Raw genomic sequence first — 115343 nt, forward strand, 5'->3', positions numbered from 1 at the left:
ACCACTTTTTAAAACCCTCCTTTTGTGGTGGGCTGGTTTTTTTTTTTATATTCGACGGGCGCTTTAAACGGTGGCTGCCCCGGCGGGTCACGCGGGGGGGGGGGCGGGGGGTTTTAAACGAGGCCCCCCCCCCGGCCACGGCCACAACGATCGGCGCGTGCCTAACGCGATAGCCGGGACGCCTCCTCATCATCGATGCGGGGGTGTCCCGGAATCGGTTGTGCGGGAACGGTTGCCGTCACCCGCGTGCCCTCCCCCGGTGTCGAGGTCACGATCAGCGCGCCGCCGATCACCGCGAGGCGATCCTGCATATTCGTGAGCCCCACGCCCGCGGGCTGCTCCGATGGCTCGAATCCGACTCCGTTGTCCGACACGGTGATGGTCAGCGTCCCGTCCTCCTGATGCGTGGAAATGGTGGCGGTGACACCGTTTCCGCCGTGTTTGGCGGTGTTCTGTAGCGCCTCGAGGCAGCAGAAGTAGAGCGCGGTCTCGATCTCGCCGCTGTACCTGCCCAGGTCGGCGATATTCAGCAGCACCGGCACGGCGGAGCGATGCGCGACCCCGGCCAGCGCGGCCCGCAGCCCGCCCGAGGCCAGCAGGGTCGGGTAGATGCCGTGCGCGAGCCGGCGGATCTCCCCGATCGCGGTTTGCAGCAGATCGCTTGCCTCGGTTAGCATTCGGGCGCATTCGTCATCGTTCCTGCCGACCAACTGCCGGGCCAGCTGCACCGTCACCGCGACCGCAACGAGGTCCTGCTGCGCGCCATCGTGCAGATCGCGTTCCAGCCTGCGCCGTTCGGCGTCGATCGCCGCGACCAGCCGGGCGCGCGAGGCCGCGAGCTGTTCCGCGCGCCGCGCCAGTAACCGTTGTGAGAGGGCCAGTGCGTCCGCACTGCGCCGGGCAGCGGTCGCGATGTCCTGCAGGGTGGTCGCGGTATGCCACACCACCAGCAGGATCAGCGTGGACATCACCGGCAGCCCGACGATCGCGGCGGCGGAGATGCCGGGTGAGCGCGGCACCGAACTCAGCAGCGGCGCGGCCAGTACCCCGCACACCACGACGCAGGCGATGGTGACGATCGAGAATCCCGGCAGCAGTCGCCGATCCACGTACGGCACAACGAAAATCGCGGGCAGGATCGCCGCGACCACGTGAATCGGCAGCGTGAACGGCGACAGATACGACGCGACCATCGCGCTCACCCACAGCTCGACCGAGATCACCGTGACCGCGAGAGCCAGCGCGCCACGCTCGACCAGCCGCAGCACCCCGATATCGATGAGGGCGTTGCCCGCCAGCACCGCCGCCAGCGCGATATTCCAGATCGAGGGCCGCAGCAGCTGCGCGATCAGGCACAGTCCGAGCAGGACCGCGATGGTTCCGTAGGCGGCGAACAGGAACTGCCGCAGTCGATTCCGGCTCACGGCGGCGGTATCGTCCCGGCCCCGGATCAACGGTTCAGTCGGGTCCACACCGTCGCGATCAACTCGGGGCTCAGGTTTTCCTTGTGCACGTATCCAGCTGCGCCACACTGCGATACCTCGTCCGGGAGATCGGATGTGTCATAGGTCGACATCAGCAGCACCCGCACCCCGGGGTGCGCGCCGCTGATCCGGCGGGTCGCCTCGATACCGCCGATGCCGGGCATATTGATATCCATCAGCACCAGCCCGGCCGCCGCCCGCTCGAGCAGTTCGAGGGCCGCCTCACCGGTGGCGGCCTCACCGGCCACCGCGAAGCCCGCGCTGGCGGCGATCGTCGCAGCCAGGGCACGCCGGAAGGCCGCGCGATCATCGACGATCCACACCGGCACTTCGGCATTCATGCTGTCATGGTGCCGCGCCGGGCGGGGTACCGAAAGGGTGCACACACCCCCTAGCGCTCGTGCGCGGACAGGAATACCAGCACCGCCGCCACCCGCTGATCCAGTGCCGGATCGGCGGTGAGCCCGAGCTTGGCGAAGATCGAATTGATGTGCTTCTCGACGGCTCGCTGTGAGAGCGCGAGCCGTTCGGCGACGACTCGATTGCTGCCGCCGAGCGCGATCTCCCCGAGCACCTGATGTTCGCGTGCGGTGAGCCGGTCGACCAGTTCCCGCTGCGGGCGTTGCGCCAGTAGCGCTTCCATGATCAGCGGATCGAGAATCGAACCGCCGCCCGCGATCACGTGCACGGCATTGAGCAGTTGATCGAAATGCGCGATGCGCTCCTTGAGCAGATAGCCGCGCCCCACCGAACCGCCGTCGAGCAGCCCTGCGGCATAGGCGGGTTCGGCATAGTGCGACAGCACCAGCACCCCGGTCTCTGGATGCGTCTCGCGCAGCAGTCTGGCCAGCCGCACCCCCTCATCGGTGCCGGTGGGCGGCATTCGCACATCGGTGATGAGCACATCGGGCCGTGCCGCGCGCACCACCTCCAGCGTGGAGGTGAAATCGGTGCCCGCCCCGACCACCTCGATACCCGAATCCGTTGCCAGCACCCGCAATACGCTCTCGCGCAGCAGTATCGAGTCCTCGGCGACGACAACCTTCACCCGGCCGGTGTTCACCCCTGCGAGGATCCTCCACCCCGGCCCGCCGCGCACCCGTACGGGACTACCTCAATTCCCGGGGCAGCGCACTCGCACGGTGGTGCCAGCACCCCGTCGACGAGTGGTGCGTACAGGCTGCCGCCCCGGACTCCGATCGCCGACTATTTAGAGGCCGACGCAATCCCGCATCGGCAACCCGCCCGCCCCATAAGGCCATCGCGGCACTGCCCGCCGCGATGGCCGAGCGGGAGAAGAACTTTCGGCCCGAGCGGAGACACGCGCATCCGCGATGAGGCTGCCCACCGGCCACTTCCGGTGATACTCCGGGGCGGCGCGGCGGAGGGGTCCGCACCGCCCCGGAGACCGACCGAAATCCCTGCCGGGGTGCGCTGTTCACTCGAGCGGCAGATCCCAGTCGGCGTCCTCGTCGCCGCGCGTACCGAAGATGCGCCGCGCGGATTCCTCGATGCGGGTGTCGTTGATGCTCGCCTCGCGACGCGACATCAGGCCCTCGGGGGAGAATTCCCAGAGTTCATTGCCGTAGCTGCGCCACCATTGGCCCGATTCGTCATGCCATTCGTACTGGAAGCGCACGGCGATGCGGTCGCCGTCGAAGCTCCAGAGCTGTTTGCGCAGGGCGTAGCCGTTCTCGGCGGACCATTTGCGCTTCAGGAAGTCGACGATCTCGGCGCGGCCGGTCAGGAATTCATCGCGATTGCGCCAGACCGAATCCTCGGTGTACGCCTGCGCGACCTTCTCCGGATCACGAGTGTTCCAGGCGTTCTCGGCGGCGCGGACCTTCAGCTTGGCCGATTCCAGATCGAAGGGTGGCAGTGGGGGTCGCATGATGCGGTCCTTTCACGGAAGAATTAACCATACTGAAGCGTTTGAACGGTTAGAAAGCTAGGGTCGCACACCCTTGCTGTCAACCTTCATTATCGGCAACACCGGTTAGAGAGGAGGTGTTCCAGCGATGACGAGCCAACGACAGTTAGTCTCAGGCGTGCCCGATCCACGCCCCCACCTCGGCGAACCGCTAGCGCTGGACCTGCTGAACACCCGCTGGATCGACGCGGAGGGCCCGCGGGATCTGCTCACCGACCTGGCCGGATTGCGGCAGTGGCTGGCGGAGAACGACCTGTCGGTCACGGCCGACGCCGCCATGCTGCGCGCGGTCGTTGCCACGCGCGAGGCGATCCTGCACACGGTGCGCGGCGGTCCCGCGGACGATCTGAATCGTGTCCTGGACCACGGTCGAATCCGCCGCGCGCTCACCCCCGACGGTCCGGTGGCCGAACCCGATGTCCGGCACGCCGAATGGTTCCCGGCCTGGCTGGCGGCCGACAACCTGCTGGAGCTATTGGCCGCGGCCCCCGATCGCGTCAAACAGTGCGCCCACCCCAATTGCGTGCTCTGGTTCCACGACACCTCGAAGAACGGCGCGCGCCGCTGGCATTCCATGGCGACCTGTGGCAATCGAGCCAAGGCCACCCGGCACTACGCCAAGAAGACACATCCGGACGAGTAGGGACTACCAGCGCGTCTTGGGCACATCGAACTCGGCGCACAGCGCGCGCCACACATCGCGCGGGTCGATGCCCGAATCGATGGCCTGCGCACCCGTCTTCCCGATCCGCGGCAGCACATGGTCGGTGAGCAGCGCATCCCCACGCGCCGTACCGAACTCGGTATGCAACAGCTCCTGGAACTCCGTCAATCGCACGGCCGCGAGCCTACGCCACGGCAAAGACCCCCGCGCACCGCTCCGCTTTCCGCGAAATCCGGCCCGCGCACCCATCCGGCCGATGCGCACCGCACCTGAATCACGATGCGCATGGCCTATGCGACACCGTCAGGCCGTGGCCGCATCGTGGCAGATCTGGACCGCGTCGGAGACAACCGAGATTCCGGCGGCGGCCGATCGAGCGGCGGTCGTGTACGCCGGATCGTCGAGGATCTGTTTCACCGCGTCGCGGACGGATTCGGGGGTCAACGGACGGATGAGGATCGAACTACCTTGGCGGACAACACGATTCGCCAGCTCCCATTGGTCACCACCGCCGGGCACCGTGACCACGGGCACCCCGGCCAGCAGCGATTTGGCGAGCAGTCCGTGCCCGCCGCCACCGATGACCACCGACGCGTGGCGCAGCAATTCGTCCTGACGCCCCAAACCGGCTGTAGCCCAGGCGGGCAGGTCGGTCGGCGGGGTGTCCAGGGTGGAGACCGCGACACGCACGCCCGCACCGCGCAGTCCCTCGAGCACGGTTTCAACCATGTCCGCCACACCCGTATGCGCGGTCGAGGGCGCGACCATGATCAGCGGCTCGTCCCCGGGCGGCAGCTCGAGAATGTGATCGGTCGGCTCCCACAGCAGCGGTCCGACCAGGTGCGCGTTCTCCGGCCAATCCGGCCGCGGCACTTCCAGGGCGGGCAGGGTGGCGATCAAGCGCGCCGCCGGTCCGGGATCCTGTTCGGGCAGACCGATACTCACCCGCGCCAGCCCGCGCTGCGCCTCACCGCGGCGGATATCGCGCGCGGTCAGCGTGCGCAGCACCGAATCCCGGGCGCGCCCGCGCATGCCCTCCCCCGGCGTGAGCCCACTTCCGATGGGCGGCAAGCCCTTCGACGGCAGGTACAGCGGATGCGGTGACAGCTCCACCCACGGCAGCCCCAGCCGTTCGGCCGCCATGCCGCCACCGGCGGTGAGCACATCCGACACCACCAGTTCGGGCAGCATGGCACTGAGATCGGGGAGGATCTCGGTCGAAATATGCGCCGCCCGTTGATGGATGCGCGCACCCGCGTCGGCATCGTCGTCCTCGGCGCGCGGGGCCAGCCCCTTCAACCGCCGCACCCCGATGCCCGCCGCCAGCGCCGCGTCGAACCAGCGCGGACTGGTGAACAACACCGGATCATCGCCCGCCGCCAGCATTCGCAGGCATAACGCGATCGCCGGAAAGGCATGTCCCGGATCAGGCCCGGCCACCACCGCTACTCGCACACGCGTAGCCTCCCACACCCGCCCGGCCGCACAAGCCACTCACCCAACAACACTCACCGGTATCGCCTACCGACAGGCAGAGACGACACCACCGCGCATGCGATGACGCAGGTCAAAGCCGGGTACCCAGCTGCGCCATTACATCCACGTCGGCCGGCATCGGGAGAGGTGACCACGGCCGGGCCTCCCGCCATGGACGGAAAAGAAGCAGTGCTGGGCGCGTCGACTGCCGTCGGGCTCTCCTGCGCATTTCCCCGGGCCGCGCACCGAGTATTCGGCCGAAGCCGCCGCTAACCGAAGTAGTACAGCTCGAAGGAGACGGCGCGGGCGGCGGGGAAGCCTTCCTTGGGACCGGCGGTCATATCGATGACCGCGCGCGCCTGATCGGCGACGGGATCGGAGCTCAGCGCGCCGAGGTAGCGGTGGTGCGCGGACAACGATTCCACGGCCGTCTCGATGGTGTCGGTGACATCCACGCCGTGGCTGCCGTCGGCGACGCCGCAGACCGCCGCCCAGCGCGGGGAGTGCGGTGGCAGGTCCAGGTCGGGGTGGATCCATTCATTGCCCGCGTCCGATACCGCGTCCAGGCCGGAGCGGCCGACGGCGCGGTGGTCGGCGCTATTGGCGTAGCCGCGCGCCCAGACATCGCCGAAGTTGAAGAGCACCACCATGTCCGGCCGATGCCGTCGAATCGCGGCGGCGAGATCGCGGCGCAGCGCGAGGCCTTCCTCGATGCGGCCGTCCGGGTAGCCGAGGAATTCCACCTGGCTGACGCCGACGATCTTCGCGCTGGCGCGTTCCTCGTCCTCGCGCAGCGGACCGGCTTCGGCGGGCGTCAGTCCCGCGATCCCGGCCTCACCGCTGGTGACCAGGACGTACCGAATGTCCTTGCCCTGTCGTGTCCAGCGCGCGACGGCGGCGGCCGCACCGTATTCGATGTCATCGGGGTGCGCGACGATCACGAGTCCGCGCTGCCAGTCCTCGGGAAGCTGCTCCATGGGTGAATTCAATACCAGACCCGGGCCAACGGATGCCGACTCGTTGGATTCGATGCCGCGCGTTGACCGGAAGAGCGGGCGGCAGCGCGCTACAGCGCGGCCAGGACCCCGTCAAATGCCGCCTCGGCCGCCCCCAGCAGCTTCAAATCGGCTCCGAGGCGGGACTTTTCGATGCGCACCCCGCCGAGCGCACGACTGACCATGCTGCGGCGGCGGACCTCATCGGCGACCCTGGCGACCGTGGCATCGGGCAGCGCGGTGAACAGATCGCCGAGCACCACCAGTTCCGGGCCGAGGATATTCACGACATTGACCAGTCCGAGGGTCAGCCAGTTCAGGTAGTCGGCGAGGCGGGTATCGCAATCCTCGTGCAGGGCACGGAGTTCGGCGACGATCGCACCGCGCGGACCGTGTTCGGGCAGGCCGAGCGCGCGGCACAGCGCCGCCTCGCCGACCTCGGTCTCCCAGCAGCCCTCATTGCCGCAGTGGCAGGGCAGACCGCCGGGGCGCACCATCATGTGCCCGATTTCGCCGAGGTAGCCCGCGGAGCCGCGCAGCAGTGCGCCCTGCGCGATGAGCCCGCCGCCCACCCCGACATCGGCGGAGACGAAGACGGCATCGCTCGCACCCTTGCCCGCACCGCGCACATGCTCTGCGAGCGCACCGAATTCGGCATCGTTGCCGACCACCACCGGCAATTCCAGCACCGCGCCCAGACGCTGCCCGAGCGCCACCTCGGCCCAGCGCAGATTCTCCGAACTGCGCACCAGACCGTCGGAACGCCGCACCACACCCGGCACCGACACCCCGGCCGAGAGCGGGCGCACCCCGAGATCATCGGCGAGCAGGGCGGCGGATTCGGCGACGTGGGTGATCACCTCGTCCGGTTCCCGTTGCCGCCCATGCAGATTCCAGCTGTTGCGCCCGAGCACCTGCCCGCCGAAGCCGACCAGCGCGATCCCGGCGTGCTCGGCGCGCACATCCACCGCCAGCACCGCCGCGGACTGCGGCTGCGGCAGCACCAGCAGCGACGGGCGGCCCGCGCCGCTGGCCAGCCGCGGCACCCGCTCCTCCACCAGTCCGGCCTCGGCGAGCCCGTCGACCAGCATTTTGATGGTGGATCGATTGAGCCCCAACGCGGTGGCGAGCGCTGCCCGGGTGGTGGGTCCTCCGGTATGCAGCAGCCTCAGGAGGCTGGACCGGTTATAGCGGCGCACCTCGTCCGGGCGGGCGACGGTCATGGACTTAGCAATACCATTGCCGTGCCGACCGCCCTTCCAGCGCCTTGCGTGTTCCGCGCAACGCCGCGCGAATCCGGCCCACCCGCAGCCCGGTTGGGGGCGGCTGCGGGTGAATTGCGCGGCCTCATCGCTGCGCCGTCGCCGAGCGCCGCCGAGACAGCGCGTCCACGGTCGCGGCGAGCAGCAGCACCAGACCGGTGACGATGGAGACCACCGCGGCCGGTTGTTGCAGCAGGCCCAGCCCATTGGAGACGACCGCCAGCACCGCACCACCGATCACGGCGTCGGCCACCCGGCCCCGGCCGCCGAACAGCGAGGTACCGCCGATCACGGCCGCACCGACCGCGAAGAGCAGGGTATTGAGCCCGCCCGCCTGCGGATCCACCGAACCGACCTTGGACGAATACACGATCGCGCCGACCGCAGCACAGGACGAGGAGATGACGAAAACGCTTGCCCGCAACTGGGTTACGTTGATGCCCGCACGCCGCGCGGCCTCGGCGTTACCGCCCACCGCATAGATGTGCCGCCCGTAGCGGGTGCGGTTGAGCACGAAGGTGCCCGCCACCAGCAGCGCCAGCACGATCGGCACCACATAGGGCACACCCGAGATGACGATCAGATTGCTCGGCGAACGGTTCACGGTCAGCAGCGCGGTCGCCACGGCCGCCAATACGATGAGCGCCAACACTTTCGCGGCGACCAGCGGTGTCGGCTGGGTGACCAGACCGCGCTGCCGCCGCCGCAGATGCCCGCCCAGGGTGACGGCCGTATATCCGCCCGCACCCACCACGAACAGCGCCCAGCTGCCGGCGGTGGACAGATTTCCGTTCGCCACCTGATCCAGTACGTGCGAGGAACTGATGCCCAGCACACCGCCTTCACCGATGAGTTGCAGAATCACGCCCTGCCAGGTCAGGAACAGCGCGAGCGTCACCACGAAGGACGGCATGCCGATCTTGGCGATGAGGAAGCCGGTGATGCAGCCGATGGCCGCGCCCACGCACACCGCCAGCAGCATCTCGATCCACGGATTGGCCTTGAAGCCGATCACGGTGATCAGCACGCCGAGCAGTGACATGGCCACGCCCGGCCAAATGCGCAGCAGCCCAGCCAGAATCGCCGCCAGCACCAGCAGGCCGTTGAAGAGGAAGAACACGGTGGAACCCATGCCGGTGAGCAGGTTCCCGTCGTGCACGTAGTGCATGGCCAGCACCGCGCCCGCCACCCCGGACGCGGTACCCGCCGACAGGTCGATCTCACCGATCAGCAGCACATAGACGATGCCGATGGCGATGATGGTCTGCCCCGCGCCCTGCGCGAGCAGATTGGCGATGTTGTTGAGCGAGAAGAACACATCGGACTGCACCGAGAACAGCACCACCAGCGCGAGAAGACCGAGAAGAGCTGGGAGCGAACCGATCTCACCTCCCCTCAAACGGGCGAGATACTCTCCCAGCGCCTCCCGGGTGGATCTGGTGGTGGTGTCGATACCGAAATCGGTGATCGCGGCGGAATCGGATTTCTCCGAAACCTTGTTCATGTCAACGGCTTTCTCGCTCACAGCGCCACCGCTTCCGGACGGGCCAGCCCGAGCTCACCCGAGCGACCGGCGGTGATCAACTCCACCACCTGACTGTGCGTGACATCGGCGGTGCGCACCTGGGCCGCCATCCGGCCCAGGTACAGCACCGCGATGCGGTCCGCGACCTCGAAGACATCGGCCAGGTTGTGGCTGATCAGCACCACGCCCAAACCCTGTTCGGCCAAGCGCCGCACCAGATCCAGCACCTGCCGGGTCTGCGCGACACCGAGCGCCGCGGTCGGTTCGTCCAGCAGCACCAGATTGCTGTTCCAGAGCACCGCTTTGGCGATGGCGACGGTCTGCCGCTGCCCGCCCGAGAGCGAAGCCACCGGCGTGCGAACGGATTTCACCGTCCGCACCCCGAGGGAGGCCAGCGTGGTGCGCGCCGCCTCCTCCATGCTCGCCTCGTCCAGCAGCCACGGTTTCCCGCGTTCGCGGCCGAGGAACATATTGGCCACGATATCGAGATTGTCGGCCAGGGCCAGGTCCTGGTAGACCACCTCGATACCGAGCGCCGCCGCGTCCTTGGGCCCGCGCAGGTGTGCGGGCTCACCCCGGAATCGCACCTCGCCGGAGTCCGAAGGGTGTATTCCGGCAACGCATTTCACCAATGTGGTCTTACCCGCGCCGTTATCGCCGACCAGGGCGGTGACCTCGCCCGCGGGCACGGTCAGATCCACATCGTGCAGTACGTGCACCGGGCCGAAACTCTTGTTCAGCCCGGTGATCTGGAGCAGCGGCTCGCTCATCGCATAGTTCTCCGGCTAGTTACGGCGGCGTCAGGAGATGCCGAGTTCGGTGCAGGCGGCCTTGAGATCGCCGCCGCAGATATCGCTCGCCTTGACGAATCCGGCGTCGGTCACCACTTTGACGTCCGCGCGGGTGATCGTCTGCGGGGTCAGCAGTACCGATTTCACATCCCGCTTGCCCTTGGGATCCTGGCTCACGCCCTGCGCCAGCGCATCCGCTGCGGCCTTATCGCCCTTGGCAAGGGCCACAGCGAGTTTCGCGGCGGATTCGGCCTCGTCCTTGATGGGCTTGAAGACCGTCATGTACTGATCGCCGCGCAGCACGGCCTTGAGGCCGTCGGCGGTGGCGTCCTGGCCGGTCACCGGGACCTTGCCATTGAGGCCGTTCTTCTTCAGCACGGTGATGACCGCGCCCGCGAGGCCGTCGTTGGCGGCTACCACGCCGTCGACCTTGCCGCCGTTACCGGTGAGGATCTGCTCGAAGGTGCTGCCGCCCTTCTGGTTATCCCAGCCGTCGATGGCCTGGCTGCGCACCAGTTTCAGCACGCCCGAATCATAAAGCGGCTGAAGGGCTTTGAGCTGACCCCGATGGAACAGGGTGGCGTTGTTATCGGTCGGCGCGCCCTCGATCTCGACGACCTGTGCGCCCGGCTTGTCCTTGAGCGCGGTGATCAGGGCCTGGCCCTGGAGTTCACCCACGCGCACATTGTCGAAAGAGACGTAGTAGTCCGAGGATCCGCCCAGATTGAGGCGGTCGTAATCGATGGTCGGGATACCGGCCTTCTTGGCCTTGGCTGCGACCGCGCTGCCGACCTCGCTGTTGATCGAGGCGACGATGAGCACCTTGACGCCCTTGGCGATCATGCCGTCCGCGAGGGTGGTGAACTTCTGCACATCGCCCTGGGCGTTCTGCACATCGGCGTCGAATCCCTGTGCGCGCAGGGCTTGCTGGAGTAGTGGTTTGTCGAATGATTCCCAGCGCGCCGAGGTGGCGGTCTCGGGGAGGATGACCCCGACGGTGCCATTGCCGCCGCCGCCCGAGGGCGCGGCGGAGGATTCGGTGCTGCTGGTGGAGTTGGATCCGCACGCGGTGAGCGTGAGCAGACCCGTCAGCGCCACTGCCATGGCAATGGTCCCGGACCGCAGGCCTCGGGAGCGCTTCGGCGTGTTCTTCGTCCTCATCAGGGTGACCCTTTCGAGCGGCGGCCACCGGATTGTGGCCGCACACCGATATGTTGTGGGCAACAACATATGCGAAGGGGATCACCCAGACGGGACGATTCGCCGAAATCAGGGCAGCAAAACAACCTTTCCGCCCGCATGGCCGTCAATGACGAACTCGTGCGCGGCGGCGGCCTCGGTCAGCGGATAGGTCTTGGCGATCGGCAGATCCAGTTTGCCGGAGGCCACCAGCGGCAGCAGTTCGCGCCAGGCCGCACCGCGAATCTCGGTGCCCGGATCCGCGCCCGGACCGCCACCGAGCACCTGGAAACCATCCTGAGCTGCTCGCCCGAACGCCACGATCGAGGCGATGCGCTGACGGTCCGGGACCAGCTCCAGCGAAACATCCACCGCCTCATCGGTTCCCACGGTGTCGATCGCGGCATGCACGCCCTGCGGGGCCAAAGCCTTTACCCGCTCGGCCAATCCGGGACCGTACTCGACCGGTTCGATGCCGTAGGCGCGCAACCGCTCATGCCGGGCGGGTGCGGCGGTGCCGATCACGCGCGCGCCACGCGCCACCGCGAGCTGCGCGGCCAGCGCGCCCACACTGCCCGCCGCACCGTGCACCAGCACAGTGTCACCGGCCTCGACACCGGTCGCGGTCACCAGATGCACCGCGGTGCCGCCGACCGCCAACAGTCCGGCGGCCACCTCCCAGGACACCTCGGCGGGCTTGGGCACCACCGTCGCCGCGGGCACGGTGAGCGCGGTGGCGTACGCGCCGCCGCGCACGATCACCTCGTCACCGACGGCGATCGGACCGGCCGGACCGACCGCGTCCGGACCGACGGCGGTCACCACGCCCGCCGACTCCAGCCCCAGCCGGATCGGCAGCGCGGCCGGATCGGTGCCGAACGCACCGCTGTAGCGCTTGTAATCGAAGGGATTCACCCCGGCGGCGCGGACCTGGACGGTCACCTCGCCCGGACCGGGATCGGGCAGCTCCACCTCGAGCGGAGCGAGTACCTCGGGACCACCGTAGTTGGTGGCGACGATCGCAGTAGCAGCCATAAGGCCGACAACGTACCGTGCGCGCGACGGATTCCCGCAAAACGGCTGTGGGCCATTCGGATCGCTTCCGAATGGCCCACACGCGGGGTTCCGATACCGCTACAGCTTGCTCATCGGGTTCTTGTTCGAGCCCGACATCGCCTTGTACACCAGGTACAGACCGAAAACGACCAAGCTGATCATCAGGATCGGGAACAGCCCCTTGATCAACGCGCCGATAATGGCGAGCGCGATCCACACCACCGCGACAATGCCGATGATCTTCCAAAGCATTCCGTGCCTCCCGTAGTTCCCGAACCGCGATCAGCGCGATCCGATGCCTCAATACTGCAATGCCCGGAACAGAAAATCACCAGGTCAGCAGCAATATCGGGGAAAGTTCAGGGTTGTCACCCAGGGTACCGAGCCGGAACAGCTCAGGGGTTCGCGCGGTAGCGGTCGTCCGCGAGATCGGTCAGGGCCTGCGCCCAGCCGTCGAGGCGGTCGGCGGCATCGCGGAGGTTGACCATGGCCCAGCCGAGGTCATCGGTGATCGCGGCGCTCTCCGGGACGGCGAGCACGCGCGCGGCGGCCGCGACCATGCCCTCGAATTCGGCCACGCCACCGTCCAGGCGCACCGTGATGGCCTGAACATGTTCCGTCAGCGGCGAATTGCGCGGCCCGAGCACGCTCGCGGCCTGCTCCATGGCGACCATATCGGCGGCCAGCGCATGCAGCGCCGCGGCGCCCGAGGTAGCCGTTTCCAAAGTGTCACTGAGATCTTCGGCGGGCAACCGCCCCGACCGCTCGATCTGCGCACTCAACCCGTGCAGGGCCCGTTCCGCGCGCACCAATCGTGAGATCGACGCCCGCGCCGCCGACCGAATCGGCGGCAGCTTGCGCGGTGCGAACGCCGCCTGCGGCAGCGGCTCCTTCCGCAACTGCAAATACCGCTTCGCCGTGACAGCGGTCCCGGTGACCAGCGCCACCGCGCCACCACCGACCACGATCACCGCCCACGCCGGAGCCGAGATAAGTACCAGCCCAACGGTTCCCGCGGTGGTCAACCCACCCGCGGTCCCCAACCGCAAACTCCTGCGCCGCGTCCGCCGCCGCTTGCGCAACTCCCGCTCCCGCGGATCAGCCCACTTACGCACGGCAACGAGCGCCTGCTCCCCCACCCCGCGCAAAGTATCCGGCAGCCGCTGCGCCAACTCCTCGGGCCCAACCCCGGTGGGCGCCAACATCTCCCGCGCCACCCGCGCGGCCCGCCCGCGCTTGCGACCGGAAGTTTCCGGCGCCGGATTGGGCGCGGCGGCCGAACGGCTCTGATCGAATGTCGACCCGGCGCCACCGAACCCGAACTGCGCCTGCGCATCCGGCCCCGGTGGCGCCCAGGCCACCCGTGGCTCCGATGCCGCCTCGGGAACAGTCGGTTCGGACGTGCGCGCTCCTGGCCGTGAGAACCGCTTCCGGGAAGTGCGCGCACCGGTGTCGGAATCCGCGCGCGCCGTACGGCCCGAGGCTTCCGAAGAACCGGGAGCCGGTACCGGATCGGCTCCGCCCGAGCCTGATTCGGGGTAGCCACTGGTTCCATACGCGCGAGTCCGAGCGGTGGGTGGCACGGAATCGGGTATCGGGACGCCGGTTTCGGGCCGGTGTAGGGGCTTGGTGGAGTGCCTTGCCGTGGTCTGATCCGACTGCGGATCCACCTGCCACCCCTGCGTGTTCGGAGGCCGGGGGTGGAAGTTGTTGGGGGGTGCGGGTTCCGGAGCGGGTGCGCCGAAGGGGGATGGGAAGCCGGGGAGGGGGGCGGTGGGGTCCGCGGCGGGGCGGGGCTTGCGGCGGAAACGGGCAGGGGAGGTCGCGGGGGTGTTGTCCGCCCGCGATCTCCCCATCGGTGTAATGCCTTTCGCTACCGCTCGAACTACTGCTGGGCGGCCTGGCCCTTGTTGGTGTTGATCTGCGGCGTGGCCGCGGGGTTCGGGACAGCGGCCTGCTGGCTGTTGCCACCGGCGGGCAGGGCGTCGCCACGCATGGAGGCGCGGATCTGCTCGAGGCGGGAGTGGCCGGCCATCTGGATGCTGGCCTGCTGGACCTCCATCATGCGACCCTGCACCGTGTTCTGGGCCAGCTCGGCGGCGCCGAGCGCATTGGCGTAGCGGCGCTCGATCTTCTCGCGCACCGCGTCCAGGCTGGGGGTGGTGCCGGGGGCGGACAGGGTGGAATCCATCTGCTGCAGCGAGGCCGAGACCTGCTCCTGCATCTTGGCCTGCTCCAGCTGGGACAGCAGCTTGGTGCGCTCGGCGACCTTCTGCTGCAACAGCATGGCGTTCTGCTCGACGGCCTTCTTGGCCTGCGCGGCGGCCTGCAGCGACTGGTCGTGCAGCACCTTCAGGTCTTCCACCGCCTGCTCGGCGGTGACCAGCTGGGCCGCGAAAGCCTCAGCGGCATTGGTGTATTGGATCGCCTTCTCGGTGTCGCCCGCACCGGCGGCCTGATCGGCCAGCATAACCGCCTGGCGCGCATTGGCATTGAGCTTCTCGACCTCGTCGAGCTGGCGGTTCAGCTTCATCTCCAGCTGGCGCTGGTTACCGATCACCGACGCCGCCTGCTGCGACAGCGCCTGGTGCTGCCGCTGGGCCTCCTCGATGGCCTGCTGGATCTGGACCTTCGGATCCGCATGCTCTTCGATCTTGGAATCGAAGAGGGCCATCATGTATTTCCAGGCCTTCACGAACGGATTAGCCATCGATTGATCCCGCCTCCATCTGACGTGCCGCGCGCCTTCGCGCGACATAGTGCGCGACCGTCACGCACCCGGTTGTCCCATATCCTCCACTGCGCGGCAGCGGACCGGAAAACCCGTACCTGGCACGGCGCCTCCGGCACGAAGCCTACAGAGAATTTATCCCTTTCGGCTGCTGCGCACAGTAATCACGGTGTGCTGCGCACGGTAATCACATGCGCGGCACCCGGCGATCACTTGGCCGCGACCAGAACCAAGCGATCCGATTTGGGGGCCGGAATGACGATCCGCGGCCCGAAACCGGCATCCCCGGCCCGTGCCACATCGCCGTCCCCACCCCGCGGTCGCACTCCCGCACCGGCCGGGGCCAGCGCGGCATTCGCCGTGGCCACAGCCTTTTTCGCGGCCAATCGATCGGCATCGGCCATGGCCGCGCCGACATCGACCAGGACCTGCGCCAGCGGCACGTCCAGGGCCTGGCAGATGGCGGCGAGCAACTCGCTCGACGCCTCCTTGCGGCCCCGTTCGACCTCCGATAGATAACCCAGGCTCACTCGCGCCGAGGTCGAGACCTCACGCAGCGTCCGGCTCTGGGCGACCCGAGCGCGCCGCAGACTCTCCCCGATCGCTTCTCGCAGCAGCGTCATCCCGTTCTCCTCACACTCGTCTCGCCGGACCCAGCGTTTGACTGGACAACGTCCGGCGTCGGTCTCGCGTTCCCGGAAGCTTCACCCACCTCGCACACTACGGACGAGTTCGGCGACCGCGGCGCGGACCGCGCCCACCCTGATCGTCCACCGGTCTCCCGACAGTTTCAACCGGATGACCTCCGTACCCTCCGCACCGGCGATGCCGAGGAACACGGTTCCGACCTCGCGGCCGTCCTGTGGATCGGGTCCGGCGACACCGGTAAGGCCGATACCCCAGTCCGCTCCGCAGGTTCTCCGCGCTCCGACAGCAAGCTGTTCGGCGGTGCTCGCGGCGACCGGGCCGTCGGTAGCGAGGGTGTCCGCGCTCACACCGGCCAAATCGTGCTTGAGCTCGGTGGCGTAGACGATCAGTCCACCCCGCAACACCGCACTCGCACCGGGAATTCCCGCGATGGTCGCGGCGAGCAGGCCCGCGGTCAGGGATTCCGCGGTTGCTACCGTCTGACCTGCGGATTTCAGGGCGTGGACGAGTTCGGCGGCGGGCACGAGCGAAGTGAGTGGATCGGATGATCCGGGCATTTCGGGCTGGTCGAGCTCAGGCGGCACGACTGCCGCCGGGCGAACCGAACCACAGCCTGCCCGCCTGCACCACGTAGTCGAGACCGGTCACCACGGTGAGCACCACGGCCACGTACATCAATGCCATTCCGGCACTGGCGAATCCGCCGGAAAGCGGCAGCAACAGCACCGCAATCGCCACCGACTGCACCAGTGTCTTGAGCTTGCCGCCCCGGCCCGCCGGGATCACACCGCGCCGCACCACGGCCAGGCGCAACAGCGTCACACCGAGTTCACGGGCCACGATCACGATCGTCATCCACCACGGCAGATCGCCCAGCATGGACAAACCGATCAGCGCGGCGCCGATCAGCGCCTTGTCCGCGATCGGATCCGCGAGCTTGCCGAAGTCGGTGACCAGACCGTATTTCCGGGCCAGCTGACCATCGATGCGATCGGTGATCGCCGCGATGCCGAACAGCGCGGCCGCGCCCCAGCGCCACTGCGGATCATGACCGTCGCCCGCGAACAACGCGGCCAGGAACAGCGGCACGATCGCGATGCGCAGCACCGTCAGCACGTTGGCGATATTCATCAGCGGCACCGCCGCCGGTTCCACCACACCCGGGGTCGCGGGGGCGAAACCCGATCGCGCCGGACCCGCGTCGGTCCAGCGACCTTCCACCTCATCACGCTGCACGGTCACCAGCGCCCCCAACAGCCGCGACACCGGCCATGGTTCCCGGACCATTCCGGTATGAGGGGAGGCTGGATGTGCGACACACCCCAAGCCTATCGGTACCGGGGCCGACTACTGTGCACCCCATGACAACACGGGCACCCCACAGCGGTTCGGTAGACGGTATGACGGCCACGGCGCCGATCATCCGTCGTGCCCGAACCTCTGATGTGCCCTCGATAAAACGCCTCATCGATTTCTACGCGGGCAAGATCCTGCTGGAGAAGAACCTGGTCACGCTGTACGAGTCGATCCAGGAGTTCTGGGTCGCCGAACGCGACGGGGAACTGGTGGGCTGCGGGGCACTGCATGTGCTGTGGGCGGACCTCGGTGAGATTCGCACGGTCGCGGTGCACCCGGAGATCAAGGGCACCGGGGCCGGGCATCTGCTGGTGCAGCAGCTCATCACCGTGGCGCGCGAACTCTCGCTCGGGCGGGTGTTCGTGCTGACCTTCGAGGTGGACTTCTTCGCGCGGCACGGCTTCGTGGAGATCGAGGGCACGCCCGTCACCGCCGAGGTGTACGCCGAGATGTGCCGGTCCTACGACACCGGTGTCGCCGAGTTCCTCGACCTGAGCTATGTGAAGCCGAATACCCTCGGGAATACCCGAATGCTGTTGACGCTCTAGCTTCTTCGAAGCCCATTCGACCAGAAAGCGGATACCGTGCCGATTTTCGCCGTCCACTACACCTACTCCGACGCCACCGTTCCCGGTCGCGACGAGATCCGCCCCGTACACCGCGAGTACCTCGCCGGGCTCGCGAAGCAGGGCACCCTGCTGGCGCGCGGGCCGTACCCGGACGGGTCCGGCGCGCTGCTCATCTTCGATGCCGATTCGGCGGAGACCGTGGGCAAACTGCTTGCCGAGGACCCGTTCCAGGTGTCGAATCTGGTCGACGGCACCCGCGTGGTGGAATGGCTGCCGACCGACGGATTCCCTTCCGCCCCTTCGGCGTAACCGGTCCGGCTACGGGCGGTGCAGGCTCGCCAGATAGGCGTTGTACGCCCGTAGCTCGGCATCGCCGTCCGGGCGGGATTCGATGCGCGCGTTGCTCTCCTGCTCATCGCGCCGCCAGCGGATCGCGAACACGATCACCACGATGAGGCTGACCGGTTCGCCGTAGGACCAGGCCAGCGCGCCCGCGAGCCACTGATCACCGAGGATGTCCACGCCCCAGCCCGACGGCGGATCGGTGAAGCGGCGCACGATCGGCGCGGTCGACATCATCACGATGATGCCGATGAACACGTGCAGCGGCATCTCCACGAACACGTCGAAGAAGCGGCCCAGATTGGTTTGGCGGACCGGCAGTGGGCCGATCGACAGCACCGGGATGATGAACAACACCCCGCTGAGCAGGAAGAACAATTCCAGGCCGAGATGCCCGGCGACCGAGGAGCCGACCAGGTCCAGCACCGAGGTCAGGTAGAGGCCGTAGTAGGAGAACAGGAAGAGCGGGATCGTGCACGCCGGATGCAGCACGATCCGCGCGAGGCGGCTGCGCAGGCCGATCAGCGCCGCGCCCAATACGATTCGGCCCACACCGTGATGCGGGGTGGAACGCAGCAGCAGGACTCCGGGCGCACCCAGCACCAGTAGCGGCGGAATCGTCATCGACAGCGTGAGGTGCTGGAACATCCATACGCTGAACAGCTTGTAGCCGTAGCCCTCGACGGCCAGGCCCATCACCGTGATCAGCAGTGCGCAGCCGGTGAGGAAGCAGGCGGTGCGCCACCACGGCCATTCCCGCCCCGAGCGGCGCATGCGGCGTACGCCCAGGCAATACCAAAGGGCCAGGCCGAAACCGAGCGCGGGCAGCACCGGAATCGGCTGCGGCTGCCAGGCCAGCAGGTTCGCGAGCGAGGGCGGGGCCTCGGGCAGATGAATCGATCCGGCGAGGGTCAGCACATCGAAAACCCGTTCACCGCCGCCGAACTCATGCCAGCCCACCTTCCGTGCTCCGGTTGCCGCGAATCATCCGCAACTCTGCCGGAAACACACAAACATGCGCATGTTCTCATGTCAACCGCAGGGGCGGCCCTGGACACTTCGGCCCGGCCGCCGCGCACTAGCGAGCCGAGAGTGCCCGCCAGGTATCCGCGACGATCTCGTCGATACCGGAATGACTTGGCCGCCAACCGAGTTCGGCGATCGCCTTGTTCGGATCACCGATCAGCACCCCGGGCTCCGGGGCGGCGGGACCGTGTATCCGCCGCACCGTGCGCCCGGTGACGCGCTCGGCGGCGGCTATGACATCGAGAATGCTTGTCCCGCAACCACTCCCGATGATGTAGCGGGTGTCGACGCCCGGCTCCGGGCACCGTTCCACGCAGGCGGCGAACGCGGCGGCCGCATCGGCGATATGCAGGTAGTCCCGCACCGCCCCACCATCGCCGTTGATCCGCAGCACTTCTCCATCGCGTGCGGCGGCCAGCACCCGGGGAATCAACCGGGTTGGCTCGGGATCCGCGCCACCGGCAACATTGAGCAACCGAACCACCACCGCACCGAGCACCCCGGTTCGAGCCTGCGCCGCCACCGCGAACTCGGCGGCCAGTTTGCTGGCCGCGTAGGGATGCGGCGGCGCGTCCGGGGTCCACTCCCCCATCGGCTGAACCTCCGGTGAACCGTAAATCGATCCGGTGGAAGCCAATACGATGCGCAATACACCTTCTTCGGCCATCGCCTCCAGCAGCGCCACCGTCCCGCCGGTATTCACCCGGAAATACGGCAGCGGATCCGCCACGGACTCGCGCGCCAGCCCCAACCCCGCCAGATGGCATACCGCGTCCACCCCGGACACCGCGCGCCGCAATCCCTCGGCATCCAACAGCTCGGCCTCCCGAACCTCGGCCGCACCGTCGATCTCGGCCCGCGCCGCCCGCACCATCGCCACGGGCTCATGCCCCGCCGTACGCAACGCCCCCACCACGGCCCGCCCCACATACCCCGACGCCCCCGTAACCAGCACCTTCATACCCACACTCTCCCAATAGCCTGTCGGTGCCCCGGACTAGGGTCCCGGCCATGCAAGCCGCCACGGCCGCCGTAGCCGATATCGTGCGCACCTTGACCCCCTGGGATGCCCTGGAACACAGCCACATTGCCGAAACCCTGCGCTGGCTGTCCGAATCCGATGACATCTTCCGCAGAGTCAAACCGGCCACCCCACCCCGGCATCTGGTCAGCTACGTGGTGCTGGTGGATCCGAACGCACGAGCGGTACTCCTGGGCCTGCACCGCAAGGCCGGACTCTGGCTCCCGACCGGCGGCCACGTGGACCCGGGCGAACATCCGCTGACCACGGCGCGGCGCGAAACCGTCGAAGAGATCGCCATCGACGCCGACTTCACCGTCATCGGTGACACCCCGCTGTTCCTGACGATCACGACCACCGTGGGAATCGGACTCAGCCACGAAGACGTGTCCCTGTGGTACGTCATCCGGGGCGACCGCGGCCACGAATACGCCCTGGACCCGGCCGAATTCACCGACCAGCGGTGGTTTCCTCTGACCACACCAGAGTTGCCCGCGACCGACCCGTATTTCGATCGATTCCGCGCCAAACTCACTGCGACCCTGCACCTTTGAATTCGAACTCCATGCAGTCCAACAACACCTTGACCGTCGCCGAGAACGCCGGTTCGGTCAGCGCGATGCGGCTGCCATCGGGGTGAGGCCGAGGGCCGCGAGGTCGGCCGCGCCTCGGGTCGCGTGTTCGCCGCCGGCGAGGACTTTGCTTCGGGCGGACTGGTATCGGCAGTCGGCGGCGTCGAATGCGGTGACGGTGGCCAGGATTCGGTCCGGGTCGTGGGCCAGGACGGCTTCGGCACGATCGAGTATGGCGGTGGCGATCGGGTTGCCCGATACGGTGGCGCGGGCCTCGGCGATGCGGTCGGTCGCGGCCGGATCACCGTCGAGGGCGAAGGTTTCGGCGCGCAGGGCCACATACCAGTGCGACCAGATGGATGGGAAATCGCGCCACAGATCGCCGGGGGCCGCGTCCACGTGATCGAACGCCTCGTCGATCCGCCCGTGGTGCAGGAGGCGGAGCGTGTCGAAGACCGGACGGTAGCCGGGGTCGTCACCGGGTGGCGTACCGATCCGGTCGACCACCACCTGCCATTCGGCCCGGGCGGCTTCGTCATCGCGCAGGCCGTGGATCATGGCAACGCCGGTGGCGGCCGCGGCGAGGCCGGGCGCGCTCGGCGAGCCTTCGCGCTGCCAGGCTTCCAGGAACCTGATACCGCGGGTGCGCACATCCTCGACGTTGCCCGCCAGCGCGTCCGCCACCAGTAGACGACTGGTCGCGCGATGACCCACCTCCGCCAGCATCGGGTGATCGGCCAGGCGGCGGGCCGCGCGGCGCGCACCGCGCAGATCCCCCACGCCCACACCGGCTTCGGCGGCCCGGCCGAGCGCCTCGATCACCTCGTGCGTGCCGTCCGGCGTGGTCGGCGCGGCGGCGAGTAGCGCGACACGGCGCCGAGCGGTCGCCGACGCGGCCGGTGCGTCACCGACCTGACGCTGCGCACCGGTGAGCGCGTCCAGAGCCGCCGATTCGGCAAGCGGATCGCCGGTGCGGTGCGCCAACTCGACCGCCCGCTCCGCGCGCCGCAGCACCTCCGGGGCAGCGTCATCAATGCGGCTGTCGGACACTCCGGGCGATGCATGGATCGCAGCACCCGGACGAATACCATTGCCGGACAACACATCCGGTGCGGCGAAGGCGTTGGCGAGAACACCCGCCTCGGCGAGAGCGACAGCGGCCAGGGCGGCGGGGCTGCCCACGGCCAGGGTTCGCGCCTCGGCGATCAGGGTGGCGAGTTCTTCGCGCGGCGGATGCTGCCGGAAGGTGTTCCAGAACCGGTGGGCGCTGGTGGCGGCGGTGGCGAGATCGGCTGCCGCGCGGGCGGGTTCGTTCGCCTGTTGGGCGGACGCGGCGGCGGCGCGATACAGGCGATACATATTGTCGCCGCTGAGTTGACAGCCCGCGGCCGCGGCCGCTTGGCGGAGCAGCGCGGCGGCGTCGGCGGGATTGTCCGCGAAGGCGGCTGCTTGTTCGTAGCGCCACTGGGATTCGCCGGTGAGATGGCGGGTGAAGGCGAGGTTGGCGAAGTCGCGGGTCAGGCGGTAGGCGTCGGCGCGCCGGGCGGGTTGTTCGCAGACCCAGGTCAGGGCCACCCGCAGGTCGTCGGCCACCGCGTCGAAGCGGGGACGCCAATCCGGCAGCGGCACGGTCAGTTTGGCGGCCTCGGTGAGGGACCAGGCCAGGTGACGCGAGCGCGCGTCGTCCAGTTCACCGGCGTCGATGAGCTGCTCCATGCCGTATTGCCGGATGGTTTCCAGGGCTCGGTATTCGGTGCCGGTGGCGGTCGGGGTGACCGTGAGCAGGCTCTGCTCCACCAGGCGCGCCAATCCGGTTGCCACCGAACCCTTGTCGGAGCCGGTGACCTGTGCGGCGGCCGCGATGGTGAACGACTTCATGAAGACCGCGATGCGGCGCAACAGGATTCGATCGGCGGGTTCGAGCAGCGCGTGGCTCCAGTCCAGGGCCGCGCGCACCGAGCGGTGCCGATCATCGGCGCGGGCCCCACCCGCGAGCATGTGGAGTTGATCGGACAGGCCCTCGCCGAGCCCGTCCAGACCCAGCGTGGTCCAGCGCGCGGCGGCCAGTTCGATGGCGAGCGCGACCCCGTCGAGCCGGGCCACGAACGCGGAGACATCCTCGCGCAGAGCTTGATTCGGGGGCCAGCCACCCGCCGCCGCGCGGTCCATGAACAGTTCGACCGCGTCGGATTCGCCCGCGCCCGCCAGCGACATGGGCGGCACGGTGTACACGTGCTCGAACGGCACCAGCAGCCGGGCGCGGCTGGTAGCCAGCACCGTCACGCCCGGGCAGCTCGCGAGCAGCCGTTCGAGGAAGGGCGCGACGCCCTCGCGCACATGTTCGCAATTGTCCAGCACCAGTAGGGCATTGCGGTCCGCGAGCGCGGCCAACAGGGATTCGTCCATCGCGCGGCCGGGCTGTTCGCCGAGTCCCAGTGCGAACGCCGTGGTTCCGGCGACCACACAGATATCCGGGCTGGTGATGGGAACCAGATCCACGAACCACACGCCGTCCGCGAACTCACCGGTGAGTTCGGCGGCGACGGTCAGCGCGAGGCGGGTCTTGCCGACGCCGCCCGGACCGACCGCGGTCACCTGCCGCCGGGTCTTCAGCAGTTCGATGAGTTCGGCGCGCTCCCCGGCGCGACCGATGAACGAGGTCAGCGGCGTCGGCAGCACCGAGGCGGCGGACCGGGGGTGATCGGCGGGCGCGGACTGAGCGGCGTGCTGGGCGAGCGCCCGCCGATCCGCCACCTCGAGTTTGCGCAGCAGCGAGGAGACGTGACTTTCGACCGTCCGCACCGAGATGAACAGTCGCGCGCCGATTTCCGCATTGCTGAGGTGCTCGCCGACCAACGTGAGCACCTCGGCTTCCCGCGCCGAGATGTCCACTGTCGCAACCATGGGTCCCATTCTGCCGTACCCGCGCCGCAGCCCAGGATCGCCTGGGATCGCTCGGTACGGAGCACCGAATCGGCACTCAGTGGTGGATTCCGTGGTGAGCACGGATGTCGCGCACCCCCTCCGGACGAGAAGCTTAAGTCACGTCCGGAGCACCTCCCCCGGCACCGAAACCCCCACCTCAGGAGCACAAATGACCACCACCCAGGGCATCCGGACCGTACTGCATCCCGTCACCGATCTGGCCGTCGCCAAGGCCGTCTACACCGCCCTGCTCGGTGTCTCCCCGCAGACCGACTCCCCCTACTACGTGGGCTTCGAAGCCGAGGGCCAGCACATCGGACTCGTCCCCGACAACGGCAAGCAGCAGCTGGCCAACCCGGTCTCCTACTGGCACGTCACCGATATCGAGGCCAAGGTCGCCGAAATGATCGCGGCCGGGGCCACCGTCCGGCAGGCCGCCAATGAGGTCGGCGGCGGCCGTCTGGTCGCCACCCTCGCCGATTCAGACGGCAATGTGCTCGGACTCATCCAGGACCGCTGAAACCCGCCCGCACCAGCAACTTTCACATCATTCAGGTAAGGAAAAGAAAATGACCACCACCGCCAAGTCCGCCGTCTCCTTCTCCGCCGACGAGCGCGCCGCCATGAAAGCCCATGCGCAGGAACTGAAGACGACCGCCCGCCGCAACCCGAAGAACGCCAAGGCCGATGGTGAGCGCGATGTGCTCGCCAAGATCGCCGAGATGGACGGGTCCGATCGCGAGCTCGGCGAACGCATTCACGCCATCGTCACCGCCAACGCGCCGCACCTCGTCCCGAAGCTCTGGTACGGCATGCCCGCCTACGCTCGCGACGGCAAGATCGTGGTGCATTTCCAGTGCGCCGCGAAATTCAAGTCCCGGTACGCCACACTCGGTTTCAGCGATCCGGCGCAGCTCGATGACGGCACCGTGTGGCCGGTGGCCTTCGCGCTGATGTCCCTGACCGCCGCGGACGAAGCGCGCATCGGAGAGCTGGTGGCGCGGGCCGCGTGCTGAACGCCACACCCCGGTTGGCGCGTTTGCCCGATGCTGACGCGTTCCGCACTGGTCCGGTAGCGACTACGAAGCAACACTGGATACCCGCACCACACCCATGGTGCGGGTATGCGTTCGACATCCCGAACGCCCTTGGCTGCCGATCTGATCCAGAGCGGACATCCCCATCGAACTGCCCGTGAGGAGACGTCGTGCAACATTCCCGAGAACGCGCCACCGCCTATGTGATCGAAGCGTTGGAGGCCAAAGGCACCGCGACCCGGGACGATTTCGACGTACCCGGCATCGTCGCCACCTCGCACGCGATCACCGAAGGCTGGGACTTCTCGGAAATGGAACGGTCGATGTTCTGGAATATCGCCGCCAGCTACCTGAAGGCTTGACGGAAACCCTGGACGGCCCGGCCCAGAAGCCCGGCGGCCCAGCCGAATCCCACATCGGCCCAGCTCAGTCCCTCACGGCTCAGCCGAATGGCGCGTTCGGATGCGAACGGGTGACCACCGCCCAGCGCAGGGCCGCCCGGCGCATGGACGCGGTATCGGAGTAGCCGAGCAACTGCGCCTGTCTACCCCTGCTCACCGGCCCGCCGATCGAGGCCGCGGCCAACCGAGCCGAACGCGCCCGATCCAGTTCCCGCCGCCAGGTCGTACCCGCTTCGGCGAGACGGCGTTGCAGCGTGCGCGGACTGGTGGCGAGACTGCGCGCCACCCTTTCCAGTGAGATATCGCCCGCGTCGAGCGCCTCGGCCACCGCGACCGCAACCCGTTCGGGCCATGCCGATTCCAGTGGCGGGGGCGGCGGCAGCGCCTCCGCCAGCGGTTTCAGCACGGCCGCGAGCACCGGATCGGCACTGGTGAGCGGCATATCCAGATCCGTGGCCCGGAATGTCATGGCATCGGTGTCGGCGCCGAATTCGATGACGGCGGAACCGAATACCTCGCGATACACTTCGATCCGGCGCGGGGCGGGGCGGCGCAGTGAGACCCGGATCGGATCCAGCGGGGCATCGATGACGCGCCGCGCTCGAGTCAGCACCGCGGTCAATCCCCACAGCTGGGTGTAATCCCTTGTGGCGTCACCACCGTCGACCATATCGAGTCGCAGCGCCGGACCGCCCTCACCCTCGACCAGATCGAACCGGTGGTTGGTGGTGACCGCACTGACATACGGCCCGCAGGTCGCCAAACCCGCGCGCAGCGTCGGCGCACTGGTGAACAGGTAGTCGTACAGCCGAGTCGCCTTGAGCTCGTACCGGCTCGCCACCCGCAGTGCCACATCCGGATCGCCGAGCATCCGGGCGCCGACTTCCCATAGCCGCCAGAAGGTTTCGCTGGGCACGTGCACGCCATTGCCGGTCAGCGTCCAGCCCGGCACCCCGGATTCCCGGATCAGTCGCGCTCGATCCAGTCCCATGGCTGTCAGCTGCGAGATCACGAACCGGTGCAGCAGAGTCTGATCGGTGCCCAACGCCCCTCCCTCAACCGCTCACATGGTCGACGGCCAGGACAGTACCGCACCCGGCAGGCCCTCCGGAGCGAGAATCGTGAGCCCGTCAGCTCGCGTGGTGAGCAGCGAGCGCACGAATTCCAGGTGCGCGGGCAGGACGCGCTCCCAGATCGCCCGGGCGGCCGGATCGATGAATCGGACGAAGGTGGCAAGCAGTACACCGGTTTCATCGCATCGGAAGAGCAGCTGCCCCTCGAAGCCCCGGGTGGATTCCGCTTGCAGCAGTAGATATTCGGGCGAGGAGCGCGCGATGGGCCAGCCCGCGATCGTCCCCTCGGAGCCGGCGGGGGCGAGCTGGAGCGCGATCCTGCGCCAGCCCTGCCGCAGTGCCGCGCCGACGTCCGGGGCTACCTCTTCCATGATCTCGCGAGCCCACCGTTCGACCGACTGCCGACCGGATGCGCTGGTGCGCAACAGGTGTGCGTCGTAGTGGCCGAAGTCGGTCAGGGTGCAGAGGGCGAGGGTCTCGGCATCGAGGCTCACCTCCTCGACGATCGGCGGTTCGGTGTCGAAGGACCGCTCGTCACGGTGCGTCATGTGAATTCCTATCGATCAATGCCGCCGGTGGCGCGTGTCCCGCGCCACCAATAGATACAGAACAGTACTGTATCTATTGTGGATGATTGAATCAACAGCACCGACTACTGATTGGCTGACACCCCATGGCCCCACCGGTGCGCACACCCCGACAAGCCTGGATCGACGCCGCCCTGGCGGTCCTGGCCGAGGCCGGCGCCGACGCCATTCGGGTCGAAACGCTCGCCGCCCGGCTCGACGTCACCCGGGGCGGGTTCTACCGGCAGTTCGCGAGCCGCCAGGAACTACTCGACGCCGTGCTCGACAACTGGGAACTGCGCACCGTCGACGAGGTGCGCGAGCGGGTGGAACGCGAGGGCGGCGACGCCAAGGACAAGGTGCGCAAGGCCGGTGCGCTCACCTTCTCCCCCGGGCTGCTGCCCGTCGACCTAGCCGTTCGCGAATGGGCGCGCCGCGATCCCGCCGTCGCGGTTCGACTCCAGCGAGTGGACAACGAGCGCATGGCGTATCTGCGCGATCTGATCGGCACCATCAGCGACGACCCGCGCGATGTCGAGGCCCGTGCCATGCTCGCGTTCTCCCTGGTGATCGCCAACTATCTGATCACCGCCGAGCACGACACCGGCAACCGTACCGAAATCATCGACAGCGCAATCCAATTCGTGCTGAAGTAGCCCTCCCCACGCTCAGCGCGCGGCCGCGATCCGCTGACAGATGCGCGGCACCGCCGTCCCGATCGGCTCCCGGATCACCTCGACCGCCATATCGTCGTACGGGGTGGGAGCGTTGTTCACGATGACCAGATTCGCGCCGCCCCCGACCGCGAGCGCGCACAGCGAGGCCGCGGGCTCGACCTGCAACGACGTACCGATCGCGAGGAACAGCTGACTGGCCGCGGCGATGACGCGTGCTTTGTTCAGCACGTCACCATCGAGCTGTGCACCGAACATGACGATGGACGGCTTCAGCATGCCGCCGCAATCGCAGCGCGGATCCTCTTCGCCCGCAGCCACTTTCGCCAGGGCATCGGCGGTCGCACCGCGCTTTCCGCATTGACGGCAATCCACTGTCGCGAAGCTGCCGTGCAATTCGAGCACCTTGCGTGCGGGTGAGCCACCGCGCTGATGCAATCCGTCGACATTCTGGGTGAGCACCCGCATGGCGATGCCCGTGCGATCGAGTTCGGCCAGCGCGCGATGCGCGGCATTGGGTTCCGCATCGGTGCGATGCAGCGCGTTGAACTCGCGCCAGAATTGCGCGCGCATATCGGCCGAGGCCAGGAACTCACGCTCGGTGAACGCACCGGCGAGCGACGGGTTCCTGGTCCAAGTCCCTTGCGGCCCACGGTAATCGGGCAGTCCGGAATCGGTGGAGATCCCCGCGCCCGTCAGCACCGCCACCCGGGACACACCGCTTGCCCAGCCCATCTCTTCCATACCGGGGAAGGTAGGCGAGCCGGGCAAGCGCACGCGACCGAATTTCGAAGCCCTACCGGTCCGGCTGATTCCGGAACAGGCGATCAACCCGGACACCCGCGCGGGCTTCGGGGGTGCTGATATCGAAATACTGTGCGGGCGATACCTGATGCCGCCTGGCCACCATCGAGGCCGGGATCGATTCGATTTTCGTGTTCAGGGCGCGGACATTCGCGTTGTAGAGACGCCGGGCCGCGGCGATTCGATCCTCGACATCACTCAGTTCGCGTTGCAGCGCCGCGTAGTTCTTGACCGATCCGAGGTCCGGATACTGTTCGGCGAGCGCGGACAAATGTGACAGTGCCGAGGTGAGGGCATTCTCGGCGGTCGCGACACCGGTGATCTCGGCGCGGGTTTCGGCCGGGTCGGCAGCGAGTGCGCGCGCACTGTTGCGCGCGGACGTCACGGCCTCCAGGGTGCCGCGCTCGAAAGCGGCGGCGCGTTCGACGGTCGCCACCAGATTCGGCACCAGTTCGTGGCGGCGCTGGAGTTCGACATCGACCTGCCGCCAGGATTCGGCGACCAGATTCCGCAATCGCACGAAATCGTTGTACGCGGCGAAGTACCACAGCACCGCCACCAGTGCGATGACGATGAGCACTACAACGATGAGGGTCATGCGTGTTCCCTTTCGGTGGGAGATCCGTATTCGGTCCAGACGAATCGTGGAATGCCATCGGCGATTACGCGCATCGCGTCGAAGACGGCCCCGATCTCGCGTGGCCGGTTGCCCAGGGTGGTGGTGCCGACCAACAGGTTTCCGACGATCTCGAATTTGGTCAACATGACCGCGCCGCCGTGCTGTCCAGCGATAGCCAGCAGTTTGTCGATCGTGCGGGGCGTGAGCACCGCGTGCGCGAACCTCGGATTCGCCGAATACACCGAGAACTTGTCGTTGAAGTCCGCCGATTCGAACTCCACGCGCGCACCGGTGGTCATATCCAGGGTCACCCCGAGCGTCAGCCGGGGTAGTGCCGCAGGCAGCGTCAGTACGAAGACGTTCCGATAGTGGGTGCTGACATTGATCCGGTTGTTGTGCAGCCAGGTCAGGTGGAAGAAGATCGCCGGATAGTCGCCGATCCGACCCCGGATGGTGTCGCGGATCCGATAGCGCCGTGCCCGGCCGATATTGAATGGCGGAAAATCCCAGGTCGGCACCGGCCAATCGGAAGAGCGGAGGTACTCGAAACCGTTCTCCCCCGCCCATCGCGCCGTCCACCGCTTACGCAGGGATTTCACGATAATCCCCGATGGCAGGAAAGCCAGGAATGGGGTGAGCGGCAGCAATACCCAGGCGAGCGGGCGACCGTGATCGTGCCACCACCGATACTGGAAGATCACCAGCACAATGAAAGTCGCCAACGACAAGGTATTGAGAAACCACGGCCGCGACCACACCGGGCCACTGTCACCGCGCGCTTCCCGCTCGATCACATCACTCATCACACCCACCCCCACGCCGCCCACCATGAGCGACCGCACCGATTCTCCCAGGCACCCGCAACCGGTTAAACACCTGGTCCCGGCCCGGCAAGGCCCCCGGCCACCAGCGGGCAGTTAATTCGGTTTCGCCCCCGGCGACCGGCTGCTACCTTCGATACAACGATCCGATACGAGAAAAGGGAAGGCGGAGAACATGTTCGGACAATCGCTCCGCCGCCGTATCAACAGCGGTCCCTAGGTCTACCGGTAGACCCGCAGGGCCGCTCTGGCGAATCAGCCACGGAGCGGCCCTTCTGCATTCACCACCCGCGCACCTCGATGACGAGTCGATGTCAATGCTGACATCCGCGCGGGGACATGTGCCCGTAGCTCAAATGGACAGAGCACCTTGCTACGAACGAGACGGTTGGAGGTTCGAATCCTCCCGGGCACTCCACTGCTCTCTGATTACGAATTCTCGGAAAAGACACTGTGCATTTGTTGTGTCTGGTACGCATGAATCGGCTGACCGGCAGCAGCAATTGATTCACATTTGGCCGCTTTTTTCGACATGGAAGAAGGAGCTATGAGAATCAAACGATTCACTGCGACCGCTGTGCTCGCAATCGGAGTCACGGTATTCACCGCAACCGGTGTGGCGGGTGCGGACCCGTCTGCGGAGAGCCCGGATCCCGCTGTCGGGCAGAGTATTTCGATTCCCGTGGAGGACGCGCCGCCACCGGCGGCCGGAACCGTCGATGATCCCGATGTGACCATGCATCAGTGCAATGCCATTCTCGGGGCGCTGGCCGGTGGTCTCATCGGCGGCACCTTCAGTGCGCTACCCGGGGCGCTGGTCGGCGCGGGTATCGGCGCACTCATCGGCTGGTCGCTGCTCTATCCGCCGGGACCGCCGCTGGCCTGCTGGCAGCCGCCCGCACCGAATTGATCCGCGGCACACCCACCGGCGCACCATCGGGCCCGTATCTCCCGATGGCGCGGCCGGGGGTGATCAGCTATCGGAGTCGCCGGAGTCCGGGGGTTCACCGCCGCCGCCGCGAATGGTCCAGAGCAGGCCGTCCAGTTCATCGGGCTTGATGAGGACATCGCGGGCTTTGGAGCCCTCGGACGGGCCGACCACTTCCCGGGTTTCCATCAGGTCCATCAGGCGGCCCGCCTTGGCGAAGCCGACGCGGAGTTTGCGCTGCAACATCGAGGTGGAACCGAACTGGGAGGTGACGACCAATTCGATGGCTTGCAGCAGCAGATCGAGGTCGTCGCCGATATCGGGGTCGACGTCCTTCTTCTCGCCGGTCTTGGCGGCGGTGATGCCTTCCTGATACTCGGGCTCGGCTTGGGTTTTGGCGAAATCGACGACGGCCTGGATTTCCTCGTCGGAGATGAACGCGCCCTGCAGGCGGGTGGGCTTGCTCGCGCCCATGGGCAGGAACAGGCCGTCGCCCATACCGATCAGCTTTTCCGCACCCGGCTGATCGAGGATCACTCGGGAGTCGGTCAATGACGAGGTGGCGAAGGCCAATCGGGACGGCACATTGGTCTTGATCAGACCGGTGACCACGTCCACCGAAGGGCGCTGGGTGGCCAGCACCAGGTGAATGCCCGCCGCACGCGCCTTCTGGGTGATGCGGACGATCGCGTCCTCCACATCGCGCGGGGCGGTCATCATCAGATCGGCGAGCTCGTCGACGATGGCGAGGATGTACGGGTACGGGCGATAGACCCGTTCGCTGCCGAGCGGGGTGGTGATCTGGCCCGATTTCACCTTGCGATTGAAATCGTCGATATGACGAACCTTGTTGGCCTGCATGTCCTGATACCGCTGCTCCATCTCCTCCACCAGCCAGGCCAGCGCGGCGGCGGCCTTCTTGGGCTGGGTGATGATGGGGGTGATCAGATGCGGAATGCCCTCGTACGGCGTGAGTTCCACCATCTTGGGGTCGATGAGGATCATGCGGACCTCATCGGGGGTGGCCCGATGCAGCAGTGAGATCAGCATGGAATTCACGAAACTCGACTTACCCGAGCCGGTGGAACCCGCGACCAGCAAATGCGGCATCTTGGCCAGATTGGCGCACAGGTATTCGCCCTCGATGTTCTTGCCGAGGCCGATCACCAAGGGGTGGTGATCGTTTCGGGTCGAGGGGGCCTTGAGCACATCGGCCAGGCGCACCAATTCCCTATCGGCATTGGGCACTTCGATGCCGACCGCGGATTTACCCGGGATGGGTGCGAGCAGTCGCACATTCTCCGTCGCCACCGCATAGGCGATATTGCGGGCCAGCGCGGTGATCTTCTCGACCTTGACGCCCGGGCCGAGCTCCACCTCGTAGCGGGTGACGGTCGGACCGCGCACGAAACCCGTTACCGCGGCATCGATTTTGAACTGGACCAGCACCTCGGTGATGGCCTCGATCATGGATTCATTGGCGGCGCTGCGCTTCTTGGGCGGTTCGCCATCAGTGAGCAGGGTCAGCGGCGGCAGGTTGTAATCGCCGTCCACCTCCCGCTCGGTGACGAATTCCAGCTGCTGCGGCGGCGGGGGCGGCGGGGTCTGGTCGACGACCTTGGGGGCCTTGCGCGCCTTGGGTTTCGGCGGCTCCTCGACCGCGATCTCCTTGGCGTCCTGCAGCGGCGGCTCACCGATGATCTCGGTGGCGGCGTCCGAACCGCCGAATTCGTCGGCCGGATAGTTCTCCGACGGGGTGCGCCCGCGCTTGCGGGACTTCACGCCCTCGTGGCGCGGGAACCCGTCCTCGTCGTAATTGGCCGGATCGTAGAGACCGGGTTCATCGGAGTAGCTCTCGTATTCGTCGCCGCGACTGCCGGTGCCGAACATCTCGCGCAGCGCCTCGGGCACCTCGCGCACCGTGGTGCCGGTGAGCAGCAGCAGCCCGAATCCGATGGCAAGCATCAGCAATGGCACCGCCAGGAACGCGCTGAGCCCATCGCTGAGCGGGCCGCCGATGACATAGCCGACGAATCCCGCGCCGTGCGCGCGACCGTGCATATCGGTGGGTGAACCCGCGGCCAGATGCCAGATGCCCAGCAGCGGCAGGCCGGTGAGCAGCCCGCCCAAGACCAGGCGCGGCCGGATCTCCGGATGCGGTTCGGTGCGCATGAGAATCACCGCGATACCGATGGCCACGAACGGCAGTGCCGCCGAGGCGGATCCGGCGATCCAGCGAATCGCGGTATCCACCCCGCGCCCGACCGGGCCGCCCGCGGACAACCACACGGCGACCGCGATGACAATGCCGAATGCCACCAGCCCGAGCGCGATTCCGTCGCGCCGATGCCCGTGCTCGATCTCCCCCGCCCGGCTCACCGCCCGCGTACTCGCGCCCAGCCCGCGCGCCAGCATGTTCCAGCCGTTGTTCACCGCGCGCGTGACCACCGCCAGCGGCGCGGTATCGGACCTGCGCCGCGGCGCGGGCCTGCGGGCCGCGGCCGGACGTTTGGGGCGTCGAACACGACCGGCGCTAGCGGTGCGACCGCCCGCGGCGGTACGCGGAGTACGCGCCCGGGACCGTGCAGGAGTCTGCCCCCGCGTCGATCCCGCTCGCGAACGTGACGTTGCGGCACCGCGGGACTTACCTGGCATGACCCCCAGGCTAGCCGCAAACGCCCCACCCGGACCATCCGCAACACCCGGCCCACCCACAACAGCTCTGTGGGATAGGCAACGCCTATCGCCACCGGAGCCCGGCAAATCCGCCGATCACATGCTCCCGCACCCCTGCCCGGAATCGAGCGGTGTCACGCCGACGCTACGAAGAACGGCGTGTCGCCGACCCGCGACCGCACCCGTCCGAGGGGGCTGCCCGGGGAACTATGCGGCGTGGCACCGATTCAACGCGGGTCGATACCACGGCCGTGCTGCCTCACCCGGCGACGGAAACCGGTTCGGAGCGGCCCGGGTGCGGGGTGGGGCCGATGAGCGCGCCCCAGCGGATCAGGGCCTGGTCGAAGTCGGGAATCTGGGTGATGGCGATGCGATAGCACTCGGCGGCATCCACATTGCGGCCCATGCGGCGCAGGGCCGTGTACCGGACCAGCAGGTTGTAGAGGTTGTAGGTGTGCAGCACGCCGGGCCGGGAGGAGTCGCGGGTGGCTTCGGCACGTTCGGCGTGTTCGGCCGCCTGCGGGAGGCGGCCCGCGGACAGGTGCGCGACGGCGGCGCGGGAGTGCACGGTGGATTCGAAGCGGGTGGAGCCGCCGCGGCGGGCGGTGCGCAGCGCGGCGTCGAACAGGCGAGCGCCCAATTCGTCTTCCCCCTGACCGCTGAGCACGCAGGCCGCTTCGGTCAAGGCCCACATGACATTTCGGCGGGTGCCGGGGCGGGTGTCACCGACCACGGCGCGGGCGGCGGCAGCGAGCGAATCCCGGTCCCGGCCCGCGGCCGAATGTGCCTGGGCGAGCAGCGAATACGCGGTCCGGACGCATTCGGGGCTGGCACCGGAACGGTACAGCCGCAACGCGGCCGCGAAATGCGTCGCGGCACGGACCGGATCATGATGATGCATGCCGAGCGCACCCGCGAAAATACGCGTGGTGCCCGCGACCCAGGGTTCGACCTCGGCGTCGATATCCTCCAACAGCCGATCCACATGCGCGGCTGCCCTTTCCGGCTCACCGTGTTCGGAGATGACCACGAACACCAGCGCCAGCCGAGCCCGACCGGCCGACGCCCGATTGCCGTCGGCCTCGCAGGCACGGACCAATTCCTCCAGCGCCTTCTCGATATCCACGGTCGCATCGCTGGCGAGCATGGTGCCGGATACCGCGAGCGCGAGATCGGCGGCGAGCAGCCGATGCCGCCGCGTGCCCATCACCGCCAATCGGTACAGCGCCACCAGATTTCGCCGCTCCACATTCATGAAATCGCGGGTGGAATCGAGATCGGACAGCCGGGTGCCGGGGTGGGCGGTGGCGGCCAGGCCCAGCCGAACCCCCGGATGTCGCACGCGCAGCACGGTTTTCATGGTCGCCAGGTAGTAGTCGAGCAGACGCTCGACGGGATCCACGACCGCGCTTCGATCCGGTACGGCGGTCGGCTCGGCCTGCTGACAGCGGGCCGCGAACAGGCGCATCAGATCGTGGTAGTGGTAGCGGCCCCGGCCCACCGTCTCCAGCATGCCGCGATCGACGAGCTCCTCGCACAGATCCTCGGCGAGCGGATCGGTGGTGTCCAGCACCGCCGCGGTGGCGGCCAGCGGCAGATCCGGTAGTTCGGCGACCGCGAGCAACCGGAAGGCGCGTGCGGCCTCGACCGGCAGCTGCTCGTATCCGGCACGGAAGGCCGCGGCCAGCGCCAGATCCCCGGCGCGGAAACGGTCCAGATCATGGCGTTCGGCGGCGAGCCGGTCGGCTTCGGAGACAATGGTCCACTGCGGGCGGGCCGCGACCCGCGCCGCCACGATCCGCACCGCCATGGGCAGCCGGCCGCACAGTTCGACAATGCGACGGGTGGACTCGGGTTCGGCGTTGACCCGGGCCGCGCCCACGATCCGCGTGAAAAGCGCTGCGGCCTCCTCGGTTTCGAGCACCTTCAGCGCGGCCGATCGCGCGCCCGGGAGCGCCGTCATCGGCCGCCGGGCCGTCACCAGCACCGCGCAGCCGGGCTCACCGGGTAGCAGCGGTGCCACTTGCGCTGCGTCACAGGCATTGTCGAGGACGATCAGCATGCGCCGGCCACTCACCGCGGATCGGAACAGGGCCGCGCGCTCGGCCACCCCGGTGGGCACATCACGCGGCAGTACATTCAGTCCGCGCAGAAGCGCGCCCAAGACCTGTTCGGGTTCGGCGGGATCCGCGCCCGCCCCCTGCAGGTCGACGTACAGCTGCCCGTCCGGATACCGATCCCGAATCCGGTGTGCCACATGCAATGCCAGCGCCGTTTTCCCCACCCCGCCCATGCCCGAGATGGCCACGATCGGGGTGATGCTGTCGGACAGTACGCCGCACAGTTCCCGCACCAATTCTCGGCGGCCGGTGAAATCGGCTGTGTCGGGCGGCAATTGCGCCGGTCTCGGCGGCACCACCACCGCGGATCCCTCGGCGGGCAGTTCGTCGGACAGGATCCGGCGATGCAAATCCAGCAGTGCGGGACCGGGTTCGATGCCCTGCTCGGCGACCAGCAGCCGCCGGATGCGCTGATATTCGCCCAGCGCCTCGGTGCGCCGCCCGGCCCGGTAGAGCGCGGTCATCATGAGCCCGCGCAACCGTTCGCTGTGCGGATCGAGGGTGATCAGCGCGTCCAGATCGGCTAGGGCGCGCGAATAGTCCCCGCGCTGCACGGTGATCTCGATCAGGTCCTCGCGCAATACCCGCTGCAAACGACGCAGCCGGGCACGTTCGGCGCCCGCCCAGGGCCCGGGGACACCGGCGAGCGGATCACCGCGCCACAGCCGCAGCAGCGACCGCAGGATGGCGTCCGCGTGCTCCACCTGTCCATCGGCGCGGGCGCGTTCGGCCTCGGCGCGGCATCCGTCGATGCCATCGATATCGAGTTCGAGCGGTCCTTCCAGGCGATAGCCGCGCGACTCGGAGAACAACCGCACCGATTCCGGTCGCGCCGCCAAATGCTTACGCAGCGACCACGCGTAATTGCGCAGCGCACCCACTGCGGAGGACGGCCGATCGACACCCCAGATGCCGTCGGCGAGTTCCTCGATCGATACGGTGCGCCCGCGGGCGAAGGCGAGCATGACCAGCGCGGCTTGCTGCTTGGGTGGCATGGGTGCGGTGGGGACGCCCTCCGCCGCCAACTCGACCGGCCCGAGCACCGCCAGTTGCCAAGACATTGCCTACCACCTCATCGCACCGCGGGCCGCTGCCGAGCACAGAAACTACCGACCGACGCGTGATCGTTTCATGATCGGTGGTCACGCTGCCACCCGGCGCGGGCGGACCGATGCGGGCGCGAGCTGGTCAGACGCTGCGGTCCAATGCGTACACGGCCTCCACATCGGCGGGGTCGCCGGTGGCTTCCAGTCGCACGGCATTGCGGCCGAAGGCGTGGAACAGCAGTTCAGAGGGTTTTCCGGCGAGTACGACGGTGCGCTCGCCCGCCTGGTGTGCGACGGTACGGCGGCCGTCGGGCGTCGCGAGCGCGACGGTAACCGTCGATTTGCGATATGCCATGCGCGATAGGCCGGTCAGGACTTTCCAGAGCCGGTCCTCATCGGCGGTGGAAAGTTCGCGCGGTTCCCAGCCGGGTTCGGCGCGACGCACGTCCTCGTGGTGGACGTACATCTCGGTGAGGTTCATCAGGGAGTCGACCGGTCGCAGAAACCAGGGCGGACCGCCCGCGATCTCGGCGAGCAGCTCCGGGAAGGGCCGCTTCGCGACCTTGTCCTGCACCCGTTCCAGATAGGGCGCGAAGGGCTTCAACATGATGCCCGGGGCGGCGTCGGGGCGGCGTTCACGAACGATCAAGTGCGCGGCCAGGTCTCGCACCGTCCAGGTGCCGCACAGGGTGGGCGCGTCCGGACCGGTGGCGGTCATGGTCTGCACCAGTGCCTGGCGCTCCCGTTGGGCCATACTCATGACGCCACACTAACCGGCTGGTTGGACTGATGCATCGTGCGCATGTGGCCTCTGATCACATGATCGCGTCGGTTGGGTTGCCCTTCAATTGCTGGACGGTCCGGCAGGTTAAGCCGAACACCCGGTCCGCCATAAGGTCGTCCCTTGATCATTTACGCGCCGCCCGATCCGATACCGGATGGGGCGGCGGGATATGCCGCCGCCGAGCCGGTTCCGGGTTGGCGTCGGCGAATCCGTGTCGGTAGCTTGATCACTCGGTCCATCGGGGAATGGATCCACTGCATACGAAGGGGCAACACCTTGAAAAAGATCGTCAGTGGCGCCGCCGTGATGGTCGCGGCCGCGGGCTCACTACTGGTGAGTCTGGCGGCTCCGGCCGGGGCATATACGGACAACTTCGGCGCGATCGCGCTGTCGCCGTCCACCGGCCGGATCGGCTACTCCTATGACTACCCGGATCGCGCTGCCGCGCAGGGCGGTGCGATGAACTCCTGCACCTTCGACGACTGCCGTGTCGTCGCCAGCTTCGGCAACGGTTGCGGTGCGGTTGCCTACTCCCGTCGCGCGGGCCTGTACACCTACGGTGCGGCGTACTCGCGTTCGGCGGCCCGCACCCAGGCGCTCACTCGGAACAGCTCCGACGCCACCATCATCCACTGGAACTGCACCACCGGCTACCAGCTCTAATATCCGTTCAGGGGAGAAAATTCGTTGAAGCACAGCATCTTCCGCGCCACCGCCGCAGTGGCGCTGGCCGCCTCCGCGTTCGGACTGGTCGCCTGCAGCACCGCCGAGACCACCTCGACCGGCACGACCACCAGCGCGTCCGCGCCCACCAATAACTTCCAGGGCAGCACGGACGACACCAAGGAGACCGGCGCGCCGCCGTCGACCACTCCCGCCCCGAACCTGCCCAAGCCGACTGTCGCCGAACTGAACGACAAGATCACCAAGGCATTCGACCCGTCGATCGACGCCAAGACCAAGATCGACTGGATCGAAAACGCGGGCCAGGACCCGCAATTGGTCGCCAAGCTCGTCGACGCCGCCAAGAAGAACGACGTCAAGGTCGAGATCACCAACGTTCCGGACCCGGTCGACGGCAAGCTCAAGGCCAACGCCAAGGTCACCATCGCGGGTAGCCCGGTGGACAACGCCACCGTCGCCTTCGTCGCCGAGGGCAACGAATGGAAGGTCGACCACGCGTTCGCGTGCAGCATCGTCACGGCAGCCAAGCTGAATTCTGCTGCCTGCCAGGACAACTAGAGCCTTTACGAGGTTCCCGCCCCGGCAGTCAGGCTGTCGGGGCGGTTTTGTGTGCGGGGTTCTGTAACCGGATTCTGGTTGGCCGCCACGCCGCAACTACATGCCTAGATGCGCATATTTAAATGTAAGTATTTGGATGGTTCAAGACACCCCGAAATGAAAGAGCGATTCTTCTGAAAGAGCTTGTATCACAATAGATTTCGTCTATTGTGACCTGCTTTTCGGGAGTAGAATGGAGCTATGAATCTGGGGGGAAACACCGAACTTGCGAACGGCGCACACGCGCTGGGCGCGGCGGTGGATACCCTGCTCGAATCGTGCATGGATCCGCATACCGATGAAGAGTTCATTGCGGTGATGCGTGAGGTTGAGGCCAGTGTGCGCAAGCTCGAAGCGGTCAAGCATCGGTTCACCAGCGAGGTCAGTACTCGGAGTTTGCCGGGGCGGTATGGGAGCCCTACTCCTGCGGCGTTTCTGCGGCAGACTCTGCATTTGTCCAATGCTGATGCGGTGTCTCGGGTGCGGGCGGCGGAGAAGCTCGGGGTGCAGACGTTCACCACGGGAATCTTGGAAGCGCCGTTGGCGTATGTCGCCGAAGCTCAGCGTGAAGGGGAGATTTCCGGGGATCACGCGCGTCAGATCATGGCGATCATGAATCGGTTGCCCGGTGAGCTCGATATGGGCAAGAAGGAAATGGCGCAGGAGATCCTGACCGACTACGCGCGCAACGGATTTCCCGACGCACTGCCCCGCCTCGGGGAAGAAATCATGATGCGTGTGGACCCCGACGGGCAGTTGGCCAAAGACGCTGACCGGCAGCGGATGCGCGGGATCACCATCGGACGCCAGCGTGTGGATGGGATGTCCACGGTCTCGGGTGAGCTCACCCCGACCCTGCGCGCGGTGCTGGACCCGGTGCTGGCCAAACTCGCCCGCCCCGGCATGTGTAACCCTGATGATCCCGAAAGCCCGTGGACCGCAGACGAATCCATTCACCGCGAGGTCGTGGAAGCCGCCGCCAAGCGTGACACACGTTCGGCCGCGCAACGTACCCACGATGCCTTGTTGGGATTCCTGCGCCCGGAGATCGGTACCACCAACCTCGGTTCACACCGTGGGCTGCCCGTCTCGACCGTGATCACCATGAGCATCGGTGAGGTCGAACGTGCCGCCGGTGTCATCACCACCGCATCAGGCGGGACGGTGTCGGTGCCCGAAGCGCTCAAGTTGGCGTCGAAGTCGATTCCGTACCTGGCGATCTTCGACCCGAACGGTATGCCCCTGCACTTGAGCGGCAAGCGCGTCGGCACCAAAGCCCACCGCCTCGCCACCAAAGCCCAACGCTTGGCGTTGACCGCCGCTGAAAAGGGTTGCACCCGACCCGATTGCGACGCCCCCGCCACCATGTCGGCCGTGCACCACATCGTGGAATGGGCCAAGGGCGGACCCACCGACATCGAAAACCTCACCCTGGCATGCGATTCCTGCCACGCCCTGGTCCACGACGGGCCCGGCGGTTGGAAAACCGTGGTCATGGGACCCGAAACCGACTACCCGGGACGCACCGGATGGATAGCGCCCTCACACATCGACCCGACCGGGACACCCCGAGTCAATCACCGGCACCATCCGGGTGAGTTGATGGCCGCGTCCCTGGCCCGGATTCAGGAACGCGATCGATGCACGGCCGATCGGCGCAAGCAGTGGTTGAACCGACGCAACGCGACCCTGAAACAGCAATCGCCCTCGGGGGCACCGCCATGCGTCCCGGGGCCTTCGTAGCAGACCCATGCCCGAACCCCGCTTTCCAGCGGGGTTCAGCAGAATGCCACGAACTTTCGGAGTGGGAACCTCGCCTGCCGTACCCGGCTTTACCCCTCACCTTCGGGAACCCGCCTCACCTTCCCGCCTGGCTGGTCGGCTGTGGTCACCTTCAGGGCCACTACGCCAAAGACCAAGGGCCCCACAGACAAAACAACACCCCGCAGGGTTGGACGTCCGTTCACCAGAAACTCATGCACTGATTTCGCCCGTTCCGTGATCCTCAGTTCCTAGTGAACCGTTGCCCAGGGGTGAGAGTGCTTGTCGCGTGGGTGTTTGGGGTTTGTCTCTTCTTGTCTTTGGGTCTTTATCTCTTCTCGTCCTGGCGTCTTTGTCTTTTGGGGTTGTGCCTTTTGGTGTTGTGTCTTTTGGGCCTTATCGGTGGACAGACAAGAGCGCCCGGTAGCTGGTTGCTACCGGGCGCTCCTGTGGTGTGGCTGTTGGCTATTCGGGCTAGACGCCCATGACCGTGGGGACGATCATCGGGCGGCGACGGTACTTGTCCGCCACCCACTTGCCGACCACCCGGCGCACGCTCTGGGCGATGCGGTGGGTGTCGGTGACGCCTTCGCTGGCCAGACGGCGGAGTTCGGCTTCCACGAGTTCGTGGGCGTCGATCAACGCGTCGGGGTCGTCGGAGAAGCCGCGGCCGGTGACCTCGGGGGCGCTGACGGCCTTGCCGGTGGTGGAGTCGACGGCGACGGTGATGGAGATGAAGCCGCCCTCGCCCAGGACCAGGCGGTCCGAGAGGGTGGATTCGCCGACGTCACCGACGGAGAGGCCGTCGACGTAGACCTGGCCGACGGGGACGCGGCCGGTGATGGTCGCGATGCCGTCCACGAGGTCGACCACTACGCCGTTCTCGGCGAGCATGACTCGCTCTTCGGGAACGCCGGTGGCCACCGCGAGGGCGGCGTTGGCGCGCAGGTGCCGCCATTCGCCGTGCACGGGCATGGCGTTGGTGGGGCGGACCGCGTTGTACAGGTACAGCAGCTCACCGGCCGAAGCATGTCCGGAGACATGGACTTTGGCGTTCTGCTGGGTGATGACGGTCGCGCCGATCCGGGTCAGGCCGTTGACGACCGTGAAGACGGCGTTCTCGTTGCCGGGGATCAGCGAGGAGGCCAGCACGACGAGATCGTCGGGGCGGATGTTGATCTGGCGGTGGTCGCCGCGTGCCATCCGGGACAGCGCCGAGAGCGGTTCGCCCTGGGAGCCGGTGGAGATGAGCACCAGTTTGTGCACCGGCAGGTTCGCGGCCTGGTCGATGTCGACGACCAAGCCGTCCGGCACATCCAGGTAGCCGAGGTCCTGGGCGATCTGCATATTGCGGACCATGGAGCGGCCGACGAAGCAGATGCGGCGGTCGTAGCGCTGGGCCACCTCCACCACCTGCTGGATGCGGTGCACGTGAGAGGCGAAGGACGCCACGATGACTCGGCCCTTGGCCTTGCCGATCACATTGTCCAGCACGGGGCCGATCTCACGCTCGGGCGTGACGAATCCGGGGACCTCGGCGTTGGTGGAGTCGACCAGGAACAGGTCGACGCCCTCGTCACCGAGGCGGGAGAAACCGGCCAGGTCGGTGAGGCGGCCATCGAGGGGCAGCTGATCCAGCTTGATGTCGCCGGTGTGGAGCGCGATACCGGCGGGGGTGCGGATCGCGACAGCGATGGCATCGGGGATGGAGTGGTTGACCGCGAAGTACTCGCAGTCGAACGGTCCGTGCTGGGTGCGCTGGCCCTCGGTGATCTCGATCAGCTTGGGCTGCAGGCGATGTTCGCGGCACTTGGCCGCGACCAGGGCGAGGGTGAACTTCGCGCCGACCACCGGGATATCGCGGCGTAGGCGGAGCAGGAACGGCACCGCGCCGATGTGATCCTCGTGGCCGTGGGTGAGCACGACGGCCTCGATATCGTCCATGCGATTCTCGATGGGACCGAAGTCGGGCAGGATCAGGTCGACGCCGGGCTGCTGGTCCTCGGGGAAGAGCACACCGCAGTCGATGATCAGCAACTTGCCGTTGTATTCGAAAACGGTCATGTTGCGGCCGATTTCGCCGATACCGCCGAGCGCGAACACGCGCAGGCCACCCTTGGGGGCGGCGGGCGGCGGATTCAGCTTCTGGCGTTCTACGCGCGGCTGGGCGGGCGCGTCGGAGCGATCATTGCGACCGCCGCCCTGGCGGGAACGACCGCCGGGCTTGCGGTTTCGCTCACCCTGGCGCGAGCGCGGGGCGGATTCGTCCTGACGCGCGCGGGCGGGCTCGGCCTTGGGGGCCTCGGTCTTGGCGGGCGCGGCTTCGGCGGTGTCGCCGTTGCGAGCGCCACGGGCGGTGCCGTTGCGGCCGTTGCGACCGCGAGGCTCCGCGGCGGCTTCCACCGGCGCTGCCTGAGCTACCGGCTTGTCCGCCGCGGCAGCCTTGGGCTCGGCCGCTTTCGGCTGTGCGGCAACGGGTTCCGGCTTATCCGGCACGGGGGCCGGGGCTCCCGCGGCGCGGGAAGCGGTGCGGCGCGGGCGACGTCCCTCGGGGCTGCTCATGCAAGCACCCCCGCGGCCCGCAAATCGACCGCGAGTTCTGCGAGTTGTTCGGATGTGGGCATGATTTGTGGCAAGCGTGGCTCCCCGGTCTCGACCCCGAGCAGCCGCAGGGCGCCCTTGGTCATGGCGACGCCACCCAGTCGGGCCATGGCCCGGTTGAGCGGAATCAGGCTGACATTGATTTCACGGGCCCGCACCACGTCACCGGCCGCGTAAGCGGTGGCGAGCGCGCGCAGGCGATCGGGCACCAAATGCCCGATGACGCTGATGAATCCGGTGGCTCCGACGGACAACCAGGGCAGGTTGAGCACATCGTCACCGGAGTAGAACGCCAGTCCGGTCTCGGCGATCAGTTCCGCGCCGGCATTCAGATCGCCCTTGGCGTCCTTCACCGCGACGATGCGCGGATGTTCGGCGAGGCGGCGAATGGTGTCGGGCGCGATGGCCACCACCGAACGCGGCGGAATGTCGTAGAGCGTGACGGGCAGATCGGTGCTGTCCGCGATCGCGGTGAAGTGCGCGATCAGACCGTCCTGGGTGGGACGGGAGTAGTAAGGGGTGACGACGAGCAAACCGTGCGCGCCCGCACGCTGCGCGGTGCGTGCCAGCTCGATGCTGTGCGCGGTGTCGTAGGTGCCGACGCCCGCGATAACGGTGGCGCGGTCACCGACCGCGTCGACCACGGCGTGCAGCAGATCGAACTTCTCGGACTCGGTGGTGGTGGGCGATTCACCGGTGGTTCCGGAGATCGCGAGCAGATCGACACCGCCGTCGACCAGGCGTGCGGCGAGCGCCACCCCGGCATCGACATCGAGCTTGCCTTCGGCGGTAAAGGGGGTCACCATCGCGACACCGACTGTGCCGGACGCGCGCAGCTCGATTCGCGTCGATTCACCGTTCGTCATAGCCAGAAGGCTACCCGGTCATCGAATCACCTTTTGCATCGTTATACCCGAACCGGCCCGGCGGCGACGGTGATTCGCATCGCCCACCTTGGGGTGACGTCAAAAGTTTCCTTGAATGATGTCAAATGTGACAGCACACTGGTGTCATGGATCTGAACAAGTACACCGCCCAACTACGCGAGAACCTCATCGCCGCGGCCGCGCTCGGGGATGAGAAAACACAGTCCACGGCGGCGGCTTTGGCCGCGGCCACCGAGAGCTCGGCGCGGCTGGTATTGCTCGCGGCGCTCTCGGAATTGGCGAGCGAGGTGAGCGCGTCGGTCGGCGATCGCACCGTGCGTGTCTCGGTCGACGGCACCGACGCGCACGTGGATGTGCGCAAGACCGCATCCGCCGAGGAAGAGCATCAACCGACGTTCGAGGAGATGACCGGCGATATCAGCCGCGTCACGCTGCGGCTGGTCGAGCAGATCAAGTCCCGGGCCGAGGAGGCCGCCGCGCAGAGCGGGCAGTCGCTGAACTCGTGGATGGCGACCGCCGTACAGGGCGCGCTGCGCGATCAGATGAAGCGGGGCGGCCCGGGACGCTGGGATATGCCGCGTGAGGCCCGGGAGCCGAAGGAGCCCAAGGATCCCTCGAACTAGCCCCGAGCTAGTCGGTGACGCTGACCTTGCCGTCCGTATCTATCTCGGTGCGACGGTCGTGATCCGGGGCGTGTGCGAGGACTGTGGCGAGCACGCTGCGTCCGAGGGGTAGGACTCGCACCGTCACCGATCCGGCGTTGGCGGCATCCAATTCTCTTGTGGCGGCGTCGATTACGCGGCGGCGCACCCATTCGGGGACGCCCGCGAAACCACCGTCGTCCAACAGCACCACTTCCACTCCGCGCGAGCGGGCGCCGCGGGCGGCACCGCTGAGTTCATCGGTGACCAGCTGCGGAGCGCGCAGGCCGTCCCGGAGTTCGGCTTCGAGCAGCCGGCATTCCTCGCGTTCGGCGGCGGTGAGTTCGGCACCGTCCGCGATCCGTTCGAGGATCGGGCGCGCCACCCGGTCCAGGCGGGCGAGCTGGCGGGTGCGCTCGCTGTCGGAGGCGGCCATGGTGGCCTCGGCGGCGGCGCGGATCATGGCGTCCTCGCGCAGCAGCACCAGCGAGCGCTGCATCGGCCGCATGACCGCGGCGAATACCGAGATGGCGGCGACGGTGCCGATCGGTATGAGCGTGCCCAGCACCGTGCGCGAGTCGAGTTGTTCACCGAGCCCGGCCAGCAGGATCACCCCGGCGACACCGGCGACACCGGCCCAGGCCAGTCGGCCGCGGCCGCGCAGCACCAGCACGGTCAATACATAGGAGGCCGCGAACGCCGACCACACCGATTGATTCGCGCGTTCGGCGTACGGCGTCATGATGGTGAGCGCGGTGGCGATCGGACCGGAGGCCGCCGCGTACAGCGCCACCGGCAGCGGCAGCGGATCCACCGGCATGACGATGACCAGCGCACCGGCGCTCAGAATGATCACCATGCTGAAAAGCGCTGCCCACTGCGGTGATTCACCGAAGTTGCGCAGCATGTACAGCCCGATGGTGGCTTCCAGGATGAGCAGGAACAGCCACGCCGCGCGGCCGCGCAGGCCTAGCAGGTCACGCAGGCCGAACCGCGAATCCAGTTCGGCCGCATGGTATTCAACGGGAACCATCGCCACCCCAGACCAGTGTCACGGTGGTGCCCTCGCCGGGCGCGGACTCCACGAAGGCCGAACCGCCCGCGAGTTGGCGCATACGGCCGAGGATGCTCATGGAGATGCCGAGCCGGTCTGCGGAGACCCGCGCCAGATCGAAACCCGCGCCGTCATCGGCGAAAGCGATGCGGATGCTGCCCGCGCTGACCGTCGCGGTGACGGTGCGGCGGACATCGCGACCGGGCACGTGCGCATGCCGCAGGCTGTTGCGCACCGCCTCGGTGAGCGCGGCGGCGATGGTGCTGGCCGAATGCACCGGCATGCGCAGATCGTCGTAGCCGGGCCAGGTGCGGGTGGCGAAACGGATGCTCGGATTCACCTCGTGCACAGCGGTTCTCAGGAACAGCACGGCGGTGCGGGCGTCGAGCAGATCGGGATCGCGGTCATCGCCGCGGCATTCGTCGAGTTGTTCCAGGGTGCGTTCGGCTTGGCGGCGCAGCACCGAGGACTGGGTGCCCGCGCGCGAGGCCTCCAACAGGGTGGAGAGCACGGCGTCGTGGATGAGCGCGGCGAAGCGGGCGCGTTCGCGATCGCGGCCCTGCGCGGCCGCGGCGGCCGCGGCACGGCGGCTGGCAATCGCGGATTCGCGGTCGACGCGGGCGGCCGCGCCGGTGGCGGCGGTGCCGCACCAGACGAACAGGGCCGCCAAACCGGCTGCGCGCAGGAAGTTCTCGACCACGGACAGCGGGGTGACGGTGGCGACGGTGTAGACCGAGGCCAGTGCGGCGGAGGTGGCGGACACCAGTAGATAGGTGACGGCCCAGCGCGCGGGCCAGGCGAGCACGGCCGCGGTCACCGCCAATGCGGTCACCCGGTACGGCCACACCGTGGTGGCGTCGACCGAATGTGTTTCCAGCGCGAAGGGAATGGTGGCGAACGCGCCGAGGAAGCTCACCGCCGCGCACCCGCAGACGATGCGGATGGCGCGCGGTCCGGACAGCGCCGAGACGACGGCGATCACCGGATACCAGCCGAAGGCCAGCAGTACGGCGGTGATCGTCCACCAGGTTCCGGCGACCCGGCCCTGTTCGGCGATCTCCGGCAATTCCATGCCGCCGACAATGATTCCGGCGATGCCGATGGAGATGCCGAGCCGCCGCATGATGCGGTCGTAGGCGGCGGTGGCCGGATCCTCCTGGGGCACCGTGAGTCCGCCGCGCAACCGCCGGATGAAGGCGGTCAGGGCGGACATCGAAGGCGCTCCGGGCGTAGATTCCAGCGTGCCCGACGCGGTCATGCGCGCGGGTGCCGCTCGGGAACAGGCAGCCAGCCGTCCTCGACTGCCCGCTTGTACAGATCGGTTTTGGTCGGTGCCGGACGGCCCGCGTCGGCGTATTTCTGCCGGATGCGGCCGAGGTAGTCGTTGACGGTCTGTTCCGAGAGGCCGGTCATGCGGGCCACGCGCGATGCCTTCTCACCCGAGGCGTACAGCTGCAACACCTGCTGCTGACGCGGGCTCAATCCGACATTGGACAGCTGCGGATCACCGTCGATGGCGGCGGCCCAGTCGGTGGTGACGACCTGTTCGCCCTGGGCGGCGCGGCGGACCGCGGCGACCACGGTGGGCACATCCTCGGATTTGCGGACCACGCCGAGCACACCCGCCCGCGCGGCCTCGCGCACCAGGAACGGATTGTCCGCACCGGTGAACACCAGCACCTCGATCCCGCGCTCGCGCAGGGATCGCACATTGTCGTCCGGTGAGGATCCGTCGGCCAGCCGCAGATCCAATACCACCAGGTCCAAACGCGGGTTCGCCGACAACAACTCGGCCACCGTGCCCGCGGTGATCACCAACTCCAGATCGGCCTCGGGGGCCAACATGGCCGCCAGACCGATTGCCACCGACTCGTGATCCTCCACCAGCCCGATACGGCGAATCCCCGAATCCTGTGCCTCCACGGCGGCCCTCACCTCTTCCCACAACCGAATATTCGTATGCAGTATGACGGTAACCAGTCCCGATTCGTCAGCCACCAGAATTCGGGGGGAAAAGCGGGGAGCGGGTTTGTAGGGTTTGCGGGGAGAACCGCAGGGCGTGTGAAGGGATCGGGATATGCCGGACGAAGTGCTGCTGGACGACTTCGAGGACACCGGGAAGTGGGAACTCGCGGGGGCGGGGGCGAGTAAGGCGCACATCACCACGTTCGCCGAGGGCGCGCCGGTCAAGGATCCCGGAGTTTATGCGGACGGGGAGCGCGGGGAGGACCATCGGGCGCTGGCGGTGCTGGTGCGCGGGGCCGCCGACGGGCATGAGATCGAGCTGGTGGCCAAGGCCGGGCAGGTGTTCGCGCTGCCGGGCGAGGTGTCCGGGCTGGATCTGTATGTGCGCTCGCCGCACGCCTCGATCGAGGTGTCGGGATTTGTCGCCGCGGCCGGTCAGGACAGTGTCGAGGTACTGCTCGGGCGGATTGCGGCCACGCCGGAATGGCAGCGGATCGGCGAGAAATTGCCCGCCGCGCTGACCGGGGCGGAATTGCTCGGGATCAAGATCCGGCTCACCGAGGTCGTGAAGTCGGCCGGTGAGGTCATGATCTTGTTGGACGATTTGACCGTACGCTCGTCGGCATGAGCGAGAGCACAGAACTATCGCGTTCCGGGCGGGGCACCGCCCGGACGCTGGCCGCATTTCTCTTCGGCATGGGGACATTGCATTTCGTGGTCCCGAAACAATTCGACGCGTTGATCCCCGAACAGCTGCCGGGATCGGCGCGAGCGTGGACGCTGGGATCCGGGGTCGCGGAGATCGCGGTGGCGACGGCGGTCGCGGTGCCGCGCACCCGGCGGCTGGGCGGACTGCTGGCCACGCTGCTGTTCCTCGGGGTGTTCCCCGGAAATGTGAAGATGGCCGGCGATTGGGTGCGCAGCAGTAAGCCGCTGCCGCTCAAAGCCGGTGTGCTGCTGCGCCTGCCGATGCAGATCCCGATGATTCTGCTGGCGCGGAAGGTGTACCGGCAGGCCGCCTGATCCGGTCAGCGACGGGTGATCGCCTCGAATACCCCGGGGTCGACCAGGGTCGAGGTGTCACCCAGTTCACGGCCCTCGGCCACATCGCGGAGCAGGCGGCGCATGATCTTGCCGGAGCGGGTTTTCGGGAGCTCGGGGACGATGTGGATATCCCGGGGCCGGGCGATCGGTGAGATCTCCCGGGAGACTTCGGCTTTCAATTCCCTGATGAGAGCATCGCCGGTGTTCTCGGCATCGCCGGTGAGGATGACGAAGGCCACGATGCCCTGGCCGGTGGTGTCATCGGACGCGCCGACCACGGCGGCCTCGGCGACACCGGAATGCCCGACCAGCGCGGATTCGACCTCGGCGGTGGAGATGCGGTGGCCCGAGACATTCATGACGTCGTCGACGCGGCCCAGCACCCACAGGTCGCCGTCGGTGTCGAGTTTCGCGCCGTCACCGGCGAAGTACCAGCCCTTGTCCGCGTAACGGGCCCAATAGGTTTCGCGGTAGCGGTCGTTATCGCCCCAGATACCGCGCAGCATGGACGGCCACGGCTCGTCCAGCACCAGGTAGCCGTTGGCCTCGGTCTCGCCCAGGATCACCGGATTGCCTTCCTCGTCGACGACTTTCGCGGAGATGCCCGGGACCGGGGTCATGGCAGCGCCCGGTTTGGCCGCCGCGACGCCCGGCAGCGGGGAGATCATGATCGCGCCGGTTTCGGTCTGCCACCAGGTGTCCACGATGGGAGTGCTGTTCGCGCCCACCACATCTCGATACCAGCGCCAGGCCTCGGGGTTGATCGGCTCACCCACCGAACCCAGCACTCGCAGCGACGACAGGTCGTGTGCGTCGGGGATATCGCGCCCCCACTTCATGAACGTGCGAACCAGGGTCGGAGCCGTGTAATAGATGGTGACGCCGTACTTTTCGATGATCTCCCAGTGCCGGTGCTCATCGGGGAAGTTCGGGGTGCCCTCGTAGACGATCTGGGTGGCGCGGTTCGAGAGCGGGCCGTAGACGATGTAGGAGTGGCCGGTCACCCAGCCGATATCGGCTGTGCACCAGTACACGTCGGTCTCCGGCTTGTGATCGAAGACGGCGTGGTGGGTGTACGAGACCTGAGTGAGGTAGCCGCCGCTGGTGTGCAGGATGCCCTTGGGTTTCCCGGTGGTGCCGGAGGTGTAGAGGATGAACAGCGGGTGTTCGGCGTCGAAGGCCTCGGGCTCGTGTTCGGGTGAGGCGTTCGCTACGGTCTCGTGCCACCAGAGGTCGCGGCCCGGGGTCATCGGGGTGTCGAGGCCGGTGCGATTGACCACGAGTACATGTTCGACGCTCGAATCCTGCTGTCCCGCAAGCGCTTCGTCCACCGCGATCTTGAGCGGCGCCGCACTTCCCCGCCGCCATTGACCGTCGGTGGTCACCACCAGCCGCGCCCGCGCGTCCTCGATGCGCTGACCCAGTGCGCCCGCCGAGAATCCGGCGAAGACCACCGAATGCACGAGGCCCAGGCGCGCACAGGCCAGCATGGTGACGATCGCCTCGGGGACCATGGGCATGTAGATGGCGACGCGGTCACCGGCGCGAAGTCCCAGAGCGGTGAATTGATTTGCCGCTCTGGAGACTTCGGCCAGCAGGTCGGCGTAGGTGATGGCGCGGGCATCACCCGGCTCGCCGACCCAGTGAATGGCGACCTGGTCGCCGTGTCCATCGATGACGTGCCGATCGACGCAGTTGTAGGCGACATTCAGCGTGCCGTCCGCGAACCATTTCGCGAAAGGCGCGTCATCCCAGTCGAGTACGCGGGTCCACGGTTGTGCCCAATGCAGGCGCTGCGCCTGTTCGGCCCAGAAGCCTTCGCGGTCCGCCGCCGCCCGATCGTAGAGGGAAACGGTGGCGTTGGCGGCGGCCGCGAACTCGGGGCTGGGCGGATAGCTCAGCCGGTCGGTGTGGTCGCGATCGATCGTGCTCGTCATCGTGTGTTCTCCAGTCGAAAGGGCAGGGCGGATAGCGGGTTTCAGTGCGCGATGGCCTTCTCGGCGCCGACGCCGGTGAGAGCGCGGACCTCCATTTCGGCGGCCTTGGCCGGATCCTCGTTGTTCCGGCCCAGATACGTGCCGACGATGCCGAGCACGAAGGCCAGCGGGATGGACACGATGCCCGGATTGGACAGCGGGAACCACGCGAAATCGCGGCTCGGGATCATGGCGGTCTTCGCGCCGGATACCGCCGGGGAGAACACGATCAGCACGATGGTGGAGATCAGGCCGCCGTACATGCTGAACAGCGCGCCGGTGGTGTTGAAGCGCTTCCAGAACAGCGAGTACACGATGGTGGGCAGGTTGGCCGCGGCGGCGACCGCGAACGCCAGGGCGACCAGGAAGGCGATGTTCTGGCCGTTGGCGAGAATGCCCAGGCCGATGGCGATCAGGCCGACCACAACGGCGGTGATGCGCGATACCCGAACCTGTTCGGCCTCACCGGCTTTGCCGCGCTTGATGACACCGGCGTAGATGTCGTGTGCGAAGGACGCCGAGGCGGTGATGGTGAGTCCGGCGACCACGGCCAGAATGGTCGCGAAGGCCACCGCCGAGATGATGCCGAGCAGTACCACGCCGCCGAGTTCGAAGGCCAGCAGCGGAGCCGCCGAGTTCTGCCCGCCCGCGGCGGCGAGGATCTTGTCCGGGCCGACAATGGCGGCCGCGCCGTAGCCGAGCACCAGCGTGAAGACGTAGAACGCGCCGATCAGGCCGATGGCCCAAACCACCGAGCGGCGCGCCTCTTTGGCGGTGGGCACGGTGTAGAAGCGCATGAGCACGTGTGGGAGTCCGGCGGTGCCGAGCACCAGGGCCAGGCCGAGGGAGACGAAGTTCAGCTTGGAGGTCTCGCTGCCGCCGTACTGTGCGCCGGGGGCGAGCACATCGCGGTGTGCCACCGCCTTGTTCGTGGATTCGGAGACGTGCTGCTGTGCCGAGCCCAGGATCTCGGAGAGGTTGAAACCGAACTTGCCCAGCACCATGACCGTCATGAACGCCGCGCCGGTGATCAGCAGGACGGCCTTGATGATCTGCACCCAGGTGGTGCCCTTCATACCGCCGATGAGTACGTAGGCGATCATGAGCAGACCGACCACCGCGATGACGACGGATTGCCCGGTGCGACTGTCGATATCGAGCAGCAGTGCGACCAGGCCGCCCGCGCCCGCCATCTGGGCGAGCAGGTAGAACAGCGAGACGGTCAGCGTGGACAGTGCCGCGGCGGTGCGCACCGGGCCCTGCTTGAGTCGGAAGCTGAGCACATCGGCCATGGTGAATTTTCCGGTGTTCCTGAGCATTTCGGCGACCAGCAGCAGTGCGACCAGCCATGCCACCAGGAAGCCGATGGAGTACAGGAAGCCGTCGTAGCCGTAGACGGCGATGGCCCCCGCGATACCCAGGAAGCTGGCGGCCGAAAGATAGTCGCCCGCAATGGCGATGCCGTTCTGCGGGCCGGAGAAGCCGCGGCCGCCGGTGAAGAAGTCCGAGGCGCTGGCGGTGTTCCGGCTGGCGCGGATGACCACGACCATGGTGACCGCGACGAATACCGCGAAGATGGCGATATTGGCGGCCGGATTGCCGACCGTGGTGGCGCCGGCGAGGGTGTCGGTAGCGCTGGCGAAGACGTTCATGCCTGTGCGCCTTCCAATTCGGCGCGCAGGGCCGCGGCGCGGGGATCGAGTTCGCGCCCGGCGAAGCGCACGTACAGCGCCGTGATCACGAAGGTGGAGACGAATTGCCCCGCGCCCAACAGCAATCCGACATTGATATTGCCGATCACCCTGTGCGCCATGAAGTCGTGCGCGTACGCGCCGAGCAGCACGTACACCACATACCAGGCCAGGAAGAGCGCGGTCATGGGGAAGACGAAGCGGCGCAGTCGATGACGTAGTTCCTGGAATTGCGGACTGGCTTGGGCGGCGGCGAAGTCCGCTGCGGTCAGCTCGCGCGGCGGCGCGGCGAGACCGGATTCGGTACTGCTCATCGGATTCCTAGCGTGTGATGTGGCTAACTGTGACGACGCTAACCACCGGAGCGAGCGGGCAGAATGGTGTGCGCTGGGTCACTCGGTGAAGGTGGCCGGATCTGCGGTGAGCGGTCGATTCGGCGCGGTGAACGGTCAGGCGGGGCGCAAGCCCGGTTCACGGTCCGCGCCCATGCCGAGCGGTTCTGGGGCGTGCATGCGGACGAAGATATTCGCGATCTCCGGGGCGGATTGGCGGCGGGTCAGGCGGCTCACCAGGATCATCGCGGCGAAGGCGACCGGGACGCTGACGGCGGCCGGATAGCTGAGCAGGGCCGAGGGCCAGCCGGAGATCAGGGTGGGCGAGACGCCGCCCGAGACCGAGACGGCGGTGGCCGTGCCGGACAGCAGGCCACCCGCGATCAGGCCGACGGCCGCGCCGGTCGCAGTCAGGCCACGCCACCAGATGCCGAGCACGAGTAGGGGGCAGAGCGTGGACGCGGCGACCGCGAAGGCCAGGCCGACGGCGCGCGAAAGGTCCAGGGAGACAACGGTCAGGGCCAGCAGCAGCGGCACCGTGCCGGTGATGATCGCCGCCAGGCGGAAGTCGCGGATGCGACCGCGCAGCAGATCGGTGCCGACCACGCCCGCGATGCTGACCAGCAGGCCGGAGGAGGTGGACAGGAATGCAGCCACCGCACCGGCCGCCACCAGGGCGGCGAGAAGTTGGCCGGGGAGACCGGAGAGCACCGCGCCGGGCAGGAGCAGTACCGCGGCGTCCGAGGCACCGGCGTTGGACAGCCTGGCCGCGTACAGGCGCGCGAGTATGCCGAGCAGTACCGGGAACAGGTAGAAGAATCCGACCAGGCCGATCACCGAAAGCGCGGTGCTGCGGGCTTTCCGGCCGTCCGGGTTGGTGTAGAACCGCACCAGCACGTGCGGAAGTCCCATGGTGCCCAGGAAAGTCGCGATGATCAGCGAATAGACCTGGTACATGGGATGCGGGCCGCCGAGTCCGCCGCCGGGGAGTAGCCACTCCGCATCCGTGACGGCGGTGAGATGCGGTGCGCTCGAATCATCGTCGTGCCGAAAGAAATACGCGAGCAGCACCAGCCCCGGGATCGCGATGGCGGTGAGTTTGAGCCAGTACTGGAACGCCTGCACGAAGGTGATCGACCGCATGCCGCCGCCCGCGACGGTGCCGATCACGATGACACCCACCGCGACCGCGCCGACCCAATCCGGCACGCCCAGCAGGATTCTCAGCGTGAGCCCCGCGCCCTGGAACTGCGGGATCATGTAGACACCGCAAATCAGCACCACGACAAGGGCTGTCAGCTTGCGCACCGGGCGCGAACCGAGCCGGAACTCCACGAAGTCGGGCATCGTGTACGCACCCGAACGTCGCAGCGGCGCGGCCACGAACAGCAGCAGGCCCAGATATCCGGCCGTGAATCCGACCGGATACCAGAGCGCGTCCGCGCCATATTTGGCGATCAGTCCGGCGACGCCGAGATACGAAGCGGCGGAGAGATACTCGCCCGACACCGCCGCCGCATTCCACCGCGGACCCACCGACCGCGAAGCCACCAGGAAGTCGGAGGTGGTCCGAGCCAGCCGCACCCCGTAGGTCCCGATCGCCACGCTCGCGAACGCGGCGAGCAGCAACGCCACCACCGTCATCCACGATCCGGGCTGCGAATCCACCTCAGTCCCCGGTCAATTCGCCGAAGTCCTGCTCATTGCGCTCGGCCAGCCGTACATAGACGAGCCCGGCCACGAACAGCACCGGATACACCGCGAATCCCAGCAGCACCCAGGGCAACCGCAGCCCGAAGATATCGGCGCTCCCCAGCGGCCCCAACGCGAACAGCAGTGGCAGAGCGCCGAGCGCGCCCACCACGACCAGACCCACGCGCACGGCCAATCCGAACTGCGCCCGAATCAACCCGCCGATCATGGCCGCGCCCACCTCGGTCTGCTCGGCCACCTCCACCCGAGTCCGTACCAACCGAGCGCCCCGCCGCTCCGCGAGCACCACCCGCACCCGCTGCGGCCGTTGACTACTCGTCATCGGCCCGCGCGGATTCGGGGTGAACTCGGATACCGCCGTTCATCGCGTGGTCCGATGCTGGCGCGGGGCGTGGATCAATCGCTGTTTGAGGTCGCGCACCTGGCGGCGGCTGACCGGGAGTTCCACCGCGGCCGCGCTGCCGTCCGCGCGCAGGCAGACGACCGTACCGGTGCCGACCGTACGCAACCCGGTCACCAGGCGCAGCGCCACCAGGTAGGAGCGGTGCACGCGCACGAAACCGGCCTCCTGCCAGCGGGATTCCAGCTCCGAGAGCGGAATTCGCACCAGGTGCGAGCCCGAGTTGGTGTGCAGCCGTGAGTAATCGCCGTCGGCCTCCACCCAGCTCACCGAGGCGCGGTTCACCAGCGTTGTCGCGCCGCCGAGTTCGACCGGGATCACCTCGTGCGGATCGATACCCGTCACCGGCGGGGGCTGAGCCCGCCCCGCGATGATGCGCCGTACGGCTTCCGCCAGCCGCGCCTCTCGCAATGGTTTCAGCAGGTAATCCACCGCGCCCAGATCGAATGCCGCGACGGCCCGATCGTCGTGCGCGGTCACGAACACCACGGCGGGCGGCCGCGCGAACTCCGAGAGAATGCCCGCCAACTCGAGCCCGTCCAGCCCCGGCATATTGATATCCAGGAACACCGCGTCGACCACGTGCGCCCGCAACAACCGCAGCGCGCTGGTGGCATCGCCCGCGGCGTGGATCTCGCCGACCCCGGATTGCGCCCGCAGCAGATAGACGAGTTCATCCAGGGCCGGTTTCTCGTCATCCACGGCGAGCACGCGTAGCGCGGCGTCGGTCGAGTCAGTGGTCCTGGTCACAGTCCGGACATCCTAAACCCGGCATATCCGACCTCGTCATCCCGGCATGTTTTTGGCCGGGATCCACAGCCGATGGATGGATCCCGGCCAAATGCGCGCCGGGATGACGAGATGGGCATGAGCACCCCGGTTCGGAGACGTGGCTTCGCGGCCCTCACGCACGCACCCCGGGGCGGAATTTGGGGACGCGCATGCTGACCTTCGTTCCCGCGCCGGGAGCGGTGTCAACTATCAGGCCGTAGTCGTTGCCGAAGGCGGCGCGGAGGCGGTCGTCCACGTTGGCGAGGCCGACGTGGGCGGATTCGGCTGTGCCGGAGGTGGTGTGGATGGCGTCGAGGGCGTCGGAGCGCAGGATTTCGGGGTCCATGCCCGCGCCGTCGTCCTCGACCGAGATGAGGCAGTCTGCGCCCGCGTCCTCGGCGACGATGGTGACGGTGCCGAGGCCGGGCTGGGTGGCGAGGCCGTGGCGAACGGCGTTTTCGACCAGGGGTTGCAGGGCCAGGAAGGGCAGGACGACCGTCAGGACGTCGGGGGCTATTTGCAGGCGGACGCGCAGGGCCTCGCCGAAGCGGGCGCGCTCCAGCGCCAGATAGCGGTCGATATTGGTGAGTTCGTCTGACAGGGAGGTGAATTCGCCTGCCGTGCGGAAGGAGTATCGGGTGAAGTCGGCGAAATCGAGGATGAGTTCGCGGGCGCGATCCGGATCGGTGCGGACGAAGGAACCGATGGTGTTGAGCGCGTTGTAGATGAAATGCGGGCTGATCTGCGCCCGCAGGGCGCGCACCTCGGCACGATCCAGCCTGGCCCGAGAGGCGTCGAGTTCGGCCAATTCGATTTGGCCGCAGGCGTATCGGGCCACCTCGGCGACCGCGCCGAGCATGCCGGGCCCGGGTTTGCCCCGGGTCACCGCGCCGAGCGCACCGACCATACCGCTGTGCTCACTCGGAAGTGGTTGCGCCAGCAGGGTATAGCCGTCCGCACAGGATACGAGCACGGACCGCTCCCCCGCTATCGCGCGACTTGCCGCCGCCCCGAACGCTTCCGCGAGTTCGGCATGCTCACCATCCCAGGCCAGCAGCTTTCCCTCGCCGTCGGCGATACCGAGCGCTTCGGCACCCATTAGCGCGCGCAGATAGGGCGCCGCCTGTTCGGCCGATTCCTCAGTGAGCCCGCCGCGCAACGGTTTTGCCGCCAGCGCGGCCGTTTGCAGGGCCGCGTGCACCGCACGCTCGGCGGGCGTGGTCACCGATCGGCGCGTGCGCGGCCACGCGAACAGCGCCGCCGCGATGAGCGCCCCCGCGATGACTATCGCGACCGCGGTGGCACTCACGGCATGAGCTGAGCGGCCACCGTCGCCCCCAGCTCCCAGCACCGCTCCACATCCTGTTTGGTCGGCGGCCCCGAAACGATCACGGCCGCAGCCGCTTTCTCCCACCCGAGCCCGGTGGTGATGCTCTCCACCCCGCGCTCGGCACCCTCGGTCCCCTGATTGCCGTGCATGTACATCGCGTACGGCCGCCCCCGGGTCGAATCCAGGCACGGGTAGTAGAAGGTGTCGAACGCGTGCTTCAACGCCCCGGACATATAGCCGAGATTCGCGGGCGTCCCGAGCAGATAACCATCCGCCTCGAGCACATCGCTCGCGGTCACGGACAGGGCCGCCCGCCGCACCAACTCCACACCCTGAATCTCCGGATCGGTGGCCCCGGCCACCACCGCCTCGAACATCTCCTGCATATGCGGTGACGGCGTGTGATGGATGAGCAGCAGCTTCGGCACGCACCCGAGCCTAATGCCGGGTACGGCGGTATCGGCCGACGCTGCCCCGAACACGAACCGGCCGCGCCACCCGTGCTCGGGTGACGCGGCCGGTTCATTCAGCCGGTGCTACTTGGCCGTCTCGCGCTTGGGCAGTTTCCAGCCCGGACGCGGGAAGTGGCAGGTGTAGCCCTCGGGGTAGCGCAGCAGGTAGTCCTGATGCTCCGGCTCGGCATCCCAGAAGGTGCCGGCCGGGGTCACCTCGGTGACCACCTTGCCGGGCCACAGGCCCGAGGCGTCGACGTCGGCGATGGTGTCGAGTGCTACCTGCTTCTGCTCATCGTCGAGGTAGAAGATGGCGGAGCGGTAGCTGTCGCCGATGTCATTGCCCTGGCGGTTCTTGGTGGTGGGGTCGTGGATCTGGAAGAGGAATTCCAGCAGCGCCCGGTAGTCGGTGACCGCCGGGTCGTAGTCGATCTCCACGGCTTCCGCGTGTCCGGGATGGTTGCGGTAGGTGGGGTGGTCGTTGCGGCCGCCGGTGTAGCCGACCTTGGTGGCGAGCACTCCGGGCTGGCGGCGGATCAGATCCTCCATGCCCCAGAAGCATCCGCCGGCCAGAATCGCCTTGCGCGTGTCGGTCACGCCTCCTCCTTCGTGAAGAGAGTCTTGAACTGTCCGTAGCCTTCCGCCTCGAGGTTATCGAGGTGGATGAAGCGCAGCGCCGCGGAGTTGATGCAGTATCGCAGTCCGCCCTGATCGCGCGGGCCGTCGGTGAACACATGCCCGAGATGGCTGTCGCCGTGGGCGGAGCGCACCTCGGTGCGGATCATCAGATGGCTGATATCGCGCTTCTCGAACACATTGGTGGCGTCGATCGGTTTGGTGAAGCTCGGCCACCCCGATCCGGATTCGAATTTGTCCGTCGAGGCGAACAATGGTTCGCCGGAGACGACGTCCACGTAGATTCCCGGCTCGTGGTTGTCCCAGTACTCGCCGGTGAACGCGCGCTCGGTGCCGTTCTCCTGCGTGACGTGGTACTGCTCGGGTGAGAGCGCCGCTACCGCCGCCGGATTCCGGTTGTATTCCTGTGTCACCTGACCTCCTCTTATCGGCCACACGTACAACCGGCCGCCCCGGGTGGAAGTTCCCGCCCCCGGCCGGGCGTCACACTTCGTTCATTATTCGCCACGCCCGGGCGCGCGGCTACCGGCGCTGGTGGCGGCGCAGCTGGGTGGAGGCGATCGAGGCGATCAGGGACAGCGCCGCGAGCACCGCGAAGGCGAGTTGATAGCCCGATACCGGAGACCAATCGGAAGCCGTTGCGCGGGAAAGGATTACGGCGACGACCGCGACTCCCACCGCACCACCGATGCGTTGCAGGATATTGACGAAGGCCGCCGCGTCGGGAAGTTGATCCGGGCGGACCGCGGCATAGGCCGCCGAGACCAGCGGCATGCCCGCGAGTGCGGTGCCAACTCCCGCCGCGAACAGCAGCAGCTGCACGACAACGAGATTCGCGTCCTTCGGCAGGAACACGAACGGCAGCAGCGTGACGGCCACGCCCAGATTGCCGAAGATGGCGATGACGCCGCCACCGAATCGGTCCGCCAGGCGGCCGCCCAGGGGCAGGGTGATGACACCGCCCGCACCGAAGGCGATGAGCAGCACGCCCGTGCGGATCAGGCCGTCACCGTGCAGTACCTGGAAATACAGCGGCAGCAGGACCATGACGCTGAACATGGAGGCGCCCGCGAAGAAGCTGGCGGTGTTCGCCGCGGCGAAGACCCGATTGGAGAACATGCGGACGTCCAGCAGCGGCCGGACGCTGCCCGCGGTACGGAAGACGAAACCCGCGAGCGCGACCGCGCCCAGGAGCACCGGCAGCCACACCGATAGCGCTGTGACGGAACCGGTTTCGCCGATATCCGACAGACCGTAGACGACCGCGGACACACCGCCGCCCGCCAGGATCAGACCGATGACATCCAGCGATTGCGTCGGCGCGCCCGGCCCCAGCGGGAGAAAGCGCAGACCGAGCGCGAACCCGATCAGACCCAGCGGGATATTGATCAGGAACAGCCACTGCCAGCTCCAGTGCGCGAGCATGAGACCGCCGACGGTCGGGCCGAGGGCGGGCGCGCCGACCACGGCGATGCCGACCACACCCATGACCCGGCCCATGCGCTGCGGTCCGGCGGCCTGGCCGAGGATGGTCTGACCCGCGGGAATCATGACTCCCGCCGCCAGGCCCTGGAGGACGCGCAGGGCGATGAGCCATCCGGCCGAACCGGCCAGGGCGCAGAGCCCGGAGGTGATGGTGAAGGCGAGCATGGCCCCGAGCCACAGCCGTCCGACGCCGAAGCGACGGCCGAGCCAGCCGCAGACGGTCAGCGACACGCCGAGGGCCAGCAGATATCCGCTGGCCACCCACTGAATCGTGGCGAGCGAGGCGTGCAGGTCCGCGCCGATGGTGTGCAACCCGATATTCACCAGCGAGGTGTCGAGCATGCCCATGATCGCGCCGAACACCACCACCGCGGCGGTGCGCCAGACATACGCGGGGATCTTGTCGGATACGGCGGGAGCCGCGGGGGCGGTGGGGACATCGGGTGAATGAGAGGTATTGGGGGCGTTGGTATCCGGGCGCGTTCGCGTCATCGGATGACTCCTTCGAATGTACTTGAGCTTCCCAATTGCAGACTCTAACAATGATTGAGCTACTCAACAATAGATATAATCCGCAGGTGACCGAGAGCCGCGACTACTACCCCCGTGACCTGCTGCGCTATCCGACCTACGCACTCGGCAAGCTGCACAAGGCCATGCACGTCGAACTGGGGACCCCGCTGCGCGAGCACTGGGTGCTCACCTACCTGTCGGAATTCAGCGAGATCTCCCAGCAGGAGATGGCCGACGCCCTCGGCATCGACCGCAGCGAGGTGGTCCGCCTGATCGACAGCCTGGAGAAGTCGGGCCTGGTCACCCGCACCCGCGATCCGGAGGATCGACGCAGGTACCGGCTCGCCATGACCAATGCGGGGCGCACCCTACGCGATGAGACCAATGCCCGGATCACCGTGGCGACCGACAACCTGCTGCACCGGCTCAGCCCGGCGGAACGCGAGACGCTGCACCGGCTTTCGCTCAAGGCGCTCGGTTACGACCTCGACGACCTCTGACCGATACGCCTGATCTGCCCGGATGCCCGTCCGGCCCGGCAACCGGGCGACTACCGTGAACGGGTGCCCTCTCGACCGCGACTACCGCGTTTACCCCAGCTCACGCCCGCACTGGACGCGCATCGCGGCTACACCCAGCACGAGATTCTGGACGAACTCCGCCGGCTGATCCTGGGCGGCAATCTGCCGCCGGGCACCGGTATGCCGCTGGGCGAATTGGCGCGGCAGTTCGGGGTGAGCGCCATTCCGGTGCGGGAGTCGCTCCAGACGCTGATCGGTGAGGGCCTGGTCGAGCATCGGCCCAATTTCGGCTATCAGGTCACCCTGTTGACCGCCGCCGAACTGCGCGAACTGTATGTGGTGCGGGAGAGCCTGGAGGCCGCCGCGCTCGTCGCGGCGGTACCGCGCGCCACCGGCGAGGACCATGACCTGGCGCGCGAGACCCATGCCCGGCTCGAACGCGCGATTCTCACCGAGGACGCGGTGGCCTATCACCGCGAGACCCGCAACTTCCATCTCGCGCTGGTGCAGCCGTCCGCCATGCCGCGGGTGGTGCACATGCTCGAATACGCCTGGAATATCACCGAACCGGTACAGCCCATGGTGCACGCCAGCACCGCCGATCGAGTGGTGCTGCACGCCGATCACTCCAAGCAGCTCGCGGCCTTCCTGGCGCGGGACGCCGAAGCGCTGTTGGACGCCACGGCGGCACACCATCTGCGACTCAACGGAGTACTGTCGCGACTGCCCACCGACACCGGACTTTTTGCGGATTCCGCAGGTCGGAAAGATATATAGTTTCAGCAACACCCGGGCAATACCGGCTCGATAACGTCGCGCACACCCTTTGTTCCGAACGCCGGAACCCGATGAGATCGGATGTGCGACATGCCTGACATCGTGGCGCCGCCATCCGCGCCCCCGAGGCCGACGCGACCGCCCGCACCCGTATTCGAAGATCGGTGACAACCATGCGAATTCGAGTCGTCAATCCCAACACCACCGTGGCCATGACCGATGTGGCCGCCGCGGCCGCGCGGGCCGTGGTCGCGCCCGGCACCATTGTCGAGGGGATCACCTCGGCAATGGGACCGGCATCCATCGAAAGTCATTACGACGAAGCGCTTTCGGTGCCGGGACTGCTCGCGGAGATCGCGCGCGGTGAGGCCGAGGGCGTGGACGGCTATGTCATCTCGTGTTTCGGCGATCCGGGATTGGACGCGGCGCGCGAGCTCGCGCACGGACCGGTGATCGGTATCGCCGAGGCCGCCATGCAGGCCGCCAGCCATTTCGGGCGCGGGTTCAGCGTGGTCACCACGCTGGCGCGGACCTCGGGCCGGGCCGCGGAATTGGCCGAGCGGTACGGCATGGAGCGCTTCTGCGCGGGCATTCACGCGTGCGAGATTCCGGTGCTGGAACTGGAGGATCCCAAGGCGCGCATCGTGATCGCCGATGCCTGCCGCGATGCGGTGCACGCCGACAACTCCGATGCCATCGTGCTCGGCTGCGCGGGCATGGCGGATCTGTGCGAATACCTGACCCGCGAGGTCGGCGTACCCGTGATCGACGGTGTCGCCGCCGCCACGCTCACCGTGCAATCCCTGATCACCATGGGGCTGCGCAAATCCGGGCGCGGGGAGTACGCCGCACCGCTGCCCAAGCAGTACACCGGCCTGCTGGCCGACTTCTCCCTCGACAGTCAGGAGGCGCGTAAGTGACCTTGCCCGCGTACGTACTGGGCGATATCGAAGGCCGGTTGCGGTCGATCGATACGGAACTGGCGCAACGCTATCCGGGTGATCGGGCGGGACAGCCCATTCACACCGCGTACGTGAGCGCGGCCGACGCCACGCCCGAACTGCCGAAGGAATGGGGCGCGACCGCCATCGAACTGGCCGGCAAGCACAGCGCTGTGCTGACCGAACTGGGCGGGCCGGACGCACTGGCGCGCACGCTGAATGCCCTGCGCTGGCGGCCCATTCAGGATCTGCGGCTGGATTTCGAGGACGGGTACGGTACACGCGGCGATGCCGTGGAGGATCGCGACGCGCTGCACGCCGGTGCGGTGCTGGCGGCGCTGCCCGCCGAGGTGGTCTCGCGCGGTATCCGCATGAAGGGGCTCACCACGCTCGAATGGGCGCGTGCGGTACGCACTTTGGAGAAGGTCCTGGAAGGCGCGGGCGGGGTGCCCGACGGATTCGTGTTCACCATTCCCAAGATTCGCTCGGCCGATCAGGCCGAGGCGGCCGTACTGCTGTGCGAGGCAATCGAATCCGCGCACGGGCTGCCCGAGCGATCGTTGAAGTTCGAATTGCAGATCGAGAGCCCGCAGGCCGTGATCGCCGCCGACGGCACCGCGACCGTCGCGCGCGCCATTCACCGCTCCGCCGGACGCTGTACCGGATTGCATTACGGGACATACGATTACAGCGCCGCCTGCGGTATCGCACCGCAATTCCAGTCGCTGGAACACCCGGTGGCCGATCACGCCAAGGCCGTCATGCAGGCCGCCGCCGCGCAAACCGGCGTCTGGGTGTGCGACGGCTCCACCCAGGTGCTGCCGCTGGGCACCGATGACGAGGTGCGCGCCGCCCTGGCTCGGCACTACCGCCTGGTCACCCGATCCCTCGAGCGCGGCTACTACCAGGGCTGGGATATGGGCCCCGGCCATCTGGCCACCCGCTGGCTGGCCACCTTCGCCTTCTATCGCACCGCTCTCGAGGTGGCCGCGCCCCGCATCGGCCGCTACCTGGATCGCCAGGGCGGCGCGGTGGTGGACGAACCGGCCACCGCCCAGGCCTTGGCGACCGTCGTGCTGCGCGGATTGGACTGCGGCGCTTTCGGTCCCGACGAGGTGACCGCGCTGGTTCCGGCCGCGACGGTCACCGTGCTCCACCAGTTGCGCGAAAGGAAAATGCCTTCACTATGACCGCCGATACGACTGATTTCACCCTGCTGCCCGATCTGGCTGTGCGCTCGCTGGGTGGGGCGGTGATCTGGGCCAATGACGAATCCTTCGCCGAGCGGGAGAATCTCATCCGGCCGGAGGAATCCACCTATCAACCCGCGACTTTCGGGCATAAGGGGCAGGTGTACGACGGGTGGGAGACCCGGCGGCGACGGGGGGATTTCGGGGACTCGCCCGACTCCGATGACTGCGATATCGCGATCGTGCGGCTGGGTGTGCCCGGGGTGATTCACGGGGTCGTGGTGGACACCGCGTGGTTCAAGGGCAACTATCCGCCGGAGGTGTCGGTGGAAGCCATTGCGCTGGAAGGATATCCGTCGGCCGAGGAGGTTGCGGGGCTGGACGGGTGGACCACCATCGTCGCGCGGGCCGCGGTGAACGGGGACAGCCGCAATCCGTTCCCGGTGGATTCCAAGCAGCGGTACACCCATGTGCGGTTGCGCATGTTCCCGGATGGCGGCGTGGCGCGGCTGCGGGTGCACGGGATCGCCAAACCCGAACTGCGGTGGCTGGATTCGGGGCCGTTCGACCTGGCGGCACTGGAGAACGGCGGGCTCATCGCGGATTGCTCCAATCGCTTCTACTCCCATCCCGAGCAGATTCTGCTGCCCGGGCGGGCGCGGTCCATGGGGGACGGCTGGGAGACCGCGCGGCGGCGTACCCGGGACAATGATTGGGTGCGAGTGCGTTTGGCGGGTGAGGGCGTGCTCACCATGGCCGAGATCGATACCTCGTACTTCCTGTTCAACAGTCCCGGAGCGGCGTCGCTGACCGGTATTCGCGCCGACGGCTCCGAGGTGGAGTTGTTGCCGCGCAACGTACTTCGGCCCGATACCCGGCACCGGTTCGCCATCGACTCGGACGCAGCCGTGGTCGAGGTACGCCTCGATGCCTTCCCGGACGGCGGCCTGGCCCGGCTGCGCCTGTTCGGCACCCTGACCCCCGCCGCGCGGGCGGAGCTGGAAGGTGAACTCGCATGAGCGATTTCGATCTGAACTATCCGCGGGATATGGTCGGCTACGGCCCCAATCCCCCGCATCCGCACTGGCCCGGCGAGGCCAATATCGCGGTCAACTTCGTCCTCAACTATGAGGAGGGCGGGGAGAACAATGTGCTGGACGGGGATGCGGGCTCCGAGACGTTCCTGTCCGATATCGTTCCGGCGCAGGCGTTCCCGAACCGGCACCTGTCCATGGAGACCATCTACGAGTACGGCTCGCGCGCCGGACTGTGGCGGGTGCTGCGGCTGTTCGAACAGCGCGATATCCCGCTGACCATCTTCGGGGTGGCGCGGGCGCTGGAGCGCAATCCGGAAGCCGTCGCGGCGTTCAAACGCCTCGGGCATGAGATCGCCTGCCACGGATTGCGCTGGATCTCCTATCAGATGTCCGATGCGGAGACCGAGCGCAAGCATATGGAAGAGGCGGTGGACATCATCACCCGTCTCTTCGGTGCGCCGCCGCGCGGCTGGTACACCGGGCGGGACTCACCGCAGACCCGGGAGCTGGTCGTCGAACACGGTGGCTTCGCCTATGACTCGGACTCGTACGCGGATGATCTGCCGTACTGGGTGAAGGTGGGCGAGCACGACCAACTGGTCGTGCCGTACACCCTGGAAACCAATGATATGCGGTTCTCCTCCCCCGCCGGTTTCGCCAACGGTGACGAGTTCTTCGCGTACCTGCGCGATGCCTTCGACGTCCTCTACGCCGAGGGTGAGGCGGGCGCGCCCAAGATGCTGTCCGTCGGCCTGCACTGCCGCATCGTCGGAAAGCCCGCTCGCGCAAAGTCTCTGGAACGCTTCCTGGACTACGTGCAGTCGCACGACAAGGTGTGGTTGACCCGCCGCATCGATATCGCCGACCACTGGCGCAAGGTGCACCCGCCGCAGTAGGACAACCCCCTCGTCATCCCGGCATGCTTTTGGCCGGGATCCACACAGTCAAGGCATGTTCGGCCCGGTGTGGATCCCGGCCAAAAGCGCGCCGGGATGACGGGGTATGGGCGCGATCAGGATTGCTGCGCCGCGCGCTCCTGGCGTTCCAATTCCACTGCGCGGCGCATGACTTCGCGGGCGCGGGTGCGGTCGCCCGCATAGTCGTAGGCGCGGGCGGCGCGGTAGTTGGTGCGCCAGTTGTCCGGGTCGGCTTCCCATTCGACCTTCACGCGCTCGAAAAGCTGATCGGCGGCTTCGCGTTCCAACCGTCCCGAAGGACGCCGGGGCAGGTCGGAGGTGTCGAGTTCCAGACCTTCGGCGTGGATCAGTTTGGCCAGGTGCTGGTGGGCGAAGGCCGCGCGCACGCTCGACGCGACGATCCAGACGCCGAGCAGTGGGAGCAGCAGGACGCCGACGCCGAGGATCGCGGCCGGGATCGAGCCCGAGCTGATCAGGCTCAGCGAGATCTTGCCGAGCAGCAGGAAGTAGAAGCCGAGGATCAGCACCAGGGCCGCGATGAACGCGACCCTTTTGCCGACCTCACGGGAGTTGTTCGCGGGCGCGGTCACCGGCCGGCCCCGTTCGGGCTCGAATCCCGGCGGTGCGGCATCGCCGTGTCGCTCACAGGTCCAGCAGGGCGTCGATGCCCACGGTCAGGCCGGGGCGCAGCGGGGTCTTGCGCGCGCCGAGCAGGACGCCGGGGACGAACGAGGTGCGGTCCATGGAGTCGTGGCGGATGGTCAGGGTTTCGCCCTGGGTGCCGAAGAGCACTTCCTGATGCGCGACCAGGCCCGCCAGGCGCACCGAGTGCACGCGCACGCCGTCGACATCCGCGCCGCGCGCGCCGTCGAGTTCCTGGCTGGTGGCATCGGGGCTGCGGCCCACGCCCGCCTTCTCGCGGGCGGCGGCGATCATGCTCGCGGTGCGGAAGGCGGTGCCGGACGGGGCGTCGGCCTTGTTCGGGTGGTGCAGTTCGATGACCTCGACCGAATCGAACCAGCGCGCGGCCTGTTCGGCGAAACGCATGGTCAGCACCGCGCCGATGGCGAAGTTGGGTGCGATCAGGACGCCGACCTCGGGCTTGGCGGCGAGCCAGCCGCGCACCCGCTCCAGGCGTTCGGCGTCGAAACCGGTGGTGCCGACCACGGCGTGAATGCCATTGGCCACCAGCCACTCCAGATTGGGCATGACCACATCGGGATGGGTGAAGTCGATGACCACCTCGGTGCCCGCCGCGGTGAACGTCTCCAGCGCATCGTCCTTGTCGACCTGGGCAACCAGTTCGAGATCGGCGGCCGCCTCGACACCGGCGCAGATCGCCTGCCCGACCTTGCCGCGCGCTCCGAGCACACCCACCCGGATACGGTTCGTGGTCACCACGTCTCCTCACATGCCTCTACCTGAACAAAAAGTCTGATGCGAGCCTATCGGGTCGCCGGGAAGAGTCGGGGAACCCCCGTTACCGTGGGCGTATGCGATCCGGCACACCCGGCACGGCCCGCCCGTCCCACCGTCGCGCGGCCACGAGGGCAACTGTTCAGCTTCCGGCCAACCGGCCGTCGAATACGCCCGGTAGGCATCGCCTGTGAGAATTCGCCGTAGTACCCCCAGCGCGCTCGTCGCCGTCGCCGTGTGCGCCGCTGCCCTGGCCGCCTGCTCCTCCTCGGACTCGGGCGCCGACTTCACCGCGACCAAGGACCAGCCGCTGGTCATCTCGCTCGATGACTTCCTGGCCAAGACCGGCGGGACCGCGGCGGTGGCCATCGCGGACCCGCAGCACGGCAAGATCACCCGCAATGTCGACGGTTCGGTGATGTACACCCCCGCCGCCGGATACACCGGTTCGGACAGCATCACCGTCACCACCACCGATGCGGTCAAGCTGTACACCACCGATATCAAGCCGCTGGGCACCTTCGGCGGAATCACGGTGCAGGGCAGCGGTTTCGGCTCCTCGTTCGCGCCGGTCCCGGGTTCCAAGGACGAGTTCTACGGCCTGACCGACCGCGGCCCGAACGTGGACGGCAAGGGTAAGAACGAAAAGCTGGTCGCGGTACCGGATTTCACGCCCTCGATCGCCAAGTTCAAGATGGTCGGCACCCGCGCGGTGGTGGAATCCACCATCGCACTGAAGAATCCGGCCGGTCAGCCGTTCAACGGCCTGGTCGACACCTCGGCCACTACCGGTGAGACCATCAAGGATCTCGCGGGCAATGTGCTGCCGCCCACCGATCACGGTATCGACAGCGAGGGCCTGGTCGCCCTGCCCGACGGCACCTTCTGGGTCTCGGACGAATACGGCCCGTTCATGGTGCATTTCGACGCCAAGGGCACCGAACTCGAGCGCCTCGCGCCGGGACGCGGTCTGCCCAAGGAACTTTCGCTGCGCACCCCGAATCAGGGCATGGAGGGGCTGACCATCACCCCCGACGGCAGCACCCTGGTGGGCATCATCCAGTCCGCGCTCAATCAGCCGGGTGTGGGCAACGCGCGTGAGGTGCCGATGACCCGCATCGTCACCGTGGACCTCAAGACCAAGGCCACCAAGGAATTCATCTACCCGCTGGAGAACCCGAAGGAGAAGCTCGCGGTCTCCGAGATCACCGCGCTGAGCGCCACCACCTTCGTGGTCGACGAGCGCGACGGCAACAAGGCGCCCAAGGCCAACAAGAAGCTGTGGACCATCGATATCAGCAATGCCACCGATGTCGGCCCGCAGTCCAAAGTCGCGGGCGCGCAGTACGATCCGGAGAAGGGTCTGCTCATCGACGGTAAGCCGATCGAGGTCTACGTCGGCACCGTGAGCACCGCCGACGGCGTGGCCGCCCTGCAGAAGGCCGGTATCACCGCGGTCGCCAAGAAGTCGAACCTGGATCTGGGCGGACTGCTGGACGGGCTGAACCCGGACGGCAAGTTCTTCGGCCACGACAAGGTCGAGGGTGTGGCCACCACCGACGGCGGCAAGACGCTCTACATCTCCGATGACAGCGACTTCGGCGTCGAGGGCGCGACCGGCGATCAGCCGCCGTTCGGGCTCAAGGCCAAGATCCTGCCGAATGGCGTGCAGGACAGCGGCGAGATCCTCGCGGTGGACACCACCAAGCTGCCCGCGAAGACGCAGACCAAGACGATCAACCTGACGGTCAAGTAGCAGCGCACCCCTTCGTCATCCCGGCATGCTTTTGGCCGGGATCCACACAATCTGTTGCGGCACAACAGGTGTGGATCCCGGCCAAGAAGCGCGCCGGGATGACGGGGGATTCAGTCGAAGATGACGACCTGGCGCAGGGCGTGACCGGCGGCGAGTTCGTCCATGCCGGTGTTGATGTCGTCCAGGGTGATGCGCGAGGAGACCAGGCGCTCCACCGGCAGCTTGCCCTCGCGCCACATGCGGACGTACTCCGGGATATCCCGCGCCGGAACCGCGGAACCCAGGTAGCTGCCGATGATGGAGCGGCCCTGGGCGACCAGGCCCAGCGGGGAAATGCTCGCCATCGCCTCGGGCGCGGGCAACCCGACCGTCACGGTGGTGCCGCCGACGGCTGTCGCGGCCACCGCGGTCTCGAAGGCGCGGATATTGCCCGCCGCCTCGATCACGACCTCGGCCTGAATGCCCTGCTCGGCCAACTCCGCCGGGGTGTAGGACGCGGTCGCGCCCAATTCCATGGCGATCTTCAACTTCTCCGGCACGGTGTCGACCGCGATCACGTCGCGGCCGGTGCCCTCGCGGATGGCAGCGGCCACCAGCACCGCGGCCATGCCGACACCGCCCAGGCCCACCACCATGATGCGATCGGCCGGACCGGGCTTGGCCGAATTCAACAGTGCCCCACCGCCGGTCAGCACCGCGCAACCGAGGACGGCCGCCACGTCCGCCGGGACGTCGTCCTCCACCGGGACGACCGAATGCCGGTCCACCACCGCGTGCGTGGCGAAGGCCGACACGCCCAGATGGTGGTGCACCTCCTGACCGTCGCGCAGCAGTCGCCGTCCGCCGTTCATGAGCTCACCGGCATTGTTGGCCATACTGCCCGGCAGGCATGGCGTGCGGCCCTCGGTGGCGCAGCCCGCGCATTCCCCGCAGCGCGGCAGGAAGGTCATGACCACGCGCTGCCCGACCGCGATATCGCTCTCACCGGGACCGACCGCCTCGACCCGTCCGGCGGCCTCGTGCCCGAGCAGCATGGGTACCGGGCGCACCCGATTCCCGTCCACCACCGACAGATCCGAGTGGCACAGTCCGGCCGCCTCGATGCGCACCAGCAGCTCGCCGGGCCCGGGTTCACCCAGGTCGAGTTCGCTGACGGTGATCGGTTTCGACTCGGCGAACGGAGCCTGCGCCCCGATTCGTTCCAGGACAGCTCCACGAATCCTCATGCGCCCGACGCTACTCCACCGGCTGGCACCGAACCGGAAGTACAACCTTCCCAGACAGTTGGAAATCTGCTTCGATGGAGTCGGATAGGAGCACATATGCCCAGCACTTCCCTCACCACCGGCAACCGCGCCCTCAATCAACTGGTGACCGGATTCTTCGGAAACGTCGCCCGCGCCTACGACACCGCGGCGCTACAGCAGGCCGTCTACAAACCGCCGCAGGATCAGATGATCAAGGAACTGCGCGCGGCCAAATCCCGTCGGATCGCCGATATCGGTTGCGGCACCGGCATTCTCACCACCCGCATCGCCCGGGAGCTACGGCCGGAGGTGGTGTACGGGGTGGACGCCTCCACCGGCATGCTGGCCCAGGCCCGCGCCCGGTCCAGCGAGGTGCGGTGGGAGCATTCGGCCGCCGAACACCTGCCGCTCGACGATGGTGAATTGGATGCGGTGGTCTCCACCAGCGCGTTCCATTTCTTCGACCATCCGGTGGCGCTGCGCGAGTTCCAGCGTGTGCTGGCCCCCGGCGGGCTGGTGGCCATAGCGACCATGCATCCCTCCGCGCCGACCGCGCGGCCGATTCAGCGGTTGACGCGCAGCCCGCTCTTCCCGGCGCACGCGCCCTCGCCCCGGGAGACCCGGAAGCTGCTGGAGGACGCGGGTTTCCGGGTCGTCGATCAGCGAAAAATCGACCGGCCGATCCCGTCCTGGCTGGTTCCCGACGTCATCACCGTGGGACGGCGCGCCTAGCGCACACCGGGTTTGTCGCCACCGCGGAAACACACCGTCATCTGGCGTTTGTCCCACACCACCCAGACCGCGCCGTTACCGTCACGGGGGCAGCCGGAACCGTCGGTGGTGTTTTCGAAGACGGCGGTGGCCTGCACTATGTGCTCACCCGGGGTGGCGCAGTCCACCTTGGCCGGCTCATCCATATGTTCTGTGTCGTAACAGAATCCAGCCCGCCAGTCGAACGCCAGGCACAGGTGATAGAGCTGTTTGCCCGCGCGGTCCTTACGGCTGGTCTCGAGCTTGTAGAGCGGTCCGGCGCAGGGGGCCGGACCGGTTTGCAGGACCCGGTAATTCGCGTCGAAGGTACTGCAGTCCGCGGGCGCGGGACTACCGGGTTTCCAGGTGGGGCCGCCATCGGCATCGGTGGCGGCCTCCATCGGAACCTCAACGCAGTCACCGGGATTCAGCAGTGACAGCGGATCCGGGGCCGCGGGTTTCGGATTGGCGGTACTGGTGGGGATGCCCGCCTGAACCAGGTCGGGGGCTTCGGGCAGCGCGGTGCCCGCGACGGTGTCGCCGAACAGCGCCGACGGGACCAGGGACGCCGCCGAAGCCATTGCGAGCCAGCCGAATCCGCCGAGTGCGACGGTGAGCACGACCAGCCAGCGTTTACCGCGTGCCGCCGGATTCCAGGAGCGTCCGGCCTCGCGCTCCGAAGCGATGGCGAAGAATCCGACTACCGCGGCCGCGAACAACAGCGCGGCCGCCCGCCCCACATCGGCCCAGTCCACACCCAGCGTCCCCACCACAATCCCCTAGATCGGTACCCTCGCAAACTATCGCACGCCACAATACGAGAGCAATCCGACAGATCCGTCGCTCACACCGAGGCGTGCATCCCGGCCGGAAGCACGCCGGGATGACGGGGCGGCTAACTCGTGAGTTCCTCGGCCTTCTCGGACTTGTCCGCCGGAATCGGGGGCCACTGTTCCGGGCGGATATTCGCGGGTTTGGCGGCCGAACTGCCCTGCCAGTCGAAGTGCACACCGACCCAGGCCTTCGGACGTTCGAAGCAGATCTCGCGGGCGTCGAACGAGGCGCGCCGGAAGTTGATATCGCCGAAGAAGTCTCCGCCGTTGAAGGTGATCAGGCGGCCGCCGAAAACGGCGTCGGCGAAAGACACCTTGCCGTGGTACTCGGCGCGGGCGAAGGTGATCTCCTCGGTGCGGCCCGAACCCCAGCGGGTCGCGGTGCCCAGATTCGCGCAGTCGAACGCGGTGGTCTCGGCGTAGAACCGGGCGGCGGTGAAAACCACTCGGGCGCCGGTGAATTCGGCCCCGGTGAAGGTCACCCGGTCACCGTCGAACACGGTGCGCTCGAAACTGGTGAGCTGGGCGGTGAATTTGGCGTTGGCGAAGCCGCCGCGCTCACCGGCGAAGGTGGCGCGGTCGAATGCCGTTCGCGCGCCGCCGAATACGGCGTAGTCGAAGTTCACCGGACCGCCGAAGGTGGCGTCCACGAAGGTGGTTCCCGAACTCTTGCGGTCGGCCCGGCCGACCCGGTTGTGCTTGAAATTCACATGTTCGAAGGAGGTGCTGCCGCCCCGGAACATGGCCCCGCGGAAGGTCACTCGCCGCCCGAGGAACGACGCGCCCTCGAAGGTGGTGTCGCGACCGCCGGTGAAGGAGGCATTGGTGAAGCGGGTGCTGTGACCGGCGAAGATCGCACCCCGGAAGTCCGCGTTCTCGAATACCGCGTCGGAGAAATCGAAATCCGAGGCGGACCAGGAGACATCGGCCGAGCGCCGCAGTCGTTCGGCGATCACCCGGACGATGGTCTCGCGTACCTGCCGGTCGTTCTGCCGGTAGTTGTAGACGCGTTCCACCGCCGTCCCGGAATCCTCGATGCGCTGGGATTTGGAGACCAGATGACTCGCGCCCTCATCCGGCGCGTACGGCAGTCGCAGATATCCGCACAGCACATCGATGCACTGCTGCCGCCGACCACGCACCGAGAACTCGTCGGCGACGCCCGCCAGCGCGTACACGCCCGCAATGCGCACCGCCACATCGGAATTGCCGAGCTGCGAGGCCGCCGCACCGAATAATTCCGCGAACCGGCCGCGCTCCAGATCGCGTTGCCGCCGGTAAGCGACGACCAGCGCCACCGCCGCGCCGACGCCCGCGGTGATACTGAGCGCGATCTTGGTCAGATCCAGCTGATTCGGCGTCTCCGCCTTCGCACCCAGGGCCAGCCACAACATCCACCAGGTGAACGCACCGATGGCCAGACCACCGGCCACCGCGATCAACACCGAGAGCAAGAGCGCCGACCGATGAACTGTCCGGTTCAGCATCCCGCCGAACCAACCCCACCGTCGCATAGCGGAAGGATAACGATCCGGCTCCCGCGCCGCGCGGGGTGTGTGGATTCCCACTCCGCGGCAAGCGATTTCGGCCGTGACACGGGTCGGCCCGCCCGGCAGGTCGCCGGGCGGGCCGAGAGATGTTCGGGCGCTGACGAATCAGGCGGCCTGCCGCCGCAGACCCAGTCCCGCGGCACCCAGGCAGGCCAGCGATACCGCGACGACGAACCAGGGGAAGACGGTGGTCAGGCCCCAGGTGGTGGCGGCCCAGCCCGCGACCACGGTCGGCAGGGCCATGGCGGTGTAGGCGAGCAGGTAGTAGGCGGACATGGTCTCGCCGCGCTTGTGCTGGGGCACCACATTGGACAGGTGCCGCAGTGAACCGCCGAAGCCCAGGCCGAAGGTCGCGCCGAGGGCGAAACCGGCCACCAGCACCAGCACCCAGTTGTGGGTGGCCAAGGCCGGAATGGTGAGCAGCAGGGTGACTGCCATACCGATATCGCCGATGATCGCGGCGCGCCGGGCGGTGATATTGGTGGCGAAGTACTGCGCGGCCGCACCGGCGGTGGCCGTGGACGCCACCACCGCGCCGCCGAATACGAGATTGTGGATGCCGGTCTTGGCCGAGGCCAGTGACGGGTACAGCGAGAGCAGCACGCCCAGTACCGACCAGGCCGCCATCACACCGAGCGCGGAGAACCAGAAGTCGCTTCGAATCTCCTGCGGCACAGCGGGCTTGGCGATGGTGATGCGTCCGGCGGTGCGCGCGGTATGCGGTTCGCGCAGGGCCAGCACGCCCGCGCCGATGGCGAGGCAGGCCAGGGTGATCACGACATACGGGGTGCGCAGCGGATGCGGGGCGTACTGCGCCAGCAGCGCGGAGCCCAGAATCGCCACCGCCATACCGACATTGAATGCGACACCGGACAGCTGCCCGGAGCGCGCACCCTCTTTGGGCCGCATATCCAGCAGCGCCGCCGCACCGGCCACGACGGTCGCGCCGACCGCGAAACCGTGCAGGGCACGCGCCACCAGCAGCATGGCCACATTGTCGGCGAACAGGAAGACCACCAGGCCCGCGATCATGATGCCGAAAGCACCGAGCAGCACCGGCTTTCGGCCGACCACATCGGAGATGCGACCGGACACCAGCACCGCGACCAGGGCCGCGACCGCGTAGACGGCGAAGACGAAGGTGGTGGTCAGCGGCGAGAAATTCCAGGCCTGCTGATACATGCCGTAGAGCGGTGCGGGCGCTCCCGAAACGCCGAGCGCTACGCCGCTGGCCGCGAGGACGAGCGCGTAGGCCCATTTCTGGTTGCCCTGTTCGGCTCGAGTCGCAACCGTCACTACCGCTGCCATCGAGCCCTCCATCAGGTAAGTTTGATTCTTATCGAACTTGACCCTACTCCTGGTTCGATGAACGTCAAACCACTTATCGAGTGAGGTAGCTCATGACCGAGACCGACGCGAAGCTCCCCGTGGCGCCGCTGCCCACGGTGCTGGGCGCGCTACAGGACCCGGTACGCCTCGAAATGCTGCGCCGCCTCGGCAATGCCGGCGGCGAACCCGTGCGCTGCAGCGCGCTCTACGAGGTGGTCAGCAAGTCCACCGCCGCACACCATTTCAAGATCCTGCGCGAGGCCGGGCTCACCGAACGGCTCACCGTCGACGGGCAGACCTGTCAGCGACTGCGCACCGGCGATATCGAAACCGCCCTGCCCGGACTCCTCGACGCCGTCATCGGGGCGGCGAACCGGCTAACCGAGTGACCCGGAACGCCCCCGTGCGCTAGCGTCGGCGGATGCGCATTCGTGCGGCCACGACCGACGACCTCCCGATCCTGCAGGACATCGAAGACGCGGCCGGAGAACCCTTCCGGACCGTGGGCATGATCGAGATCGCCGATGACGCCCCGCCCTCGATAGAAGTACTCGACGAATATCGCCGCGACGGGCGGGCCTGGGTCGCCGTCGACGATGACGGCGACACCCCGATCGCCTACCTGATCAGCGAGGAAGTCGACGGCACCGAACATATCGACCAGCTCTCGGTGCATCCGCAGGCCGCGCGGCGCGGCATCGGCGCGACACTGATCGACCGGGCCGCCGACCACGCCCGTGCCCAGGGGCTGACCGCGCTCACGCTCACCACATTCACCGAAGTGCCTTGGAACGCACCGTATTACGAGCGCCTGGGCTTCCACATCGTGGACGACGCCGAGCTGACGCCCGGACTGCGCAAGATCCGGGCGCGCGAAGCCGAACACGGCCTGGACCGCTGGCCGCGCACGGTCATGCGACGCGACCTCTGAGGGTGCGTAGTTCCGTGACGGTGCGGAGGCCGTGACGGGCGACTGCACGACACTTCGGAGTTCGCGGCGGTGCGGTCAGGCCGGCCGCGCCGCCAGGCACTCCTGGACGCGGGCCAGTTCGCGGAGGCCGCCGAGCATGCGCGGGTCATCGCCGGAGGCGAAGACGCAGGCGTCGATGGCGGCCAGGCGGACGCGGGCGTCGGGGTGCTCGTACATGATGCGGCGCACCCGCTCCAGCTGTGCGCCGCGGGACACCCAGACCAGGAGTTCGGCAGCGCGCGCCTGCTGCTCGCCGTCCGCGTCGGCGAGCCAGACGAAGCGCTCCAGCTCCGTCATGGAGGTGCGCTCGCGCAGCGCGCCGAGCAGCGAGAGCACCGCCGGGATATCGGATACCGGTCCACTCGATCGGAACATGGTGTCCCCCTTTCGAGCCGTCAGGTCACCATGTGCCCAGCCTGCTCCCATACGGACCGTACGGCCTGAGTAGCGGACCACTCGTTTCCGGGCACACGAGTCCCGCACCGCCGCGAGTTGCCTACGCGGCGGCGGGTTTTCAGCGCAGAATGCCCGCTCCGGTGGCCGCGTTGATCCACGCCGGGAACTCGGTGAGCAGGCGATCGTAGAGTTCGGGATCGGTGATCTGGTCGATATCGTCGACGGCGAAGAAGCCGACATTGTCGACGCGGCGGCCCGCCATGGTGTCCAGGCGCTCCAGCACGCCGTATCCCGAGCGGGTGCCCAGGCCGACGAACTGCCAGAAGATCGGCTCTTCGACCGCGGCCCGCAATTCCTGCTCGATCTCGCGGTTCTTGTAGACGCCGCCGTCGGAGAAGAACAGCACCAGCGTCGGCCCGTGCTGCGGGGTGGCGCGCACATAGTTGCGCACCTCCGCGATGACCTTCTGCTCCTCGTTCTGAATGCCGACGGCTTTCATATCGACCTGACCGGGTTGCAGATCGCGGCCGCGCTTGCGACCACCGAACAGCGAGAGCTGACCGCAGCGCACATGCAGCGAAATCCACTGCGGCATATCGGCAATGGTGAGATCGGGCAGCCGCGCCGGATTGCTCGCGAACGTCCACGCCTGCATCGCGCCATTGTCGTCGAGCTGCGCGGCGACCGCCGCCATCCGCTCCACCACGCGGTGCACCAGCTGCTTGTCGTACAGCGGCGTCATCGACCCGGAGGCGTCCAGCACCAGGATCACCCGCGCGTTCAAATGCTGCACGCCATGCTTGGCCAGGCTCACCGCGACCTGTTCCTTGCGCAGCGACAACCGCTTCCGCATATCGACCGGCAGCTGCTCCTCCCCCTTGGTCAGCCGAATCGCGGGCTGACCACCCGGCTGCGCGAACTGCTGCGGCGCGGGCTGATATCCCGGAGGCGGGGGCGGCTGGTACGCCGGAGGCTGATGGGCCGCAGGCGGCGGCGTATACGAAGCGGGTTGCGGCGCACCCGGATACGACGGCGGGGGCGGCATCTGCGATCCCTGCGGCACGGGCGGCGGAGCGTACGCGGGAGACTGCGGCGCGGGCGGCGGAGCGTAAGCGGCAGGTTGCGGTGAGTACGGCGCGGGCGCGGGCTGCGCTGACGCGTCATCGTCCACGGTGATCCCGAAATCCGTTGCCAGTCCGGCCAATCCGCTGGACCACCCCTGCCCGACGGCCCGGAACTTCCAGGCCCCGCTTCGCCGATACAACTCCCCGCACAGCATGGCGGTCTCGGGTCCGGCAGCGATATCGAAGCGCGCGATCTCGGCCTCGGTAGCGGCGTCCACCACCCGCAGATGCAGCCCCGGCACCTGCCCGAAGGTCCCGCCATCGGCCGACGCACACAGTGCGATTCGCTCGATATCCGGCTGTACCCCGGCCAAATTCACTTCCAGCGCATCGAAATCCCCGCGCTTACCGAGATGCCGCACCGCGCCGCTGGGATGCCCCGGCTGGTTGTAGAACACGAAATCCACATCGTTGCGCACCTTCCCCGCAGCGGTGAGCAATAGCGCGGAAGCATCAACGGCGGGCACCCCGGGTCCCCCCGACCACGCCAGCACGGCTCGAACGGCATTGGCGGCCACGGGGACATTGGCCCCTTTGCTGAGAGTCGTCACCCGAGCCAGTCTGCCGCAAATCGGCCGTCCGGGCAGCCGACCTCACCTTCTCGTCATCCCGGCGCGCTTTTGGCCGGGATCCACGACGTCGCTGGACCCGGCCGAGCGTGGATCCCGGCCAAAAACATGCCGGGATGACGAAGTAGCCGTCGCGCGTGGAACTTTGCTGCTCAGTCCACCAGGCGGCGGACCGGGGCGGGGAGGTCGCGGGTGCGGCGGTAGGGGCCCGCTACCGAGGCGGCGAAGGGGCGGGACAGGAGTTTGGCGGCTATGCGGGAGACCTCGTCGGTGGTGACTTCGTCTATGCGGGCCAGGGTTTCGGAGACGCTGCGGTGGTTGCCGTAGCTGAGTTCGCTGCGGCCGATGCGGTTCATGCGGGAGCCGGAGTCCTCCAGGCCCAGCACCAGGCCGCCGCGCAGCGAGCCCTTGGCGCGGGCGCATTCGGCGTCGGTGATGCCTTCGGCGGCAACCTCTTCCAGCACGCCGCGGGCCAGACTCGTGACCTGGCCGAGGTTTTCGGGCTGGCAGCCGAGATAGACCGAGAACGCGCCGGTATCGGCGAAGGTGTCGACGCTGGAGTACACCGAGTAGGCCAGGCCGCGTTCTTCCCGAATACGCTGGAACAGGCGCGAACTCAGGCCGCCGCCGAGCACGGTGTTGAGGATGGACAGCGGCCAGCGCTTATCACCCTCGTGGCGGCCGAAGGCGCGGGTGCCGAACACCAGGTGCGCCTGTTCGCTCTCGCGATAGATGCGCATGAGTTCGGGGGTCGCGCGGGGCCGGAACTTGCCCTCGCGGCGCGGTGCGGGTGCGCAGGCCGGATCGAGCCGGTTGGCGAAGGCACGATGCACCAATTCCACGGTGTGCTCGTGTTCGATATTGCCAGCCACCGCGACCACCATGCGGTCCGGGCGGTACCGGCGCTGATGGAACGAGCGCAGCTGCGGCGCGTTCATCCCCTCGATGGTCTCGACGCTGCCGATCACCGGGCGGCCGATCGGATGATCGCCGAACAGCGCGGTCAGGAAGGCATCGCCGACCATATCCTCGGGATCGTCATCGCGCATGAAGATCTCTTCGAGCACGACCTGCCGTTCGACCGCGACATCCTCGGCCCGGCACAGCCCGTTCAGCACGACATCGGAGACCAGGTCCACCGCCATGGGCAGATCCTCGTCCAGCACATGCGCGTAGTAGCAGGTCTGTTCCTTGGCGGTGAACGCATTCAGTTCTCCGCCAACGGCATCCATGGCCTGTGCGATATCGAGCGCGGACCGGGTGGGCGTCGCCTTGAAGAGCAGATGCTCCAGGAAATGCGCCGCGCCGGCGACCGTGGAGCCCTCATCGCGGGAGCCGACGCCGACCCATACGCCGATGGAGGCCGAACGCACGCCGGGCACATGTTCGGTGACGACCCGTAGCCCACCGGGCAGGACCGTCCGGCGCACACCGGTATCGGCGTACGGCACCTCGTTGGTGGAGCGGACCAGTGCAGAACTCTTAGCCGACAGTGGAGTGTCCTTCTTCCGACCCATGCTTCCCAACCCGCGGTTCGTGCCTCGAAGAGCTTGTGTAGTTCAAAGATTGGTGGCCCCCCACTCCATTATCCGGAGCAAGGGGCCACCGCACTTTACGTCAGACGTACGACAATCACTCGGCCGCGACGGCTTCGGCGACAGCGCTGTCCGCGCTGTCCGCCGCATCCTCGTCGACCGGGACGAGGGAGATCTTGCCGCGGTTGTCGATATCGGCGATCTCGACGCGGATCTTGTCGCCGACGTTCACCACGTCCTCGACCTTCGCCACGCGCTTGCCGTTGCCCAGCTTGGAGATGTGCACCAGGCCGTCACGGCCCGGCAGCAGCGAGACGAACGCGCCGAAGGCGGTGGTCTTGACGACCGTGCCCAGGAAGCGCTCGCCGACCTTCGGCAGCTGCGGGTTCGCGATGGCGTTGATCTGATCGATCGCCGCCTGCGCCGCGGGGCCGTTGGTCGCACCGACGTAGACGGTGCCGTCATCTTCGATCGAGATGTTGGCGCCGGTTTCCTCGGTGATCTGGTTGATGACCTTGCCCTTGGGCCCGATCACCTCGCCGATCTTGTCGACCGGGATCTTGATGGCGGTGACGCGCGGGGCGTACGGGCTCATCTCGTCCGGGATGTTGATGGCCTCGGCCATGACATCCAGGATGGTCATGCGGGCATCGCGAGCCTGGTTCAGCGCACCGGCCAGCACCTGCGACGGGATGCCGTCGAGCTTGGTGTCCAGCTGCAGCGCCGTCACGAACTCGGGGGTACCGGCGACCTTGAAGTCCATGTCGCCGAAGGCATCCTCGGCACCCAGGATGTCGGTCAGCGCGACGTAGCGGACCTCGTCCTGACCCTTGTCGTTCTTGATGGTGTCGGACACCAGGCCCATGGCGATACCGGCGACGGGAGCCTTGAGCGGCACACCGGCGTTCAGCAGCGACAGGGTCGAGGCGCAGACCGAGCCCATCGAGGTGGAACCGTTGGAGGACAACGCTTCCGACACCTGACGGATGGCGTACGGGAACTCTTCCTGCGACGGCAGCACCGGCATCAGGGCGCGCTCGGCGAGTGCGCCGTGGCCGATCTCGCGACGCTTGGGCGAGCCCACGCGACCGGTCTCACCGGTGGAGTACGGCGGGAAGTTGTAGTGGTGCATGTAGCGCTTGGAGGTCTCCGGGCCGAGCGAGTCGACCTGCTGCGCCATCTTCACCATGTCCAGGGTGGTGACACCCAGGATCTGGGTCTCGCCGCGCTCGAACAGCGCCGAACCGTGGGCGCGCGGCACGACCGCGACCTCGGCGGACAGGGCGCGGATATCGGCCAGACCACGACCGTCGATGCGGAAGCCGTCGGTCAGGATGCGCTGGCGCACCAGCTTCTTGGTGACCGAGCGGAACGCCGCGCCGATCTCCTTCTCGCGACCTTCGAAGGTCTCGGCCAGGCTGGACAGCACGGCCAGCTTGATCTCGTCGATCTTGTCCTCGCGCTCATGCTTGCCCGCGATGGAGAGCGCCTCGTTCAGCTCCTCCTTGGCGGTGCCCAGCACGGCCTCGAACACATCGGACTGGTACGGCAGGAAGACCGGGTACTCAGCGGTCTCCTTGGCGGCCAGCGCGGCGAGGTCGGACTGCGCCTTGCACAGCCGGGCGATGAACGGCTTGGCGGCCTCGAGGCCCTGTGCCACAACGGTTTCGGTGGGCGCGGTGGCGCCGTCCGCGATCAGGGCGAGCACCTTGTCGGTGGCCTCGGCCTCGACCATCATGATCGCGACGTCACCCTCGACGACGCGGCCCGCGACGACCATGTCGAATACGGCGCCCTCGAGCTGCTCGACGGTCGGGAACGCGACCCACTGGTCACCGATCAGGGCCACGCGCACACCGGCGACCGGACCCGAGAAGGGCAGGCCCGCAAGCTGAGTGGAGGCCGAAGCGGCGTTGATGGCCACCACGTCGTACAGATCCTTGGGATCCAGGGACATGACGGTCACGACGACCTGGATCTCATTGCGCAGACCGTCGACGAAGGACGGGCGCAGCGGCCGGTCGATCAGGCGGCAGGTCAGGATGGCGTCGGTGGAGGGGCGGCCCTCGCGACGGAAGAACGAGCCGGGGATGCGACCCGCGGCGTACATGCGCTCCTCGACGTCCACCGTCAGCGGGAAGAAGTCGAACTGGTCCTTGGGGTGCTTACCTGCGGTGGTCGCCGACAGCAGCATGGTCTCGTCGTCCAGGTAGGCGACGACCGAACCGGCGGCCTGCTTGGCCAGGCGACCGGTCTCGAAACGGATGGTGCGGGTGCCGTAGGCGCCGTTGTCGATCAGCGCGACGGACTCGAATACGCCGGGCTCGACCTCGGCGGCGGAACTGGTCAATGTTTCGGTCATTCTCTTCTCTCAACCTCTCGTCTTCGCCGGATACCAGCGCCGCCACCGGCGATGGGCAGGACGCGATCCAGCTGTTTTGTCCCCTTGACGGGGCGAGCCGTACCCGGCACGGGCGCCCGAGGACCCTCCTGGTCCTCGAACGCACACCCGGCCATCTCCCCTTGGAAACGGCGACGCGGAGGCGGTCATCGATCGAAGCCCTCCGGCGCGCGGTGTATCTCCTCTTGCTGCGCCCCGAAAAGCCACTACCGAAGACCGACGCCACGGCTCGGGTGCATACGGCTCATGTTGGCGTGCATACGGCAGCGTTCACCGGATGCACGAAAGGCCAACGAGGAGATTCTATGCCTCCCCGTCGGCCGGTTCGTCAACTGCCTGCGGCAGTCGTGTTGTGTCGCGCGAACGCGCGACGATGCGTCAGCAAATCAGCGACGCAGGCCCAGACGCTCGATCAGCGAACGGTAGCGGTTGATGTCGTTGGCCTGCAGGTACTTCGACAGGCGACGACGGCGACCGATCAGCGCGAGCAGACCGTGGCGGGTGTGGTGATCGTGCTTGTGCACCTTCAGGTGCTCGGTGAGATCGGCGATGCGCTTGGACAGCATCGCGATCTGAGCCTCCGGAGAACCGGTGTCGGTCGGGTGCAGGCCGTACTCGGCCAGAATGGCCTTCTTCTGCTCGGTGGTCAAAGCCACAGCATTGCTCCTGAATTTCCAGTCCGCGCGAAAAGTCCCGGGCGAGCCCGGTCGGGCGCTGCCGCGGACCGCAGCAAACCCAGCGGATCAGGTTACCGGACCGCTGACCTGGACTGTTAATCGGGGCTAATCGACGGTCTGGGCGGTCAGCACTTTGCGGGCCTGGTCGACATCGCGGCCGATGGCCTCGACCAGTTCCTCGATGGACTCGAATTTGCGCATACCGCGCAGCTGCTCGACGAAATCCACCGCCACGTGCTGGTCGTAGAGATCACCGTCGAAATCGAGGATGTGCGGCTCGACGGTGCGGGAACGACCGTCCTCGAAGGTCGGATTGGTGCCCACCGAGATGGCCGCCATGCGGCGCACGTGATCGGGATCGTCCAGGGAGGTGAACCACCCGGCGTAGACGCCGTCGGCGGGAATCGCACCGCGCGGGACGGGTGCGACATTGGCGGTCGGGAAGCCGAGCGCGCGACCGCGGGCGTCACCGTGCACGACCACGCCTTCCACCCGATGCGGGCGGCCCAGCGCTTCGGCGGCCGCGGCCACATCGCCGGAGGACAGGCAGGCGCGAATATAGGTCGAGGAGAAGGTGACCGCGTGCTCGCCGAGCAATTGCACGCCGTCGACCTCGAAGCCGAAGCGCGCGCCCAGTTCCCGCATGGTGTCCACGGTGCCCGCGGCCTGCTTGCCGAAGGTGAAGTTATCGCCGACCACGACCTCCGAGACGTGCAGTTTGTCGACGAGCAACTCCTGCACGTATTCCTCGGGCGTCAGCTTCATGAAATCTTTGGTGAACGGCATGACCAGGAAGACGTCGATACCGAGTTCCTCCACCAGCTCCGCACGACGGTTCAGCGTGGACAGCTGCGCCGGATGCGCACCGGGCCGCACCACCTCGAGCGGATGCGGGTCGAAGGTCATCAGGACCGACGGAACACCGCGCACCGCAGCGGATTTCACCGCACGGCTGATGAGCTGGGCGTGACCGCGGTGGACGCCGTCGAACACCCCGATCGTGAGCACGCACCGGCCCCACTCCGCGGGCATCTCGTCGAGGCTTCGCCATCTCTGCACACCGGAAGCCTACTGAAAGCGCGTCTCGGACAATATTCGGCCGTGCGGATCTTCACAGCGGCGAGCATGCTCGTCATCGCCCGTTCACCCGCGCGCAGCCGCCCGTAACCTCGGCCGCACGGCCTTGTCCACCAGCGTGCGCGCCGATGTGGGAAACCACTGCGGCTGTGCCTAAGCTCGGTTACGTGCCCGGAAAACGAGACATCGCCACGCGCCGCGAGCTGGCCGATCCGTCCGAACCCACCGGTACCTCCACCGCCGTCGCGACCAGTGTCGCGCCGGTACTGTCCTCCGTCGCGCAGGACTATTTGAAGGTGATCTGGACCGCGCAGGAATGGTCGCCCCAGGAGAAGGTGTCGACCAAACTGCTGGCCGAACGGATCGGAGTGTCGGCCTCGACCGTCTCCGAGGCCGTCCGCAAGCTCGCCGATCAGGGATTGGTGGAACACGCCCGCTACGGCGCCATCACCCTGACCGAGGACGGCCGCCGCGCCGCCATTGCCATGGTGCGCCGGCATCGGCTCATCGAGACATTCCTCGTCAATGAACTCGGCTACGGCTGGGATGAAGTCCACGATGAGGCGGAAGTGCTCGAGCACGCCGTCTCCGAAACGCTCATGCTGCGGATAGACGCCAAACTCGGCTACCCGGACCGGGATCCGCACGGCGACCCGATCCCCTCGGTGGACGGTGCGGTGCCGACCCCGCCCGCTCGGCAGTTGAGCGATTTCGGCGATGGTGAGAACGGGCGGGTCGCGCGCATCTCGGATTCGGATCCGGCGATGCTGCGCTACTTCGATTCGCTCGGCATCGCCCTCGATACGCCGATCGCGGTGGTGGAACGGCGGGACTTCGCCGGAACCATCGCGGTGCGGGTGGACGATCGCACCATCGACCTCGGCAGCATTGCGGCCGAAGCGATTTGGCTGACGCACGAGAACAACTGAGCCGCTCACCCGAGGGGCATCTCACACCAGTCGGTGGCCACCGTCGACGTGTAGGACCGTGCCGGTGATGAAGGGGTTGCGCAGCAGCGAAAGTACCGCCTGGGCAATGTCTTCCGGGGTGCCGAGGCGGCCCGCCGGGAGTCGCTCCGCCATGGCGAGGAGGCGGTCTTCGCGATCGTCCCAGGGCATCTTGTCCCAGATGCCGGTGCGCACCCAGCCCGGGGAGACGGCGTTGACGCGGGTGGGGGCCAGTTCTACAGCGAGGGCGCGGGCCAGGCCCTCCAGCGCCGCGTTCACCGATGCCACCATCGCCCCGCCGGATGCGGGGCGGTAGGCGGCGATTCCCGAGGTGAAGGTGAGTGATCCGCCCGCGGTGATGCGGGCGTGCTTGGCGAGCAGCATGGAGCCGATCAGTTTGGTCTCGATGAAGCCGCGGCCGTTCGCGAAGTCGAAATCCTGGATGGGGCCGTAGGTTCCGGTGGTGTCACCGGCGGTGGTGATGACGTGGTCGACCGCGCCGACGGTGTCGAAGAGGCGCTGGACCTGTTCTTCGTCGGCGACGTCGGCGGCGATCGCGTTCAGTTTGCCGTCGCCCAGCTCGCGTACCGCGTCGGCGAGGCGCTCGGATGAGCGGCCGACGATCGTCACCTCCGCTCCGGCGGTCAGCAGTGCGTCGGCGATCGCGTGGCCCATGCCCGAACCGCCGCCGATCACTACCGCGCGGCCGATCTCGTGCTCGAATCCCTTGTGTGTCATGCCTTTCAGCCAACCGGGGTTGACAGCACGCGTCCATGTCGCGGCACCGAATCCGGGTTAGCGACCGGCTAACAGCTGCGGTCAGGGTGCGAATCGGATACCGCTGGTGAGTGCGGCGGCGACGGTGTGCAGGGCGGAATTGCGGGCGGCGGGCCGCCAGGCGGCGACGTAGTTCACCACCAGGGGGCGCGGTTGCAGTGGGCGCCAGACCAATCCGGGGGCCGAGGCGGTGCGGGACGAGCCCAGGCCGATGGCGGCCGGGCGCATCGGGAGCAGGGACAGCATTTGCGCGTGACTCATGGCGCTGTCGCTGAGGGCAACGGCCGCACCGCGTTCGCGCAATTGGGCGAGCATGGAATCGTGCAGTTCCGGTGCGGTATCGCGGGCGAACATGATCAATTCCTGATCGCTCAGATGCGCCGGTTCGATGGTGTCGCGGCCCGCGAGGGGATGTTCGCGGGACATGACGATGCCAAGTTCCTCCGCGGCGATACAGGTGCTGGTCAGGTGTTCCGGCAGTCGAATCGGCATGCGCAGCACCGCGAGATCGACATCCTCGCGATCGAGCAATCGCACCTGATCCGCGCTCGGCCCGCCGGTGAGCACCACCCGCGCACCCGGCTGCCGGGCCTTGAGCAGCGCCTCGATGCGGGCGGGCAGCCAGGTCGGCGCACCGTTCACCACCCCGAGCCGGAATACCGCGCGCTCGGGATCGGCGACCAGTCGAGTCTCACGCAGCGCGGCCTCCGCGGCGTCGAGCACCCCGCGCGCGGTCTTCAGCAAAACCTCACCGGCGGCGGTCAATTCGACGCCCTGCGAGCCCCGGATCAGCAGCGGCCCGCCCACCTCGCGTTCGATGGCGCGTATCTGCTGACTCAGCGTGGGGGTGGAGATGAACAGCCGCTCCGCGGCCCGGCGGAAGTGCAATTCTTCCGCTACCGCCACGAAGTACCGCAACTGCCGCAATTCCACCACCAGAGCACTGTAGGCCGCGCAGGTGTCGCCCAGGGTGGTAGCGCATTACCGGTGAGATCATCACGGCTGTCCCCCAGGCTGATTCGACGCGCCGCCGCGCGGCTCAGTGCGTGGGAAGCGCCCCGCCCGGTACGGCGGCCGGGCCGGTGCGCGTGCGGCGATCCTCGGCGGCGGCGAGCCAGAACCACACCGGCGGCAGCGCCACCTCGATGGCGGTGAGCACCAGCTGGAACCAGTGCGGCCAGCCGTGCACCGCGATGGAGACCGCGCGGCCGAAGGCTCCGAGCGCGAAGATTCCGGCCAGCCAGCGGATGGCGGTGGTGTCCACCGGGTCGCGGCGCGCCGCCCGCAACCAGACCAGGCCGTAGCCCAGGAAGATCGCGCCGAAGAATCTGGTCTGGCTATCCGCGGTGGCCCCGTCCGAACCCATATCCGGGATGCCGTCGATGCCGAGCGCGATGTGGAAAATCCCGATGGCGACGCAGGCGTAGCCCATGAGCAGGCTCAGCCATTTGAGTGCTGCGGTCATTCGATCCTCCCGAATCGAGTTGGTTCCCAAAGATTCCCGCTTAGTTGACGCGCGTCTACTAAGAGGTTAGAACGCTAGTAGACACGCGTCAACTAAGCTGTACCGGTGACCCGCCGCCGCCTCCCCCCCGACGAACGCCGCCGCCAGCTCATCGACAGCGCCGCGCGATTGTTCGCCACGCACGACTACCCGACCGTGCACATGGAGGATGTCGCGAACGCGGCGGGCATCTCACGGGCGCTGCTCTATCGCCACTTCCCCAGCAAGCCGGAGCTTTTCGCGGCCGTGTACCAGCAGGCGGCCGAACAGCTGCTGGTCGATACCAGCCTGGACCCGGACATTCCCCTGGCCGATCAGATCGCGGCGGGGCTGGACGTGCATTTCGACTACTTCGAGGCCAATGCCAAGACCGTCGTGGTGGCCAACCGGCTGCTGATCGGCGATCCGGCCATCCAGGCCATCATCACCGGCGAGCTGGCCGCGCTGCGCGAACGCATGCTCGACGTACTGGGTGTGGAAGGTCAACCGCGCCAATTGTTCTCGGCGGTGATCATGAGCTGGCTGACCTTCGTGCGGGTGCTCACCGTGGAATGGCTGGAACATCCCACCTGCCCCCGGCCGGTGCTGCGCGATGTATGCGTCGGCGCGCTGCTGGGGGCACTGGAACCGCTGGGTGATCGCACACCGTAGCGCCCGATCACCGAGATCATCCCGGGCGCGAGGCACCGGGATTCGGCTCAGAGATTGGCGGGGCGGATGACCATCACCGAGGAGGCGCGCTTACCGCTCTCCTTCAACAGCGCGATGGCGTGACCGGTGGAATCGATTGCGGCATAGACACCTTGGATACCGGCCGGATCGAGCCAACGGCCATTGCGGAGGTCACCGGCCTGGGCATCGGTGATCTCGCGGACCGGGAACGCGGTGCGCGCGGCCTCGTCGATATCGAGGCTCAGCAGCGAATCACCGGCCGTGGCATTGGTTTGCAGTGCCTCCAGGGTGCGGGCGTGTTCGAGGGTGAACGGGCCGACCCGGGTGCGCCGCAATGCGGTGAGATGCCCTCCGACGCCGAGCTTTTCGCCGAGATCGCGGGCCAGTGCGCGAATGTAGGTGCCCGAGGAGCATTCGACCTCGACGTCGAGATCTACGAATCGCTCTGTCCCGGTGTCGATATCGCGACGCGCCAGAATGTCGAAGCGGCTGACGGTGACGGGGCGGGCGGCCAGCTGGACGTCCTCCCCCGCGCGGGCACGGGCGTAGGCGCGCTCACCATTGATCTTGATGGCGCTGACCGTCGCGGGCACCTGCTGGATGCCACCGGTCAATTCGGCTACGCCCGAGGCGATTTCGGCATCGGTGACATGTGCGGCCGAGGTGGTCGCGGTGACCTCACCCTCGGCGTCATCGGTGATCGTGGACTGTCCGAGGCGAATCGTGGCCGTGTACGCCTTGGTGGTCAGAATCAGTTGCCCGAGCAGTTTGGTCGCCCGCTCGACGCCCAGCACCAGCACACCGGTGGCCATCGGATCCAGGGTGCCCGCGTGCCCGACCTTCTTGGTGCGCAATATGCCCCGGCTCTTGGCGACCACATCGTGACTGGTCCAGCCCTGATCCTTATCGATGATCACCAGCCCGCCGAGGGCGTCGACGACCGGCGTGCGCTTGTCGCTCATCAGCCCTCCACGATCGCGGTCAGAATGAGGCCGTCCGAGATCAGCCAGCGGCCGTCGAAGCTCTTCAGGGGTGCGCCGCCGTCGGTGGCGAGGCCCGGAATCAGCAATTCGGAGTGGAAGGTGCCCGCACCCGTCCCCTCGGATTCCTCGTCGACGGTGAAGGTGATGTGCGCGTCCTCGAAGCCCAGCCAGATACCGGTGATCGGACGCCACGTCTTGTAGGTGGCCTCCTTGGCGCAGAACAGCAGTCGATCCAAATGCAGTCCGGTGCCGGGCAATACGGCTTTGAGCCAGTCCCGTTCGGGGGCCAGGCTCACCGAATCGAGCACGCCGTCCGGCAGTGCGGCATGCGGTTCGGCATCGATGCCGACGGATCGGAAGCGCAGCTTGTGCGCCAGCGCCGCCGCCTTGTATCCGTCGCAGTGGGTGATGCTGCCGACTACGCCGCGCGGCCACTGCGGGCCACCGTCCTCGCCCTTGCCGATGGCGACCGCGGGCTCACCGAGCTGGGTCAGCGCCTGCCGGGCGCAATGCCGCGCGCCGATGAAATCGCGCCGCCGCTTCTCCACGGCCCGCGCGATCAGATGCTCCTCGGCGGGATGCGCCTTCAGGTCCTCGGGGTATGCCGTCAGTTCGGCCGCGGCGATGCCGTCGGGAAGAATTCTGCCGAGAATGCGCGCCGACTCCGTCGCCGCGACCGTCCGCTCTTCGATGACCGCCTCCTGATCGCACCACCACTTACCGGTCACGAGCCTACCGGCCCAGCTCCGGACACCCGGGCCCACCGGGTGCCGACCCCGGGCCCGGCCGCGGTCAGTCGAAGCGGACCGTGGCGATCATGCTGCGGGCCAGGGCTTCCGGATCGGGCTCGAAGTTCAGTGGTGACTGCTCGAGTGCGCCCTCGCGCCACAGCACGGCGAAACCGTGCACCATCGACCATGCGGCGAGCTGGGTCGCCAGTTGCGGCTGTTCGCCGGGGTCGGGTTGGTTGGCGGCCGCTCCGGCGCGCAGGGCGGCGCCGGATCGATTGCGCGCCTGTACAAGTCGCGCATCATCGGTGTGCAGTAGATCGCGGCGGTACATGACGTCGAAGTGGCCGGGATGTCGGAGTGCGAAGCGGACGTAGGCGATGGCGGCGGCGCGGAAATCACCGTCGGCCGCGTTCAACTCCGCGGTGAGCAGCTCGAAACCCTCAATCGCCAACGCGGTGAGCAATCCGGCCCGATCGCCGAAGTGATGCGCCGGGGCCGCGTGCGAGACCTCCGCGCGCCGGGCCAGGCTGCGCAGCGAGATCGCGTCGACGCCGTCGGCGGCGATCTGGTCGGAGGCCGCGGCCAGCAGGGTGGCCCGCAGGTCGCCGTGGTGATAACTGGTCTTCGCCATGACCCCATCATGACCGGCAATCTTGCCATTGACAAGTTCTTCGTTCGGACCTAATCTTTCCACTGTCAAGATTGCTTGGAACGCAGGAGAACCCGATGGCACCGTTGTTCGTACTCGCCGTCGTTACCGGACTCACCCGACTGCTCGGCTGGCTCACCGGCAACGCCTGGCTCGATTCCTGGCCGCACGCCACGGCACTGGGATTGGCCGCCATGTTCGCGCTCACCGCGAGCGCGCATTTCATGCAGCCCAGGCGGGACGGTCTGATCGCCATGGTCCCGACGGCGATCCCCAATCCCGCCGCCATGGTCACGCTCACCGGCGTGCTGGAGATCGCGGGCGCGGTGGGGCTGCTGCTGCCGCCGTTCCCGCGGATCGCGGCCGCGGCGCTATTTCTGCTGCTGCTCATCATGTTTCCGGCGAATGTGCGGGCCGCCCGCGAGAACGTCGGGGTGAAGACCATGCCGCTGCCGCTGCGGACCGCGGTGCAGGTGATCTTCCTGGGCGCTACCGCGTTGGTCGCGCTGGGCTGAAACATCATGCGCCGGTGCGGGAATCGACCGCGATCAGTAGTGAATCGGGCCGTCCGTCTCATCGAGCGGGCGGCCCGAGGCGCGTCCGGACTCGGCAATGAGTTGCGCCGCAATGGAAACGGCGGTCTCATCCGGCGTGGAGGCGTTCAGATCCAGGCCGAGCGGGCTGCGCAGCCGCCGCAGCTGTTCCGGCGCAACGCCCGCCGCGAGCAGGCGTTCCACTCGATCCGCGTGGGTGCGGCGCGAACCCAGGGCACCGACGAACGCGATCCGTTCGATGCGCAACGCCTCGGCGAGCATCGGGACATCGAATTTGCTGTCGTGGGTGAGCACGCACACCACGGTGCGATCGTCGATCCGGCCGCTCGCGTATTCGGCGCGCAGATAGCGGTGCGGCCAATCCACCACCACCTCGTGCGCGGCGGGGAATCGCGTTGCGGTGGCGAAGGTCTCGCGAGCGTCGACGACCGTCACGCGATACCCGAGCTGCGCGCCGAGACGGCTCAGCGCGCGCACGAAATCATTCGCACCCGCCAGGATCATGCGCGCGGGCGGGCCGAAACTCTGCACGAAGGAGCGCACGGGAAAGGCACTGTCCGCGCATTCGTCGGACCCGATGATTCCGGTTCGCCCGGCGCGCGCCATATTCAGCGCGTCACGGCTCACCCGCGCGCCGCCGGATGCAGCTCGCACCTCAACATCCGGTGCCGCGCCCCCGTCGACCATTCCCCGCGTGCCGGCCTCCGCGACCGCACGATCAACCGGGTGTATGAGCAGCCACGACGGGTTCGCGGCAAGCGTCGTCACCAGTGCGACCGCTCGCCCGGCGCGAATCTCTCGATCCAGGGCCAGCAATTCCGGGAGCCGGGCGGCGTCGACGCGTTCGAGGCAGATTTCCATTTCGCCGCCGCACGTCAACCCGACAGCAAACCCGTCCGGATCGGCGATGCCGAAGCGCTCGAGCACCGCTTCGCCGTCGGCGAGCACGATGCGCGCGGACTCCACCACGGCCGCCTCGACACAGCCACCCGAGAGCGAACCGATCACCTCACCCGAGCCGGTCACGACCATGGTCGCACCGATCTCGCGCGGTCCGGCCCCGGTGACCGCTACCACCCGGGCCAGTACGACCGGGCCCGTTCGGACCCGATCGATCAGCTGGGGCAGGACGTCGCGCATACCTCCATCATTGCCGCCCGAGGCCGGGCGTGCTCGCGTGCACACGAGATAGCAACGTCGGCGCAACAAGCGGGCCGGTGGCGATCCGATTACCGCGTCCCCGGAGTGTCGTCCGGGGTAACGGCTAGGCCAGACCGCGGCGGCGCTGCGCTTCCTCGCGCATCTTCAAGGCCGCCGCCTGCATCTCGGGAGTGATCTTGAAGTGGCCACCCCACTCGTTGAGGGTGTCACCGTAATCCGGCGTCGGCAGGATCTGGCGGAGCAGTTTCTCCGGCAGGCCACGGCGCTGCCATTCGCGGGGATAGCCGAGCGAGACCTCTTCGAAGCGCACGCCGTCGTGGAAGGTGGTGCGCGGGATGTGCAGATGCCCGTAGACCGAGCAGACCACGTTGTAGCTGGTGTGCCAGTCCGCGGTGAGATCGGTGCCGCACCACAGCGCGAACTCCGGGTACCAGAGCATGTCGGTGATCTCGCGCAGCAGCGGGAAGTGATTGATCAGCACCACCGGGGTGTCCGCGGGCAGCGCGTCCAGGCGGCGCTGGGTGTACTGCACCCGGGCGTGACACCAGGCGTCCCGGGTCAGGTACGGCTCCGAGGACAGCAGGAATTCATCTGTCGCCACCACATTGCGCTCGCGCGCCAGCGCCAGACCCTCGGCCTTGGTGGTGGTGCCCGCGGGCAGCCACGAATAGTCGTAGAGCAGGAACATCGGCACCAGCGTCACCGCGCCGCCGTGCTCCTCCGCGCCCGCGCCGGTCCACACCGGGAACGGATCCTCCGGGGTCAGCACATCGAGATCGCGGCAGATCGACACCAGGTAGTCGTACCGGCCCGCACCGTGCATCTGCACGGGATCCTTTGCCGTGGTCCACAATTCGTGATTTCCAGGCACCCAGATGACCTTGGCGAACTGGCGGCGCAGCGTCTCCAGCGCCCACCGGAAGTCATCGGTCTTCTCCCCCACATCGCCGGCGAGAATCAGCCAATCCTCCGGCGAGTCCGCCCGAATCCCCTCCACCACGGGTTTATTGCCCGAATGACCGACATGGATGTCGCTCACCGCCATCAGTTTCGGAATCACGCAGCTCCGCCCTTCCTGTCGAGACCAGCCTTCGCGGTAACGGCGGCGGCCCCCACCAGATTCCCATGCGCGCCCCGGCGGCCCGCAGGTCCCCCCGGACGAGGCCGTCAGCGGTCCAGATGGATTCGGGCGGCGGGAGCGAAAGCGGTTGCGATGGTGAGGGTTCCCGAAGGGTCGCGGCGACAGGAGGCGATGGCGAGGTGACAGGGGCGCGGGAGGTCGATGGGGAGTTTCGCGCCGCCGTCGATCTGGTAGCGGGTGTTGGTGACCTTCCATTTGCGGTCGGCCTCCGGATCGTCCGGGATGCGGGGCGGCGCGTCGACGCGGGCGATCACCATGACCTCGGTGATGCCGACCGGCCAGGTGAAGGTGAGCAGGCCCGCGCGTGCGGACAGTGCGGTCACCGTCGGCATACCGTCCGGGGTCGCAGCTGTCGCCGGAGCCGCCCCCTCGTGCGGACCGCCCTGGCTCGCCTGACCGCCCGAGTGTGCCGGGGTACCGGAGCCCGGTCCGGCATCCGAGCGGGTCAGCTCCGAAGCGCGGCCGGCCACCGATGCCACCACGCCGTAGACGGGGAGCGGGCCGGTGCCCGCCGCGCCGTCCTCGAGGGTGGTACCGCGCGTGCGGCCGACAACTCGCGAGGACCCGTCGGATTGCACTCGCGTCACCCGGTATTCGACCTGTTCGGTCGGGGAAGGCGACCAGGTGATCACCACGGTTCCGTCGGGTTGACGCTTGGCCGTCACCGGACCGGGCGGCTCGACCGGCAGGTCGGTGAGCGCGGCGACGGTGCCCGCGTGATCCGCGCACACGTCGAAAACCGCTCGCAGCGCGCGCATTCGGGCGGCGGCGGGGGCGGCCGGCGCGGCGGCGAACAGGCGGTCGGCCTCGGCGAGCGCCGAACGCGCCTGTGCCAGTAGCTGATTCAGGGACAGGCCGCGACCATCCGGATTGGGCACATCGGACGCGGAGCGTTCCAGATACTCCAGATGCCCGAGCGCCTCCATGAATCGCTTACCCGCGCACGCGGTCGTCGCACCCCGCCAATGCACGGCGGCCTCGGACAGCACCCGGTCCACGAGTTCGGCGACCGGTCGCACCGCCGTGGTTCCGGCGCTGTCCGCGCCGACATACCGCTGCGCCTGTGCCACATGGTCTTTCGCCGCGAGCGGATGTCCCGCCCGCAGCGCCGCCCGAGCAGCTTTCAACGGCTCTTCCCACGCCCGCGCGGGCGGCGGGGGTGGCAGCGGCGGCACCCGGCGATAGTTGGAACCGCCCTGCGCCGCATCGGAATGCCCCTGGGCCGAGGCGGTTCCGGCACCGGGCTGCCCGGTCCGCGTGAACGGACCGGTGTCCTGTGCACCGGCGCCCGTCGAGCCGGTGTGACCGCCACCGGAGTCCGTACCGGTGCGCCCGGAGGTCGTACCGCTGGAGCGCGTCGTGCCGCCGGTGCGGTCCGGCCGCGCGAAGGAAATCGGCGGCGGGCCGGAAGCCTGTTGGGCGGGAGCGGAATTCGAGGCGAGGTCCTTGCCTTCAACCGTGGTGCCGAGTTCGGCGGCCAAGGCGAGGATGATCTTCTCGGCGGCTGCGCGATCGACTCCGGCGGCGATGGCCTCGCCGACCAGGAACTCGTAATCGCCTGCCACCAGGCTGTCTTCGACCAGGACCGCCGCGCGCACCTGGGGGCGGAGCAGGTCGGTGGCATCGTCGATGACGGCCCGGAGATAGTCGTCGACGACCGCGTCACCTTCGAGCAGATCGCTGACGTGCACCAGTAGCTCATCGAGCACGACCCGGACCCGGCCGGGCGAAAGTTCGCGAGTGCGGGCCCGCAAAGCCTCAGCGCGCAAATGGATTTCACCGGCTTCGCGGGCCTTGGTGAAATTCAGGCCGAGCAGTGCGAGCAGGGTCGGCACCGGTTCACCCGGGAGCAGGCGGTCGTATTCGGCGAGCAGTTTGCGAATCTGCTGCCGCCGTTGCGGACTCACACCGGTGGCCGCAGGCGCGGGCGCCGCCGCCTCGTCGAGGATGCGGTGGCGGCGCAGCCGGGCACGCACCTGCTCCGGGGTCAGACCGCTGAGCTTGCCGATGTCTTCCAGCCCGGCCACCTTGCCCGCCGGAATCCCGCCGTGCCGCTGCACCAGCCGGTCGATGGCGGCGTCGATCATCTCGTACCGCTCGGAATCGCGGCGCTCGCGCAACTGCTCTACGCGCTCGGCCTCCACGCGGCGCGAGGACGCCTGCAACAGCGGTGCGGAGAGGTCATCGTGCGCGTCCACCAGCAGCCCGGCCAGCACCCGATATTTGGGGTGGTCGCGCTGTTTCTGCCAGAACCCCCACACCTCCTCGACGCGCGCCCGCACCTCGGCGTCACCGAGCTTGCCCGCCTCGTCGAGCGGAATGTCGTAGAGCTCGAACGCATCCGACGCCTCGATGCCGCCGCGGCGTTCCACGGCGGCGAGCACTCGCTTGCGATAGTCGTTCGGGTCGAAGGCGTGCATGGCTCTGGTTCTACACGGCGCGGCGGCGCGTGCGCTGCAGCTGATCCAGTTCGCGGGCCACATCGGCCTGCGACAGCGTCGCCCCGGTCTGCACCGAAAGGGCAAGGGGCAGATCGGCGTCCACGTGATAGGCGGTCACGTGCAGCACACCGTCGAAGCCCATCTCGAAGGTGACGCGCACTTCGCTGCCCGCCGGATAGCCGGGTGGAATATCCCGAATCCGCCCCTCCACCAGTATTTTCGAATCCTCGGGCCGGGTCGAGGCGGCCTGTCCCTGCTGCTCGACGATGGTCAGCTCGATCTGATCCTGATCGGCGCGCACGGTGCCGTAGGAGCGCCGCACCTTGATCGGCAGCGTTTGATTGCGATGCACCAGCCAGCTCGCGGCCAGACCGTTGTAACTGTCCAGCGCGAGCACGCCGAAACCGCGCGACACCACGGTGTCGACCTGGATTTCCAGCATGCGCCGCACCAGACTCACCGGCTGCCCGAAGGAAGCGGCGACGCGGCCGACCGACTGTTCCAATTCGCGCGGATCGGCATCGCGCAGTTCCGCGCCGTCGCGCAGGCGGCCGCGCGTCACCAGATCGGCGATGACCAGGCGTTCCATTTCCAGCTTCTCGCCGTACAGCGCGGCACCGCGCGCCACCGAGAGATCCGGATCGCGCAGCTCGCCGACCAGGCCGAGTTCACGCTGAAGTTGATTCGCCACCATGGGCATTCTCGAGGAACCGCCGACCAGCAGCACCCGATCCACATGCCCGACCCCGCGCTGTCCGGCCGCGGCCAGGCACGCCTTGGTGAGATCGAGGGTGCGGCGCATGAGCGAGGCCGTCATGGCCTCCAACTCGGCACGGGTCAGCGTGATCACCGCGCGCGCACCATCGTGCGCGACCAGTACCTCGGTCTGCTCGGCATCGCTGAGCTCGTGTTTGGCGCGTTCGGCGGCCAGCACCAGCATCTGCGATCCGGCCGAATCATCCAGCGGGTCTTCGGCATCCGGATTGGCGGCGCAGAACTGCTGGGATAGATGCAGGGCGATGCGCTCATCCCAGTCCGCGCCACCGAGCTGATGATCACCCTCGACCGCGAGCACCGCGATGCGCCGATCCGACAGTTCGATCACCGTGGCGTCGAAGGTGCCGCCTCCCAGGTCGTACACCAGCACGGTTTCTCGACCACCGGCCTTGCCGATATCGATACTGCCGTCCAGGCGGCCGAATCCGTAGGACAGCGCGGCGGCGATGGGCTCGGACAGCACACCGGCGACATCGAAACCGGCATAGGTGCCGGCCTGAATGGTCGCGCGCCGCTCCTCGTCACCGAAGTAGGCGGGCACGGTGATGACCACGCGCTGTACGGTGCCGCCACCACCGAATTCGGCATCGGCGGCCAGGCTCTTGAGGATCAGCGAGGAGACCGCGGGCGCGGACCAGCTCTGCCCGTGCGCCATGAAGCGCCATTCGGCATCGCCCATGCGCCGCTTGACCAGTGCGCACACATGCTCGGGATCCAGGCGCGATTGCCTGCGCGCGCCCTCGCCCACCACATGGTCATTCGCGGAGGCGAACAGCACCACCGAGGGCACCGTCGGCTCCCCGTTCATGCCGATCAGAATTTCCGGGCGCCCGTCCGCGTCGATCCGCGCGATAGCCGAATTCGTTGTGCCCAGGTCGATGCCGAAGACCCCCATGGCGGCGATCGTAGCAGCCATGTCCGACCATCGGGATTAAGGTTCGGGCATGACCGAACCCGCAGCGGCGACCGGGAACCCCGCCGGCGCAATCGAACCCGATCGCGCCGGAGATACCGCACCCGCACCCGAACGCGATGCGGACGGCACGGCGGCGCTGGCCGAGCGCATCGACGATCTGACCAGGGTGATCGCCCGGCAGGCGAACATGCTCGAGCGGCTGGCCGATGATGCCAAGGCGCGGGCCCAGCGCGAGCGCGCGGGTGCGGACGTACCGCTCGTGGTGGAGTTGTTCGCGCTCTACGGGGATGCGCTGGCACTGGCCGCCACCGCGCACTCCGAGACCGAGCAGGCCGCGTTCGAGACCTTCGCGGGCCGGGTGGAGCGACTGCTTACCGGCCGGGGCGGGCAGATCGTCAGTCCCGCCGCCGGCGCCGGATTCGACGCGCTGACGATGGAGGCCGCCGATGTGACGGCCACGGCCGATCCGGAGGCCGATCGCACCGTGGACAGCGTGCTGCAACCCGGCCTCACCATTGCCGATCGATCGGTCCGGCCCGCGCGGGTGATCGTTCGCCGCCATAAGGATTAAGCGAAAACGCTTCACAAATTAAGCGCAGATGCTTAATCTCGGCTCATGCAGTATCGCAGCATCGATGTCGGACAGCCCATGACCCGCTTCGCGCGCGGCTGGCACTGCCTCGGACTGGCCGAAAGCTTCCGGGACGGGCAACCGCACTCGATCGAGGCCTTCGGCACCAAGATCGTCATCTGGTCGGACAGTAGGGGCGAGCTGCACGCGCTCGACGGCTACTGCCGCCATATGGGCGCGGACCTCTCCTACGGCAGCGTGAAGGACGACAATATCGCCTGCCCCTTCCACGATTGGCGGTGGCGCGGCGACGGACGTTGCGCCGCAATCCCTTACGCGCGCCGGGTGCCGCCGCTGGCCAAGACGCGATCGTGGGCCACCTGCGAGGAGAACGGGCAGTTCTTCGTCTGGAACGATCCCGAGGGCAATCCGCCGCAGCCCGAGGTCGCCATCCCGCATATCGAGGGCATGGGCACCGATCTGTGGAGTGAGTGGAACTGGAATTCGCTGTTGATCGAGGGCGCGCACTGCCGCGAAATCATCGACAACAACGTAGATATGGCGCACTTCTTCTATATCCACTACGCCTATCCGGTGTTCTTCAAGAACGTGTTCGAAGGGCATGTGGCGACGCAATTCCTGCATTCCAAGGGACGGCCCGATGTGCACACGGCCTCGAACTACAGCACCGAGATGCAGCTGTTGCGTTCGGAGGCTTCGTATTTCGGGCCGTCGTACATGATCAACTACCTGCACAACGACTTCGGTGAGCGGACCGTCGAAGTGGCGCTGATCAATTGCCACTATCCGGTGACGCACAATTCGTTCATGTTGCAGTGGGGTGTGAGCGTGCAGCGCATCGAGGGATTGCCACCGGCGAAATCGGCATCGCTGGCCAAGGCGTTCGGTAAGAGCTTCGGTGTCGGGTTCCTCCAGGACGTCGAGATCTGGAAACACAAGACGCGCATCGACAATCCGCTGCTCACCCAGGAGGACGGGCCGGTGTATCAGCACCGGCGCTGGTATGAGCAGTTCTATGTGGATGTCGCCGATATCAAGCCCGAGATGACCGCGCGCTTCGAATTCGAGGTGGACACCACGCACGCCAATGAGAATTGGGAGGCCGAGGTCGCCGAGAATCTGGCCCGGCGGGCGGCCGAACAGGGTTAGGCGAGCCGCCCCGGCACATCAGCGCCGACGCGCGCCCATTTTCCGGACAGGGCGCGCGCGGATACCGCGATCAGGCGCAGCACCATGAAAGCCACCAGGCCCGTCCAGATTCCGGCGATACCCCAGTCATAGGCCAGCGATAGCCAGATCGCGGGCAGGAAACCGAGCAGCGCCGAACCCAAGGTGGCATTGCGCAGGAACGCGGCATCACCCGCGCCGAGTAGGACACCGTCCAGGGCGAACACCACGCCCGCGATGGGAATGATGCCGACGAAGAACCACCACACCACGTGGGTGCGATCCAACACCGACGGATCGGTGGTGAACAGGTTCGGGATGACCGTGTACCCCGCCGCGAAGACGGCGGCCAGCACCAGCGCGAAGATCGTCGACCACGCGGTGATCCGCCGTGCCAAACCCTTTGCGCCCCTGGCATTTCCGGCCCCCAGCGCCGCACCCACCAGGGTCTGCGCCGCGATGGCCAGTGAATCCAGGGTCAGCGCCAGGAAATTCCACAGCTGCAGGACCAGCTGATGCGCCGCCACCGAGGCCGCGCCGAATCGGGACGCCACCGCCGCGGCGGAGACGAAACAGGCCTGGAAGGCCAGACTGCGGGCGATCAGATCGCGGCCGAGCACCAACTGCGCCTTCATGATCGCGATATGCGGAGCCAGCGGCACCCGGGATGCCACCAGCGCACCGACGAACAGCGCGGCCGTCACCACCTGTCCCGCCACATTGGCCACCGCCGACCCCTCCAGCTCCAGGCGCGGCGCACCGAGCAGCCCGTGCACCAGCACCGGGCACAGCACCCCCGAAAGTGCCAGCCCCGCAACCACATACAGCAGCGGCCTGCGCGTCTGCTGCACCCCGCGCAGCCAGCCGTTCCCGGCCATGGACAGCAGAATCAGCGGGACACCGAACAGCGCGATCCGCAACCACGACTGCGCGCCCGGCGCGATGTCATCCCCGCCCGCGATGGCCCGCGTCACCGGCCCCGCGAAGATTTGCAGCACAACGACAATCGCGATGCCCACCCCCGCCGCGAGCCAACTCGCCTGCACCCCTTCGATGATCGCCCCGCGCTCATCCCCCGCCCCGTGCCGCCGCGACGCCCGCGCCGTCGTCCCGTAACTCAGGAACGTCAACTGCGAACTCACCTGCGCCAGAATCAATCCCCCGACCGCCAGCCCCGCCAGCGCCAGCGCCCCCAGCCGCCCCACCACGGCCATATCGAACAGCAGATAGATCGGCTCGGCGACCAGCACACCGAGGGTCGGCACCGCGATCCCGAGAATCCGCCCCGGCCCCGCCTGCACCGCCGCCACCCCCACCTCGGTCTCCGCCATGCAGCCACCCTCCCACACGGCCCCGACACGAGCGGGGAGCGCGACGGCCCCAATCGCTGGGCTACCCGGTCAGAAGGTTCGAGATCGGTCTGGCATCGGACCCATGCGAGATCATCGAATGCCCCGGCTGGGGCGGCTCTCGACCCAGCCGGGGCGGGTGACTCCCGCGAGTGGGCGGGTGGTTGCCATGGGTGGGCGGTCCGCGAGCGATACGGTGCCGACGGTGCGGTGCCAGGTGGCGCCTTCCGGGCGGTAGCGGGCCAGGCCCACGCCGGAATCGCAGATGCCGAGGCGGTCCAGCAGGGTGGCGATGATCTGGCGGCTCATCTCCGCCAATTCGTGGGTGGGGCGGTTGCGGTGGCGGCGGGTGCCCAGGTCCACCTGGGCGATGGCGGATGCGCCGTGCCGCTGCCAGGCATCGAGCAAGATGCCGATCTCCACGCCGTAGCCGGGGGCGAAGGGTATGCCGTGCAGCAGATCTCGGGTCGCGGCGTACTCGCCGCCGAGCGGTTGCAGGATCTCGCCGAGCTCGGGGGCGAGTGCGGTGAGCAGTGGGCGGGCCACCAGTTGGGTGATGCGGCCGCCGCCGTCCACGTCACCGGTCGGATCCAGTTCCAATGGGCGGCGGTAGTAGCCCTTCACCAGTTCGATGCCCTCGCCCAGCAGCAGCGGGGCGAGCAGTGCGGGCACGAAGCGGGGGCTCGGGTCGACCAGATCCGAGTCCACGAATACCACGAGATCACCGGTGGTCACCGCGAGCGAGCGCCACAGCACCTCGCCCTTGCCGGGGCGCGCGGGCAGATCCGGCAGCGCCTCCTCACGCGTGAATACCGCTGTGGCGCCGGCGGATCGGGCGATGCGCACGGTGTCGTCCTCGGATCCGGAATCGATCACCACGAGTTCGTCCACCAGCGTGCCCACCAGCTGCCGGATGGAGGCGAGTACGCCCGCGATGGTCGCCTGCTCGTTCAGTGCGGGCAGTACGACCGATACGGTGCGACCGGCCTTGTGCTCCAGCAATTCCGGCAATGACCAGTCCCGGTGAAACCAGGTGATGTCGGCCAGACCTTTCCAGTGGATCATCGTGCTGTCCCTTCGCCCGAGTCGAGTGCGGTGGTATGCCAATCCGGCCAGATCTGTTGCCACGGTGCGTACGGCTGATCGCAGTGCCACAGCACGACATGTCTGGTGATACCCGGAAATCCGAGTGGGGCGTCGAGCCGCGATAGCGGTCGCACCTCCGAAAATGTCCGGCGCAGTGTTGATTCCGCCGAATCGGTGCCGACGTACAGCACCGTGGTCGCGGTCGGCGGCGGCATGCCGAAGTACGCGAAACCCCGATTCGGGCTGTACACCGGCGGTAGATCGGTGCCGAGGACATCGAGAGCCGCCGCCTGCCAATAGTTCTGGGTGATCACGACCGTGTGCGCGCGGTCCTGCGGACTCAGCCGACGCACCTGATAGTCCACGGTGGCAACGAGTTCGGACCAGCCGTCGATACCGTACAGCCGCATTCGAGCGGACAGCTCACGCTGACTGTCGGTCGGATCGTGCAATCGGAAGGCCGACAGCGGAAGGATAAGCACCACGGCCAACGCGAGGGCCGCCGACAGCGCCGCCGTCGCCCGGATGGCACGCCACCAGCGCCGGTGGTCGTACCGCTCCCACCACAGCGCACCCGCGGCCAGCAGCACGGGAAACACCCCGGCCAGGTAATAGGGCCGGGACACCGTGGCCACCACGAAGAGCGTCTGGAACAGCGCGACCACCCCGGCGAAGCGGTACGCGCGCAACGCGGGCATCCGGAACAGCGCCCAGGATCCTGCGATGGCCAGCGCCGTGCCGAGCATTCCGAGCAAGAGCGCCACCTGAATCGGCAACCCGGCGAGGCCGCCGGTCGCCGCGCGCTGTTCATCGGCGACGATGGATCCCATCGCCAGCTGCGGCCAGCCATGTCCGGCCTGCCAGCACAGCCAGGGCACCGTGGACAGTCCGACCACGACCAGCGCCGCCCACAGGACTGTCCGCGCGAACAGCTGACGCGGACCGAAAACCATGACGCCCACGATGATTCCGACGACCAGCACCGGCACCAGCGGCTTCACCTGAAGATCGGTCATCGCCACGGCGGCGGCGGCGATGAACAGCCGATCATCGCGAGTTCGACACCAGCGCACCACTATCCAGAGCAGCACCGCCGACAGCGTGGCATCGATGGCGAACGTCGACAGACTCGCCGCGGCCGTGATCAGAAACGGACTCGTGGCCCACCCCAGCGCCGCCAACCGCTGTGCCCGCCGCCCACCCCCGAACTCCCGCGCCACCCCCGCGCACACCCAGATCGCCGCCACCCCGCACGCGATGGCGGGCAGCCGCAGCACCGTAACCGACCCGGGCGCAACCCAATCCGCCGCACGCGCCAGCACCGGCACCACCGGCCCCTGATCCGCGTACCCGGCAGCGATCCGCCGCCCCGCCGCCAGAAAATACAGCTCATCCCCGAAATATCCGTACCGTCCCGCCCGCAGCCACAGCAGCAGCGCCGCGACCCCCGAAATCACCACCAGACCGCGAACATCCCACGGCGGCAACGCCTCCTGCGTATCTCCCCGAGCATCGCTCGCGATGGCCACCGGCCCCGTCTCACCCGAGCGAAGACCCGGTCTTTCCGGGCTATCCACGCCATTCGAGCGCAGGACGGCATGCGCTGCCGCCGTGGGCCGGGTCTTCGCGGTCGTGGTCGCGCCGAGAGCGGAGCTGCCCGCCGAATCTCCTGTGCGGCGGGCGATCACGGCTGCCGCCTCGGGAACGCGAAGGTCAGGATGGCCAGCAACGCGGACAGTGCCGCCATGATCCAGAGCACCGCCGTTATCGCCGTCAGATAGGACTGCGCGGTGCCTTCTCGGCAGTGGGCGAAGAACACGGTGCCGAGTACCGCAACTCCCAGGGCGCTGCCGATCTGCTGCACGGTGGGCACGATTCCGGAGGCCGAGCCGGTGGCGCGGTGGACCACGCGGGCCAGCATGACCGCAGGCAGGGGTGCGGCGAACCAGCCCATTCCGGCTCCGGCCGCCAGTACCGGGCCGGTCAGCTCGCGAATATCCAGGTCGGGTCCGGCGGTGTGTACGGTGCTCGCGATCGCCCCCAGCGCGACCGCGAATACCGTCACCCCCACCGTGAGTGCCCGAGTTCCCCACAGCGCCATCAGAATCGGCGATGACAGCGCACCCGCGACGGCTCCGACCGCGAACGGCAGCATGACCAAACCCGCGCGCGAGGCCGACCAGCCCAGCCCGGACTGCACCGCCACCGAGACCGTGAACAGCAGCGCCGTGAATACCCCGTAGAACAGCGCTGTGAGCACCGCCCCCACCGCGAAGCCGCGATCGCCGAACAGCTCCAGCCGCACCAGCGGTTCACCGCCACCGCGTGCGCGGCGATACTGCCCCCACCCGAAGACGGCCAGCACGGGTATCGAAAGCCCGAGCAGCACAAGCGTTATCGGAGGCCAGCCCAATGCACGACCGAAGGTGAGCGGATATATCAGCAGTCCCAGCCCCACCGCGGACAGCACCGCACCCCCGATATCGAGCCGCCGAAGCAACAGCGTCCAGCGGTCGACCCGGCGTCGATACGGCTGGCGCGGACGATCGTCCGTCGCGTCCCCGACCGTAGCGAGCTGGCGGCGCGCCAGCGTCATCGCGATTCCGGCCAGCGGGATATTGATGAGAAATACTGTGCGCCAGCCTAATCCGAAGGCGTCGGCATCGACCAGCGCACCACCCAGCAACGGTCCGGCCATACCCGCCAATCCGGCGACCGCACCGTAGACGCCGAAGACGGTGGCGTGCATCCGCTCCGGGAATTCCCCGGTGAGGATCGCGATGGTCTGCGCGGAGACCAGCGCCGCCGCCACCCCGGCCGATCCCCTTGCGAGCGCCAATTCCCCCGCGCTGGAGGCTGTTCCGCACCACACCGACGCGGCGGCGAACCCCGACAGCGCGGTCGTGAACACCGCGTACCTGCCCAGCAGATCACCGAGCCGAGCGGCGGTCGGCAGCGTGCAGGCGAAGGTCAGCCCGTACACGCTCACGATGAGCAGTTCGGCGGGGCCGTCCGCACGCAGATCCAATGCCAGCGCGGGCACGGCGGTATGCACGATGGTCAGGTCCAGCATCTGCATGAACACCGCGATCAGGCAGGCGGACAGGGCGATCCACGCGCCCGGGCGGATCGCCGCCGAATCGGCTGCGCGGCCGGTGATCCCGGCCGTCATGACAGCGCCGGAACCCGCACCGCGTAGTCCCCGTCGGCGACCACCGCGCTGATGATCGCGGTGAGCGTGCGCACATAGCGCACCACCGAGGCATGCGCCTGCACGGTATCGGGGAACAGCAGCGTCAGCGTGGTCACATCGTGGAACCTGTTGACCCACAGGAAGACTTCACCGGAACTGGCCTCGCTGCCGTACAGCCCGCCCTTGATGGCGTCGAACAGATCCGCGCCCGCCATCTTGCGGACATCGACATAGGAGACCATCGGCGCGGTGAAGCCCGGCGTGACCCGAATACCGAGATCCGGCGTCACCAATTCCAGTACCCGGTGCAGGGATACGTCGGTGAGGTCCTTGGCCCGTTCGGTCGCCTTCTGCGCCGTCCCCACCAGCGTGGTGAACGTATCCGCCGCGCACACCGGAATCTCCACCGGAATGAGGTTGGTGTACCAGCCCACCGATGCCGACTCACCGGGCAGTGAGCGGGTATTGGCCGGGGAGAACCCGAAATACGTTTCCCGGCCCGCCAATTCGAATTCCGCCAGCGCTGCCGCCGCGAACAATCCGCCCAGGAAACGCCCACCGTGTTCGGCGCACACCTGCTCGAAGCGCAGCATCTCGGATTCCCGCAGCAGCGGCAGCGTCTGCTGCGCGCCCCGGGCGTAGCCGCCGCCACCCAGTTCGAGTGGGAAGCGCGGCACCTCGCCGCCGTTGTGCCGCAATAGATCCAGCCAGTGCCACACCTCGGACGATTCCAGGGTGAGCCGCTCGTTGACGCGCCGCTCCCGCGCGCAATAGTCGAGATGTCCGCTCACCGGCGGCAATTCGGCCGGGTCACCGGAGAGTTCGGCGAAATACAGCAGCAACAGATCCACGCACGAAAGCGCCTGCGCCACACCGTCGGTGTGCAGATGATCGACCGCCGCGTAGAGCGTGAAGGAATCCGATCGCTCGATCACCCCGAAGGAGAAGCAATCCCATTCGAACGGTCCGGGCGTCTCGGCCTGCACCCGTTCGCGCAGCTCCACGAGATCGGTGAATTCGCCGTAGTCGGTGGCGGCGAGCTCGATGGCGGCCGGATCGCCGACATGTCGCACGATCCGCCCGTCCGATTCCAGGTCGAACCAGCTGCTGAAGGTGTCGTGGCGGCGCAGGAACGCGGTCAGCGCGGTTGTCAGCGCTCGCCGGTCCGGCGCTCCGGGCAGGTCGAAGGAGATCATGCACAGTCGCGAAACCCGCAGTCCCACCCGTGAATTGCGATGCGTCGCACGCAGATAGGCCTGCTGCTGATACGACGGCCCGACCTCGTGCGCGGTCGCCCGTCGCATCGCGGCCCGGGCGGCGGGTGACGCCGTCCAGGTGGTGAGCCGCCCGAGCCCGGGCTGCCAGTCGCCGAAGAGTCCGAACGCGACCATGAAGACCTCGATTCCTACTTCCCTGGTGAATCAGGTTTCCGAGTGAACGCCACCCGCCCACGCCCTGACCAGCGCCGCAGCCAAAGTCTGTGACCATTCCCAAGCCGAGTCCGCCACGCCCGGATGGTCTCCCAAAGTTTGCCGATCCGCGTTGTCCGGGAATCGGATTCGACCTAACGTCACGCACCGACCGTCCCCACACGCGGCAATCGGAGGTCCAGGGTGCATTCGGCAGGCCCGCTCACCGCGCTCGTACTGGCCATGGCAATCCCCTGGCTCTGCGCCGGAAATCCGGCACGGGCGGAACCGAGCACGCCCACCGCGGCGCTGGAATCCGCCCGGCCCGCACCCGACGGCTCCCGGCTGCTGACGGCGGCCGAGAGTTCGGACGGCCTGCTCGACCTGCGCGTGCACTCCACCGCCATGAACGCCGATATCGCATTGAAAGTGTTACGCGCACCGGACGATTCGACACCGGCACCCGTGCTCTACCTACTCAACGGCGCGGGCGGCGGCTCCGATGCCAGCAGCTGGCCCGAACAGACCGATATCGTCGACTTCTTCCGCGGCAAACAGGTCACCATCGTCACCCCGCTGGGCGGCAACGGCAGCTATTTCACCGACTGGCAGGCCGACGATCCGCTACTGGGCCGCATGCGCTGGAGCACCTTCCTCACCCGGGAATTGCCACCCATCATCGATTCCGCGCTGCACGGCAGCGGAGCGAATGCCATCGCGGGCATTTCCATGGCCGGGACCTCGGTCTTCCAGCTCGCGCTGGACGCGCCCGGCCTGTACCGAGCCATCGGCGCATTCAGCGGTTGCGCCCGTACCAGCGATCCTCTCGGCCGCCTGTTCGTGGACGCCGTGGTGGTGCGCTGGCATGGCAATCCGGTCAATATGTGGGGACCGCCGGACGATCCGGCGTGGCTCGCCAACGACCCCTACCTGCACGCCGATCAGCTGCGCGGCACCACCATCTACGTATCGACCGGTACCGGCCTGCCCGGTCCGCTCGACACGCTCGACGCCCCCGGCATTCGCGGCAACGCGCCCAAGCTGCTGGCCCAACTCACCAGCGGCGGCTTCCTCGAGGCCATCACCTCGCAATGCGCCGCCGCACTGCGCGACCGCCTCCAATCCCTGGATATCCCAGCGACTTTCAACCTTCGCCCGGCGGGCACGCACTCCTGGGGCTACTGGCAGCAGGACCTGCACGACTCCTGGCCGATGTTCGAACAGGCGCTCCGGAATTGACGCCCGTCACGCGAGCCCGGATCAGCGCGGAAAGGCCGTGCGCGAAGCCACCCACTCGAGGCAGGCTGGGCGCATGATCTCACTCGACACTGCCATCACCGCGGTCACCGTCTATCCCGATCGGGCGCGCGTGACTCGATCCGGCAAAGTGGAGGTACCCGCCGGCGAGCACCGGATTCGAGTCGCACCGCTACCGCAGGACCTGCTGCGCGATTCGATCCGGGTCGCGGGGCAGGGCGAGGTGGTGGTGCTCGGGGTCGACATCACCACCGAACGGCAGATCGCGGTGACCGATGAGCAGGTCGCGGCGCTGGAGGAACGCATTCGCGAACTCGAGGTGGCGATCGGCGCGCTCGGCGACTCCGATCGCGCGGCCGATGCGCGAATCGTCTTCCTGGACCGGCTCGCCCGGCGCTCGGCGGAATCGCTCGCCGCGGCCGACAGCGGGCGGGTCAGCACGTTCGTCGATGATCTCGAAGCACAGTACGAGACCGTCAATACCGCACGCCGCGAGCGAGATAAGTTGCGGCAGCAGCACATTCGCGAGCAGCAGGCGGTACAGCGGCAGCTCGGCGATCTGCGCGGCAAGAATCGCACCGATGCCGAAGCCGCGATCATTACCGTCGAAGCGGCACAGGCGGTGACGGTGGACCTGGACATCTCCTACGTGGTGCTCGGGGCGAGCTGGAGCAGCAGTTACGACCTGCGGCTCACCGACGCGGGCCTGACACTGCGCTGGTTCGGCCTGGTGGAACAGCGCACCGGCGAGGACTGGCCGGAATGCCGCCTGCAACTGTCCACCGCCCGTCCGGCGCAGGCGCTCGACGTGCCCGAACTCGATCCCTGGTTCATCGGCGTGGGAGTACCGCAGTCGGTAATGCGATCCATGGTGGCGGGCAGTGCGTCGATGGACGCGGTACCGGTCGGCTACGGCGCACCCGCCCCGGCGGCAGCACCACCGGCCATGGCGCGCAAGGCGGCTCCCATTCGTGAGTCCGTCGCCGCGGTCGAACACGGTGTCACCGCCGCGACCTACACCCCGCAGCGGGCCGTCGCCGTGGCATCGGACGGCACCGACCACCGCACGGTCATCACCGCGCTCGACCTCGAGGCCGAACTGGACCATGTGACCGCGCCGGTACAGGCGCTGGAAGCGGTATTGCGCGCCACCGCGCGCAATACCTCCGAGCACACGCTGCCGTCCGGCCGGGCCGCGCTGTTCCACGACTCCGAATTCGTAGGGGCCACCTACCTGGCGACCTGGGCTCCGGGCGAGGAGCGCGAGTTGGCCCTCGGCGTCGACGACCGCATTCGAGTCGAACGAGAACTGGTGCGCCGCAACGCGTCCAAGGCCACGCTCGGGTCAGCCCGGCGCATCGAAACCGAGTACACGATCACCGTGCACAACCACACCGGCAGAACCGCCAACGTGACGGTGCTCGATCGCCTCCCGGTAGCCCGCGACGCCGCCATCACCGTCCGCGAGACCACCGCCAAACCGCAACCGGCCGAACGCGGCGAACTCGGGGTGCTCACCTGGAAACTCGAACTGGACCCGCAAGCCCAGTCGACCATCACCTTCGGCTACCGCGTGGAAGCCGGTAAGGGTGTGATCATCGACGGCCTGCACGACTGACAGACGGACGCCCGTCACCCGGGTTCGACTGCGCTCATATAGGCCGAACCCGGCTGGGTTCATATCAGCCGAACTCGGCTGAGCCGCACCGCGACCCGGCTCGGCGACACGTCAGCCCAGTTCTGCCAGCAGCGCCGCGAGCAGCCGCTCCGGTGTTCCGACGCTGGAATAGCCTGCGGCATAACGATGTCCGCCGCCACCGAGCGCTGTCGCGACTTTGGAGACGTCAACGCCGAGACCACCGTCGGCGGCATCGTGTGAGCGCAGCGAGACGGTCCAGTGCTCGGATTCGCCCCGGCATTCCTTGAATACCGCCGCGACCTGCGCCTCCGCCGTCGTGCGCACCAGATCGACAATGCTCTCGACCTCTTCGGAGCGCACGCCGACGGTGTCCTCGCGGCGCACGACGACATAGACCAGCCCCGCTCCCCCGGCCGCCGCGCGATCGAGCTGCGCCGAGGCCAGCACCCGCGACAGCATGGGCAGCCACTGGAAAGGATGGGTGTCCATGAGGGTGCGGGTAATCCCCGGACCATCGATACCCGTGGCCAGCAGCCGCTCGGCGAGCGCGTGCGACCCGGGCCGCGCCCATTTGAAGGATCCGGTATCGGTGACCAGCCCGGCGTAAAGACAGTGCGCCACATCGCGATCGATGGTCTCGCCCCAGGCATCGAGCACCCGGGCGATCAATCCCGCCGTGGATTCGGCATTCTCATCGATCACATTGACCGCGCCGAACCGGGTATTGGACCGATGGTGGTCCAGCACCAGCGTGATACGCGCGCCGTCCAATCGATCCTCGAGCGCACCGAGCCGCCCCGCGCTACCGCAGTCGACGGCGACGAGCACATCGACCTCGCGCGGAACCTGTTCCGGCGCAACCAATAGTTCGGTACCGGGCAGCGATCGCATCGACACCGGTAGTTCGGCGGGCTCGGCGAAGGCGACCCGCACCGGGACTCCCCGCCTGCGCAGCACCAGACCCAGCGCGAGTCCGCTGCCGATGGTGTCGGCATCGGGCTGCACATGGCACAGCACGGTCACCGACCGAGCGGTGTCGAGTATCGACACCGCCGCGGCCAGATCTACCGGTTCGGTCACCGGCGTCTCCTCCCGGTCCGGAGACCGCAGGTCAGTCTTCGTCGTCCGTATCGTCGTCGGCCTTGTACGGGTCGACATCGCCGGCGTAGCTGGCGTTCACCGCGACCTGTGCGACCCGAGCGTCGGCAGCGCGGGCGCGGGCCAGCAGCTCCTCCATCTCCTTCGCGGCGGTCGGAACGGTGTCGAGCTGGAACGACAGGATCGGGGTGAACTTCACCCCGGTGGCCGCGCCGACCTTGGAGCGCAGAATGCCCTTGGCCTTGTCCAGGCCCGCGGCGGCCTCGGTGTAATCGGGTTCGGTGTCGAGGGTTTCCCCCATCACCGTGTAGTAGACGGTGGCTTCCCGCAGATCACCGGTCATCTTGGTATCGGTGATGGTGACGAAACGCAGCCGCGGATCCTTGATCTCGTACTCGATGGCCGTAGCCACGATCGAGGAGATCCGCTTGGCGAGTCGGCGTGCCCTGGCTTGATCCACCATGGCCGTGCCCTCCTCACTGGATAGATTCAGTCTTCGGGTCCGAAGACGCGGCGGCGTACCGCCAGCAACTGTAACTCCGGACGATTGGCGACATGCCGTTCACACTTGTCCAGCACTTCGGTCAGGTGATTCATGCCGTAGCTGGCCATGGCCACACCTACCAGTGTCCGGCGATACCGGTCATGATCTCCGCCCTCGGTGACACTGACCTCGAACCTGCGCAGGTCGGCGATGATCGGGCGAAGGACGGAGCGCTTCTCCTTCAGTGAATGCACATCACCGAGCAAGATATCGAACTCGAGCGCTCCGAAAAACAGCTTTTCAGTCATATGAACGCGCCCCGGGAAATGCGCGTGTGTTACCCGGAGGGGAAAGGGGCACAACCCCGCCGGACCCGAGCGGCCCGGCGGGATCGTGTACTGCTCCTAGTCGCGCGGCTTTTCCCGCAGCTCGTAGGCCTCGACGATGTCACCCTCGCGAATGTCGTTGTAGGTCAACGTCATACCGCATTCGTAGCCTTCACGAACCTCGGTGGCGTCATCCTTCTCACGACGGAGCGACGCGATGGTCACCGTCTCCGCGACCACTACGTTGTCACGCAGCAGACGCGCCTTGGCATTGCGCTTGACCGAACCGCTGGTAACCCAGCAACCGGCGATATTGCCGAACTTGGAGGAGCGGAAGATCTGGCGGATTTCCGCCCGACCCAGCTCGACCTCTTCGTAGATCGGCTTGAGCAGACCCTTGAGGGCCTTCTCGATCTCGTCGATCGCCTGGTAGATGACCGAGTAGTAGCGAATGTCCACGCCTTCGCGGTTCGCCAGCTCGGTCGCCTTGCCCTCGGCACGGACGTTGAATCCGATGATGATCGCGTTCGAGGCCGACGCCAGGTTGACGTTGGTCTCGGTGACGCCACCGACACCGCGGTCGATGACGCGCAGACGCACCTCGTCGCCGACATCGATACCGAGCAGCGCCTCTTCGAGGGCCTCGACGGTACCGGAGTTGTCGCCCTTGAGGATCAGGTTCAGCTCCGAAGTCTCCTTCAGGGCGGCATCCAGATCTTCCAGGGAGATGCGCTTGCGGCTGCGTGCGGCCAGGGCGTTGCGCTTACGCGCATTGCGACGGTCCGCGATCTGGCGAGCGATCCGGTCTTCCTCGACCACGAGCAGGTTGTCGCCCGCGCCGGGGACCGAGGTGAAACCGATGACCTGGACGGGACGCGACGGCAGTGCCGCCACGACGTCGTCGCCGTGCTCGTCGACCATGCGGCGCACACGACCGTAGGCGTCGCCCGCCACGATCGAGTCACCCACGCGCAGCGTGCCGCGCTGGATGAGGACGGTGGCGACCGGGCCACGACCGCGGTCCAGGTGGGCTTCGATGGCCACACCCTGCGCGTCCATGTCCGGGTTGGCCCGCAGATCCAGGGTGGCATCCGCGGTCAGCACGACGGCCTCGAGCAGGGAGTCGATATTGGTGCCCTGCTTCGCCGAGATGTCGACGAACATGGTCTCGCCGCCGTACTCCTCGGCGACCAGACCGTATTCGGTCAGCTGCTGGCGAATCTTCTGCGGATTCGCGCCTTCCTTGTCGATCTTGTTGACCGCCACCACGATCGGCACATCAGCGGCCTGCGCGTGGTTGATGGCCTCCACCGTCTGCGGCATGACGCCGTCGTCGGCCGCGACCACGAGGATCGCGATATCGGTGGCCTTGGCACCACGGGCACGCATGGCGGTGAACGCCTCGTGACCCGGGGTATCGATGAAGGTGATGAGCCGGTCGAGGCCGTTGACCTCGGACAGCACCTGGTAGGCGCCGATGTGCTGGGTGATACCGCCGGCTTCGCCCTCACGGACGTTCGCCTTACGGATGGTGTCCAGCAGTCGGGTCTTACCGTGGTCGACGTGACCCATGACGGTGACAACCGGCGGACGGATCTGCAGGTCGTCCTCGTCGCCCTCGTCCTCGCCATAGGTGAGGTCGAAGTTGGCGAGCAGCTCGCGGTCCTCGTCCTCCGGGGAGACCACGTGAACCACGTAGTTCATCTCCGAACCCAGCAGCTCGAGGGTCTCCTCGTTCACCGACTGGGTAGCGGTGACCATCTCACCGAGGTTGAACAGCGCCTGTACCAGCGAGGCCGGGTTGGCACCGATCTTCTCGGCGAAATCGGACAGCGACGCGCCACGGGCGAGACGGATGATCTCGCCGTTGCCGCGGGGCAGACGCACGCCACCGACGGCGGGAGCCTGCATGCTCTCGTACTCGGCGCGCTTCGCCCGCTTCGACTTACGCCCCTTGCGGGGCGCGCCACCCGGACGACCGAATGCACCCGCGGCACCGCCGCGACCACCACCGGAACCGGGACGGCCACCGCCGCCACCGCCGGGACGACCGCGGAAACCACCCGCGGCAGCGCCACCGGCACCCGGAGCTCCACCGGTACCCGGGGCACCGCCCTGGCCACCGCGGTACGGACCACCGGCACCGGCCGGACGACCGGCACCGCCGCCGGGACGCGGACCACCCTGACCCGGACCACCGGGACGACCGCCACCGGGAGCCGGACGCGCGGCACGCGACGGCATCGCACCCGGGTTCGGGCGAGGCGGCATCGAGCCGGGGTTCGGACGCGGACCACCGGGACGGGGACCGCCCTGACCGGCGGCCGGACGCGGACCACCCTGACCGGGGGCCGGACGACCGGCGCCACCGGGGCGCGGACCACCCTGACCCGGACCGCCCTGACCCTGACCCGGGCGCGGGCCCTGGCCGGGACCCGGACGCGGGCCACCCTGGCCCGGAGCCGGGCGGGGACCGCCCTGACCGGGAGCCGGACGCGGCGCGGGACGCTCGGGAGCGGAGGAGAAGGGGTTGTTACCGACGCGCGGGGCCTTGGGACCCGGCTTCGGACCCGCGGGACGCGGCGCGCCCGGGGTCGGAGCCTGGCCACCGGCCTGCTGCGCCGGACGCGGCGCGGGCTGTGCCGGACGGGGAGCACCTGGGGTGGGGCGCTGACCCTGTTGCTGCGGTGCGGGCGCCGGGGCCGGAGCCGCGGAAGCCGCAGGGGCAGCGGGAGTTTCGGGCACGGCCGGCTTGGGAGCCGGGCCGGGCTTGATGGACGGACCCGGACGCACGGCCGGAGCCGGAGCGGCGGCCGCGGGAGCGACCTGCTCGGGCTGGGCGACGGGCTTCGGGGCGGCCGGAGCCGGGGTCTGGGCCTGAACCGGCGCGGGGGCCGGGGCCGGTGCGGACGGACGGGGTGCGCCGGGACGCGGTCCCTGGCTCGCACCCGGGTTCGGCTTGGCAGCCGGACGCGGCGACTGACCGCCGGGAGTACCGGACGCAGCCGGCTTCGCGGTGCCATTGGCCGGGGTGCTCTTCGGCGCGATGGACTCACGCAGACGACGTGCGACGGGTGCTTCCACCGTCGACGACGCCGATTTCACGAACTCGCCCTGCTCCTTGAGCCTTGCGAGTAGTTCCTTGCTAGTGACACCGAGTTCTTTCGCCAACTCGTGCACGCGGGCCTTGCCTGCCACTGCTCTCCTCACTGAGAGGTCGAGCGCGGCAACCCTTTTGGGGATGGCCCGCACGACCTCAGATTATTTCCGATGGCCGATCATCGTTGGTGCTTCACGGTGTGCTCATGAGTGCTCGTGCCTGTTCTCTACGTAATGCTCCAGGGCTGAGATATCCAGATGTCCGGACACTCGTAGTGCTCTGCCGAATGCTCGGCGCCGAACCGCATTGCTCAGACAAGACGAAGCGGGGTGCAACCAGGCACCCCTTCCGGGAAGTCTGCGCGACGGATCGGGAATCACCGCGGTTTCCCGGGCGACGATCCGCAACAGTTCGACGGTCAGTGCGCGCCCACGACATCCAATGCAGGTCCGCATGGGTTCTGATCTTGATTTCACCCGTGCAGCGCGCAAAGAAGCCGAAGACTCGCGCTGAGCCTGCGTCCACTCTACCGCTGTCATGTCCCGATCTCCGCATCCGTACCCCCTGGAAGTTACCAAGCTGTCATCCAGGGGGTCTGTTTACCAAATCTCGGGACCGACCGGGCCGGAGCACTCCGGCAAGATCAACCCCTAGTCAGCTCCGGTGCGCCTCGGTGCGCACCGAACCGGCCACATCGGGGGCCGCATCACTGCGAATGTCGATTCGCCAGCCCGTGAGCCGGGCGGCGAGACGGGCATTCTGACCTTCCTTGCCGATCGCCAGCGAGAGCTGGAAGTCCGGCACCACGACCCGCGCCGCACGGGCGTCGGGGTCGACGATCGTGACGGATACAACTTTCGACGGGGACAGCGCATTCCCGACGAAGGCGGCCGGATCCTCGGCGTAGTCGATGATGTCGATCTTCTCGCCGGCGAGCTCGCTCATCACATTGCGCACGCGCTGACCCATCGGGCCGATGCACGCGCCCTTGGCGTTCACGCCCTGCACGGTGGAGCGGACCGCGATCTTGGAGCGATGCCCGGCCTCGCGGGCCACGGCCACGATCTCGACCGAACCGTCCGCGATCTCCGGGACCTCGAGCGCGAACAGGCGGCGCACCAGATTGGGGTGCGTGCGCGAGAGGGTGATCTGCGGGCCGCGCGGACCGCGCGAGACACCGACCACGTAGCACTTGATGCGATCGCCGTGCTCATAGGTTTCGCCGGGCACCTGCTCGGCGGGCGGGATGACACCCTCCGCGCCGTGCGCCTCGCTGCCGATGCGGACCACGATGGTGCCGCGGGCGTTCATGCGGGCGTCGCGCTGGACGACGCCGCCGACGATATCGCCCTCATGGGTGGCGAAGTCGCCGAACGATTTCTCGTTCTCCGCGTCGCGCAGTCGCTGGAGCACGACCTGGCGGGCGGTGGTTGCCGCGATGCGGCCGAAACCCTCTGGGGTGTCATCCCATTCGGAGATCATGTTGCCGTCGGCGTCGACCTCGCGGGCCATCACGCGCACCACACCGGTCTTCTGGTTGATGTCGATGCGGGCGGTGGGCTGATGCCCGTCGGTGTGCCGGTAGGCGGTGAGCAACGCGGACTCGATCGCGGAGATCACGGTCTCCATCGAGATCCCCTTGTCGGCGACTATCGCGCGCAGGGCTTCGATTTCGATGTTCATTCCACGATCCCTTCGGTCGGTGAATCGGATACTGCTTCTTCTGTTACTTCGTCTGCTTCGTCGTCATCGTCATCATCGGGCGACGCACCCGTGTCGACGGCCTCCGCACCGGGCTGGGGACGCCCCGGCGCCACTCCCCCCGCGAGTTCCAGTTCGGCGGCTCCGGGCGGCGAGAACTCCACCTGGACCACGGCGAACTCGATATCGGCCAGCGGCACCGTCACCCGATGCGGATTCCGCTTGCCGCCGAGGACCAGCGCCACCTGTTCTTCGGTGGCGGCGCCGACGCGTGCCTCGAAACGCGGTTTGCCCTTCTCCTGCGGGGACGTCACGCCCGTACGGAGAGTGACCTTCACCTTGCGGCCCTGTGCGCGCCGCCAGTGGCGTAGCTCGGTCAGGGGTCGATCGATGCCGGGGGTGGTGACCTCCAGCAGATACGGGGTCTCGCCGAAGTCGCCTGCCTCGTCGAGGGTTTCCGAGATTTCCGAACTCAGTTTCGCGACGACGTCCAGTGGGGCTGCCTCGTCGCTGTCGACCGTCACCTTCACCTTGGCATGCGCTGTACCGGCAGCCGAAATCGAAACGCCTTCGAGATCGAATCCCCGGCGTTCGACGAGCTCAGCAACAAGCTGGCTCACCCTTTCCTCGGTCGGCATCGGCATGTGGGGCGGCTCCTGGTTCAGTTGTGACGGATTGAGTTGTCGGTTGTGGCGGTGCGAGTTTCCGGTGAATTTGCGCACCGGGAGGTCTAGCGTAACGCGCGGAAAGAGTGTAAAGGACCAGCCGAGGTTCACGACTTCGGCATGGTCGGCGTTGCCGAGCGACGGCGTGTTTGCTGCCGACGCGCCCATCGCGGCACCGTATCGATCGAGATCACAGCCTATCCGACGGCCCTGACGGCGGGGGTGCGCCGCGATGGCTGGCACCATGTACGGGTGCCCAGCAGTCTGAGCGGCCCTATGGCCGGTGTCACGCAAATGCCCGAGCCCCCCGGATCCGCTATGGACCGCCGTGCCGTGCTGCGCCTCGCCGGTGGGGGCGTGCTCGCCGTCGCCGCCGT

General features: G+C 67.7%; 112 protein-coding genes and 1 tRNA gene (1 of these 113 cut by a window edge). 34 read left to right on the top strand and 79 right to left on the bottom strand.

The features are described from left to right. Positions 1-161: 161 nt before the first annotated feature. From ACFVUS_RS11220 to ACFVUS_RS11235, 4 genes are all read right to left on the bottom strand, one after another. Positions 162-1424, bottom strand: coding sequence for a sensor histidine kinase (locus ACFVUS_RS11220; RefSeq protein WP_387763934.1), 1263 nt, complete (start codon positions 1422-1424; stop codon positions 162-164). A 26-nt stretch (positions 1425-1450) separates the two neighbouring features. After that, on the bottom strand, positions 1451-1825 hold the full coding sequence (locus ACFVUS_RS11225; RefSeq protein ID WP_387763936.1) for a response regulator: 375 nt from the start codon (positions 1823-1825) through the stop codon (positions 1451-1453). A 50-nt stretch (positions 1826-1875) separates the two neighbouring features. Beyond that, positions 1876-2547, bottom strand: a complete 672-nt coding sequence (locus ACFVUS_RS11230; RefSeq protein ID WP_387763938.1) for a response regulator — start codon at positions 2545-2547, stop codon at positions 1876-1878. 375 nt (positions 2548-2922) lie between these two features. Then, complete coding sequence (locus ACFVUS_RS11235) at positions 2923-3378, bottom strand: nuclear transport factor 2 family protein (protein ID WP_387765503.1); 456 nt, start codon at positions 3376-3378, stop codon at positions 2923-2925. A gap of 124 nt (positions 3379-3502) precedes the next feature. Here ACFVUS_RS11235 and ACFVUS_RS11240 point away from each other — a divergent pair, with 124 nt between their 5' ends. Further along, on the top strand, positions 3503-4057 hold the full coding sequence (locus tag ACFVUS_RS11240) for a CGNR zinc finger domain-containing protein (protein WP_387763940.1): 555 nt from the start codon (positions 3503-3505) through the stop codon (positions 4055-4057). Positions 4058-4060: 3 nt separating this feature from the next. Here ACFVUS_RS11240 and ACFVUS_RS11245 read toward each other — a convergent pair whose 3' ends face one another. The 14 genes from ACFVUS_RS11245 to pgsA form a co-directional block, all read right to left on the bottom strand. Then, a complete protein-coding gene (locus ACFVUS_RS11245; RefSeq protein WP_364631202.1) occupies positions 4061-4252 on the bottom strand; it encodes a DUF3046 domain-containing protein in 192 nt (63 codons plus the stop codon). Positions 4253-4381: 129 nt separating this feature from the next. Next, positions 4382-5533, bottom strand: coding sequence for a glycosyltransferase (locus ACFVUS_RS11250; protein ID WP_387763943.1), 1152 nt, complete (start codon positions 5531-5533; stop codon positions 4382-4384). A 290-nt stretch (positions 5534-5823) separates the two neighbouring features. Continuing rightward, positions 5824-6531 (bottom strand): PIG-L deacetylase family protein, encoded by a 708-nt coding sequence (locus ACFVUS_RS11255; RefSeq protein WP_387763945.1) that lies wholly within the window; start codon positions 6529-6531, stop codon positions 5824-5826. A gap of 89 nt (positions 6532-6620) precedes the next feature. After that, positions 6621-7772 carry an ROK family protein gene (locus tag ACFVUS_RS11260; RefSeq protein WP_387763947.1) on the bottom strand — a complete coding sequence of 384 codons (1152 nt, stop codon included), beginning with the start codon at positions 7770-7772 and terminating at the stop codon, positions 6621-6623. Positions 7773-7896: 124 nt separating this feature from the next. Then, entirely contained in the window at positions 7897-9336 is a 1440-nt protein-coding gene (locus tag ACFVUS_RS11265; RefSeq protein WP_387763949.1) for a sugar ABC transporter permease, read from the bottom strand. Beyond that, entirely contained in the window at positions 9333-10106 is a 774-nt protein-coding gene (locus tag ACFVUS_RS11270; RefSeq protein WP_376068436.1) for an ATP-binding cassette domain-containing protein, read from the bottom strand. The genes ACFVUS_RS11265 and ACFVUS_RS11270 overlap by 4 nt, the downstream gene beginning before the upstream one ends. A gap of 30 nt (positions 10107-10136) precedes the next feature. Further along, on the bottom strand, positions 10137-11288 hold the full coding sequence (locus tag ACFVUS_RS11275; protein WP_387763952.1) for a sugar ABC transporter substrate-binding protein: 1152 nt from the start codon (positions 11286-11288) through the stop codon (positions 10137-10139). Positions 11289-11396: 108 nt separating this feature from the next. Next, on the bottom strand, positions 11397-12341 hold the full coding sequence (locus ACFVUS_RS11280) for an NADP-dependent oxidoreductase (protein ID WP_387763954.1): 945 nt from the start codon (positions 12339-12341) through the stop codon (positions 11397-11399). 99 nt (positions 12342-12440) lie between these two features. Then, a complete protein-coding gene (locus tag ACFVUS_RS11285; RefSeq protein WP_364631178.1) occupies positions 12441-12614 on the bottom strand; it encodes a hypothetical protein in 174 nt (57 codons plus the stop codon). A 143-nt stretch (positions 12615-12757) separates the two neighbouring features. Beyond that, positions 12758-13723 (bottom strand): hypothetical protein, encoded by a 966-nt coding sequence (locus tag ACFVUS_RS11290; protein WP_387763956.1) that lies wholly within the window; start codon positions 13721-13723, stop codon positions 12758-12760. A 524-nt stretch (positions 13724-14247) separates the two neighbouring features. Continuing rightward, positions 14248-15072, bottom strand: coding sequence for a PspA/IM30 family protein (locus tag ACFVUS_RS11295; RefSeq protein WP_387763958.1), 825 nt, complete (start codon positions 15070-15072; stop codon positions 14248-14250). Between the two features lie 230 nt (positions 15073-15302). Continuing rightward, positions 15303-15716 (bottom strand): helix-turn-helix domain-containing protein, encoded by a 414-nt coding sequence (locus tag ACFVUS_RS11300; protein WP_387763960.1) that lies wholly within the window; start codon positions 15714-15716, stop codon positions 15303-15305. 81 nt (positions 15717-15797) lie between these two features. After that, positions 15798-16298, bottom strand: coding sequence for a CinA family protein (locus ACFVUS_RS11305; RefSeq protein WP_387763962.1), 501 nt, complete (start codon positions 16296-16298; stop codon positions 15798-15800). A 16-nt stretch (positions 16299-16314) separates the two neighbouring features. After that, positions 16315-16983, bottom strand: a complete 669-nt coding sequence (pgsA, locus tag ACFVUS_RS11310) for a CDP-diacylglycerol--glycerol-3-phosphate 3-phosphatidyltransferase (protein ID WP_387765505.1) — start codon at positions 16981-16983, stop codon at positions 16315-16317. Positions 16984-17102: 119 nt separating this feature from the next. On the opposite strand from pgsA, the gene ACFVUS_RS11315 reads away from it, so the two are divergent. Continuing rightward, positions 17103-17645, top strand: a complete 543-nt coding sequence (locus tag ACFVUS_RS11315; RefSeq protein WP_364631163.1) for an amino-acid N-acetyltransferase — start codon at positions 17103-17105, stop codon at positions 17643-17645. Positions 17646-17681: 36 nt separating this feature from the next. Further along, on the top strand, positions 17682-17975 hold the full coding sequence (locus tag ACFVUS_RS11320; RefSeq protein ID WP_387763965.1) for a YciI family protein: 294 nt from the start codon (positions 17682-17684) through the stop codon (positions 17973-17975). A gap of 9 nt (positions 17976-17984) precedes the next feature. Here ACFVUS_RS11320 and ACFVUS_RS11325 read toward each other — a convergent pair whose 3' ends face one another. Continuing rightward, the gene (locus ACFVUS_RS11325; protein WP_387765507.1) at positions 17985-18926 is read right to left on the bottom strand and encodes a cytochrome c oxidase assembly protein; all 942 of its coding nucleotides are present in this window, start codon (positions 18924-18926) and stop codon (positions 17985-17987) included. Between the two features lie 160 nt (positions 18927-19086). Continuing rightward, positions 19087-19995, bottom strand: coding sequence for an NAD-dependent epimerase/dehydratase family protein (locus ACFVUS_RS11330; protein WP_387763967.1), 909 nt, complete (start codon positions 19993-19995; stop codon positions 19087-19089). Between the two features lie 50 nt (positions 19996-20045). Here ACFVUS_RS11330 and ACFVUS_RS11335 point away from each other — a divergent pair, with 50 nt between their 5' ends. Beyond that, positions 20046-20609, top strand: coding sequence for an NUDIX domain-containing protein (locus tag ACFVUS_RS11335; protein WP_387763969.1), 564 nt, complete (start codon positions 20046-20048; stop codon positions 20607-20609). A gap of 57 nt (positions 20610-20666) precedes the next feature. Here ACFVUS_RS11335 and ACFVUS_RS11340 read toward each other — a convergent pair whose 3' ends face one another. Continuing rightward, on the bottom strand, positions 20667-23531 hold the full coding sequence (locus ACFVUS_RS11340; RefSeq protein ID WP_387763971.1) for an ATP-binding protein: 2865 nt from the start codon (positions 23529-23531) through the stop codon (positions 20667-20669). A gap of 190 nt (positions 23532-23721) precedes the next feature. On the opposite strand from ACFVUS_RS11340, the gene ACFVUS_RS11345 reads away from it, so the two are divergent. The 3 genes from ACFVUS_RS11345 to ACFVUS_RS11355 all read left to right on the top strand — a co-directional run bounded on the left by ACFVUS_RS11345 (position 23722) and on the right by ACFVUS_RS11355 (position 24951). After that, positions 23722-24072 carry a VOC family protein gene (locus ACFVUS_RS11345; protein ID WP_387763973.1) on the top strand — a complete coding sequence of 117 codons (351 nt, stop codon included), beginning with the start codon at positions 23722-23724 and terminating at the stop codon, positions 24070-24072. A gap of 49 nt (positions 24073-24121) precedes the next feature. Then, on the top strand, positions 24122-24568 hold the full coding sequence (locus ACFVUS_RS11350; RefSeq protein ID WP_387763975.1) for an iron chaperone: 447 nt from the start codon (positions 24122-24124) through the stop codon (positions 24566-24568). Positions 24569-24759: 191 nt separating this feature from the next. After that, positions 24760-24951 carry a hypothetical protein gene (locus ACFVUS_RS11355; RefSeq protein WP_387763977.1) on the top strand — a complete coding sequence of 64 codons (192 nt, stop codon included), beginning with the start codon at positions 24760-24762 and terminating at the stop codon, positions 24949-24951. Between the two features lie 79 nt (positions 24952-25030). Here ACFVUS_RS11355 and ACFVUS_RS11360 read toward each other — a convergent pair whose 3' ends face one another. Both ACFVUS_RS11360 and ACFVUS_RS11365 read right to left on the bottom strand, forming a co-directional pair. Then, positions 25031-26035: an AraC family transcriptional regulator gene (locus ACFVUS_RS11360; RefSeq protein ID WP_387763979.1), complete on the bottom strand. Its 1005-nt coding sequence runs from the start codon at positions 26033-26035 to the stop codon at positions 25031-25033. A gap of 18 nt (positions 26036-26053) precedes the next feature. Then, a complete protein-coding gene (locus ACFVUS_RS11365; protein ID WP_387763981.1) occupies positions 26054-26611 on the bottom strand; it encodes a hypothetical protein in 558 nt (185 codons plus the stop codon). Positions 26612-26736: 125 nt separating this feature from the next. Between ACFVUS_RS11365 and ACFVUS_RS11370 the strand changes: the two genes are divergently transcribed. Continuing rightward, on the top strand, positions 26737-27285 hold the full coding sequence (locus ACFVUS_RS11370) for a TetR/AcrR family transcriptional regulator (RefSeq protein WP_387763983.1): 549 nt from the start codon (positions 26737-26739) through the stop codon (positions 27283-27285). 12 nt (positions 27286-27297) lie between these two features. Here the strand turns inward: ACFVUS_RS11370 and ACFVUS_RS11375 are convergent, their stop codons facing one another. The 3 genes from ACFVUS_RS11375 to ACFVUS_RS11385 are packed head-to-tail and all read right to left on the bottom strand — an operon-like array spanning position 27298 to position 29529. Next, the gene (locus tag ACFVUS_RS11375) at positions 27298-28047 is read right to left on the bottom strand and encodes an NAD-dependent deacetylase (RefSeq protein ID WP_387763985.1); all 750 of its coding nucleotides are present in this window, start codon (positions 28045-28047) and stop codon (positions 27298-27300) included. 52 nt (positions 28048-28099) lie between these two features. Next, entirely contained in the window at positions 28100-28705 is a 606-nt protein-coding gene (locus ACFVUS_RS11380) for a LemA family protein (protein WP_387763987.1), read from the bottom strand. After that, entirely contained in the window at positions 28702-29529 is an 828-nt protein-coding gene (locus ACFVUS_RS11385) for a DUF3137 domain-containing protein (protein ID WP_387763989.1), read from the bottom strand. Before ACFVUS_RS11385 ends, ACFVUS_RS11380 begins: the two co-directional genes overlap by 4 nt. Before the next feature lie 359 nt (positions 29530-29888). Here ACFVUS_RS11385 and ACFVUS_RS11390 point away from each other — a divergent pair. Both ACFVUS_RS11390 and ACFVUS_RS11395 read left to right on the top strand, forming a co-directional pair. Beyond that, positions 29889-29965: transfer RNA gene (locus tag ACFVUS_RS11390), tRNA-Arg, on the top strand. A 129-nt stretch (positions 29966-30094) separates the two neighbouring features. After that, positions 30095-30457 carry a hypothetical protein gene (locus ACFVUS_RS11395; protein ID WP_387763991.1) on the top strand — a complete coding sequence of 121 codons (363 nt, stop codon included), beginning with the start codon at positions 30095-30097 and terminating at the stop codon, positions 30455-30457. 63 nt (positions 30458-30520) lie between these two features. On the opposite strand, the gene ACFVUS_RS11400 is transcribed toward ACFVUS_RS11395, so the two are convergent. From ACFVUS_RS11400 to ACFVUS_RS11410, 3 genes are all read right to left on the bottom strand, one after another. Continuing rightward, the gene (locus ACFVUS_RS11400) at positions 30521-33130 is read right to left on the bottom strand and encodes a DNA translocase FtsK (RefSeq protein ID WP_387763993.1); all 2610 of its coding nucleotides are present in this window, start codon (positions 33128-33130) and stop codon (positions 30521-30523) included. A 280-nt stretch (positions 33131-33410) separates the two neighbouring features. Further along, entirely contained in the window at positions 33411-36332 is a 2922-nt protein-coding gene (locus ACFVUS_RS11405; protein WP_387763995.1) for a BTAD domain-containing putative transcriptional regulator, read from the bottom strand. 127 nt (positions 36333-36459) lie between these two features. Further along, the gene (locus tag ACFVUS_RS11410) at positions 36460-37077 is read right to left on the bottom strand and encodes a TIGR03085 family metal-binding protein (RefSeq protein WP_387763997.1); all 618 of its coding nucleotides are present in this window, start codon (positions 37075-37077) and stop codon (positions 36460-36462) included. Between the two features lie 300 nt (positions 37078-37377). On the opposite strand from ACFVUS_RS11410, the gene ACFVUS_RS11415 reads away from it, so the two are divergent. The 3 genes from ACFVUS_RS11415 to ACFVUS_RS11425 all read left to right on the top strand — a co-directional run bounded on the left by ACFVUS_RS11415 (position 37378) and on the right by ACFVUS_RS11425 (position 40125). Continuing rightward, positions 37378-37764, top strand: a complete 387-nt coding sequence (locus tag ACFVUS_RS11415) for a DUF4189 domain-containing protein (RefSeq protein WP_364631112.1) — start codon at positions 37378-37380, stop codon at positions 37762-37764. Between the two features lie 24 nt (positions 37765-37788). Then, positions 37789-38343, top strand: a complete 555-nt coding sequence (locus ACFVUS_RS11420; protein WP_387763999.1) for a hypothetical protein — start codon at positions 37789-37791, stop codon at positions 38341-38343. Positions 38344-38583: 240 nt separating this feature from the next. Further along, positions 38584-40125: a DUF222 domain-containing protein gene (locus tag ACFVUS_RS11425; protein ID WP_387764001.1), complete on the top strand. Its 1542-nt coding sequence runs from the start codon at positions 38584-38586 to the stop codon at positions 40123-40125. A gap of 492 nt (positions 40126-40617) precedes the next feature. On the opposite strand, the gene ACFVUS_RS11430 is transcribed toward ACFVUS_RS11425, so the two are convergent. Both ACFVUS_RS11430 and dapA read right to left on the bottom strand, forming a co-directional pair. Continuing rightward, positions 40618-42705, bottom strand: coding sequence for an RNase J family beta-CASP ribonuclease (locus ACFVUS_RS11430; protein WP_375954398.1), 2088 nt, complete (start codon positions 42703-42705; stop codon positions 40618-40620). Next, positions 42702-43610: a 4-hydroxy-tetrahydrodipicolinate synthase gene (gene dapA / locus ACFVUS_RS11435; protein ID WP_364631102.1), complete on the bottom strand. Its 909-nt coding sequence runs from the start codon at positions 43608-43610 to the stop codon at positions 42702-42704. Before dapA ends, ACFVUS_RS11430 begins: the two co-directional genes overlap by 4 nt. Before the next feature lie 146 nt (positions 43611-43756). Between dapA and ACFVUS_RS11440 the strand changes: the two genes are divergently transcribed. Further along, a complete protein-coding gene (locus ACFVUS_RS11440) occupies positions 43757-44254 on the top strand; it encodes a hypothetical protein (protein ID WP_387764004.1) in 498 nt (165 codons plus the stop codon). A gap of 7 nt (positions 44255-44261) precedes the next feature. Here the strand turns inward: ACFVUS_RS11440 and ACFVUS_RS11445 are convergent, their stop codons facing one another. From ACFVUS_RS11445 to ACFVUS_RS11455, 3 genes are read right to left on the bottom strand one after another with little or no spacing between them, the layout of a single operon-like run. Next, the gene (locus ACFVUS_RS11445; RefSeq protein WP_387764006.1) at positions 44262-45305 is read right to left on the bottom strand and encodes a hypothetical protein; all 1044 of its coding nucleotides are present in this window, start codon (positions 45303-45305) and stop codon (positions 44262-44264) included. After that, the gene (locus ACFVUS_RS11450; protein WP_387764008.1) at positions 45292-46539 is read right to left on the bottom strand and encodes a sensor histidine kinase; all 1248 of its coding nucleotides are present in this window, start codon (positions 46537-46539) and stop codon (positions 45292-45294) included. The genes ACFVUS_RS11445 and ACFVUS_RS11450 overlap by 14 nt, the downstream gene beginning before the upstream one ends. A 41-nt stretch (positions 46540-46580) precedes the next feature. Further along, positions 46581-47249 carry a LuxR C-terminal-related transcriptional regulator gene (locus ACFVUS_RS11455; RefSeq protein WP_387764009.1) on the bottom strand — a complete coding sequence of 223 codons (669 nt, stop codon included), beginning with the start codon at positions 47247-47249 and terminating at the stop codon, positions 46581-46583. A 154-nt stretch (positions 47250-47403) separates the two neighbouring features. Here ACFVUS_RS11455 and ACFVUS_RS11460 point away from each other — a divergent pair, with 154 nt between their 5' ends. Both ACFVUS_RS11460 and ACFVUS_RS11465 read left to right on the top strand, forming a co-directional pair. Continuing rightward, positions 47404-47919: a hypothetical protein gene (locus ACFVUS_RS11460; RefSeq protein WP_387764011.1), complete on the top strand. Its 516-nt coding sequence runs from the start codon at positions 47404-47406 to the stop codon at positions 47917-47919. After that, on the top strand, positions 47916-48314 hold the full coding sequence (locus ACFVUS_RS11465) for a hypothetical protein (RefSeq protein ID WP_387764012.1): 399 nt from the start codon (positions 47916-47918) through the stop codon (positions 48312-48314). Before ACFVUS_RS11460 ends, ACFVUS_RS11465 begins: the two co-directional genes overlap by 4 nt. Positions 48315-48319: 5 nt before the next feature. Here ACFVUS_RS11465 and acs read toward each other — a convergent pair whose 3' ends face one another. The 11 genes from acs to ACFVUS_RS11520 form a co-directional block, all read right to left on the bottom strand. Then, entirely contained in the window at positions 48320-50272 is a 1953-nt protein-coding gene (acs, locus tag ACFVUS_RS11470; protein WP_387764014.1) for an acetate--CoA ligase, read from the bottom strand. Positions 50273-50313: 41 nt separating this feature from the next. Then, the gene (locus tag ACFVUS_RS11475) at positions 50314-51963 is read right to left on the bottom strand and encodes a cation acetate symporter (protein ID WP_387764016.1); all 1650 of its coding nucleotides are present in this window, start codon (positions 51961-51963) and stop codon (positions 50314-50316) included. After that, the gene (locus tag ACFVUS_RS11480) at positions 51960-52316 is read right to left on the bottom strand and encodes a DUF485 domain-containing protein (protein ID WP_387764018.1); all 357 of its coding nucleotides are present in this window, start codon (positions 52314-52316) and stop codon (positions 51960-51962) included. The genes ACFVUS_RS11475 and ACFVUS_RS11480 overlap by 4 nt, the downstream gene beginning before the upstream one ends. Positions 52317-52451: 135 nt before the next feature. Continuing rightward, positions 52452-53978: a cation acetate symporter gene (locus tag ACFVUS_RS11485; RefSeq protein WP_387765509.1), complete on the bottom strand. Its 1527-nt coding sequence runs from the start codon at positions 53976-53978 to the stop codon at positions 52452-52454. Between the two features lie 25 nt (positions 53979-54003). Further along, positions 54004-54369 (bottom strand): hypothetical protein, encoded by a 366-nt coding sequence (locus ACFVUS_RS11490; RefSeq protein WP_387764020.1) that lies wholly within the window; start codon positions 54367-54369, stop codon positions 54004-54006. Between the two features lie 39 nt (positions 54370-54408). Beyond that, positions 54409-55197, bottom strand: a complete 789-nt coding sequence (locus ACFVUS_RS11495; RefSeq protein WP_387764022.1) for a LytR/AlgR family response regulator transcription factor — start codon at positions 55195-55197, stop codon at positions 54409-54411. A 154-nt stretch (positions 55198-55351) separates the two neighbouring features. Then, positions 55352-56527, bottom strand: coding sequence for a sensor histidine kinase (locus ACFVUS_RS11500; protein ID WP_387764024.1), 1176 nt, complete (start codon positions 56525-56527; stop codon positions 55352-55354). Next, entirely contained in the window at positions 56524-56976 is a 453-nt protein-coding gene (locus ACFVUS_RS11505) for a flavodoxin family protein (RefSeq protein ID WP_387764026.1), read from the bottom strand. The genes ACFVUS_RS11500 and ACFVUS_RS11505 overlap by 4 nt, the downstream gene beginning before the upstream one ends. A gap of 108 nt (positions 56977-57084) precedes the next feature. Beyond that, on the bottom strand, positions 57085-57597 hold the full coding sequence (gene msrA, locus ACFVUS_RS11510) for a peptide-methionine (S)-S-oxide reductase MsrA (protein WP_387764028.1): 513 nt from the start codon (positions 57595-57597) through the stop codon (positions 57085-57087). Further along, positions 57594-58049 (bottom strand): peptide-methionine (R)-S-oxide reductase MsrB, encoded by a 456-nt coding sequence (gene msrB / locus ACFVUS_RS11515; protein ID WP_387764030.1) that lies wholly within the window; start codon positions 58047-58049, stop codon positions 57594-57596. The genes msrA and msrB overlap by 4 nt, the downstream gene beginning before the upstream one ends. Positions 58050-58158: 109 nt before the next feature. After that, positions 58159-59613 carry a DHA2 family efflux MFS transporter permease subunit gene (locus ACFVUS_RS11520; RefSeq protein ID WP_387764032.1) on the bottom strand — a complete coding sequence of 485 codons (1455 nt, stop codon included), beginning with the start codon at positions 59611-59613 and terminating at the stop codon, positions 58159-58161. Between the two features lie 86 nt (positions 59614-59699). Between ACFVUS_RS11520 and ACFVUS_RS11525 the strand changes: the two genes are divergently transcribed. The 6 genes from ACFVUS_RS11525 to puuE all read left to right on the top strand — a co-directional run bounded on the left by ACFVUS_RS11525 (position 59700) and on the right by puuE (position 64996). Then, positions 59700-60134, top strand: a complete 435-nt coding sequence (locus ACFVUS_RS11525; RefSeq protein ID WP_387764034.1) for a MarR family winged helix-turn-helix transcriptional regulator — start codon at positions 59700-59702, stop codon at positions 60132-60134. 63 nt (positions 60135-60197) lie between these two features. After that, positions 60198-60932 carry a GntR family transcriptional regulator gene (locus tag ACFVUS_RS11530; RefSeq protein WP_387764036.1) on the top strand — a complete coding sequence of 245 codons (735 nt, stop codon included), beginning with the start codon at positions 60198-60200 and terminating at the stop codon, positions 60930-60932. A gap of 173 nt (positions 60933-61105) precedes the next feature. After that, positions 61106-61852, top strand: coding sequence for an aspartate/glutamate racemase family protein (locus ACFVUS_RS11535; protein ID WP_387765511.1), 747 nt, complete (start codon positions 61106-61108; stop codon positions 61850-61852). Further along, complete coding sequence (locus ACFVUS_RS11540; RefSeq protein ID WP_387764038.1) at positions 61849-63063, top strand: DUF6986 family protein; 1215 nt, start codon at positions 61849-61851, stop codon at positions 63061-63063. Before ACFVUS_RS11535 ends, ACFVUS_RS11540 begins: the two co-directional genes overlap by 4 nt. Continuing rightward, on the top strand, positions 63060-64082 hold the full coding sequence (gene alc, locus ACFVUS_RS11545) for an allantoicase (protein WP_387764039.1): 1023 nt from the start codon (positions 63060-63062) through the stop codon (positions 64080-64082). The genes ACFVUS_RS11540 and alc overlap by 4 nt, the downstream gene beginning before the upstream one ends. Further along, a complete protein-coding gene (puuE, locus tag ACFVUS_RS11550) occupies positions 64079-64996 on the top strand; it encodes an allantoinase PuuE (RefSeq protein ID WP_387764041.1) in 918 nt (305 codons plus the stop codon). The genes alc and puuE overlap by 4 nt, the downstream gene beginning before the upstream one ends. 116 nt (positions 64997-65112) lie before the next feature. Here puuE and ACFVUS_RS11555 read toward each other — a convergent pair whose 3' ends face one another. Together ACFVUS_RS11555 and dapB are read right to left on the bottom strand one after the other, a co-directional pair. Further along, positions 65113-65607 (bottom strand): hypothetical protein, encoded by a 495-nt coding sequence (locus ACFVUS_RS11555; RefSeq protein ID WP_387764043.1) that lies wholly within the window; start codon positions 65605-65607, stop codon positions 65113-65115. A gap of 52 nt (positions 65608-65659) precedes the next feature. Beyond that, the gene (gene dapB / locus ACFVUS_RS11560) at positions 65660-66415 is read right to left on the bottom strand and encodes a 4-hydroxy-tetrahydrodipicolinate reductase (RefSeq protein ID WP_387764045.1); all 756 of its coding nucleotides are present in this window, start codon (positions 66413-66415) and stop codon (positions 65660-65662) included. A 208-nt stretch (positions 66416-66623) separates the two neighbouring features. Between dapB and ACFVUS_RS11565 the strand changes: the two genes are divergently transcribed. After that, positions 66624-68189 carry an esterase-like activity of phytase family protein gene (locus ACFVUS_RS11565; RefSeq protein ID WP_387764047.1) on the top strand — a complete coding sequence of 522 codons (1566 nt, stop codon included), beginning with the start codon at positions 66624-66626 and terminating at the stop codon, positions 68187-68189. Positions 68190-68299: 110 nt separating this feature from the next. Here ACFVUS_RS11565 and ACFVUS_RS11570 read toward each other — a convergent pair whose 3' ends face one another. Then, the gene (locus ACFVUS_RS11570) at positions 68300-69415 is read right to left on the bottom strand and encodes an alcohol dehydrogenase catalytic domain-containing protein (protein WP_387764049.1); all 1116 of its coding nucleotides are present in this window, start codon (positions 69413-69415) and stop codon (positions 68300-68302) included. 96 nt (positions 69416-69511) lie between these two features. Between ACFVUS_RS11570 and ACFVUS_RS11575 the strand changes: the two genes are divergently transcribed. Next, positions 69512-70168: a class I SAM-dependent methyltransferase gene (locus tag ACFVUS_RS11575; RefSeq protein ID WP_387764051.1), complete on the top strand. Its 657-nt coding sequence runs from the start codon at positions 69512-69514 to the stop codon at positions 70166-70168. Here the strand turns inward: ACFVUS_RS11575 and ACFVUS_RS11580 are convergent. From ACFVUS_RS11580 to ACFVUS_RS11590, 3 genes are all read right to left on the bottom strand, one after another. Next, a complete protein-coding gene (locus ACFVUS_RS11580; RefSeq protein ID WP_387764053.1) occupies positions 70165-70956 on the bottom strand; it encodes a hypothetical protein in 792 nt (263 codons plus the stop codon). The genes ACFVUS_RS11575 and ACFVUS_RS11580 overlap by 4 nt on opposite strands. Positions 70957-71081: 125 nt before the next feature. Next, complete coding sequence (locus tag ACFVUS_RS11585) at positions 71082-72533, bottom strand: pentapeptide repeat-containing protein (protein WP_387764055.1); 1452 nt, start codon at positions 72531-72533, stop codon at positions 71082-71084. 141 nt (positions 72534-72674) lie between these two features. Further along, complete coding sequence (locus tag ACFVUS_RS11590) at positions 72675-73877, bottom strand: MFS transporter (protein WP_387764057.1); 1203 nt, start codon at positions 73875-73877, stop codon at positions 72675-72677. Positions 73878-73969: 92 nt separating this feature from the next. Between ACFVUS_RS11590 and ACFVUS_RS11595 the strand changes: the two genes are divergently transcribed. Both ACFVUS_RS11595 and ACFVUS_RS11600 read left to right on the top strand, forming a co-directional pair. Beyond that, the gene (locus tag ACFVUS_RS11595) at positions 73970-74287 is read left to right on the top strand and encodes an ArsR/SmtB family transcription factor (protein WP_387764059.1); all 318 of its coding nucleotides are present in this window, start codon (positions 73970-73972) and stop codon (positions 74285-74287) included. A 32-nt stretch (positions 74288-74319) separates the two neighbouring features. Further along, complete coding sequence (locus ACFVUS_RS11600; protein ID WP_387764061.1) at positions 74320-74829, top strand: GNAT family N-acetyltransferase; 510 nt, start codon at positions 74320-74322, stop codon at positions 74827-74829. Between the two features lie 75 nt (positions 74830-74904). Here the strand turns inward: ACFVUS_RS11600 and ACFVUS_RS11605 are convergent, their stop codons facing one another. The 6 genes from ACFVUS_RS11605 to ACFVUS_RS11630 all read right to left on the bottom strand — a co-directional run bounded on the left by ACFVUS_RS11605 (position 74905) and on the right by ACFVUS_RS11630 (position 82629). After that, positions 74905-75243 carry a hypothetical protein gene (locus ACFVUS_RS11605; protein WP_387764063.1) on the bottom strand — a complete coding sequence of 113 codons (339 nt, stop codon included), beginning with the start codon at positions 75241-75243 and terminating at the stop codon, positions 74905-74907. 139 nt (positions 75244-75382) lie between these two features. Next, complete coding sequence (locus tag ACFVUS_RS11610) at positions 75383-76939, bottom strand: VWA domain-containing protein (RefSeq protein ID WP_387764065.1); 1557 nt, start codon at positions 76937-76939, stop codon at positions 75383-75385. Between the two features lie 170 nt (positions 76940-77109). Next, positions 77110-78474, bottom strand: coding sequence for a M16 family metallopeptidase (locus ACFVUS_RS11615; protein ID WP_387764067.1), 1365 nt, complete (start codon positions 78472-78474; stop codon positions 77110-77112). Positions 78475-78589: 115 nt separating this feature from the next. Then, complete coding sequence (locus tag ACFVUS_RS11620) at positions 78590-80854, bottom strand: polyribonucleotide nucleotidyltransferase (protein WP_387764069.1); 2265 nt, start codon at positions 80852-80854, stop codon at positions 78590-78592. A 425-nt stretch (positions 80855-81279) separates the two neighbouring features. Continuing rightward, complete coding sequence (gene rpsO, locus ACFVUS_RS11625) at positions 81280-81549, bottom strand: 30S ribosomal protein S15 (RefSeq protein ID WP_309231729.1); 270 nt, start codon at positions 81547-81549, stop codon at positions 81280-81282. A 126-nt stretch (positions 81550-81675) separates the two neighbouring features. Then, the gene (locus tag ACFVUS_RS11630) at positions 81676-82629 is read right to left on the bottom strand and encodes a bifunctional riboflavin kinase/FAD synthetase (RefSeq protein ID WP_387764071.1); all 954 of its coding nucleotides are present in this window, start codon (positions 82627-82629) and stop codon (positions 81676-81678) included. A gap of 167 nt (positions 82630-82796) precedes the next feature. On the opposite strand from ACFVUS_RS11630, the gene ACFVUS_RS11635 reads away from it, so the two are divergent. After that, positions 82797-83576 (top strand): metal-dependent transcriptional regulator, encoded by a 780-nt coding sequence (locus ACFVUS_RS11635; RefSeq protein ID WP_387764073.1) that lies wholly within the window; start codon positions 82797-82799, stop codon positions 83574-83576. Between the two features lie 21 nt (positions 83577-83597). On the opposite strand, the gene ACFVUS_RS11640 is transcribed toward ACFVUS_RS11635, so the two are convergent. The 3 genes from ACFVUS_RS11640 to ACFVUS_RS11650 form a co-directional block, all read right to left on the bottom strand. Next, positions 83598-84332 (bottom strand): SDR family oxidoreductase, encoded by a 735-nt coding sequence (locus ACFVUS_RS11640; RefSeq protein ID WP_387764075.1) that lies wholly within the window; start codon positions 84330-84332, stop codon positions 83598-83600. A gap of 81 nt (positions 84333-84413) precedes the next feature. Next, positions 84414-85307, bottom strand: a complete 894-nt coding sequence (locus ACFVUS_RS11645; RefSeq protein WP_387764077.1) for a LysR family transcriptional regulator — start codon at positions 85305-85307, stop codon at positions 84414-84416. Positions 85308-85410: 103 nt separating this feature from the next. Then, the gene (locus ACFVUS_RS11650; protein WP_387764079.1) at positions 85411-85836 is read right to left on the bottom strand and encodes a DUF4345 domain-containing protein; all 426 of its coding nucleotides are present in this window, start codon (positions 85834-85836) and stop codon (positions 85411-85413) included. Positions 85837-85941: 105 nt separating this feature from the next. Between ACFVUS_RS11650 and ACFVUS_RS11655 the strand changes: the two genes are divergently transcribed. Beyond that, the gene (locus ACFVUS_RS11655) at positions 85942-86526 is read left to right on the top strand and encodes a TetR/AcrR family transcriptional regulator (RefSeq protein WP_387764081.1); all 585 of its coding nucleotides are present in this window, start codon (positions 85942-85944) and stop codon (positions 86524-86526) included. A 47-nt stretch (positions 86527-86573) separates the two neighbouring features. Here the strand turns inward: ACFVUS_RS11655 and truB are convergent, their stop codons facing one another. The 3 genes from truB to ACFVUS_RS11670 form a co-directional block, all read right to left on the bottom strand. Further along, the gene (gene truB / locus ACFVUS_RS11660) at positions 86574-87509 is read right to left on the bottom strand and encodes a tRNA pseudouridine(55) synthase TruB (protein ID WP_387764083.1); all 936 of its coding nucleotides are present in this window, start codon (positions 87507-87509) and stop codon (positions 86574-86576) included. Further along, positions 87509-88183 (bottom strand): 4'-phosphopantetheinyl transferase Npt, encoded by a 675-nt coding sequence (gene npt, locus ACFVUS_RS11665; RefSeq protein WP_387765513.1) that lies wholly within the window; start codon positions 88181-88183, stop codon positions 87509-87511. The genes truB and npt overlap by 1 nt, the downstream gene beginning before the upstream one ends. A 139-nt stretch (positions 88184-88322) precedes the next feature. Continuing rightward, complete coding sequence (locus ACFVUS_RS11670) at positions 88323-88892, bottom strand: TetR/AcrR family transcriptional regulator (RefSeq protein ID WP_387764085.1); 570 nt, start codon at positions 88890-88892, stop codon at positions 88323-88325. 95 nt (positions 88893-88987) lie between these two features. On the opposite strand from ACFVUS_RS11670, the gene ACFVUS_RS11675 reads away from it, so the two are divergent. Next, on the top strand, positions 88988-89425 hold the full coding sequence (locus ACFVUS_RS11675) for a DoxX family protein (protein ID WP_387764087.1): 438 nt from the start codon (positions 88988-88990) through the stop codon (positions 89423-89425). A gap of 33 nt (positions 89426-89458) precedes the next feature. Here ACFVUS_RS11675 and ACFVUS_RS11680 read toward each other — a convergent pair whose 3' ends face one another. The 4 genes from ACFVUS_RS11680 to ACFVUS_RS11695 all read right to left on the bottom strand — a co-directional run bounded on the left by ACFVUS_RS11680 (position 89459) and on the right by ACFVUS_RS11695 (position 95879). Continuing rightward, on the bottom strand, positions 89459-90604 hold the full coding sequence (locus ACFVUS_RS11680; RefSeq protein ID WP_387764089.1) for an XdhC family protein: 1146 nt from the start codon (positions 90602-90604) through the stop codon (positions 89459-89461). A gap of 124 nt (positions 90605-90728) precedes the next feature. After that, positions 90729-91670 (bottom strand): metallophosphoesterase family protein, encoded by a 942-nt coding sequence (locus tag ACFVUS_RS11685; protein WP_387765515.1) that lies wholly within the window; start codon positions 91668-91670, stop codon positions 90729-90731. Between the two features lie 122 nt (positions 91671-91792). Next, a complete protein-coding gene (locus tag ACFVUS_RS11690; RefSeq protein ID WP_387764091.1) occupies positions 91793-94186 on the bottom strand; it encodes an Ig-like domain repeat protein in 2394 nt (797 codons plus the stop codon). Positions 94187-94196: 10 nt separating this feature from the next. Next, positions 94197-95879 carry an Hsp70 family protein gene (locus ACFVUS_RS11695; protein WP_387765517.1) on the bottom strand — a complete coding sequence of 561 codons (1683 nt, stop codon included), beginning with the start codon at positions 95877-95879 and terminating at the stop codon, positions 94197-94199. Positions 95880-95928: 49 nt separating this feature from the next. On the opposite strand from ACFVUS_RS11695, the gene grpE reads away from it, so the two are divergent. Together grpE and ACFVUS_RS11705 are read left to right on the top strand one after the other, a co-directional pair. After that, on the top strand, positions 95929-96471 hold the full coding sequence (gene grpE, locus ACFVUS_RS11700) for a nucleotide exchange factor GrpE (RefSeq protein ID WP_387764093.1): 543 nt from the start codon (positions 95929-95931) through the stop codon (positions 96469-96471). Between the two features lie 45 nt (positions 96472-96516). Continuing rightward, positions 96517-97641, top strand: a complete 1125-nt coding sequence (locus tag ACFVUS_RS11705; RefSeq protein WP_387764095.1) for a Rieske 2Fe-2S domain-containing protein — start codon at positions 96517-96519, stop codon at positions 97639-97641. Here the strand turns inward: ACFVUS_RS11705 and ACFVUS_RS11710 are convergent. From ACFVUS_RS11710 to ACFVUS_RS11730, 5 genes are all read right to left on the bottom strand, one after another. Then, complete coding sequence (locus ACFVUS_RS11710; protein ID WP_387764097.1) at positions 97638-98990, bottom strand: MATE family efflux transporter; 1353 nt, start codon at positions 98988-98990, stop codon at positions 97638-97640. The genes ACFVUS_RS11705 and ACFVUS_RS11710 overlap by 4 nt on opposite strands. A 111-nt stretch (positions 98991-99101) precedes the next feature. Further along, entirely contained in the window at positions 99102-100073 is a 972-nt protein-coding gene (locus ACFVUS_RS11715) for a glucosyl-3-phosphoglycerate synthase (protein ID WP_387764099.1), read from the bottom strand. Next, positions 100070-101782 carry a glycosyltransferase family 39 protein gene (locus ACFVUS_RS11720; protein ID WP_387764101.1) on the bottom strand — a complete coding sequence of 571 codons (1713 nt, stop codon included), beginning with the start codon at positions 101780-101782 and terminating at the stop codon, positions 100070-100072. The genes ACFVUS_RS11715 and ACFVUS_RS11720 overlap by 4 nt, the downstream gene beginning before the upstream one ends. Continuing rightward, positions 101779-103266, bottom strand: coding sequence for an MFS transporter (locus ACFVUS_RS11725; protein WP_387764103.1), 1488 nt, complete (start codon positions 103264-103266; stop codon positions 101779-101781). Before ACFVUS_RS11725 ends, ACFVUS_RS11720 begins: the two co-directional genes overlap by 4 nt. After that, entirely contained in the window at positions 103263-104678 is a 1416-nt protein-coding gene (locus ACFVUS_RS11730) for a condensation domain-containing protein (RefSeq protein ID WP_387764105.1), read from the bottom strand. The genes ACFVUS_RS11725 and ACFVUS_RS11730 overlap by 4 nt, the downstream gene beginning before the upstream one ends. A 261-nt stretch (positions 104679-104939) precedes the next feature. Between ACFVUS_RS11730 and ACFVUS_RS11735 the strand changes: the two genes are divergently transcribed. Then, on the top strand, positions 104940-105935 hold the full coding sequence (locus tag ACFVUS_RS11735) for an alpha/beta hydrolase (RefSeq protein ID WP_387765519.1): 996 nt from the start codon (positions 104940-104942) through the stop codon (positions 105933-105935). Positions 105936-106008: 73 nt separating this feature from the next. Further along, positions 106009-107571, top strand: coding sequence for a mucoidy inhibitor MuiA family protein (locus tag ACFVUS_RS11740; protein WP_387764107.1), 1563 nt, complete (start codon positions 106009-106011; stop codon positions 107569-107571). Between the two features lie 111 nt (positions 107572-107682). On the opposite strand, the gene ACFVUS_RS11745 is transcribed toward ACFVUS_RS11740, so the two are convergent. From ACFVUS_RS11745 to rimP, 7 genes are all read right to left on the bottom strand, one after another. Continuing rightward, on the bottom strand, positions 107683-108750 hold the full coding sequence (locus ACFVUS_RS11745; protein WP_387764109.1) for a bifunctional oligoribonuclease/PAP phosphatase NrnA: 1068 nt from the start codon (positions 108748-108750) through the stop codon (positions 107683-107685). Further along, the gene (rbfA, locus tag ACFVUS_RS11750; protein ID WP_387764111.1) at positions 108704-109153 is read right to left on the bottom strand and encodes a 30S ribosome-binding factor RbfA; all 450 of its coding nucleotides are present in this window, start codon (positions 109151-109153) and stop codon (positions 108704-108706) included. Before rbfA ends, ACFVUS_RS11745 begins: the two co-directional genes overlap by 47 nt. Positions 109154-109179: 26 nt before the next feature. Beyond that, the gene (locus ACFVUS_RS11755; protein WP_364632768.1) at positions 109180-109470 is read right to left on the bottom strand and encodes a DUF503 domain-containing protein; all 291 of its coding nucleotides are present in this window, start codon (positions 109468-109470) and stop codon (positions 109180-109182) included. A gap of 108 nt (positions 109471-109578) precedes the next feature. Next, positions 109579-112698, bottom strand: coding sequence for a translation initiation factor IF-2 (infB, locus tag ACFVUS_RS11760; RefSeq protein ID WP_387764113.1), 3120 nt, complete (start codon positions 112696-112698; stop codon positions 109579-109581). 105 nt (positions 112699-112803) lie between these two features. Further along, positions 112804-113055 (bottom strand): YlxR family protein, encoded by a 252-nt coding sequence (locus tag ACFVUS_RS11765; RefSeq protein ID WP_387764115.1) that lies wholly within the window; start codon positions 113053-113055, stop codon positions 112804-112806. A gap of 199 nt (positions 113056-113254) precedes the next feature. Beyond that, positions 113255-114283: a transcription termination factor NusA gene (nusA, locus tag ACFVUS_RS11770; protein ID WP_387764117.1), complete on the bottom strand. Its 1029-nt coding sequence runs from the start codon at positions 114281-114283 to the stop codon at positions 113255-113257. After that, positions 114280-114945 carry a ribosome maturation factor RimP gene (rimP, locus tag ACFVUS_RS11775; protein ID WP_387765521.1) on the bottom strand — a complete coding sequence of 222 codons (666 nt, stop codon included), beginning with the start codon at positions 114943-114945 and terminating at the stop codon, positions 114280-114282. The genes nusA and rimP overlap by 4 nt, the downstream gene beginning before the upstream one ends. Before the next feature lie 339 nt (positions 114946-115284). Here rimP and ACFVUS_RS11780 point away from each other — a divergent pair, with 339 nt between their 5' ends. Beyond that, a protein-coding gene (locus tag ACFVUS_RS11780; RefSeq protein ID WP_387764119.1) for a hypothetical protein crosses the window boundary here: on the top strand, positions 115285-115343 show its 5' portion. Its footprint extends 424 nt past the window's final position; only the first 59 of its 483 coding nucleotides appear in the window; it begins with the start codon at positions 115285-115287; its stop codon lies beyond the right edge, outside the window.

The organism is Nocardia sp. NPDC058058, from assembly GCF_042885355.1.
Lineage (GTDB): Bacteria > Actinomycetota > Actinomycetes > Mycobacteriales > Mycobacteriaceae > Nocardia.

Coding starts and splice junctions, on each gene's coding strand:
- ACFVUS_RS11225 (WP_387763936.1), bottom strand. CDS start 1,825: ATGAATGCCGAAGTGCCGGTGTGGATCGTCGATGATCGCGCGGCCTTC.
- ACFVUS_RS11240 (WP_387763940.1), top strand. CDS start 3,503: ATGACGAGCCAACGACAGTTAGTCTCAGGCGTGCCCGATCCACGCCCC.
- ACFVUS_RS11255 (WP_387763945.1), bottom strand. CDS start 6,531: ATGGAGCAGCTTCCCGAGGACTGGCAGCGCGGACTCGTGATCGTCGCG.
- ACFVUS_RS11260 (WP_387763947.1), bottom strand. CDS start 7,772: ATGACCGTCGCCCGCCCGGACGAGGTGCGCCGCTATAACCGGTCCAGC.
- ACFVUS_RS11270 (WP_376068436.1), bottom strand. CDS start 10,106: ATGAGCGAGCCGCTGCTCCAGATCACCGGGCTGAACAAGAGTTTCGGC.
- ACFVUS_RS11275 (WP_387763952.1), bottom strand. CDS start 11,288: ATGAGGACGAAGAACACGCCGAAGCGCTCCCGAGGCCTGCGGTCCGGG.
- ACFVUS_RS11280 (WP_387763954.1), bottom strand. CDS start 12,341: ATGGCTGCTACTGCGATCGTCGCCACCAACTACGGTGGTCCCGAGGTA.
- ACFVUS_RS11285 (WP_364631178.1), bottom strand. CDS start 12,614: ATGCTTTGGAAGATCATCGGCATTGTCGCGGTGGTGTGGATCGCGCTC.
- ACFVUS_RS11295 (WP_387763958.1), bottom strand. CDS start 15,072: ATGGCTAATCCGTTCGTGAAGGCCTGGAAATACATGATGGCCCTCTTC.
- ACFVUS_RS11300 (WP_387763960.1), bottom strand. CDS start 15,716: ATGACGCTGCTGCGAGAAGCGATCGGGGAGAGTCTGCGGCGCGCTCGG.
- ACFVUS_RS11305 (WP_387763962.1), bottom strand. CDS start 16,298: ATGCCCGGATCATCCGATCCACTCACTTCGCTCGTGCCCGCCGCCGAA.
- ACFVUS_RS11315 (WP_364631163.1), top strand. CDS start 17,103: ATGACAACACGGGCACCCCACAGCGGTTCGGTAGACGGTATGACGGCC.
- ACFVUS_RS11330 (WP_387763967.1), bottom strand. CDS start 19,995: ATGAAGGTGCTGGTTACGGGGGCGTCGGGGTATGTGGGGCGGGCCGTG.
- ACFVUS_RS11335 (WP_387763969.1), top strand. CDS start 20,046: ATGCAAGCCGCCACGGCCGCCGTAGCCGATATCGTGCGCACCTTGACC.
- ACFVUS_RS11340 (WP_387763971.1), bottom strand. CDS start 23,531: ATGGTTGCGACAGTGGACATCTCGGCGCGGGAAGCCGAGGTGCTCACG.
- ACFVUS_RS11345 (WP_387763973.1), top strand. CDS start 23,722: ATGACCACCACCCAGGGCATCCGGACCGTACTGCATCCCGTCACCGAT.
- ACFVUS_RS11350 (WP_387763975.1), top strand. CDS start 24,122: ATGACCACCACCGCCAAGTCCGCCGTCTCCTTCTCCGCCGACGAGCGC.
- ACFVUS_RS11365 (WP_387763981.1), bottom strand. CDS start 26,611: ATGACGCACCGTGACGAGCGGTCCTTCGACACCGAACCGCCGATCGTC.
- ACFVUS_RS11370 (WP_387763983.1), top strand. CDS start 26,737: ATGGCCCCACCGGTGCGCACACCCCGACAAGCCTGGATCGACGCCGCC.
- ACFVUS_RS11375 (WP_387763985.1), bottom strand. CDS start 28,047: ATGGAAGAGATGGGCTGGGCAAGCGGTGTGTCCCGGGTGGCGGTGCTG.
- ACFVUS_RS11380 (WP_387763987.1), bottom strand. CDS start 28,705: ATGACCCTCATCGTTGTAGTGCTCATCGTCATCGCACTGGTGGCGGTG.
- ACFVUS_RS11385 (WP_387763989.1), bottom strand. CDS start 29,529: ATGAGTGATGTGATCGAGCGGGAAGCGCGCGGTGACAGTGGCCCGGTG.
- ACFVUS_RS11395 (WP_387763991.1), top strand. CDS start 30,095: ATGAGAATCAAACGATTCACTGCGACCGCTGTGCTCGCAATCGGAGTC.
- ACFVUS_RS11400 (WP_387763993.1), bottom strand. CDS start 33,130: ATGCCAGGTAAGTCCCGCGGTGCCGCAACGTCACGTTCGCGAGCGGGA.
- ACFVUS_RS11405 (WP_387763995.1), bottom strand. CDS start 36,332: ATGTCTTGGCAACTGGCGGTGCTCGGGCCGGTCGAGTTGGCGGCGGAG.
- ACFVUS_RS11410 (WP_387763997.1), bottom strand. CDS start 37,077: ATGAGTATGGCCCAACGGGAGCGCCAGGCACTGGTGCAGACCATGACC.
- ACFVUS_RS11425 (WP_387764001.1), top strand. CDS start 38,584: ATGAATCTGGGGGGAAACACCGAACTTGCGAACGGCGCACACGCGCTG.
- ACFVUS_RS11430 (WP_375954398.1), bottom strand. CDS start 42,705: ATGAGCAGCCCCGAGGGACGTCGCCCGCGCCGCACCGCTTCCCGCGCC.
- dapA (WP_364631102.1), bottom strand. CDS start 43,610: ATGACGAACGGTGAATCGACGCGAATCGAGCTGCGCGCGTCCGGCACA.
- ACFVUS_RS11440 (WP_387764004.1), top strand. CDS start 43,757: ATGGATCTGAACAAGTACACCGCCCAACTACGCGAGAACCTCATCGCC.
- ACFVUS_RS11445 (WP_387764006.1), bottom strand. CDS start 45,305: ATGGTTCCCGTTGAATACCATGCGGCCGAACTGGATTCGCGGTTCGGC.
- ACFVUS_RS11450 (WP_387764008.1), bottom strand. CDS start 46,539: ATGTCCGCCCTGACCGCCTTCATCCGGCGGTTGCGCGGCGGACTCACG.
- ACFVUS_RS11460 (WP_387764011.1), top strand. CDS start 47,404: ATGCCGGACGAAGTGCTGCTGGACGACTTCGAGGACACCGGGAAGTGG.
- ACFVUS_RS11465 (WP_387764012.1), top strand. CDS start 47,916: ATGAGCGAGAGCACAGAACTATCGCGTTCCGGGCGGGGCACCGCCCGG.
- acs (WP_387764014.1), bottom strand. CDS start 50,272: ATGACGAGCACGATCGATCGCGACCACACCGACCGGCTGAGCTATCCG.
- ACFVUS_RS11475 (WP_387764016.1), bottom strand. CDS start 51,963: ATGAACGTCTTCGCCAGCGCTACCGACACCCTCGCCGGCGCCACCACG.
- ACFVUS_RS11480 (WP_387764018.1), bottom strand. CDS start 52,316: ATGAGCAGTACCGAATCCGGTCTCGCCGCGCCGCCGCGCGAGCTGACC.
- ACFVUS_RS11485 (WP_387765509.1), bottom strand. CDS start 53,978: ATGACGGTGGTGGCGTTGCTGCTCGCCGCGTTCGCGAGCGTGGCGATC.
- ACFVUS_RS11490 (WP_387764020.1), bottom strand. CDS start 54,369: ATGACGAGTAGTCAACGGCCGCAGCGGGTGCGGGTGGTGCTCGCGGAG.
- ACFVUS_RS11520 (WP_387764032.1), bottom strand. CDS start 59,613: ATGACGCGAACGCGCCCGGATACCAACGCCCCCAATACCTCTCATTCA.
- ACFVUS_RS11535 (WP_387765511.1), top strand. CDS start 61,106: ATGCGAATTCGAGTCGTCAATCCCAACACCACCGTGGCCATGACCGAT.
- alc (WP_387764039.1), top strand. CDS start 63,060: ATGACCGCCGATACGACTGATTTCACCCTGCTGCCCGATCTGGCTGTG.
- puuE (WP_387764041.1), top strand. CDS start 64,079: ATGAGCGATTTCGATCTGAACTATCCGCGGGATATGGTCGGCTACGGC.
- ACFVUS_RS11570 (WP_387764049.1), bottom strand. CDS start 69,415: ATGAGGATTCGTGGAGCTGTCCTGGAACGAATCGGGGCGCAGGCTCCG.
- ACFVUS_RS11575 (WP_387764051.1), top strand. CDS start 69,512: ATGCCCAGCACTTCCCTCACCACCGGCAACCGCGCCCTCAATCAACTG.
- ACFVUS_RS11585 (WP_387764055.1), bottom strand. CDS start 72,533: ATGCGACGGTGGGGTTGGTTCGGCGGGATGCTGAACCGGACAGTTCAT.
- ACFVUS_RS11590 (WP_387764057.1), bottom strand. CDS start 73,877: ATGGCAGCGGTAGTGACGGTTGCGACTCGAGCCGAACAGGGCAACCAG.
- ACFVUS_RS11595 (WP_387764059.1), top strand. CDS start 73,970: ATGACCGAGACCGACGCGAAGCTCCCCGTGGCGCCGCTGCCCACGGTG.
- ACFVUS_RS11600 (WP_387764061.1), top strand. CDS start 74,320: ATGCGCATTCGTGCGGCCACGACCGACGACCTCCCGATCCTGCAGGAC.
- ACFVUS_RS11605 (WP_387764063.1), bottom strand. CDS start 75,243: ATGTTCCGATCGAGTGGACCGGTATCCGATATCCCGGCGGTGCTCTCG.
- ACFVUS_RS11615 (WP_387764067.1), bottom strand. CDS start 78,474: ATGGGTCGGAAGAAGGACACTCCACTGTCGGCTAAGAGTTCTGCACTG.
- ACFVUS_RS11620 (WP_387764069.1), bottom strand. CDS start 80,854: ATGACCGAAACATTGACCAGTTCCGCCGCCGAGGTCGAGCCCGGCGTA.
- ACFVUS_RS11640 (WP_387764075.1), bottom strand. CDS start 84,332: ATGACACACAAGGGATTCGAGCACGAGATCGGCCGCGCGGTAGTGATC.
- ACFVUS_RS11650 (WP_387764079.1), bottom strand. CDS start 85,836: ATGACCGCAGCACTCAAATGGCTGAGCCTGCTCATGGGCTACGCCTGC.
- truB (WP_387764083.1), bottom strand. CDS start 87,509: ATGAGCGACAAGCGCACGCCGGTCGTCGACGCCCTCGGCGGGCTGGTG.
- ACFVUS_RS11670 (WP_387764085.1), bottom strand. CDS start 88,892: ATGGCGAAGACCAGTTATCACCACGGCGACCTGCGGGCCACCCTGCTG.
- ACFVUS_RS11675 (WP_387764087.1), top strand. CDS start 88,988: ATGGCACCGTTGTTCGTACTCGCCGTCGTTACCGGACTCACCCGACTG.
- ACFVUS_RS11680 (WP_387764089.1), bottom strand. CDS start 90,604: ATGCGCGACGTCCTGCCCCAGCTGATCGATCGGGTCCGAACGGGCCCG.
- ACFVUS_RS11685 (WP_387765515.1), bottom strand. CDS start 91,670: ATGGCGGTGAGCGACATCCATGTCGGTCATTCGGGCAATAAACCCGTG.
- ACFVUS_RS11690 (WP_387764091.1), bottom strand. CDS start 94,186: ATGCACGCCTTCGACCCGAACGACTATCGCAAGCGAGTGCTCGCCGCC.
- ACFVUS_RS11695 (WP_387765517.1), bottom strand. CDS start 95,879: ATGGGGGTCTTCGGCATCGACCTGGGCACAACGAATTCGGCTATCGCG.
- grpE (WP_387764093.1), top strand. CDS start 95,929: ATGACCGAACCCGCAGCGGCGACCGGGAACCCCGCCGGCGCAATCGAA.
- ACFVUS_RS11705 (WP_387764095.1), top strand. CDS start 96,517: ATGCAGTATCGCAGCATCGATGTCGGACAGCCCATGACCCGCTTCGCG.
- ACFVUS_RS11710 (WP_387764097.1), bottom strand. CDS start 98,990: ATGGCGGAGACCGAGGTGGGGGTGGCGGCGGTGCAGGCGGGGCCGGGG.
- ACFVUS_RS11715 (WP_387764099.1), bottom strand. CDS start 100,073: ATGATCCACTGGAAAGGTCTGGCCGACATCACCTGGTTTCACCGGGAC.
- ACFVUS_RS11725 (WP_387764103.1), bottom strand. CDS start 103,266: ATGACGGCCGGGATCACCGGCCGCGCAGCCGATTCGGCGGCGATCCGC.
- ACFVUS_RS11730 (WP_387764105.1), bottom strand. CDS start 104,678: ATGGTCGCGTTCGGACTCTTCGGCGACTGGCAGCCCGGGCTCGGGCGG.
- ACFVUS_RS11735 (WP_387765519.1), top strand. CDS start 104,940: ATGGCAATCCCCTGGCTCTGCGCCGGAAATCCGGCACGGGCGGAACCG.
- ACFVUS_RS11740 (WP_387764107.1), top strand. CDS start 106,009: ATGATCTCACTCGACACTGCCATCACCGCGGTCACCGTCTATCCCGAT.
- ACFVUS_RS11745 (WP_387764109.1), bottom strand. CDS start 108,750: ATGTCGACCCGTACAAGGCCGACGACGATACGGACGACGAAGACTGAC.
- rbfA (WP_387764111.1), bottom strand. CDS start 109,153: ATGGTGGATCAAGCCAGGGCACGCCGACTCGCCAAGCGGATCTCCTCG.
- ACFVUS_RS11765 (WP_387764115.1), bottom strand. CDS start 113,055: ATGCGGACCTGCATTGGATGTCGTGGGCGCGCACTGACCGTCGAACTG.
- nusA (WP_387764117.1), bottom strand. CDS start 114,283: ATGAACATCGAAATCGAAGCCCTGCGCGCGATAGTCGCCGACAAGGGG.
- rimP (WP_387765521.1), bottom strand. CDS start 114,945: ATGCCGATGCCGACCGAGGAAAGGGTGAGCCAGCTTGTTGCTGAGCTC.